Annotated in this window: 117 protein-coding genes (2 of these 117 running past the window's edge); 60 read left to right on the top strand and 57 right to left on the bottom strand. The window is 70.8% G+C overall.

Going from position 1 to position 110,579, the window contains the following annotated elements; genetic code table 11:
- Nucleotides 1-508, bottom strand: partial view of a CpaE/TadZ family protein gene (locus EV186_RS26420; RefSeq protein WP_133852072.1) — the 5' portion only. Its footprint begins 578 nt before the window's first position; only the first 508 of its 1,086 coding nucleotides appear in the window; the start codon lies at nt 506-508; its stop codon lies off the left edge, out of view.
- A 347-nt stretch (nt 509-855) separates the two neighbouring features.
- Between EV186_RS26420 and EV186_RS26415 the strand changes: the two genes are divergently transcribed.
- On the top strand, nt 856-1,515 hold the full coding sequence (locus EV186_RS26415) for a response regulator transcription factor (RefSeq protein WP_133852071.1): 660 nt from the start codon (nt 856-858) through the stop codon (nt 1,513-1,515).
- A 47-nt stretch (nt 1,516-1,562) separates the two neighbouring features.
- Here EV186_RS26415 and EV186_RS26410 read toward each other — a convergent pair whose 3' ends face one another.
- On the bottom strand, nt 1,563-2,975 hold the full coding sequence (locus EV186_RS26410; RefSeq protein WP_133852070.1) for a hypothetical protein: 1,413 nt from the start codon (nt 2,973-2,975) through the stop codon (nt 1,563-1,565).
- Nucleotides 2,976-3,209: 234 nt separating this feature from the next.
- On the opposite strand from EV186_RS26410, the gene EV186_RS26405 reads away from it, so the two are divergent.
- On the top strand, nt 3,210-3,785 hold the full coding sequence (locus EV186_RS26405; protein ID WP_133852069.1) for a dihydrofolate reductase family protein: 576 nt from the start codon (nt 3,210-3,212) through the stop codon (nt 3,783-3,785).
- 9 nt (nt 3,786-3,794) lie between these two features.
- On the opposite strand, the gene EV186_RS26400 is transcribed toward EV186_RS26405, so the two are convergent.
- Nucleotides 3,795-4,382 (bottom strand): TetR/AcrR family transcriptional regulator, encoded by a 588-nt coding sequence (locus EV186_RS26400; RefSeq protein WP_133852068.1) that lies wholly within the window; start codon nt 4,380-4,382, stop codon nt 3,795-3,797.
- Between the two features lie 132 nt (nt 4,383-4,514).
- Here EV186_RS26400 and EV186_RS26395 point away from each other — a divergent pair, with 132 nt between their 5' ends.
- From EV186_RS26395 to EV186_RS26385, 3 genes are read left to right on the top strand one after another with little or no spacing between them, the layout of a single operon-like run.
- Nucleotides 4,515-5,330: an oxidoreductase gene (locus EV186_RS26395; protein ID WP_133852067.1), complete on the top strand. Its 816-nt coding sequence runs from the start codon at nt 4,515-4,517 to the stop codon at nt 5,328-5,330.
- 32 nt (nt 5,331-5,362) lie between these two features.
- On the top strand, nt 5,363-6,385 hold the full coding sequence (locus tag EV186_RS26390; RefSeq protein WP_133852066.1) for an NADP-dependent oxidoreductase: 1,023 nt from the start codon (nt 5,363-5,365) through the stop codon (nt 6,383-6,385).
- Nucleotides 6,385-7,227, top strand: a complete 843-nt coding sequence (locus tag EV186_RS26385; RefSeq protein ID WP_133852065.1) for an alpha/beta fold hydrolase — start codon at nt 6,385-6,387, stop codon at nt 7,225-7,227. Before EV186_RS26390 ends, EV186_RS26385 begins: the two co-directional genes overlap by 1 nt.
- Nucleotides 7,228-7,253: 26 nt before the next feature.
- Here the strand turns inward: EV186_RS26385 and EV186_RS26380 are convergent, their stop codons facing one another.
- Nucleotides 7,254-7,637, bottom strand: coding sequence for a DUF5997 family protein (locus tag EV186_RS26380; RefSeq protein WP_133852064.1), 384 nt, complete (start codon nt 7,635-7,637; stop codon nt 7,254-7,256).
- A gap of 48 nt (nt 7,638-7,685) precedes the next feature.
- On the opposite strand from EV186_RS26380, the gene EV186_RS26375 reads away from it, so the two are divergent.
- On the top strand, nt 7,686-8,432 hold the full coding sequence (locus EV186_RS26375) for a LysR family substrate-binding domain-containing protein (RefSeq protein ID WP_133852063.1): 747 nt from the start codon (nt 7,686-7,688) through the stop codon (nt 8,430-8,432).
- A gap of 508 nt (nt 8,433-8,940) precedes the next feature.
- On the top strand, nt 8,941-10,632 hold the full coding sequence (locus EV186_RS26370; RefSeq protein WP_243754282.1) for a sialidase family protein: 1,692 nt from the start codon (nt 8,941-8,943) through the stop codon (nt 10,630-10,632).
- Between the two features lie 57 nt (nt 10,633-10,689).
- Here the strand turns inward: EV186_RS26370 and EV186_RS26365 are convergent, their stop codons facing one another.
- The 9 genes from EV186_RS26365 to EV186_RS40570 all read right to left on the bottom strand — a co-directional run bounded on the left by EV186_RS26365 (nt 10,690) and on the right by EV186_RS40570 (nt 19,289).
- On the bottom strand, nt 10,690-13,008 hold the full coding sequence (locus tag EV186_RS26365) for an ATP-binding protein (RefSeq protein ID WP_166659334.1): 2,319 nt from the start codon (nt 13,006-13,008) through the stop codon (nt 10,690-10,692).
- 47 nt (nt 13,009-13,055) lie between these two features.
- Nucleotides 13,056-13,841 carry a hypothetical protein gene (locus EV186_RS26360; RefSeq protein ID WP_133852060.1) on the bottom strand — a complete coding sequence of 262 codons (786 nt, stop codon included), beginning with the start codon at nt 13,839-13,841 and terminating at the stop codon, nt 13,056-13,058.
- Nucleotides 13,842-13,855: 14 nt separating this feature from the next.
- Complete coding sequence (locus EV186_RS26355; RefSeq protein ID WP_133852059.1) at nt 13,856-14,209, bottom strand: hypothetical protein; 354 nt, start codon at nt 14,207-14,209, stop codon at nt 13,856-13,858.
- On the bottom strand, nt 14,206-14,682 hold the full coding sequence (locus tag EV186_RS26350; RefSeq protein ID WP_166659333.1) for a YbaB/EbfC family nucleoid-associated protein: 477 nt from the start codon (nt 14,680-14,682) through the stop codon (nt 14,206-14,208). The genes EV186_RS26355 and EV186_RS26350 overlap by 4 nt, the downstream gene beginning before the upstream one ends.
- A gap of 109 nt (nt 14,683-14,791) precedes the next feature.
- Nucleotides 14,792-15,784, bottom strand: a complete 993-nt coding sequence (locus tag EV186_RS26345; RefSeq protein ID WP_133852057.1) for a HEAT repeat domain-containing protein — start codon at nt 15,782-15,784, stop codon at nt 14,792-14,794.
- A gap of 54 nt (nt 15,785-15,838) precedes the next feature.
- Complete coding sequence (locus EV186_RS26340) at nt 15,839-16,480, bottom strand: HEAT repeat domain-containing protein (RefSeq protein WP_133852056.1); 642 nt, start codon at nt 16,478-16,480, stop codon at nt 15,839-15,841.
- A 33-nt stretch (nt 16,481-16,513) separates the two neighbouring features.
- Complete coding sequence (locus EV186_RS26335; protein ID WP_133852055.1) at nt 16,514-17,737, bottom strand: glycosyltransferase 87 family protein; 1,224 nt, start codon at nt 17,735-17,737, stop codon at nt 16,514-16,516.
- A gap of 140 nt (nt 17,738-17,877) precedes the next feature.
- A complete protein-coding gene (gene phoA / locus EV186_RS26330; protein WP_279538328.1) occupies nt 17,878-18,966 on the bottom strand; it encodes an alkaline phosphatase in 1,089 nt (362 codons plus the stop codon).
- Nucleotides 18,967-18,989: 23 nt separating this feature from the next.
- Nucleotides 18,990-19,289 carry an alkaline phosphatase gene (locus tag EV186_RS40570; protein ID WP_279538323.1) on the bottom strand — a complete coding sequence of 100 codons (300 nt, stop codon included), beginning with the start codon at nt 19,287-19,289 and terminating at the stop codon, nt 18,990-18,992.
- A 265-nt stretch (nt 19,290-19,554) separates the two neighbouring features.
- Here EV186_RS40570 and EV186_RS26325 point away from each other — a divergent pair, with 265 nt between their 5' ends.
- The 3 genes from EV186_RS26325 to EV186_RS26315 all read left to right on the top strand — a co-directional run bounded on the left by EV186_RS26325 (nt 19,555) and on the right by EV186_RS26315 (nt 22,488).
- Nucleotides 19,555-20,223 carry a fasciclin domain-containing protein gene (locus EV186_RS26325; protein WP_133852054.1) on the top strand — a complete coding sequence of 223 codons (669 nt, stop codon included), beginning with the start codon at nt 19,555-19,557 and terminating at the stop codon, nt 20,221-20,223.
- 101 nt (nt 20,224-20,324) lie between these two features.
- A complete protein-coding gene (locus EV186_RS26320; RefSeq protein WP_133852053.1) occupies nt 20,325-21,437 on the top strand; it encodes a M48 family metallopeptidase in 1,113 nt (370 codons plus the stop codon).
- Between the two features lie 187 nt (nt 21,438-21,624).
- Entirely contained in the window at nt 21,625-22,488 is an 864-nt protein-coding gene (locus EV186_RS26315; protein ID WP_133852052.1) for a hypothetical protein, read from the top strand.
- A 40-nt stretch (nt 22,489-22,528) separates the two neighbouring features.
- Here the strand turns inward: EV186_RS26315 and EV186_RS26310 are convergent, their stop codons facing one another.
- From EV186_RS26310 to EV186_RS26295, 4 genes are all read right to left on the bottom strand, one after another.
- Complete coding sequence (locus EV186_RS26310; protein WP_133852051.1) at nt 22,529-23,353, bottom strand: DUF4097 family beta strand repeat-containing protein; 825 nt, start codon at nt 23,351-23,353, stop codon at nt 22,529-22,531.
- Between the two features lie 31 nt (nt 23,354-23,384).
- Nucleotides 23,385-24,131 carry an ABC transporter permease gene (locus EV186_RS26305; protein ID WP_133852050.1) on the bottom strand — a complete coding sequence of 249 codons (747 nt, stop codon included), beginning with the start codon at nt 24,129-24,131 and terminating at the stop codon, nt 23,385-23,387.
- Nucleotides 24,128-25,099, bottom strand: a complete 972-nt coding sequence (locus EV186_RS26300) for an ATP-binding cassette domain-containing protein (protein WP_133852049.1) — start codon at nt 25,097-25,099, stop codon at nt 24,128-24,130. Before EV186_RS26300 ends, EV186_RS26305 begins: the two co-directional genes overlap by 4 nt.
- A 70-nt stretch (nt 25,100-25,169) precedes the next feature.
- A complete protein-coding gene (locus tag EV186_RS26295; RefSeq protein WP_133852189.1) occupies nt 25,170-28,298 on the bottom strand; it encodes an AfsR/SARP family transcriptional regulator in 3,129 nt (1,042 codons plus the stop codon).
- Nucleotides 28,299-28,383: 85 nt separating this feature from the next.
- On the opposite strand from EV186_RS26295, the gene EV186_RS26290 reads away from it, so the two are divergent.
- The 3 genes from EV186_RS26290 to EV186_RS26280 all read left to right on the top strand — a co-directional run bounded on the left by EV186_RS26290 (nt 28,384) and on the right by EV186_RS26280 (nt 31,470).
- Complete coding sequence (locus tag EV186_RS26290) at nt 28,384-29,592, top strand: cytochrome P450 (RefSeq protein ID WP_133852048.1); 1,209 nt, start codon at nt 28,384-28,386, stop codon at nt 29,590-29,592.
- A 46-nt stretch (nt 29,593-29,638) separates the two neighbouring features.
- Nucleotides 29,639-30,103, top strand: coding sequence for a hypothetical protein (locus EV186_RS26285; RefSeq protein ID WP_133852047.1), 465 nt, complete (start codon nt 29,639-29,641; stop codon nt 30,101-30,103).
- 308 nt (nt 30,104-30,411) lie between these two features.
- Complete coding sequence (locus EV186_RS26280; protein WP_133852046.1) at nt 30,412-31,470, top strand: C40 family peptidase; 1,059 nt, start codon at nt 30,412-30,414, stop codon at nt 31,468-31,470.
- 225 nt (nt 31,471-31,695) lie between these two features.
- Here the strand turns inward: EV186_RS26280 and EV186_RS26275 are convergent, their stop codons facing one another.
- Nucleotides 31,696-32,283 carry a TetR/AcrR family transcriptional regulator gene (locus tag EV186_RS26275; RefSeq protein ID WP_133852045.1) on the bottom strand — a complete coding sequence of 196 codons (588 nt, stop codon included), beginning with the start codon at nt 32,281-32,283 and terminating at the stop codon, nt 31,696-31,698.
- Between the two features lie 66 nt (nt 32,284-32,349).
- Between EV186_RS26275 and EV186_RS26270 the strand changes: the two genes are divergently transcribed.
- The 8 genes from EV186_RS26270 to EV186_RS26240 all read left to right on the top strand — a co-directional run bounded on the left by EV186_RS26270 (nt 32,350) and on the right by EV186_RS26240 (nt 39,578).
- Nucleotides 32,350-32,934: a VC0807 family protein gene (locus EV186_RS26270; RefSeq protein WP_133852044.1), complete on the top strand. Its 585-nt coding sequence runs from the start codon at nt 32,350-32,352 to the stop codon at nt 32,932-32,934.
- Nucleotides 32,931-34,001: an agmatine deiminase family protein gene (locus EV186_RS26265; RefSeq protein WP_208115784.1), complete on the top strand. Its 1,071-nt coding sequence runs from the start codon at nt 32,931-32,933 to the stop codon at nt 33,999-34,001. The genes EV186_RS26270 and EV186_RS26265 overlap by 4 nt, the downstream gene beginning before the upstream one ends.
- 92 nt (nt 34,002-34,093) lie before the next feature.
- Nucleotides 34,094-34,684 carry an STAS domain-containing protein gene (locus tag EV186_RS40190; protein WP_243754281.1) on the top strand — a complete coding sequence of 197 codons (591 nt, stop codon included), beginning with the start codon at nt 34,094-34,096 and terminating at the stop codon, nt 34,682-34,684.
- 22 nt (nt 34,685-34,706) lie between these two features.
- Entirely contained in the window at nt 34,707-35,021 is a 315-nt protein-coding gene (locus tag EV186_RS40185; protein WP_243754280.1) for an ANTAR domain-containing protein, read from the top strand.
- 48 nt (nt 35,022-35,069) lie between these two features.
- Nucleotides 35,070-35,636, top strand: a complete 567-nt coding sequence (locus tag EV186_RS26255) for a hemerythrin domain-containing protein (RefSeq protein WP_133852043.1) — start codon at nt 35,070-35,072, stop codon at nt 35,634-35,636.
- Nucleotides 35,637-35,794: 158 nt separating this feature from the next.
- Nucleotides 35,795-38,116 carry a molybdopterin oxidoreductase family protein gene (locus EV186_RS26250; RefSeq protein ID WP_133852187.1) on the top strand — a complete coding sequence of 774 codons (2,322 nt, stop codon included), beginning with the start codon at nt 35,795-35,797 and terminating at the stop codon, nt 38,114-38,116.
- Nucleotides 38,113-38,592, top strand: a complete 480-nt coding sequence (locus tag EV186_RS26245) for a hypothetical protein (RefSeq protein WP_133852042.1) — start codon at nt 38,113-38,115, stop codon at nt 38,590-38,592. The genes EV186_RS26250 and EV186_RS26245 overlap by 4 nt, the downstream gene beginning before the upstream one ends.
- 56 nt (nt 38,593-38,648) lie before the next feature.
- Nucleotides 38,649-39,578: a glycosyltransferase family 9 protein gene (locus EV186_RS26240; RefSeq protein WP_133852041.1), complete on the top strand. Its 930-nt coding sequence runs from the start codon at nt 38,649-38,651 to the stop codon at nt 39,576-39,578.
- A gap of 4 nt (nt 39,579-39,582) precedes the next feature.
- On the opposite strand, the gene EV186_RS26235 is transcribed toward EV186_RS26240, so the two are convergent.
- From EV186_RS26235 to EV186_RS26220, 4 genes are read right to left on the bottom strand one after another with little or no spacing between them, the layout of a single operon-like run.
- The gene (locus EV186_RS26235; protein WP_133852040.1) at nt 39,583-40,689 is read right to left on the bottom strand and encodes a glycosyltransferase family 9 protein; all 1,107 of its coding nucleotides are present in this window, start codon (nt 40,687-40,689) and stop codon (nt 39,583-39,585) included.
- Entirely contained in the window at nt 40,686-41,699 is a 1,014-nt protein-coding gene (locus tag EV186_RS26230) for a glycosyltransferase (protein WP_243754279.1), read from the bottom strand. Before EV186_RS26230 ends, EV186_RS26235 begins: the two co-directional genes overlap by 4 nt.
- On the bottom strand, nt 41,696-42,712 hold the full coding sequence (locus EV186_RS26225) for a glycosyltransferase family 9 protein (protein ID WP_243754278.1): 1,017 nt from the start codon (nt 42,710-42,712) through the stop codon (nt 41,696-41,698). The genes EV186_RS26230 and EV186_RS26225 overlap by 4 nt, the downstream gene beginning before the upstream one ends.
- Nucleotides 42,709-43,239: a D-glycero-alpha-D-manno-heptose-1,7-bisphosphate 7-phosphatase gene (locus EV186_RS26220; protein WP_133852039.1), complete on the bottom strand. Its 531-nt coding sequence runs from the start codon at nt 43,237-43,239 to the stop codon at nt 42,709-42,711. Before EV186_RS26220 ends, EV186_RS26225 begins: the two co-directional genes overlap by 4 nt.
- Nucleotides 43,240-43,360: 121 nt before the next feature.
- Here EV186_RS26220 and EV186_RS26215 point away from each other — a divergent pair, with 121 nt between their 5' ends.
- The 4 genes from EV186_RS26215 to EV186_RS26205 are packed head-to-tail and all read left to right on the top strand — an operon-like array spanning nt 43,361 to nt 45,730.
- Nucleotides 43,361-43,975, top strand: coding sequence for a TetR/AcrR family transcriptional regulator (locus EV186_RS26215; RefSeq protein ID WP_133852038.1), 615 nt, complete (start codon nt 43,361-43,363; stop codon nt 43,973-43,975).
- Between the two features lie 45 nt (nt 43,976-44,020).
- Nucleotides 44,021-44,686, top strand: coding sequence for a peroxiredoxin-like family protein (locus EV186_RS26210; RefSeq protein WP_133852037.1), 666 nt, complete (start codon nt 44,021-44,023; stop codon nt 44,684-44,686).
- 51 nt (nt 44,687-44,737) lie between these two features.
- Nucleotides 44,738-44,965, top strand: coding sequence for a DMT family transporter (locus EV186_RS40180; RefSeq protein ID WP_243754277.1), 228 nt, complete (start codon nt 44,738-44,740; stop codon nt 44,963-44,965).
- Nucleotides 44,966-45,010: 45 nt separating this feature from the next.
- Nucleotides 45,011-45,730: an EamA family transporter gene (locus EV186_RS26205; protein WP_243754276.1), complete on the top strand. Its 720-nt coding sequence runs from the start codon at nt 45,011-45,013 to the stop codon at nt 45,728-45,730.
- Here EV186_RS26205 and EV186_RS26200 read toward each other — a convergent pair.
- Entirely contained in the window at nt 45,727-46,326 is a 600-nt protein-coding gene (locus EV186_RS26200) for a LysE family translocator (RefSeq protein ID WP_133852036.1), read from the bottom strand. The genes EV186_RS26205 and EV186_RS26200 overlap by 4 nt on opposite strands.
- A 28-nt stretch (nt 46,327-46,354) precedes the next feature.
- Between EV186_RS26200 and pdxR the strand changes: the two genes are divergently transcribed.
- Nucleotides 46,355-47,797, top strand: a complete 1,443-nt coding sequence (pdxR, locus tag EV186_RS26195) for a MocR-like pyridoxine biosynthesis transcription factor PdxR (RefSeq protein ID WP_243754275.1) — start codon at nt 46,355-46,357, stop codon at nt 47,795-47,797.
- On the opposite strand, the gene EV186_RS26190 is transcribed toward pdxR, so the two are convergent.
- A complete protein-coding gene (locus EV186_RS26190) occupies nt 47,775-48,062 on the bottom strand; it encodes a hypothetical protein (RefSeq protein WP_133852035.1) in 288 nt (95 codons plus the stop codon). The genes pdxR and EV186_RS26190 overlap by 23 nt on opposite strands.
- 75 nt (nt 48,063-48,137) lie before the next feature.
- Between EV186_RS26190 and EV186_RS26185 the strand changes: the two genes are divergently transcribed.
- Together EV186_RS26185 and EV186_RS26180 are read left to right on the top strand one after the other, a co-directional pair.
- On the top strand, nt 48,138-49,115 hold the full coding sequence (locus EV186_RS26185; protein ID WP_243754274.1) for a helix-turn-helix transcriptional regulator: 978 nt from the start codon (nt 48,138-48,140) through the stop codon (nt 49,113-49,115).
- 79 nt (nt 49,116-49,194) lie between these two features.
- The gene (locus EV186_RS26180) at nt 49,195-49,596 is read left to right on the top strand and encodes a DUF1801 domain-containing protein (RefSeq protein WP_133852033.1); all 402 of its coding nucleotides are present in this window, start codon (nt 49,195-49,197) and stop codon (nt 49,594-49,596) included.
- Here the strand turns inward: EV186_RS26180 and EV186_RS26175 are convergent.
- Complete coding sequence (locus EV186_RS26175; protein ID WP_133852032.1) at nt 49,585-50,865, bottom strand: serine/threonine-protein kinase; 1,281 nt, start codon at nt 50,863-50,865, stop codon at nt 49,585-49,587. The genes EV186_RS26180 and EV186_RS26175 overlap by 12 nt on opposite strands.
- 202 nt (nt 50,866-51,067) lie before the next feature.
- On the opposite strand from EV186_RS26175, the gene EV186_RS26170 reads away from it, so the two are divergent.
- Nucleotides 51,068-54,163 (top strand): amidohydrolase family protein, encoded by a 3,096-nt coding sequence (locus EV186_RS26170; RefSeq protein WP_243754273.1) that lies wholly within the window; start codon nt 51,068-51,070, stop codon nt 54,161-54,163.
- Between the two features lie 21 nt (nt 54,164-54,184).
- On the opposite strand, the gene EV186_RS26165 is transcribed toward EV186_RS26170, so the two are convergent.
- From EV186_RS26165 to EV186_RS26140, 6 genes are all read right to left on the bottom strand, one after another.
- Complete coding sequence (locus tag EV186_RS26165) at nt 54,185-54,700, bottom strand: hypothetical protein (protein ID WP_133852030.1); 516 nt, start codon at nt 54,698-54,700, stop codon at nt 54,185-54,187.
- Between the two features lie 38 nt (nt 54,701-54,738).
- Nucleotides 54,739-55,359 (bottom strand): DddA-like double-stranded DNA deaminase toxin, encoded by a 621-nt coding sequence (locus EV186_RS26160; protein ID WP_133852029.1) that lies wholly within the window; start codon nt 55,357-55,359, stop codon nt 54,739-54,741.
- Nucleotides 55,360-55,570: 211 nt separating this feature from the next.
- Nucleotides 55,571-55,723, bottom strand: coding sequence for a DUF397 domain-containing protein (locus EV186_RS26155; protein WP_133852028.1), 153 nt, complete (start codon nt 55,721-55,723; stop codon nt 55,571-55,573).
- Between the two features lie 69 nt (nt 55,724-55,792).
- Nucleotides 55,793-55,948 carry a DUF397 domain-containing protein gene (locus EV186_RS26150; protein WP_133852027.1) on the bottom strand — a complete coding sequence of 52 codons (156 nt, stop codon included), beginning with the start codon at nt 55,946-55,948 and terminating at the stop codon, nt 55,793-55,795.
- A 141-nt stretch (nt 55,949-56,089) separates the two neighbouring features.
- Entirely contained in the window at nt 56,090-56,245 is a 156-nt protein-coding gene (locus EV186_RS26145; RefSeq protein ID WP_133852026.1) for a DUF397 domain-containing protein, read from the bottom strand.
- A 2-nt stretch (nt 56,246-56,247) separates the two neighbouring features.
- The gene (locus EV186_RS26140) at nt 56,248-57,060 is read right to left on the bottom strand and encodes a helix-turn-helix domain-containing protein (RefSeq protein WP_133852025.1); all 813 of its coding nucleotides are present in this window, start codon (nt 57,058-57,060) and stop codon (nt 56,248-56,250) included.
- 131 nt (nt 57,061-57,191) lie between these two features.
- On the opposite strand from EV186_RS26140, the gene EV186_RS26135 reads away from it, so the two are divergent.
- Complete coding sequence (locus EV186_RS26135) at nt 57,192-57,470, top strand: hypothetical protein (protein ID WP_133852024.1); 279 nt, start codon at nt 57,192-57,194, stop codon at nt 57,468-57,470.
- 7 nt (nt 57,471-57,477) lie between these two features.
- Nucleotides 57,478-57,723 carry a helix-turn-helix domain-containing protein gene (locus EV186_RS26130; RefSeq protein ID WP_133852023.1) on the top strand — a complete coding sequence of 82 codons (246 nt, stop codon included), beginning with the start codon at nt 57,478-57,480 and terminating at the stop codon, nt 57,721-57,723.
- 6 nt (nt 57,724-57,729) lie between these two features.
- Here EV186_RS26130 and EV186_RS26125 read toward each other — a convergent pair whose 3' ends face one another.
- The 3 genes from EV186_RS26125 to EV186_RS26115 all read right to left on the bottom strand — a co-directional run bounded on the left by EV186_RS26125 (nt 57,730) and on the right by EV186_RS26115 (nt 60,126).
- Complete coding sequence (locus tag EV186_RS26125; protein WP_133852022.1) at nt 57,730-58,344, bottom strand: class I SAM-dependent methyltransferase; 615 nt, start codon at nt 58,342-58,344, stop codon at nt 57,730-57,732.
- An 89-nt stretch (nt 58,345-58,433) separates the two neighbouring features.
- Nucleotides 58,434-59,279: a M23 family metallopeptidase gene (locus tag EV186_RS26120; protein WP_166659342.1), complete on the bottom strand. Its 846-nt coding sequence runs from the start codon at nt 59,277-59,279 to the stop codon at nt 58,434-58,436.
- Between the two features lie 22 nt (nt 59,280-59,301).
- Complete coding sequence (locus EV186_RS26115) at nt 59,302-60,126, bottom strand: peptidoglycan-binding protein (RefSeq protein WP_133852020.1); 825 nt, start codon at nt 60,124-60,126, stop codon at nt 59,302-59,304.
- Nucleotides 60,127-60,306: 180 nt separating this feature from the next.
- Between EV186_RS26115 and EV186_RS26110 the strand changes: the two genes are divergently transcribed.
- The 3 genes from EV186_RS26110 (at nt 60,307) to EV186_RS26100 (ending at nt 63,006) form a co-directional block, all read left to right on the top strand.
- On the top strand, nt 60,307-60,873 hold the full coding sequence (locus tag EV186_RS26110; RefSeq protein WP_133852019.1) for a dihydrofolate reductase family protein: 567 nt from the start codon (nt 60,307-60,309) through the stop codon (nt 60,871-60,873).
- A 4-nt stretch (nt 60,874-60,877) separates the two neighbouring features.
- Nucleotides 60,878-61,624 (top strand): nucleotidyltransferase domain-containing protein, encoded by a 747-nt coding sequence (locus EV186_RS26105; RefSeq protein ID WP_133852018.1) that lies wholly within the window; start codon nt 60,878-60,880, stop codon nt 61,622-61,624.
- A 260-nt stretch (nt 61,625-61,884) separates the two neighbouring features.
- A complete protein-coding gene (locus EV186_RS26100; protein WP_166659332.1) occupies nt 61,885-63,006 on the top strand; it encodes an HNH endonuclease signature motif containing protein in 1,122 nt (373 codons plus the stop codon).
- A gap of 545 nt (nt 63,007-63,551) precedes the next feature.
- On the opposite strand, the gene EV186_RS26095 is transcribed toward EV186_RS26100, so the two are convergent.
- The gene (locus tag EV186_RS26095; RefSeq protein WP_279538327.1) at nt 63,552-64,640 is read right to left on the bottom strand and encodes a 3-deoxy-7-phosphoheptulonate synthase; all 1,089 of its coding nucleotides are present in this window, start codon (nt 64,638-64,640) and stop codon (nt 63,552-63,554) included.
- 412 nt (nt 64,641-65,052) lie between these two features.
- On the opposite strand from EV186_RS26095, the gene EV186_RS26090 reads away from it, so the two are divergent.
- Genes EV186_RS26090 through EV186_RS26080 form a run of 3 tightly spaced genes read left to right on the top strand, consistent with a single transcriptional unit; the run spans nt 65,053 to nt 67,861 of the window.
- Nucleotides 65,053-66,147 (top strand): methyltransferase, encoded by a 1,095-nt coding sequence (locus EV186_RS26090; protein WP_133852015.1) that lies wholly within the window; start codon nt 65,053-65,055, stop codon nt 66,145-66,147.
- A gap of 54 nt (nt 66,148-66,201) precedes the next feature.
- Nucleotides 66,202-66,906, top strand: a complete 705-nt coding sequence (locus EV186_RS26085; RefSeq protein ID WP_243754298.1) for a class I SAM-dependent methyltransferase — start codon at nt 66,202-66,204, stop codon at nt 66,904-66,906.
- Between the two features lie 55 nt (nt 66,907-66,961).
- Complete coding sequence (locus tag EV186_RS26080; protein WP_133852014.1) at nt 66,962-67,861, top strand: class I SAM-dependent methyltransferase; 900 nt, start codon at nt 66,962-66,964, stop codon at nt 67,859-67,861.
- Between the two features lie 12 nt (nt 67,862-67,873).
- On the opposite strand, the gene EV186_RS26075 is transcribed toward EV186_RS26080, so the two are convergent.
- Nucleotides 67,874-69,337 carry an MFS transporter gene (locus EV186_RS26075; RefSeq protein WP_133852013.1) on the bottom strand — a complete coding sequence of 488 codons (1,464 nt, stop codon included), beginning with the start codon at nt 69,335-69,337 and terminating at the stop codon, nt 67,874-67,876.
- A 24-nt stretch (nt 69,338-69,361) separates the two neighbouring features.
- On the opposite strand from EV186_RS26075, the gene EV186_RS26070 reads away from it, so the two are divergent.
- On the top strand, nt 69,362-69,790 hold the full coding sequence (locus EV186_RS26070; protein WP_133852012.1) for a MerR family transcriptional regulator: 429 nt from the start codon (nt 69,362-69,364) through the stop codon (nt 69,788-69,790).
- A gap of 10 nt (nt 69,791-69,800) precedes the next feature.
- On the opposite strand, the gene EV186_RS26065 is transcribed toward EV186_RS26070, so the two are convergent.
- Nucleotides 69,801-70,352 (bottom strand): hemerythrin domain-containing protein, encoded by a 552-nt coding sequence (locus tag EV186_RS26065; RefSeq protein WP_133852011.1) that lies wholly within the window; start codon nt 70,350-70,352, stop codon nt 69,801-69,803.
- A 60-nt stretch (nt 70,353-70,412) separates the two neighbouring features.
- On the opposite strand from EV186_RS26065, the gene EV186_RS26060 reads away from it, so the two are divergent.
- The gene (locus tag EV186_RS26060) at nt 70,413-70,895 is read left to right on the top strand and encodes a hypothetical protein (RefSeq protein ID WP_133852010.1); all 483 of its coding nucleotides are present in this window, start codon (nt 70,413-70,415) and stop codon (nt 70,893-70,895) included.
- 31 nt (nt 70,896-70,926) lie between these two features.
- On the opposite strand, the gene EV186_RS26055 is transcribed toward EV186_RS26060, so the two are convergent.
- Genes EV186_RS26055 through EV186_RS26045 form a run of 3 tightly spaced genes read right to left on the bottom strand, consistent with a single transcriptional unit; the run spans nt 70,927 to nt 73,600 of the window.
- On the bottom strand, nt 70,927-71,898 hold the full coding sequence (locus EV186_RS26055) for an aldo/keto reductase (protein ID WP_133852009.1): 972 nt from the start codon (nt 71,896-71,898) through the stop codon (nt 70,927-70,929).
- Nucleotides 71,899-71,902: 4 nt separating this feature from the next.
- A complete protein-coding gene (locus tag EV186_RS26050; RefSeq protein ID WP_133852008.1) occupies nt 71,903-72,682 on the bottom strand; it encodes a class I SAM-dependent methyltransferase in 780 nt (259 codons plus the stop codon).
- 45 nt (nt 72,683-72,727) lie between these two features.
- A complete protein-coding gene (locus EV186_RS26045) occupies nt 72,728-73,600 on the bottom strand; it encodes an NAD-dependent protein deacetylase (RefSeq protein WP_133852007.1) in 873 nt (290 codons plus the stop codon).
- A gap of 29 nt (nt 73,601-73,629) precedes the next feature.
- Between EV186_RS26045 and EV186_RS26040 the strand changes: the two genes are divergently transcribed.
- Nucleotides 73,630-74,055: a VOC family protein gene (locus EV186_RS26040; protein ID WP_133852006.1), complete on the top strand. Its 426-nt coding sequence runs from the start codon at nt 73,630-73,632 to the stop codon at nt 74,053-74,055.
- Between the two features lies 1 nt (nt 74,056).
- On the opposite strand, the gene EV186_RS26035 is transcribed toward EV186_RS26040, so the two are convergent.
- A complete protein-coding gene (locus EV186_RS26035) occupies nt 74,057-74,833 on the bottom strand; it encodes an IclR family transcriptional regulator (RefSeq protein WP_133852005.1) in 777 nt (258 codons plus the stop codon).
- A 100-nt stretch (nt 74,834-74,933) separates the two neighbouring features.
- Between EV186_RS26035 and EV186_RS39060 the strand changes: the two genes are divergently transcribed.
- The gene (locus EV186_RS39060; RefSeq protein ID WP_166659331.1) at nt 74,934-75,332 is read left to right on the top strand and encodes a metal-sulfur cluster assembly factor; all 399 of its coding nucleotides are present in this window, start codon (nt 74,934-74,936) and stop codon (nt 75,330-75,332) included.
- Nucleotides 75,329-76,351 (top strand): amidohydrolase family protein, encoded by a 1,023-nt coding sequence (locus EV186_RS26025; protein WP_133852003.1) that lies wholly within the window; start codon nt 75,329-75,331, stop codon nt 76,349-76,351. The genes EV186_RS39060 and EV186_RS26025 overlap by 4 nt, the downstream gene beginning before the upstream one ends.
- A 6-nt stretch (nt 76,352-76,357) precedes the next feature.
- Here EV186_RS26025 and EV186_RS26020 read toward each other — a convergent pair whose 3' ends face one another.
- The 3 genes from EV186_RS26020 to EV186_RS26010 form a co-directional block, all read right to left on the bottom strand.
- The gene (locus tag EV186_RS26020; RefSeq protein ID WP_133852002.1) at nt 76,358-77,164 is read right to left on the bottom strand and encodes a GRP family sugar transporter; all 807 of its coding nucleotides are present in this window, start codon (nt 77,162-77,164) and stop codon (nt 76,358-76,360) included.
- A gap of 3 nt (nt 77,165-77,167) precedes the next feature.
- Complete coding sequence (locus tag EV186_RS26015) at nt 77,168-77,686, bottom strand: MarR family winged helix-turn-helix transcriptional regulator (RefSeq protein ID WP_133852001.1); 519 nt, start codon at nt 77,684-77,686, stop codon at nt 77,168-77,170.
- A 129-nt stretch (nt 77,687-77,815) separates the two neighbouring features.
- On the bottom strand, nt 77,816-78,685 hold the full coding sequence (locus EV186_RS26010) for a LysR family transcriptional regulator (RefSeq protein WP_133852000.1): 870 nt from the start codon (nt 78,683-78,685) through the stop codon (nt 77,816-77,818).
- A 70-nt stretch (nt 78,686-78,755) separates the two neighbouring features.
- On the opposite strand from EV186_RS26010, the gene EV186_RS26005 reads away from it, so the two are divergent.
- Both EV186_RS26005 and EV186_RS26000 read left to right on the top strand, forming a co-directional pair.
- On the top strand, nt 78,756-79,103 hold the full coding sequence (locus EV186_RS26005) for a YybH family protein (protein WP_133851999.1): 348 nt from the start codon (nt 78,756-78,758) through the stop codon (nt 79,101-79,103).
- Nucleotides 79,104-79,174: 71 nt separating this feature from the next.
- Nucleotides 79,175-79,684, top strand: a complete 510-nt coding sequence (locus tag EV186_RS26000; protein WP_133851998.1) for a L,D-transpeptidase — start codon at nt 79,175-79,177, stop codon at nt 79,682-79,684.
- On the opposite strand, the gene EV186_RS25995 is transcribed toward EV186_RS26000, so the two are convergent.
- Nucleotides 79,681-80,307: a response regulator gene (locus EV186_RS25995; RefSeq protein ID WP_133851997.1), complete on the bottom strand. Its 627-nt coding sequence runs from the start codon at nt 80,305-80,307 to the stop codon at nt 79,681-79,683. The two genes, EV186_RS26000 and EV186_RS25995, sit on opposite strands and share 4 nt — an antisense overlap.
- Nucleotides 80,300-81,397 carry a sensor histidine kinase gene (locus tag EV186_RS25990; protein ID WP_166659330.1) on the bottom strand — a complete coding sequence of 366 codons (1,098 nt, stop codon included), beginning with the start codon at nt 81,395-81,397 and terminating at the stop codon, nt 80,300-80,302. The genes EV186_RS25995 and EV186_RS25990 overlap by 8 nt, the downstream gene beginning before the upstream one ends.
- Nucleotides 81,398-81,486: 89 nt before the next feature.
- On the opposite strand from EV186_RS25990, the gene EV186_RS25985 reads away from it, so the two are divergent.
- On the top strand, nt 81,487-81,957 hold the full coding sequence (locus EV186_RS25985; RefSeq protein ID WP_133851995.1) for a hypothetical protein: 471 nt from the start codon (nt 81,487-81,489) through the stop codon (nt 81,955-81,957).
- Here EV186_RS25985 and rnhA read toward each other — a convergent pair.
- On the bottom strand, nt 81,941-82,393 hold the full coding sequence (rnhA, locus tag EV186_RS25980) for a ribonuclease HI (RefSeq protein ID WP_133851994.1): 453 nt from the start codon (nt 82,391-82,393) through the stop codon (nt 81,941-81,943). The two genes, EV186_RS25985 and rnhA, sit on opposite strands and share 17 nt — an antisense overlap.
- 202 nt (nt 82,394-82,595) lie before the next feature.
- On the opposite strand from rnhA, the gene EV186_RS25975 reads away from it, so the two are divergent.
- From EV186_RS25975 to EV186_RS25945, 7 genes are read left to right on the top strand one after another with little or no spacing between them, the layout of a single operon-like run.
- The gene (locus EV186_RS25975; RefSeq protein WP_424983373.1) at nt 82,596-83,888 is read left to right on the top strand and encodes an L-fuconate dehydratase; all 1,293 of its coding nucleotides are present in this window, start codon (nt 82,596-82,598) and stop codon (nt 83,886-83,888) included.
- A complete protein-coding gene (locus EV186_RS25970) occupies nt 83,885-84,637 on the top strand; it encodes an SDR family NAD(P)-dependent oxidoreductase (protein WP_133851992.1) in 753 nt (250 codons plus the stop codon). The genes EV186_RS25975 and EV186_RS25970 overlap by 4 nt, the downstream gene beginning before the upstream one ends.
- A gap of 20 nt (nt 84,638-84,657) precedes the next feature.
- On the top strand, nt 84,658-85,716 hold the full coding sequence (locus tag EV186_RS25965) for a sugar ABC transporter substrate-binding protein (protein ID WP_133851991.1): 1,059 nt from the start codon (nt 84,658-84,660) through the stop codon (nt 85,714-85,716).
- The gene (locus EV186_RS25960) at nt 85,703-87,214 is read left to right on the top strand and encodes a sugar ABC transporter ATP-binding protein (RefSeq protein WP_133851990.1); all 1,512 of its coding nucleotides are present in this window, start codon (nt 85,703-85,705) and stop codon (nt 87,212-87,214) included. The genes EV186_RS25965 and EV186_RS25960 overlap by 14 nt, the downstream gene beginning before the upstream one ends.
- A gap of 7 nt (nt 87,215-87,221) precedes the next feature.
- Complete coding sequence (locus tag EV186_RS25955) at nt 87,222-88,259, top strand: ABC transporter permease (RefSeq protein WP_208115783.1); 1,038 nt, start codon at nt 87,222-87,224, stop codon at nt 88,257-88,259.
- Nucleotides 88,260-88,571: an L-rhamnose mutarotase gene (locus EV186_RS25950; protein WP_133851989.1), complete on the top strand. Its 312-nt coding sequence runs from the start codon at nt 88,260-88,262 to the stop codon at nt 88,569-88,571.
- Nucleotides 88,568-89,470, top strand: coding sequence for an aldo/keto reductase (locus EV186_RS25945; RefSeq protein WP_243754272.1), 903 nt, complete (start codon nt 88,568-88,570; stop codon nt 89,468-89,470). The genes EV186_RS25950 and EV186_RS25945 overlap by 4 nt, the downstream gene beginning before the upstream one ends.
- 47 nt (nt 89,471-89,517) lie before the next feature.
- Here the strand turns inward: EV186_RS25945 and EV186_RS25940 are convergent, their stop codons facing one another.
- Nucleotides 89,518-90,219 (bottom strand): FadR/GntR family transcriptional regulator, encoded by a 702-nt coding sequence (locus tag EV186_RS25940; RefSeq protein WP_133851987.1) that lies wholly within the window; start codon nt 90,217-90,219, stop codon nt 89,518-89,520.
- Nucleotides 90,220-90,282: 63 nt separating this feature from the next.
- On the opposite strand from EV186_RS25940, the gene EV186_RS25935 reads away from it, so the two are divergent.
- The 5 genes from EV186_RS25935 (at nt 90,283) to EV186_RS25915 (ending at nt 94,930) form a co-directional block, all read left to right on the top strand.
- Entirely contained in the window at nt 90,283-91,020 is a 738-nt protein-coding gene (locus EV186_RS25935) for a (Fe-S)-binding protein (RefSeq protein WP_133851986.1), read from the top strand.
- A gap of 11 nt (nt 91,021-91,031) precedes the next feature.
- A complete protein-coding gene (locus EV186_RS25930; RefSeq protein WP_133852181.1) occupies nt 91,032-92,435 on the top strand; it encodes a LutB/LldF family L-lactate oxidation iron-sulfur protein in 1,404 nt (467 codons plus the stop codon).
- Nucleotides 92,432-93,040 carry a LutC/YkgG family protein gene (locus EV186_RS25925; RefSeq protein ID WP_133851985.1) on the top strand — a complete coding sequence of 203 codons (609 nt, stop codon included), beginning with the start codon at nt 92,432-92,434 and terminating at the stop codon, nt 93,038-93,040. The genes EV186_RS25930 and EV186_RS25925 overlap by 4 nt, the downstream gene beginning before the upstream one ends.
- A gap of 18 nt (nt 93,041-93,058) precedes the next feature.
- Complete coding sequence (locus tag EV186_RS25920) at nt 93,059-93,532, top strand: SRPBCC family protein (protein WP_133851984.1); 474 nt, start codon at nt 93,059-93,061, stop codon at nt 93,530-93,532.
- 279 nt (nt 93,533-93,811) lie between these two features.
- Nucleotides 93,812-94,930, top strand: a complete 1,119-nt coding sequence (locus EV186_RS25915) for an HNH endonuclease signature motif containing protein (protein ID WP_166659329.1) — start codon at nt 93,812-93,814, stop codon at nt 94,928-94,930.
- Between the two features lie 338 nt (nt 94,931-95,268).
- Here EV186_RS25915 and EV186_RS25910 read toward each other — a convergent pair whose 3' ends face one another.
- The gene (locus EV186_RS25910; RefSeq protein ID WP_243754271.1) at nt 95,269-95,760 is read right to left on the bottom strand and encodes a MarR family winged helix-turn-helix transcriptional regulator; all 492 of its coding nucleotides are present in this window, start codon (nt 95,758-95,760) and stop codon (nt 95,269-95,271) included.
- A 71-nt stretch (nt 95,761-95,831) separates the two neighbouring features.
- Between EV186_RS25910 and EV186_RS25905 the strand changes: the two genes are divergently transcribed.
- Nucleotides 95,832-98,000: an FUSC family protein gene (locus tag EV186_RS25905; protein ID WP_133851981.1), complete on the top strand. Its 2,169-nt coding sequence runs from the start codon at nt 95,832-95,834 to the stop codon at nt 97,998-98,000.
- Here EV186_RS25905 and EV186_RS25900 read toward each other — a convergent pair.
- The 3 genes from EV186_RS25900 to EV186_RS25890 are packed head-to-tail and all read right to left on the bottom strand — an operon-like array spanning nt 97,997 to nt 99,183.
- Nucleotides 97,997-98,278: a hypothetical protein gene (locus EV186_RS25900; RefSeq protein ID WP_133851980.1), complete on the bottom strand. Its 282-nt coding sequence runs from the start codon at nt 98,276-98,278 to the stop codon at nt 97,997-97,999. The two genes, EV186_RS25905 and EV186_RS25900, sit on opposite strands and share 4 nt — an antisense overlap.
- Nucleotides 98,275-98,652 carry a DUF7822 domain-containing protein gene (locus EV186_RS25895; RefSeq protein WP_133851979.1) on the bottom strand — a complete coding sequence of 126 codons (378 nt, stop codon included), beginning with the start codon at nt 98,650-98,652 and terminating at the stop codon, nt 98,275-98,277. Before EV186_RS25895 ends, EV186_RS25900 begins: the two co-directional genes overlap by 4 nt.
- Before the next feature lie 9 nt (nt 98,653-98,661).
- On the bottom strand, nt 98,662-99,183 hold the full coding sequence (locus EV186_RS25890; RefSeq protein ID WP_133851978.1) for a CGNR zinc finger domain-containing protein: 522 nt from the start codon (nt 99,181-99,183) through the stop codon (nt 98,662-98,664).
- Between the two features lie 177 nt (nt 99,184-99,360).
- Between EV186_RS25890 and EV186_RS25880 the strand changes: the two genes are divergently transcribed.
- The gene (locus EV186_RS25880; protein ID WP_133851976.1) at nt 99,361-100,908 is read left to right on the top strand and encodes an FAD-binding oxidoreductase; all 1,548 of its coding nucleotides are present in this window, start codon (nt 99,361-99,363) and stop codon (nt 100,906-100,908) included.
- Nucleotides 100,909-101,062: 154 nt separating this feature from the next.
- Here the strand turns inward: EV186_RS25880 and EV186_RS25875 are convergent, their stop codons facing one another.
- From EV186_RS25875 to EV186_RS25855, 5 genes are all read right to left on the bottom strand, one after another.
- On the bottom strand, nt 101,063-102,751 hold the full coding sequence (locus EV186_RS25875; protein WP_133852180.1) for an ABC transporter ATP-binding protein: 1,689 nt from the start codon (nt 102,749-102,751) through the stop codon (nt 101,063-101,065).
- Nucleotides 102,752-103,112: 361 nt separating this feature from the next.
- Complete coding sequence (locus tag EV186_RS25870) at nt 103,113-104,774, bottom strand: ABC transporter ATP-binding protein (protein WP_133851975.1); 1,662 nt, start codon at nt 104,772-104,774, stop codon at nt 103,113-103,115.
- A 76-nt stretch (nt 104,775-104,850) separates the two neighbouring features.
- Nucleotides 104,851-105,012 carry a SapB/AmfS family lanthipeptide gene (locus tag EV186_RS25865; RefSeq protein ID WP_133851974.1) on the bottom strand — a complete coding sequence of 54 codons (162 nt, stop codon included), beginning with the start codon at nt 105,010-105,012 and terminating at the stop codon, nt 104,851-104,853.
- Between the two features lie 21 nt (nt 105,013-105,033).
- Nucleotides 105,034-107,559: a class III lanthionine synthetase LanKC gene (gene lanKC / locus EV186_RS25860; protein ID WP_133851973.1), complete on the bottom strand. Its 2,526-nt coding sequence runs from the start codon at nt 107,557-107,559 to the stop codon at nt 105,034-105,036.
- A 99-nt stretch (nt 107,560-107,658) separates the two neighbouring features.
- A complete protein-coding gene (locus EV186_RS25855) occupies nt 107,659-108,954 on the bottom strand; it encodes an MFS transporter (RefSeq protein ID WP_243754270.1) in 1,296 nt (431 codons plus the stop codon).
- 73 nt (nt 108,955-109,027) lie between these two features.
- Here EV186_RS25855 and EV186_RS25850 point away from each other — a divergent pair, with 73 nt between their 5' ends.
- A protein-coding gene (locus EV186_RS25850; RefSeq protein WP_133851971.1) for a M3 family metallopeptidase crosses the window boundary here: on the top strand, nt 109,028-110,579 show its 5' portion. Its footprint extends 509 nt past the window's final position; the window shows 1,552 of its 2,061 coding nt (coding positions 1-1,552); it begins with the start codon at nt 109,028-109,030; its stop codon lies beyond the right edge, outside the window.

Below are 110,579 nucleotides of genomic sequence, written 5' to 3'. Positions count from 1 at the left end.
CGAGCACCGTGGCGAGGTCCCCGCCGCGCAAGTCGAGGTCCACGACGCACACCCGCCTGCCCTCGGCGGTGAGCGCGGCGCCGAGGTTCGCGGCCACCGTGGTGGCGCCGCAACCGGGCTTCGCCGCGAGCACGGCGACAACCGCGCCCTGGCGGGGCTGTTCGACCCGGCGCCACGCGTTGTGGACGGCGGCGGCGTCGCCGGCGTCGACGACCTCGCGGACCCCCGCCGCCATGGCGCGCGCCGCCCCTTCCCGGTGCCAGCCGTCGCGCAGCAGCACGACGGCGACCGAGGGGCGGGCGTGCCGGATCGCGGCGGTCAGGGCGAGCGCGGGGCCGACGGCGATGCCGGGGCCGATCAGCAGCGAGCCGTGCCGGGTGCCCGGCCGGTCGGCCTCGATCAGCACGGATGCGGCCCCGACCACGGTGTGCGTGATGGTGACGCCGCCGCCGATGCGGGCGCCGAGAGCTGCCGCGGTCGCGGCGTCCGGTTCGCAAAGCACCGTCATCTTCGGCCCCCTTCTCGGTTCGCCCGACTGGCTCGACGACGCCAAGAGTGCGGTGGAAGACGCTGGTGATTACAGCGGGTGAACGGCTGACAAGCGGCGTTGGTCGGCGGACACCTGTCCGCCGATCGGCCGACAAAAGGTCCGTTCGGCCGAATACGCTTGCACCTTGCAGACAGAGAAACCCCAGGTCGCGCTCTGAGGGTCGCCTTGGTCCCGGGTGGAGGAGGACCAAAGTCACCGGAATCCGATCAGGTGTAGCGCGAGCGCTCAACGCACGATGAATGCACGGAGTAACCAAGTTGCAGGGTGAATGATCGCTACTCAAGCACCGGAGGGGGGCCACGGCCATGCCCACACGCATCGTCGCGATCGACGGTCACACGCTGACGCTCGCCGGCCTGGCCGTCGTCGTCGCCGGGCAACCGGACCTGGAGCTGGTGGGCGAGTGCCGCCTGGCCCAGGACGTGGACACGGTGGTGGCCGCCGCGCAGCCGACGGTCGTGCTGGTGGACGTCCTGCTGGCCGACGGCGACGGCCTGGCCGTGGCCGCCGCCCTGCGCGGCGCGTATCCCGGACTGGGCATCGTCCTGCTCGCCTCGCACGAGGAGGACGGCCTGCTGTTCCGCGCCATCGAGGCGGGCGTCTCGGCCTTCGTGCCCAAGACCGCGCCGGTGGCCGACCTGCTGGGCGCGATCCGCTACGCCGCGGTGGCCCCGGCGTCGTTCATCGCGGCGGGCCTGCCCGACGCCTTGGCCAAGCGCAGGCGAACCGAACGCGCCTTCGCGTTGAGCCCCCGCGAACACGAGGTCCTGGTCCTGCTGGGCGACGGGCTGTCGATCCCGGCGATCGCCGCGACCCTGTACGTGAGCATGTCGACCGCCAAGACCTATGTCTCACGGTTGTACGAGAAGCTCCACGTGTCCAACCGCTCGCAGGCCCTGATGACCGCGATCCGGACCGGCCTGCTCGCCCACGGCGCCGAATCGGCCACCTCCGCGGCGGGATGAGCCGAGTCCGCGAAGCACCGACGCGCGTGGGCGAGCAGGGCCGGTCGTCACGGCGGGTCGGTGTTCTGGCTGCCGCTGTCGACGGGCTCGTCCGGCTCATACCACTGGTGTTCTGGGCTTTGTGATTGCGTGGCGGTGTCGGTGGCCATCTCCTTGTGGCGCACGACGTCGACGAGGTCGTCGAGTGCCTCGCGCGGTGGTGCGCCGAGGTTGAGGTTGGTGACGTACTGCTCGGTCACCTCGTTGTCGGCCATGACGGCCCGGACGTCGTCGAGGCTCAGCTTCAGCGCGGCCACGATGTCGTACAGGCCGGTTTCGGTCGAGCCGTCCCAGTAGCCGCCCGCGTGTTCGTTGAACCGCAGGTGGGCCACCTGGGCGTGGCTGCGGGTCACGCACAACGACAGGAAGCAGACGGTGCAAGGCCGTTTCCCGCCGGCGATCGCGGCCGTCCCGGCGTACCGGGAGAGCGCGAGGGTCAGGGCGAGGTTCTGCTCGGCGTGGGACTTCGGGTTCACGGTGGTCGCGTTCGGCCGGACGGCGATGATCCGGCCGGCGTAGCGGGGATCGGTCAGCAGGCCCGCGGCCCGCGGCGGCCTGCCACCGTCCACAATGGCTAGTCCGGCGTTGGTCAGCGCGTGCAGTGCGGCGAGCACCGTGTCGCGTTGCCCGGGCCAGAGGGTGCAGCAGGCGGCGATCTCGGCGAGCCGGAGCTTGCCGTTCTCCTCGTCGTCGTCGCGGTTGTTCACGGCCAGGCAGACCTGCATGGCCTTGGCGATCTTGCGCTCGAAGTTCGCGTTGATCCCGTTGTCCTGGAGGTGCTGTTCCACCTTGAAGAACCAGGACTGCAGGGTGGTTCCGGCCAGCGTGCCGACGACCGCGTCCTCGTTGGCGCTCACGAACATCCGGTCGTTGACGAACATCACCTCGATCTCCTGCGTGTCGACCCCGTCGAGTTCCAGCGCGGAGATCAGGGTCTGGGCGAGCTGCGTGGCCAACTGGAGGTCGCGAACGGCGCTCTTGGGCGCCGGGCCGGACGCGATCCCGGTCTCGGTCCACTTGCCCTTGGACTGCCAGCCGGTGCCCTCGACCTCGAGGTGTTCCTCCACGATCCGCATGACCGCCGCCCGGCTGACGCCCTTGACCTTCCCCGTCTTGGCCGTCACGCCGGTCGGGGCGGGCGCGGCACCGGCGCGCGGACCTGACGGACCCTCGGCCCGCTGGTAGGCCTGGCGCGGGTCCTCGCTGTCGGAGTCCGCGTCCTTGGCCGCTTCGACCTGCTGGAGGATGTCGGCGGCGAACCGGTCGACGTCGTCGATCATGCCGTCCGGCACCACGCCGGCGAACGGCTCGGCAACGGCGAGCTTGCGGCGCTTGGGCGGTGGTTCACCCTCGGCGGGTGCCGCGCCGGCATCCAGCGGGCGCTTCACACCACCGCTGACGGGGTGCAAGGGAGTGCTCATGCTTCGACCTCATCCGAGTCGGCGAGCGGGGAACACGGTGGGCATCCTGGCCCCACCCGCCGCCGTTACCCGGCCGGGCGACCTTCATCCCAACAGACCAGCCTCGACCGCCAGGTGCTGAGTCGGGAAAGTTTTTGAAGAAAGTCCGCGGGGTGTGTCGGATCGGCGCGGGGGTGTTCGTAGCAGGGGTGAGGCCGCCACCAAGGGCGACCCGCTTCCCGCAAGGAGACACCCGTGAGCGCCACCTACACCTTCGACATCTTCGCCACCCTCGACGGCTTCGCCAACCACAGCGGCGACTGGGGCGGCTACTGGGGCAAGCAGGGCCCCGAGTTCCTCGCCCACCGCGCCGCGGCCTACCGCGACCCGCTGCGCATGGTGCTGGGTGCCAAGACCTACTCCTCGAACGCGCCGTTCCTCAGCCCCGGCTTCGACCGCACCCTGTTCGACACGTGGATCACCCGCATGTTCGACTCCCCGGTCACCGTGCTCTCCAGCCGGCTCACCGAACCACTCGACTGGCCCGGCACCACCATCGAGGCCGGCGACCCGGTCGACGTGGTCAGGCGGCTCAAGGCCGAATCCGACGTGCCGTTGCGCTCGCACGGAAGCCTGACGCTCAACCGCACCCTGCTCGACGCCGGCCTGGTCGACACCATCGAACTCACGGTGTTCCCCGTGCTGTCCGGCAAGACCGGCGTCGACCGGGTCTTCGACGGCATCGAGGACTTCGACCTCGAACTGGTCGAGGCCCACACCTTCGACGAGCACACCCAGGTGCTGACCTACCGGCCCACCCGGCACGGGTGATCGGGCGGCTCAGTGTTCCGGTACGGCGTCCAGGGCGGCCAGGGCGTTGCGGACGCCCTGGTCCAGGATGTCGTCGGCGAGCCGCCGGTCGGCCAGGGCGCGGGAGAGCTGCAGCGTCCCGACCATCGAGGCGTAGATGGACAGGACCGCCACGCGTGCTGACCGTGGGTCGTCGGGCGCGAGCCGGGCGGCGATGTCGTCGATGAACGCGAGCACGCTCTCGGTGTAGGCCTGTTTGGTCGGATCGGCGCACCGGGCGAGCTCGTCGAGCAGGGCGGCGGACGGGCAGCCCTGCTCGGGGTTGTCGCGGTGCTCGGGTGAGAGGTACTCGCGCACCATCTGCTCGACCCCGGCCCGGCCGGGCGCGACCGCGTCGAGCCAGGCGCGTTGATCGCGCAGCTGCGCCGAGACCGCGGCGGCGACCAGGTCCTCCTTGGATTCGAAGTGGGCGTAGAAGGCGCCGTTGGTCAGCCCGGCGTCCTTCATCAGCGTGGCGACCCCGGAGCCGTCGATGCCATCGCGCTTGAACCGGCGGCCCGCCGTCTCGACGATCCGGCGGCGCGTCTCCAGCTTGTGCTCTTTCCCGTACCGCGCCACGCGTTCCTCCGCTCGCCGGGCTCGCCACCCATGTTAGTACGGTCATAATACAAATCTGCGCCGAACCCTTGCTTCCCGACTCCGGCCGTGCCTATCGTAGTACGATCGTAATTCCAAATGTTGGGAGTCGTCATGGCAAGGTCTCGACCGGTAGCGGTGGTGACCGGCGCATCGTCCGGCATCGGCAAGGCGGCCGCGCTCGCCCTCGTCGGTGCGGGGTTCCAGGTGATCGGGACCAGCCGCGACGCTGCGCGGATCGCCCCCGTGGCGGGCGTGACCTTCGTCGACCTGGACGTGACCAGCGACGAGTCGGTCGACGCCGTGGTCAGGCAGGTGATCGCCCAGTACGGCCGCATCGACGTCCTGGTCAACAACGCCGGCGTCGGCGCGAACGGTGCCGCCGAGGAGTTCTCGGCCGGCCGGGCGCAGGCGGTCTTCGACGTGAACGTCTTCGGGCTCATGCGCATGACGAGGGCCGTTCTGCCGCACATGCGTGCCCAGCACAGCGGCCGCATCGTCAACGTCTCGTCCGTCGGGGGATTCGTGCCCAACCCGTTCATGGCCGTGTACGTCTCGACCAAGCACGCGGTCGAGGGCTACTCCGAGTCGCTCGACCACGAAGTCCGCGAACACGGCGTGCGGGTGCTGCGCGTGCAGCCCGGCCCCGTCAACACGCCGTTCGACGCGAACCAGGTGCAGGCCGACGCCCCGCTGGCGATCTACGCGCACCGGCGGCGCGTCTTCGAGGACGTGATGCGGGAGTCGATGCGCGGCGGGGAAGACCCCGCCGCCGTCGCCAAGGTGATCGCCGCCGCGGCCACCGACGCGAAGCCGAAGCCGCGCTACCTGGCCGGCTCGACCGCCGGGCGCGTCGCCGTGCTCCGCCGCATCGCGCCCGCTCGGACCTTCGACAAGGGCGTCCGCAGGCTCAACCGGATGACCGGCTGACGTTTCCGTTGTCGTAGAAGGGAAGGCGAGTCATGAAAGCATTCATCGTCGACCGCTACGGAAGCAGCGCCGGCAACGTCCGGGCCGGCGAGGTGCCGGAACCCGAGGTGGGTCCGCACGACGCGCTGGTCCAGGTTCACGCGGCGGGTGTCAACGCCCTCGACACCAAGATCAGGGACGGCGAGTTCAAGCTGATCCTGCCCTACCGCCCGCCCTTCGTCCTGGGCAACGACGTCGCCGGTGTGGTGGTCCGAGTCGGCGCCGAGGTGCGGAAGGTCGAGGTCGGCGACGAGGTCTACGCGCGACCGGCCAAGGACCGGATCGGTACGTTCGCGGAGTTCATCGCCGTCGACGAGAACGACCTGGCGCCGAAACCGAAGCGGCTGACGATGGCCGAAGCGGCGTCGATCCCCCTGGTCGGCTTGACGGCCTGGCAGGCGCTGGTCGAGCTCGCCGACGTGCGGCCGGGGCAGAAGGTCCTCATCCACGCCGGTTCCGGTGGCGTGGGCACGTTCGCGATCCAGCTCGCCAAACACCTCGGCGCCACCGTGGCCACGACGACCAGCGCGGCCAACGTCGAACTGGTCGAACGCCTCGGCGCCGACGTGGTGGTCGACTACCGCAAAGACGACTTCGAGGGCGTCCTGCGGGACTACGACGTGGTGCTGAACAGCCTCGACAACGCCACCCTCAGGAAGTCGCTGACGGTGCTGAAGCCCGGCGGCCGGCTCATCTCGATCTCCGGCCCACCCGATCCCGCGTTCGCGCGCGAACTCGGCAAGCCGTGGACCCTGGGGCCGGTCATGTGGGGGCTCAGCCACCGGATCAGGAAAGCCGCCAGACGTCGTCGGATCGGCTATTCGTTCCTCTTCATGCGAGCCAACGGCGCCCAGCTCGGCGAGATCACCGCCCTCGTCGATGCGGCGATCATCAACCCGGTCGTCGACCGCGTGTTCCCTTTCGAGGCGACCAAAGAGGCCCTGGCGTACGTCGAAAAAGGACGTGCGAAGGGCAAGGTCGTCGTCACCGTCCGAGAAAACCCCGAGAAGACGTGATGACTGTGCGCACCACCTACCAGCACGCACCGACCAAGACCATCGACATCGGCGGCGCCACCTTCGCGTACCGCACGCTCGGCCCGGACGGCGGCACGCCGGTCGTCTTCCTCAACCACCTGGGCGCGGTGCTCGACAACTGGGATCCCCGGGTGGTCGACGGCATCGCGGCCAAGCACCAGGTGATCACCTTCGACAACCGGGGCATCGGAGCCTCACAGGGCCGGACACCGCGCTCGGTGGCCGCGATGGCCCGCGACGCGATCGCGTTCATCCGGGCCTTGGGCCACGACCAGGTCGACCTGCTTGGCTTCTCGCTGGGCGGCTTCGTCGCCCAGGTGATCGCCGAGCAGGAACCCCGGTTGGTGCGCAAGCTGATCCTCGCCGGCACCGGCCCGGCCGGCGGCGAGGGCATCGACAAGGTCACCGGGATCACCGTCATCGACATCGTGCGGGCCACGCTGACCTTCAAGGACCCGAAGGAGTACCTGTTCTTCACCCGCACGGCCAACGGGAAGGCATCGGCCCGCCGGTTCGTGAACCGGCTCAAGGAACGCACCGAGGCCCGCGACAAGTCGATCTCCGTCACGGCGTTCCGCAACCAGCTCAAGGCGATCCACACCTGGAGGCGTCAGCAGCCCGCCGACCTGGCCGTCGTGCGCCAGCCGGTCCTCGTCGCGAACGGCGACCACGACCGGATGGTGCCCAGCCGCAACTCCACCGATCTGGCCCGGCGCCTGCCCAACGCCCAGCTCACGCTCTACCCCGATGCCGGGCACGGCGGCATCTTCCAGTACCACGCGGAGTTCGTCGACGAAGCTCTGCGGTTCCTCGGATCGTGACCCGGGAAGATCGAACCGGCCGCGGGTCAGGGGGCTTGCTGGGCGTTCTTCTCCTTGAGCCGCGCGGCTTCCTTGCGCACCTCGGCCTGGATGGCGCGTTCGCGCTCCAGCCAGTCGGGGGCGGCGGCCTTCAGCTCGTCGATCTGCTCGGTGGTGAGGGCTTCGGTGATGCCGCCGCGGGCGAGACCGCCGATGGAGATGCCCAGCTTCGCCGCGATCACCGGTCGCGGGTGCGGGCCGTTGCGGCGCAGGTCGCGCAGCCAGGCCGGCGGATCGGCCTGCAGCGCGTTCAGCTCGTCGCGCGAGACGACGCCGTCGCGGAACTCCGCGGGCGTGGCCTCGAGGTACACCCCGAGCTTCTTGGCCGCGGTCGCGGGCTTCATGGTCTGCGGGGTCTTGTGCGACGTCATGGTGTCCACGGTATCCGGCGGCGTCCGGCACCCCGGTAGCCTGGCCCGGTGACCGGCCCGGACGCAGCACCGTCGTTCCGCATCGCGTACGTGCCCGGGGTGACGCTGGGCAAGTGGACGCGGATCTGGCGGGAGCGGCTGCCGCAGGTCGAGCTCGATCTCATCCCGGTGGCCGCCGCCGACGCGGCGGGTCTGGTGCGCGACGGCGCCGCCGACGTGGCGTTGCTGCGGTTGCCGGTGGACCGGACGGGCCTGCACGCGATCCCGCTCTACACCGAGACGACGGTCGTCGTGGTGCCCAAGGACCACCTGTTCGCCGCCGCGGACGAAGTGTCCACAGCGGACCTCGCCGACGAGGTCGTGCTGCACCCGGTCGACGACACCCTGGACTGGGCCGAGCCGCCGGGACGACCGGCGGTCCACCGGCCGGCCACCACCGCGGCCGCCGTCGAACTGGTCGCGGCCGGGGTCGGCCTGCTGGTGGTCCCGCAGTCGCTCGCCCGCCTGCACCACCGCAAGGACCTGACCTACCGCCCGGTGTCCGGGCCGCCGGAGTCGCGCGTCGCGTTGTGCTGGCTCGAGGACGACACCTCCGACCTGGTGGAGCAGTTCATCGGGATCGTGCGCGGGCGGACCGTGAACAGCACCCGCGGGCGCCCCGCCACACCGGCACCGGCCAAGCCGGCGCCAAAGGCAGCAAAGACGGCGAAGGCAGCGAAGGCAGCGAAGTCGGCGGGTGGCCGCAAGCAGCAGAAGGCGGGCCCGAAACGGGCGAAGCCGCGCCGCCGGTCCTGAAGTGCGGGCACCGCCGAGCCGGCTCTGAACGTGGAACACACCCGCTCCGAACGTGGAACACACCCTGCCGGAACGGGGGACACACCCGGTCTGAGTGTGGGACACGCCCGGCGGGAACGGGGGACACGCCCGGTCTGAGTGTGGGACACGCCCGGCGGGAACGGGGGACACGCCCGGTCTGAGTGTGGGACACGCCCGGCGGGAACGGGGGACACGCCCGGTCTGAGTGTGGGACACGCCCGGCGGGAACGGGGGACACGCCCGGTCCGAACGTGGGACACGCCTTAAAGGGCGGCAGTGGTGAGGGGCCGAGGACGAATACCAACGCGAGCAAAGCCGTTGCGAGTTGGGCCGTTGGGTCCCTTGACTGCGGTGGCGATGCTGCAAGGCTGTGCGTGGCGTCGGGGACGTTGTCGTGCATCGGCGGTGGAGCATGGTCGTGCGTCGGTTGGGTGCCCGGGTTTTGGCTGTGGCGGTCGCGATGGTCCTGGGAGGTGCGGTCGCTGCTGTGCCGGCGGATGCCGCCCCCTCCGGTGCGCCGTTGGCGCCGCCCGCGTCCGGACACCACAAGCTGAGCGAGTCGTCGGAATCGGCCCACGCGGTGCCGAACCCCCTGTTGAAGGAGGTCTTCGCCGAAGGCGAGGAAGAGGACGACGGCGACAACCCGGCCTTGTCCGCGCTGTGCCAGAGCTTCCTGGGCAAGCCCAGCCCGTACCACCGGCTCGCGCCCAACGTCGACGCCATCGTCGGCGACGCGACGGTGCCGACGGGCAGCCAGGAAGGGTGCAGCACCGCGCAGAACGAGACCACCATCGCGGTGAACCCGGCCAACCCGCGCAACATCGTCGCCGGGTCGAACGACTACCGGATCTTCAACACCCGTGAGGCGCGCAACGACGCCTCCGGCTGGGCGTACACCTCCTTCGACGGCGGCCGCACCTGGCGCAACGTCGTGCTGCCGCAGCTGAACTTCCAGACCGGCGCCGCCGCCCCACTGTCCTACATGGACTCCGCCGGTGACCCGGCGATCGCGTTCGGGCCGGGCAACACGGTCTACTACGCGACCCTGGTGTTCAGCCGGACGGTGCCGGCCGACGGATCGCAGCAGGCCAGCGGCATCGCGGTGTCGGTGTCCCACGACGGCGGCCTGAGCTGGGACGCGCCCGCGATCCTCGAACTGGACGGGGTGACCGCGGCGGGCACGCCGACGCCCACCTACGTCTTCAACGACAAGGAGTGGATCGCCGCCGATCCCAAGTCCGGCAAGGTCTACGTGACCTGGACGGTGTTCACCTACGACCAGGAGGGCAACTACCTGGAGTCGCCGATCGTCGCGTCGGCGTCCACGGACTTCGGCCGCACCTGGACCGGCCCGAACCAGGTGTCGCCCCCGACGACCAGTTCGACCAGCGGCATCACATCGTTCGGCAGCGGGTCCAACCCGCAGGTCACCCGCGACGGCACGCTGCACGTCGCCTACGAGACGTCGGTGTGCGCGAGCATCGCCTGTGACCAGCCGGCCGACCACGACGCGGTCGTCGTCGCCACGTCCCGCGACGGCGGGCGCACCTTCCGCAACGTCGAGGTGGCCACCGACTACGACTTCCCGGTCGACGAAGACACCGGCTCCGAGGGGCTGACCGGGGAGAACTTCCGGATCAACAGCTTCCCGCAGCTGGCGTACGACCGCGCCACCGACCACCTGTGGGTCACCTGGGCCGACGACCGCAACGGCCGCTACCGGGACGGGGAATCGGTGCGCACCAACGGAGACGTCCTGCTCAGCGGGTCCGACGGCCGGCACGGCTGGTCGCGCCCGGCGACGATCGGCTCGTCGGCCGACGAGGTGTTCCCCGCCGTGGCCGCCCAGAACGACCGGGTCGCGGTCACCTACTACACCCGCGCATACGACCGCCACGGCATCGGCCTGGACTACGCGTACACGGCCGGCCGCGGGTCGAACATCGCCCGGGGTGCGCTGCAACGCATCACCACGCAGACGGCGAACCCGCAGGTGCAGTTCGTCAGCACCGGCCTGGAATCCGGCGAGGTGCTGCAGGGCGTGTTCATCGGCGACTACACCGCCGTCGCGATCGGCACCGACCTGCGGATCCACCCCTGCTGGACCGACTTCCGCGGCAACCCCGGCACCACGTTGCCCAACCAGGACGTCGTCACCCAGGCCATCGCGCTGCACTGACAGGTCAGCGGGCTCGGCCGGACCCTGGTGGGTCCGGCCGAGCCGGCGGGCGCCCGGTCAGGGCTTGAGCCGGGCCAGCAGGTCGTCGGCTTCCGGACGGCCCAGCGCGGTCAGCAGGTCCGCCGCGCGCCGCCAGCAATCCTTGGCCTGCTCGGCCTCGCCGAGAGTGTCCAATGTGGAGCCCAGGTGGTCCAGGACGCGGGCGGTGCCCCACTGGTCGCCGAGTTCCTCGCTCAACGCCTGCGCCCGCCGGTAGTGCGCCACGGCCGGTTCGAGCAGGCCGCGGTCGCGGCACAGGTCGGCCAGCGTGTGCTGGGTGAACCGCTGGCCCGACCGGTCGCCCAGCTCCTCCTGGATGGCCAGGGCGTCACGCAGGTGCGCGGCCGCCCGCTCGGGCTCGCCGAGCCTGCGGTGGGCGTCGCCGAGGTTGTTGCGGCAGATGGCCTCGCCCGTGCGGTCGCCGATCTCGCGGAACAACACCAGCGCGCGGTCGAACTCGGCGACCGCCGCCGCGTGCCGGCCGAGGTCCACCATGGCCACGCCGAGGTTGTTCGTCGTCCACGCCCGCCCACCGGGGTCGGTGAACAGCTCCAACGCCCGCCGGTAGTGCGCGACGGCGGCGTCGAGTTCGCGGCGGTCGCTGTGCGCGACGCCGAGCCCGTTGCTGATCCGGGCCTGCCCACCCGCGTCGCCCAGGGCCTGCGCCGAGGCCAGCCCGGTGGTGTGGGTGGCGATCCAGTCGTCCCAGTGGCTGCGTAGGTAGAGGTAGTTCAGCAGGACCACGGGCAGCTGCCATGCGATGGCGTGTTCGCCGTGCGTGGCGGCGACCGGGACGGCGGCGACGAGGTTGGCGTGCTCGGCCTCGCACCACCCGAGCGCCTCGGCGTGGCTGTCGAACCGCTGTGCGGGATGGGAACACGGTTCGAGCGGGAAGCCGCGCCTGCGGTGCGGGGCGAGGCGCTGGGCGGCCGCGTCGGCGGTGTGCAGGTACCAGCTCAGCAGCCGGTGCCGGGCCTGGCGCTGCTCCGCCGCCTGCTCGTCCCGCTGCACCATGGCGATCGCGTAGTCGCGCAACAGGTCGTGCAGGTGGTAGCGATCCGGCGTGCCCTCCTGGACGAGGTGCTCGTCGAGCAGGGTTTCCAGCTGGGCCTCGGCTTCGGCGACCGAGACCCCCGCCAGCGCCGCGGCCGACGGCGCCGACACGTCCGGGCCGGGGTGCAGGCCGAGCAGCCGGAAGAGGCGGCGCGGGCCGTCGGGGAGTTCCTGGTACGACAAGGCGAAGCTCGCGTGCACGCGCGGCAGCCGGTCCAGCTTGGCCAGCAGGTGCGCCGGGGTCCACGCCGTGCGGGCGCGCAGGCGCCGCGCGGCGACGCTGATCGCGATCGGCAATCGCCCGCACAGCTCGGCCAGCCGCGCCGCCGCACCGGGGTCGTCGTCGAACCGCTCGGCCCCGGCGAGGCGGGTGACGAGCGCGGTCGCCTCGGCCGGCGCGAGCACGTCCAGCGGCAGCGGCTCGACGCCGTCGACCGCGCCCAGCCCGCGCCTGCTGGTGACGATGACCAGGCACGTGGTCGACGCGGGCAGCAGCGGGCGCAGCTGGTCCGCGCCGGCCACGTTGTCCAGCAGTACCAATGCTTCACGGCCGGCCAACCGGTCGCGGTAGAGCGCGGACCGGCCCTCGACGTCGGCCGGGATGCGCGGCGCGGGCACGCCGAGCAGGCGCAGGAACCGGTCGAGCACCGCCGCCGGATCGGCCGCCGGCCCGGCCGGGTCGAAGCCACGCAGGTCCGCCCACAACTGGACGTCGCCGAACCGGCCGCGGTTGACCAGCCGGTGCGCGGCGTGCACGGCCAAGCGGGTCTTGCCGACGCCCGCCATGCCCTCGATCGCGACGACCGCCGGCGCGTGCGCGTCGCCCGCCTCGGCCAAGGCGAGCAGGCGGTCCAGTTCGACCTCGCGGCCGGTGAACTCGGCGATGTCCATCGGCAGCTGGCGCCGCGCTTCGTCCACTTCGGACTCAGGCGGGCCTGCGGGTGCGGGACCGGCCAGCGCGCGCCACGCGTCCAGCCAGCGCCGCAGGTACTCCCCACCCCGCTCGACCGGCAGCCCGCACGCGGACAGGCAGGCCGCCACGTAGCGCTCGACGAACCGCATCCGCGGCAGCCGGTCGCCCGACTTCCCGCTCAGCACATGGGAAATCGTGCTGACCGGCAGCGCTTTGACCCGGGCGCCGGTGGTCGAGGGCACGTCCCCGCCCAGGCGCTCGAGGCGGCGCAGCGAAGGCTGACCGGCCCACAACCGCAGCGCACGCATCCGCTCGACGAACTCGCCCGCGTCGGCGGCCGTGGCCGGATCAGGTGGCTGGGTGGAACTCATGTGCCGCGACTCCCCTCCGGGCGCGGCACCAACCTATCGCTGTTGCCCTACTTGGGTTTCCACCCACCCTTGTCGGTCAGGCCCGGCGGCTCGCTGGGCAGGTGCGTGCTCAGGCTCGTGTTCACGGCGGTGGCCATCTTGGTCGCCGACGACTTCATGTTCTGCAGGCTGCCGTTGACGTCGTTGAACAGCGTGCCGAGCTTGCCGATCACGTTGGTCAACTGCTGGGAGATCTGCGCGACGACGCTCATGCAGTACTGGACGACCGCGAACGGCACCCCGATCCCGGTCGCTGCCTCGGCCAGCATCTTGGGGCTGATGCCCTGGATGCCGGTGTTCCCGATCTGGATGGCCGCGTTGACCATCGAGGCGGCGGCATCGGCGCCGTGGGTGATCACGGTCCCGCGCAGCGTGCCGAGGTTCGCGCCGAGGTCGGCCAGGTTGGTGGCGACCCCGCTGACGGCGGGCTGGGCGTCCTTGAGCCGGGCGAGCAGCGAGTCGGCGTGCTCGGAGAAGCTGTCGGCGGCCTGACCGGACCAGTTGTTGTTGACCCGGTCCACCTCGGTCTGGCAGTCGTCGTAGGCGGTGCGGAAGGCGGTGGTGATCTGGCTCGCCCACTGCCTGCCGACGTTGCTGACGTTCTCCGGGCCGAGCAGCCAGTTCTCGATGTAGGTCTGCACCTGGGTGATGACCTGCTGCGTGCGGGGCTTCGGGCTCGAGTCGCGGGCGACCTTCATGATGAGGCCCATCTTGAAGCCGTTGAGCAACGACATCAGGTCTTCCGAGGCGTTCTTCAGGTCGGTCAGCTTGGCGGGCGCCACCGGCGTGGCCATGGTTCGTGCTCCCTTCAGGCGTTCAGGCGCCGTGAGATTCCGCTGGTGTTGTCCAGGCCGTCGCCCGAGTCCTTGATGCGGTCGGTGTTGCCGGTCTCGGTGTCGCCGTAGGTCTGCGCGACCGTGGCGAGGTCCATGGCCAGGGTGTGGAAGTGGTTGCGCATCTCGGCGGCGAAGTCGATGACCTGCTGGCGTGCCTTGGCGTACTCGGCCATCGCGCCCGGGTCCCACTTGGTGAACGAGTCGGGCACGATGTCGAAGGCGCCGCCGACGAGGTTGTGCGCGATCGCGTCGAGGTCGCGCGAGGACTGGTCGAGGGCCGCCGCCGCTTGGACCAGCACGGTGAGGTCGGTGTCCAGGCTGCTCATGCCCCGCTCCCGTCCGCCGCCCACGACGTCGTCCGCAGCACCGGCCGCTCGGCCCAGTCGTCTCCGGCGCCGGCCGGCTTCGCACGCGGTGCCGATGGTTCGGCGACCGCCGGGAAGCGGTTGCGGTAGTCGCTGAGCACGAGGTCGGCAGCCGGGTCGTCGCCGACCTCGGCGGCCAGGATCCGTTGTGCCACCTCGGCGATGCGCGTCTGGGCGCGTTGCACGCAGCCCAGCACGAGCGAGACGATCTCGGTGGCGGAGAGCCGGACGCCGCTCGGCCCGAGTTCGATTGCGCGCACCGCGCCCGAGGTGCGCACGGTGACGCGCACCTCCCCACGCGGGGACGACTCGGTGACCTCGGTGTTGTCGATCTTGTCCGCCGCCGCGGCGAAGCGCTCGATGCGTTGCTGCGCGGCGCGGTCCTCGAGTCGTAGTTCCTCCTCCGTCTGGAGGCTTTCCGACATGTCGGTCATGGGTCCCTCTTCCCTACGTCCTTGTGCTTCAAGACGATCGGGTGGGAGCGAACGCTCCGTGTTGCACGGAATTGGACGGAATTGGACGGCGGTGGCGTTGCCGGCCGCGTTACGCGCGCTCGGCCAGGGCCGCGGCGATGGCGGCGACGGTCCGGTCGGCGTCATGGGTCAGCTCGCGCAGGGCGTCCCGCGCGAGGGACGGCGGCAGCTCGGCCAGGGCCTGGACCAGACGGATCCGCACCGCCTGATCCGCGTGGCGGGCCGCGAGCGCGTCGGTCAGCGCGGTGAGGATCGAGCCGAGGATCGCGTCCGTACCCAGCGCCCCCAGCACTTCGGAGGCCTCGACGTCGTTGGTGCCCTCGACGATCATGTCGACGAGGATCGGCACGGCTTCGTGCACACCACGACGGCCCGCGGCCAGTGCGGCCGGCCCGCGCACGGCCGGATCCGGGTCGTCAAGGGCGCTCGCGAGCAGGGCGCTCGCCTGGTCGCCGGGCAGTTCGGCGATCGCCAGGATCGCGCGCCGCCGGACGTCGACGTCGGCGGACCGCAACCCCTCGGCGACGCTCGCGACGCCCTCGTCGCCGGCCCGCGCGAGCGCCCAGCGCAGGGCGCCCGCGACGTTCGGGTCGGCCTCGGCGAGCACCGCGCGGGCCAGTGCCTCGGTGGGCACCGGCCCGTCCTCGGCCGGGGCCAGGGCGGCCTGCTGACGGCGTGCCGCGCTGGGCGAGTTCAGCCCGTGCAACAGCTCGACGATGCGCAGGACGCCCTGCCAGCCCGACGGTGCCGAGGGCTCGACCGCGCGCAGGCGGTCGAGCAGTTCCTGCTCGTGGCGCAGCCGGTCCTCGGTCCGGCGGATCAACTCGGCGACCAATGTGGACGGTGCGAAGCCCGGGTCGGCCAGCGCGCGGGCGATCTGGCGCAGCGACAAGCCCAGCGTGCGCAGGCCCTCCACGTGGAAGATCCGCCGGAGGTCCGCCTCGGAGTACTCGCGGTAGCCGCCCACGGTGCGCCCGGTCGGCCGCACCAGCCCGAGGGCGTCGTAGTGCCGGAGCATCCGGGTGCTCACGCCGCAGCGCCGCGCCACCTCACCGATCAACACGGTGCTGGCCCGCCCTGGACCCGCGCGAACGAAGAGAGCGCCATGGTCACCGTCCTACGCCCGGTCCGGGCCCAGGGTGACGATCCGGCTCGCCTCGTCCAGCGCGAGCTCGAACCCGGCGTCGGGGTCGTGCAGCAGCCGCTCGGTGGCGCGCGCGTGGGCTCGCACCGCCGGGTCGGCACTGGTCAGCGCCACCCGCAGGACGGGTTCGATCACGTCGCCGAGCGCGACGAGGGCCTGGCTCAGGCTGAGCTGCACCTTGCGGTCGCCGCGGCCCAGCTGCGTGGCCAGTTCCGTCGCCAGCTCCTTCTTCGCCGCCGGCGGCACGAGGACGACGGCGGCACGCCACGCGCTGCGCGCCACCTCGTCGTCGCCGTCGCGCAGCAACGCCCGGGAGATCGCTGGCCACGTGCTCGGCTCGCCGAGCTTGGACAGCGTGTGCAACGCCTGAGCGCGGGCCTGGGCGTGCCCGGAACGCAGCTGCGCGAGCAGCTTCGGCACGGTGACGTCCACCGGGAGCCGGGTCAGCGCCCAGGTCAGCATGTCGCGCACGAAGAACTCCGGCTCGACCGCGCACCGGGCCACGAGCGGGTCGGCCAGATCGGGGTCGGCCCGCGTGCCGGCCGCGAGCGCGGCCTGAAGGCGCGTCGATGCGTCCTCGGCGCTCAGTGCGCGGAGCAGGTTCCTGTGCGTCATGCACACAGTGAAAACCTTGTCACGGTGTCAAGGTCAAGCGCGCGACCAGGCCATCACCGGCGCGTTCTCGACCTCGGGCTCGGCCACGGCGGTGCGGCGCAGGCCGACCGCGATCACGACGCCGATCGCGGCCACGAGGTAGAGGTTGCCGGTCAGGTGCTGCCACCACGACGTCCAGTGCACCTCGCGGGTGTTGGGCCAGATGATGTGCAGGGGCGCCGTGAAGATCGCGATCGCCAGGACCGCGAGCCACCGGCGGCCACGCGGGACGAGGGCCAGCGTGGGCACGGCGAGCAGCACCCAGACGAAGTGGTGGTCCCACGAGATGGGCGACGCGATCAGACCAACGGCCGCGACGACCAGCAGCGCGCCCAGTTCGTCGCCCGCGCGCACCGCGCGGCGGGCGGCGAGGAAGCCGGCGGGCACCACGACCAGCACGCCGAGCGCCCACACCGCCTGCCGCAGGCCGCCGCTCAGGCCGAGCCGGGCCAGCTCACCGGACAGGGATTGGTTGTAGGAGTAGAAGACGTCGCCGATCCGGTCGCTGTGGAACAGCGTGTTGGTCCAGAACTGCAGGCTGTCGTGCGGGGCGACGACGAGCGCCACCAGTGTGATCGCGGCCGATGTGGCGGCCATCGTCGCGGCGGCGCGCCAGTCGCGGCGGGCCAGGAAGAAGAGGATGAGCACGGCCGGGGTCAGCTTGACCGCGGCGGCGACGCCGGTGAGCAGCCCGCGCGGCAGCGGTCCCAGGCGGGGGAGCAGGCAGTCGGCGCAGACCATGAGCAGCAGCACGAGGTTGATCTGACCGAAGTGCAGCGTCTCGCGGACGGGCTCGAGCGCGGGCCCGGCGGCGGTGAGCGCGAGGGCGGCGAGCGCCGTCGGCCGCCAGGCCCAGCCGTGGTGGCGGCACACCAGCACGGTGACCGCGCCGATGGCCGCGATGTTGACCAGTTCGTGCACCACGAGCGCGGCACCGAAGGGCAGCAGGCTCATCGGCACGAAGAACAACGCCGCCGACGGCGGGTAGGTGAACAACAAGCCGGTGGGTGTGCCGAGCCGTTGGCTGAAACCGTCGGCGTAGAGCGGGATCCCGTGCCGCATCGCCACGCCGCCGGCCCGGTACACCTGCAGGTCGACCCCGTTGGCGTAGCGCAGGGCGTCCACTGTGTACACCAGCACCACGATGGCGCCGATGGCCACGGCGACCAACCAGAACCAGCGGTCGAGCAGCTTCGTGAACGCGAGCTGCCACTGCATCGACCGGTGCTCCCTCGGCTCGAGCAGCCGCCCCGACTGCGTTCGATCTCCGGGGCCGCAGCCTAGTTCGCAGGTGGCGGGACGCCTCGATGGGGTGTGAATGGCTCACCAGCCGGCCCCACCCCATCGAGTCGCCCTGGTCAGCGCAGGCGCAGCGCGTCCCGCACGGTGAAGAAGAGGTCGGTCTGATCGGTCAGGCCGACCACGTTGGCTGCCCGCGGCCCGTACGCCGCGATGCGCACCTGGGTGCCGGTGTGCGCCTGCGAGCCGCCGGTCTCAGCGGTGCCGTAGGCCATGGTCATCGGCTTGCCGTCGGCGGTGAGCAACGTCCGGGTCAGCCCCGGCGTCGTGCTGCCCGGGTAGACGATCTGGCTGGAGTGCCCGTGGTCGGCGGTGACGACCACCAGGGTGTTGCCGTCGTGGCGGGCGAAGTCCAGCGCGGCCTTGACCGCCTGGTCGAAGTCGACGGTCTCGCCGATCTGACCGCACGGGTCGGCGGCGTGGTCCTGCTTGTCGATGCTCGCGCCCTCGACCTGCAGGAAGAAGCCGTTGCGGCCGCGCTGGTCGAGCAGTGAGATCGCCTTGCTCGTCATGGTCGCCAGGCTGGGCAGACCGGCCGTGCGCGCCGGGTTCGGTGTGCAGCGCACCGCGGGCTCGGCGCCACCGGTGTGCGTGGCCAGCGGCCCGGTCCAGTTGACGGGCAGGTTGCCCGCGGCGAACAGGCCGAGCACCGGCGAGTTCTGGTCGGCGTGGCGGACCTGGTCCAGCCCGGCCGCGTCGGTGACCACCTGGTAGCCACGCGCCTTGGTCTGGTCCAGCAGGGTCCTGCCCTGCCAGCGCCCGGCGGTGGCCTTCTCGGCGAACGACGCCGCGCCGCCGCCGAGGGTGACGTCCGGGCGGGTGGTGATCAGCTGCTCGGTGATCGAGCCGGCGCCGCCGTTCTCCAGCGCGTTGCTCGGGCACTTCGCGGTGGTCGACGACGGCGCGTAGCAGCCGCGGTCGGTCACGTGCGCGACCTGGACGGCCGGGGTGGCGTCCTGCAGCTCCGCCGTGCTCACGTCGCCGGTGCGCAGGCCGTTCGCCTTGGCCAGTTCCAGCAGCGTGCGCTGCGGCCTGCCCTTGATGTCCACCGAGATGGCGCCGTTGTAGGTCTTGGTGCCGGTCGACCAGCCCGAACCGGAGGCGGCCGAGTCGGTCACGTAGTCCGGCTTGCCGTCGGCCTTGTCCAGCGAGTAGGTCGTGTACTGGCCGGTCAGCGGCAGGGCGTCGATGCCGGGAAGCGGCCGGCCGCGCCACGGGCGTAGTTGCGTGCCGCGGTGATCTCGGAGTCGCCCATGCCGTCGCCGATCAGCAGGATCACGTTGCGCGCGGGGCCGCCCCGGATCTCACCGCGCACTTCGGCGGTCTGGTCGCCGTCCAGCCGGGTGGCCGCGCCGTGCCGGCCGAGGCCGGCCGTGCCCGCGCCGCTGTCGGAGAACGCCAGCCCGGCGGTCAGGGCCAGGGTCGTGGCCGCCACCGAGACGACGATCGGCCCGCTCAGCCGTTTCCGCATTTCATCAGCTCCTGTGCATGTGTAGGTAGTGCGCCGCCATTCGAAACCGTCGAACTGCACACCCGGCCATGAACAGGTGTTGATCAGACAAACAGGAGTCGTCGGATCGGAACGTTTGGTAACGGGCGGATAACGATGGCCGTCGGGCCCCATCCGGCTCCGCGCCCCTGTCGAAGGACCTGTGATCGCGGCTCGATTCGACGGGCCAGGGAATGCGCATGCCTTCAAATGCGATTCGCCAGCGGAGAACAGGAGATTTTCGGAAATGAAGCGCACCATTCGTCGTGGCACGGTCGCCATCGGTATCGCGTCCATCGCGCTCCTCGGAGCCGCGTGCAGCAGCTCCGACCAGGGGGCGTCGCAGAACACGACCACGACCGCGGCCCCACCGGCGGCCAGCCAGCCGATGGCCAGTTCGCCGTCGGCCACCGCCGACCCCGCCGCCGACCTCGTCGGTCCGGGCTGCGGCGACTACGCCAAAGCGGTGCCCAATGGTGCCGGTTCGGTCTCCGGCATGGCCGCCGACCCGGTCGCGGTCGCGGCGAGCAACAACCCGCTGCTCAAGACCCTGGTGCAGGCGGTGTCCGGGAAGCTGAACCCGAAGGTGAACCTGGTCGACACGCTCAACGGCAGCGAGTTCACCGTGTTCGCGCCGGTCGACGACGCGTTCAAGAAGGTCGACTCGGCGACGCTGAACAAGCTCAAGACCGACTCCGGCCTGCTGACCAAGATCCTCACCTACCACGTGGTGCCCGGTCAGCTCGCGCCCGACGCGGTGGTCGGCGACCAGAAGACCGTCGAGGGCGGCATGGTCAAGGTGACCGGCTCGGGCAACGACCTGAAGGTCAACGACGCCAAGGTCATCTGCGGTGGCGTGCACACCGCCAACGCCACGGTCTACCTGATCGACTCGGTGCTGTCGCCGACGTCCTGACCCAGGCAGGAAGCGGGGCGCGAGCCAGTCGGCTCGCGCCCCGCTTTTCCGTACCCGCGACGCCTGCAACATTTGGATCGGGCAGTGCGATATCCGGGTTCGTGACCGTTGAGGATCGTCGGGGAACGCGGGCCGAGCAGGTGGGCAGGCGTCTGGCCGAGTCGTTGTTCCGCACCGTGACCGTCGAGCCGTTCACCGTGCGCCGCCGGGGTGCGGCGTTGTGGGCGGCCTGCGTCATCGCGGCCCTGGTGCACCTTTTCGTGGTGGCGCTGGCCGTCTTCGGCGTGTGGATCATGGTGGCCATGCCCAACCTGATCACGATCCCGTTGGGCGTGGTGATGCTCGGCTTCGCCGCCATGTTGCGGCCCCGGTTCGGTCGCCTCCCGGCCGATGCCGTGCTCGTGTCGCGCGAGCAGTCGCCGCACCTGTACGCGGCGCTCGACGAGCTGGTCGACCGGCTCGGCACGCGCAAGGTCGCGCAGGTCGTGCTGAGCGCCGAGCACAACGCCTCGATCACCCAGGTCGGCCTGCGCAGGCGGCTGGTGCTGGTGCTCGGCTACCCGCTGTGGAACCTGCTGACCGGGCCGGAGCGCGCGGCGGTGCTCGGGCACGAGCTGGCCCACCAGGTCAACGGCGACCTGCGGCGCGGCCTGCTGGTCGGGTCATCGTTGCGGACGCTGGCCGAGCTCGTGCGCGCGTTGCGGACCCGCTCGAGGACGACCTCGTTCCCGATCGTGACCTGGGCGTCCGAGGGGGCGATGTGGCTGTTGTCGTGGCCGGTCTACTGGGTGCTGCTGGCGCAGAACACGTTGCTGGCGCGGTCGGGCCAGCGCGCGGAATACCTGGCCGACCACCTCTCGGCGACGGCGACCGGCCCGGCCGCGATGGCGTCGGCGTTGCGCACCGTGGCGCTGGGCCCGGCGGCGGTGCGGGCCCTGCACTCGGCGGTGATCCGCAAGGACGACGACCTGTGGCTGGCCGGGCGCACCTGGTTCGCCGAGCTGAGCCCGGAACGCAAGCAGCTCACCGACGCCGAGGACCACCGCGTGGACGACAGCCACCCGCCGACCCGCCTGCGAATCGCCGCCCTGCAGGCGCGCCGCTACCCGCCGGGCCTGCCGCCTTCGTTCGACCACAAGGCGATCGACGCGGAGCTGGCCCCGCGGCTCAAGCGGGTGGCCGAGCAGCTCAAAGCCGAAGCGACCGGCTGGTGAGGGCGACTTCTCGTTGGGGCGACACATGAAGAGGAAGCTTTGGAGCGCGCTGGCCCTGCTCCTGGCCTTGAGCGCGTGCACGACCGAAATCGCGGGGACGGCGCAGCCGGTGCGACACCGTGCTCCGTCGTCGGTGTCAGCCTCTTCGCCGACCTCCACGACGACACGAAAGGTCGATCCGGCCTACGTGAGGGCCAAGGACGCCCTGGGCGACCTGACCACCTACGACGCGTGCACGGTGGCTCCGATGGCCGCCATGCCCGCGAAATTCAGCAGGTACGGCACGCCGTACGCAGCCTCCCCCTACAGCATCGACCAATGCAGAGTGATCGTACCGCTGGCCGGCGACCACACGATCGACCTCGACTGGGGCAAGTTGCGGTCGATGCCGGGCCCGGAGGCCACCAAGGGCGCCGATCTGGGTGGCGGGATGCGGCTGGTGGCTGACCAGAGTGCGGCCACCTTCTGCGTGCAGGACCTCAGGTTCGCCGACGGTCTGGCCATGTCGATCGAGGCCGATGCCGAGACCAAGTCGGGGGAGTTGTGCGGCTACACCCGCGACGTCGCCGTCGTGATCGGCAAGTTCCTGCGTGGCGGCGGGACGGCCGGGCACGCGATCGTTCAGCAGACCTCGTTGCGGCACAAGGACGCGTGCTCGCTGTTGCCGGCCAAGCTGGCGAACTCGGTGCCCGCCGGCTCTCCGATGATCGCCCTTGAGGTCAATCCCACGCACCACAGTTGCCAGTACACCAACAACAACGCCCAATCGATCGTGCTGGAGTTCATCGACACGAGCGCAGACCTGAGCGTGTTCACCGACGCCAAGATCGTCAAGGTGGGTGGCCGCGTCACCGCCCGCGTGACCGAAACCTACGGTGACGGCTCGACGAGTTGCCGGTTGGTCACCACCTACACGAAGGCTCCGGCGAGCCAGTACAGCTCCCAGAACGTCGAAGGCGTGGCGGTGTCCATCATCCGGCGCCACTCCTCGTCGTCGCTGTGCGCCGACGCCACGGCGCTGGCCGGGAAGCTCTGGGTCAAACTGAAATAGCGGTGGCGCCCGGGTGGGCGCCACCGCGTTCGGTCTCAACTCAGGCCTGGTGGATGACGATGTCGTCGCGCCGGGTACGGGCGCGGATCTTGACGGTGGCCGCGGCCGGGTTGTCCTGCGCGGTCAGGGAGTTGCGCACGGTTCCCTTCGTGCTCTCGGCGTCCACCTCGGCGTGGATGCCAGCGGGGATGCCGACCTCGATGCCGCCGGCGGCGTTGGTCAGGTCCGCCTGACCGCAGGTCAACCGGCCGATCCGAATAGGACAGTGGGCCGCGGTCGCGGTGACGTTGCCGTCGGCCTGGTCGAGGTCGAAGCTGCCGCTCGACCCGCTGAGCTCCACATCGGACAGTGCGTGACCGATCGACACCGTCCCGGTCGAGCCCTCGTACCGGACCGGGCCTTCGACCTCGTCGATCCGCAACGCGGCGGTGCCGCCCTGCAGGTCGACGGTCCCGGCGATGTGCTCGACCGCCAGCTCGCCGTCGGCCAGGTCGCCGCGCAGGGCGCCGATGTGGCCGAGCTCGACGCGGCCCGACGCCACCGCCAGCGTGCAGTCACCGAGCCGGCCGGCGGCGTGCACCTGGGACCACGCGGTGTTCAGCACCAGCTGGGATCCGACCGGAAGCTCGACGGTGATGGCGACGGAGCCGTCCTTGGCCCCCGCCTTGACCGTCTCGATCGTCAGCTCGCCCGCGGCGAACTCGACCTTGGTCTTCGCCGCGACCTTCACGTCGGTGGCGTTGGTGCTGTCGACCGGTTCGACCCGCACCTCGGTGTCCTGGCGCTCGCTCGCGGTGATCCGGACACGGGCGCCTCCGGTGGTCAGTTTGGCGATGATTGGCTCGGGAGTGAGGAACGTGGACATGACGGGTTTTCTCCTTGATGTCTATGGGGTTTCAGGCGCGCTTGCCGAACTTGGCGCGGGCCCAGGCGTAGCCGAGGACCGCGATGGCGAGCGACCAGGCGATCGCGGCCAGGGTCTGGCCGGTGTTCGGCGCGCCGAGCAGAAAACCGCGAACCGACTCGATGATCGACGTGAAGGGCTGGTAGTGGGCGAACTCCCGGATGCCAGGGCCCATCTTGTCGGCGGGCACGATCGCGCTGCTGAAGAACGGCAACATGATCAGCGGCACGGTGGCCATCCCCGCGGACTCCACGGTCTTGGCCGCAAGGCCCAATGCGACGGTGAGCCAGCTGACCGCGAAGATCACCAGCAGCAGCACGCCCGCGGCGGCGAGCCACTGCGTGAACGACGCCTCCGGGCTGAACCCGAAGAGGAACGCCACCCCGATGACCGCGGCCACCGCGACGGTGACACGGACCATTGTGGACACTACGTGCCCGGTCAGCACGGCGCCGCGGGAGACGTCCATGACCTTGAAGCGGTTGATGATGCCCTTGGTCATGTCGGAGCTGACCGAGACGGCGGTGGCGCTGAGCCCGTACGAGATGGCCAGCATGATCATGCCGGGCGTGGCGTAGTCGATGTAGTCGCCGCCACCGACGTTGAACGCGTCGCCGAAGACGTAGACGAACATCACCATCATGATGATCGGCATGAAGATCGCGTTGAACACGGTGATCGGGTTGCGCAGGGTGTGCTTGAAGTTGCGGCGAAGCATGACCGCGGCGTCGGTGCTCATTTGGTGGTGACCTCCGTCTGGGAGTCAATCGAGTTGGTGGAGTCGCTGGAGTGGCCGGTGAGGGCGAGGAACACGTCGTCGAGGTCGGGCATGTGCACGGTGAACTCCTCGACGTCGACGACGTACTCGTCGAGGCGGTCCAGCAAGGCCCGCAACGACTTGGTGCCGCCGTCGCTGGGCACCCGCAGGACCAGCCGCTCCTCGTCCGAAGTGGACTCGGGCAGCACGCGGAGCGCGGCGGCCAGCTGGGTGGCGTCGGCGAAGCGCAACCGCACGTGCCCGCCGGGGATCTGGCGCTTGAGCTGTTCGGGTGTGCCCTCGGCGACGATCCGGCCCTGGTCGAGCACGGCGATCCGGTCGGCCAGCTGGTCGGCCTCGTCGAGGTACTGCGTGGTCAGGAAGATGGTCATGCCGTCGGCCACCAGCTCGCGGACGATGGTCCACATCGTGCGGCGGCTGCGCGGGTCGAGGCCGGTGGTGGGCTCGTCGAGGAAGATGATCTGCGGGCGGCCGACCAGGGTCATCGCCAGGTCGAGCTTGCGCCGCATGCCCCCGGAGTAGGTCGACGACGCCTTGTCGGCCGACTCGACCAGCTCGAAGCGCTTGAGCAGCCGGTCGACGACCGCGCGGCCCTCATCGCCCTTGAGGTGGTGCAGGTCGGCCATCAACTGCAGGTTCTCGCGGCCGGTCAGCAGTTCGTCCACGGAGGCGAACTGGCCGGTGACGCCGATGGCCGAGCGGACCCCTTTGGTCTCGGTCGCGACGTCGTACCCGGCGACCCGCGCGGTGCCGCCGTCCATGGCGAGCAGCGTGGTCAGCAGGTTGACGGTGGTGGTCTTGCCCGCCCCGTTCGGGCCGAGCAGCGAGAAGATCGAACCCGCCTGGACATCCAAGTCGATGCCGTCGAGCACGACCTTGTCCTTGTAGGACTTCTTGAGCCCCGAAGCCGTGATCACTGAACTGGTCATGGCAGCGACTTTGCTCGGCCGCGCTGACACCGCCCTGACCCCGAGCTGACACGGGCCCTGACACGGTGTTTTACCTGGTCAGAACCGCTTTGGCCAGCTCGCGCCAGTCCGCTCGCGCGCCTTCTTCGGTGACCTCGGCGAACCTCGTGTCACCGAGGTGGGCCCGCGCGGCCTGCTCGATCCGGCCGACGTCGGGCTGGGCGTGGTCGCGCACGCCGCGCACCGCGGCACTGGCCGCGAGCAACCGGGCGGCCTGCTCGTACTGCTCGCACCGCAGCGCCAGGTCCGCGAGCCCGACGAGCACGCCGGCGACCTGCTGCGCGTTGCCCGCCTCGGCGCTCGCCCGGAACGCGGCGACGCGGTGCGCCCGGGCCTCGTCGAGGTCGGCGGCCAGGTAACCGAGCAGGTCTTCGGTCATCGCGCGGACGCCCTCCTGCTCGGCGTACTCGCCCAGCATGGTCGTCGCGAGCTTGAGTTGCCGGTGCGCTTGGTCGGTGTCGCCGGTCCAGCGCGCGAGTTCCGCCTTCGCCAAGGCGAGTTCGGCCAGCGCGTTCGGCCACGCGACGCGTTCGGCGGCGCGCTGGGCTTCGGCCATCGCGGCGGCGCTGGCCTCGGCATCGCCCAGCAGCCAGTACAACTGCGCCTGCCGCGACCGCATCGACACGACATCCTCGAGGGCGCCGACCTCGGTGACCACCGCGATCGCCTGCTCGTAGAGCTCGCACGCCCCGGCGAAGTCGCCGCGGGTGGCCATCCGGTTGGCCAGTTCGGTCAGGGCGAAGGAGATCCCCCACCGCTCGCCGGTCGCGCGGAACTCCGCGAGCGCGGCCGCCAGGTAGGCGTCCGCGGCGTCCGGGTCCTGTCCGACCATGATCCGCTGCTTGCCCAGTTGCAGCCGGGCGATGGCGCGCACCCACGGGTCGTCCTCGGTGAGCAGCGGTTCGAACGCGGACACGAACGCGTCCGGCCCGTGCAGCAACCGTTCCAGCGCGAGGGCGAACCCGAGCAGCGGGTCGCGGCGCTCGACGCGCAGGCTCAGCTCATAGGCCTTGGTGATCCACTCCTGGGCCAGCTCCGGGTCGGTGCGCCCGGAAGTCATGAACACCGCGAGGAACTGGTACGCCTTCGCGCCGACCTCGTCGGACACCTCGCCCGGCGTGGCGGTCGCCGCGACGAGGAACTCGTTACCCTCGGTCTTGTGCCCGCCGAGCCACCAGTACCAGGCCGCGGCCCCGGCCAGGCGCATCGCCGCGTTCGCCTCGCCGGCCGCGAGCGCGCCCCGCAGGGCGGCGCTGAGGTTGTCGTGCTCGGCCTCGAGCGTGGCGAGCCAGGCCAACTGCTCGGCCCGGCGCAGGTGCGGGTCCGCGGTCTCGGCGAGCTCGGTGAAGTAGGCGAGGTGCGCTTGGCGCGCCAGGTCGGCCTCCCCGGCCTCGGCCAGCCGCTGCTCGGCGTATTCCTTGATGGTGCCGAGCAGCCGGTAGCGCTCGTCCTTGCCGACCACGAGGGACTTCTCGGTCAGCGCGGTCAGCAACTCCAGCACGTCACCCGGGTGGACGTCGTCGCCGGCGCAGACGCGTTCGGCCGCCTCCAGGCTCGCGCCCCCGGCGAACACCGAGAGCCTGCGCAACACGGTGCGTTCGGCGTCGGTGAGCAGCTCCCAGCTCCAGTCGACCACCGCGCGCAGCGTGCGGTGCCGGGGCAACGCCGTGCGGCTGCCGCCGGTCAGCAGGCGGAACCGGTCGTCGAGCCGGTTGGCCAGCTGGTCCAGCGACATCGTGCGCAGCCGGGCCGCGGCCAGCTCGATCGCCAGCGGCATGCCGTCCAGGGCCCGGCACACCCGGGCCAGAGTGGACAGTGTGGCCGGCGTGCGCGCCTCGGTGGCGAGGTCGGTGCGCACCGCGGCCGCGCGGTCGAGCAGCAGCCGGATGGCCGGCGCGGCCTCGATCTCGTCGGCGTCGGCGTTCTCGGCGGGCAGGGCCAGCGGCGCGACCGGCCACAGCGCCTCGCCGGTGATGCCGAGCGGTTCCCTGCTGGTGGCGAGGATCCGCAGCCGGCGGCACTCACCGAGCACGCGGTGGGCGAAGGCCGCCGCCGACTCGATCACGTGCTCGCAGTTGTCCAGCACCAGGACCATGGCGCGCTCGCGCAGCGCGGCGACGACGCGGTCGATCGGCTCCGCGTCCGGCGCCTCACCGAGCAACGCATCCCGCAGTTTCAGTGCGGCAAGGGTTGCCTGCGCGATGTCTCCCTCCGCGCTGATGCTCGCCAACTCCACCAGCCACACCCCGTCCGGCTGACCGCCGAGCACCGTGCGCGCGGTTTCCGTTGCCAGCCTTGTCTTTCCCGAACCGCCGGGCCCGATCAGGGTGACGAGCCGGTGTTCGGCGACGAGGTCGCGGACCGCGGCGATGTCGGTGTCCTTGCCCACGTACGTGGTCAGCTCGGCACGCAGGTTGGTCCTGCGGCTCTCGGCCCGGCCACCCACCTCGCCCCGCAGCAACGCGACGTGCAACGCGGACAGCTCGGGGGAAGGGTCGACGCCCAGCGTGTCGGCCAGGGTCTCGCGCATGCGCTCGTAGACCAGCAGGGCCTCGGTGTCGCGACCGGACGCGACGAGCGCACGCATCAACGCCGCGACAGGGCGTTCGCGCATGGGGTGCGCGGCGACCAGGTCGGTCAGCTCGGTCACCAGTTCCGCGCCGTGGCCGAGGTCGATCTCCGCGTCGTAGCGGTCTTCCATGGCCGTCAGGCGCAGCCCGTCGAGCCGGGTGACCGCCGCGTCGAAGGCCCCGCTGTCCAGCAACCCGACGTCCTGCATGGCCGCGCCGCGCCACAACCCGAGGGCCTCCCGCAGCAGTTGCGGGTTCTCCTCGGTGCGGGCCCGGGCGACCAGCCGCTCGAACCGCACGGCGTCCACGTCGTCGGGCGCCACCTTCAGCCGGTAGCCCTCCGGCTGGCCTTCGACCGCCCCGTCCGGGAGCACCTTGCGCAGCCGGGAAACCAAGCGCTGCAAGGCATTCGTCGCATCGGCGGGTGGTTGCTCGCCCCAGATCCAGTCCACCAGCGACGACTTGCCGACCACCCGTCCCGGTTCCAGGGCGAGCGCGACCAGCAACCCGCGCAGCCGGGCGCCCGGCACCTCGGCGAAGGCGCCGTCGCCGGTGCGCACCTCGAACGGCCCGAGCACGCCGATCCGCAGCGGGCCGATGTCCATGGGCCGAGTTTGCCATTGGCTGACAGATCCGTGTCAGGGGCGTGTCAGCCGGTCCGGTGATCGTGGTCGCATGACGAACACGATTCCCCAGGGCCTGCCCATGGAGCGCGACGCGGGCCCGTTCGACCCGCCCAGCGCGATCACGCGGATGCGTGCGACCCGGCCGGTCAGCCCCATGGTCTTCCCCGACGGCCACGAGGGCTGGGTCGTCACCGGGTACGACGCGGCCCGCACGATGATGGCCGACACCCGGTTCAGCTCGCGGCTGGACCTCGACGTCGTCCACGTGCCGTACGAGACGCCCGGCATGCCCGCGGCCACCGAACCGTCACCGCAGGCGCCGGGGCTGTTCATCAGCATGGACCCGCCCGATCACACCCGGATGCGGCGCAAGCTGACCGGCGCGTTCACCGTCAAGCGGATGCGGGAGCTCGAAGAGCGCATCGCCGAGGTCGTGGAGCAGCAGCTGGACCACATGGCGAGCCTGACCCCACCGGTGGACCTGGTGAAGGAGTTCGCGTTGCCGGTGCCGTCGCTGGTGATCTGCGAGCTGCTCGGCGTGCCCTACGCGGACCGGGACAGCTTCCAGGCCAACTCCGCCCAGTTCATGGTCAAGGACCAGACGCTCGAGGAAAAGATCGGCGCGTACATGGCGTTGACCACGTACCTGGGCGAGCTGGTCACCCGCAAGCGCGCCGAACCCGGCGAGGACATCCTCTCCGACCTGGCCCGCCACGACGACTTGTCCACCGAGGAGCTGACCGGGGCGGCGTTCCTGCTGCTGCTCGCCGGGCACGAGACCACGGCCAACATGCTGGGGCTCGGCACGTTCGCACTGCTGGAACACCCCGAGCAGCTGGCCGAGCTGCGGGCCGACCCGGAGCTGCTGCCCGGTGCGGTCGAGGAGCTGCTGCGCTACCTGTCGGTCGCCGACATCTTCTTCCGCTACGCCACCGAGGACCTCGAACTCGGCGGCGAGACCATCCCGCGGGGCTCGACCGTCGTCGTCTCGTTGCTGGCTGCCAACCGCGACCCCGCCCGCTTCGAGCACCCTGACGAGCTCGACCTGCGCCGCAACGCCCGCGGCCTGCTGTCCTTCGGCCACGGCGTGCACCAGTGCCTGGGCCAGCAACTGGCCCGCATCGAGATGCGTGCCGGGTTCGAAGGCTTGCTGCGCCGGTTCCCGACGCTGGCGCTCGCCGTGCCGGCCGAGCAGGTGCGGCTGCGCACGGACATGACCATCTACGGCGTGCACGAGCTGCCGGTCACCTGGACGTGATGCGTCGTTGTGGGTCGTTCCGGCGCGACGGGGTACCCGTCCGTCCATGACCGACAGTCCGGCAAACGATGACCCGCGGCTCGAAGACGGCCCGTGGCGCGACGGCCTCGACGACAAGACCGTCGAGGCCGTCGGGGCGATGACCGAAGCGCTCGAGACCACGGAGATCGCCCGCGGCCACCTGTACTCGTTCCACCAGCTGACCGGCGTGGCCGACTTCAAGCTGGAGAAGGCCATCGAGCTGCTCGAGGAGGCCGGGCACGACGAGCTGGCCGAGGGCCTGCGCCGCGATCTCCTCGGCCGCAACGTGTTGCCCGGCTACTGGACGTTCCAGGTCATCGAGGGCTACGAGGACACCTATTACCGGCCGTTCCGCGAGTGCGAGAAGGAAGTCCGCAAGCTGACCGGCGGCCTGGCCCACGTCCACGAGGCAGACCTGAAGCGGCAACGCCGCTCGCCCGGCCGGACCGGTCACGAGATAGCCCCGCAGGAACCCGCCGCTGACGGCTGACCGTTTGTGTGGTCGATCACGTGCCGGGCCGTCGACACCGGTGAGCGCAGGGAATCGGACCGCCGGCGACCGGTTCGTGACATTCTTCCGCCAGGCGGTAGACGCTGGGACCTTCCTTTCGTAACCTGTCCGAGACCTTGCGGCACGCAGTCGCTCACACGGAGGGTGACTACGCGAGGTCGCCGCCGGACCGGTCCTGTCGGGGGACCGAACCGGAGCCTTTCGCGACGGTGGCCAGTTGGGTTCCTGGCTGCCCGCATGCGCGAACGTGGCCGCGGCGGTCGACGGACGAAGGAGACCCGCGCCACGTGGCGTCCCAACGACTCAAGCGTTCCATCCGGCGCGTGCTCACGGCCGGTGCCGTGACCGCGGTCGTCAGCCTTTCCCCGATGCCCGCGCTGGCGGACCCGACGACCAGCCCGCCGCCGCCGAAGACCGCGTCGGAGGCGTTGAAGCAGTACCAGGAGCTGACGAAGCAGACGGAGATCGTCAACGAGGACCTCCAGCAGGCCAAGGAAGACCTCAAGCAGCGCCAGACCGACCTGACCAAGGCCAACGGCGACCTCGCCAAAGCCAAGACCATGCTCCAGGACGCGGGCCGGCGCGAGAACGAGTTCCGCGGTCAGGTCGACCAGCTCGCCGGTGCCTCGTTCGAAGGTGCCCGGTTCAACCAGCTCTCGGCGTTGTTCACCGGGACCAACGCGCAGGACTTCCTCGACCGCGCGTCGGCGTTGAACGTGCTGGCCAGCGGCAACGCCAAGGTGCTGGAAGGCCTGCAGGGCGCGGTGAACGAGGCCGAACAGGGCCGCAACCTGACCGCGGACGCGCAGCGCCGCGCCGCGACGGCCAAGACCACGGCGCAGAACCTGGTCAACCAGATCACGCAGAAGAAGAAGGCGCTGATCACCCAGGTCAACAAGATCCGGGACGCCTACAGCCGCCTGTCCGGCACCGACCGCGACACCCTCAACGGCGGGAACTTCGACCCGTCGTACTTCATCCCGCCGCCGGGCGCCGCCGGTGTGGCCATGCAGACCGCCCTCGCCCAGATCGGCGACCCGTACGTGTGGGGCGCCACCGGCCCGGACAGCTTCGACTGCTCGGGGCTGATGCTGTACTCCTACGGCAAGGCGGGCATCACGCTGCCGCGCACCAGCCGTTCGCAGTACTCCGTCGGCACCCCGGTCAGCCGGGACCAGTTGCAGCCCGGCGACCTGCTCTTCTTCGGCAGCAGCCCGGCCACCATCCACCACGTCGCCATGTACATCGGCGACGGCAAGATGGTGCACGCCTCGACCACCGGCGTGCCGGTCAAGATCGCCGTCTTCGAGCGCTCCGACTTCGTCGGCGCCAAACGCGTCGCCTGACACCCCTAACGCCCCGCCCACCCGCCCCGCCCCGGGCGTGTCCCACACTCGCGCTGGGCGTGTCCCCCGTTCCGGCTGGGTGTGTCCCACATTCGCGCGGGGTGTGTCCCAAATTCAGGCGGGTGACGGCAGCGCCGAGTGTGGGACACACCCGCGCGGAGTGGGGGACACGCCCGCGCTGAGTGTGGGACACGCCTGCGCTGAATGTGGGACACGCCCGGGGGACTAGCGGCTGGTCAGGTGGGCGGTCAGGACGCGTTCGGCATCGGCGGAGCTGACCAGGTCGGGGTGCAGCACGGCGTTGAGGCCGAGACCGTCCACCAAGGACGTCAGCCGCTCGACCTCCGTTGTGGACGGTGCCGTCCCGGTGACGTGGGCGAGCACCGCACGCGCGGCACCCCGGGTGCCCGCGGCGGCCTCGGCGGCCAGGTCGCGCAGGTCGGGGTTGGTCCGGGACAGGGCGGCGAAGTCGACGAAGACCGTGACCTCGTCGCGCCTGGTCTCGTCCAGGGGCAGCAGTTCGGCGAGCAGGGCGACGGCGTCGCGGACGCGTTCGTCGCGCTGTTCGGCGGGGTCGAGCCGGTCCAGGCGGGCCTGGACCCGCGCGGCGACCCGGTCGAGCATCGCCCGCATCGCGAAACGCATCAGTTCCAGCTGGCTGTCGAAGTAGTGCCGCAGCGAGCCGATGTTGAGCTGCGCCTCGTCGGCCACCGTGCGCAGGGACGCGCGGGCCAGCCCCTCGCGCACGGCCACCCGGAACAGGGCCTCGACGACTTCGCGCCGACGGGCTTCGGCATCCACCTTCTTGGGCACGAGCCCGTTCTATCACAGCTGTGATACATTCGGATTTATCACACCCGTGATACGAAGGGATCGACGATGAAGCGAGTCCTGCGGCTGGGCCTGGACCTGGGCGTGTCCCCGCTCGCGTACTACGGCCTGCTGCTGTCCGGCGTGCCCACCGTGCCCGCGCTGATCGGGGCGACCGTGGTGGCCGGGTTGTGGCTGCTCGTCACGATCGCCCTCGACCGGCGGGTCGACGGGCTGGCCGCATTCATGGTCGGCATGTACGCGGTGATGCTGGGGGTCGCCGCGTGCACCGCCAACCCCCGCGTGCTGCTGGCCCGCGACCCGCTCACCAGCGGCCTGGCCGGGCTGGTGTTCCTCGCCAGCCTGCTCACCGCGCTCCCGGCGACGGCCTACCTGGCCCGCCGCCTGCACGGCACGCGCATCGACGGCCCGGCCCTGCGCAAGCACCGCGTCCAGACCGTCGTGCTCGGCCTCGCGCTGGTCGCCGAGGCGGCGCTCCGGCTGGTGATGGTGGCGGTGCTGCCCCTCGACGTCACCGCCGGGCTGTCGCCCGCGGTCGAGTTCGTGGTGCTGCCGCTGGTCGTCGGGTGGATGGTCTGGTACCGCCGCCGCGGCACCCGGCTCGGGGCCCCGCACGCTGTGGCGGCCTGGTGAACACGCTGCCCGGCACGCCGGCGGCCGACGGCTTCGCGATGCCCGCCGAGCGCGACCGGCACGACGGATGCTGGCTCGCCTGGCCGGAGAACGGTTACGCCTGGCGCCTCGGCGCCCGTCCCGCGCAACGCGCCGTGGCCACCCTGGCCAACGCGATCGCCGACACCGGCGAAGCGGTCACCGTGACGGTCAGCGATGCCCAGTACGCCAACGCGCGCTCCACTTTGGACGGACGGCTCCGGGTCGTCGAGACGGCCAGTTGGCTTGCCTGGGCCCGCGATGTCGCGCCCACCTTCGTGCTGGACGCCCACGGCCGCAGGCGCGGCGTCGACTTCGGCTTCGACGGCTACCGGCGCCGCTACCCGTACTGGCAGGTCGACGACCGCTACGCCGGCAAGGTCCTCGACCTCACCCGCACCGACCGCTACCGCGTCCCGCTGATCACCGAAGGCGGCGCGTTCCACGTGGACGGCGACGGCACCGGCCTGGTCACCGCCGAGGCGATGATCGACCGCAACCCGCGGCTGTCCCGCGCGGAAATCGACGCCGCGCTCGGCGAATACCTCGGCGTGCGCACGGTGCTCTGGCTCGAGCACGGCCTCGTCGACGACCCGACCGCGCACATCGACAACGTGGCCGCGTTCGTCGAGCCGGGCGTGCTCGTCCTGGCCTGGACCGACGATCCCGCCGACCCGCAGCACGCCCGCTGCGCCCAGGCCTTCGAGGCCCTCACCGGCGCGACCGACGCGTGTGGGCGTCGGCTCCGGGTCGAGAAGCTGCCGCTCCCGCGCCCGCGCCACCCCAGCGACGAGGAACTGGACGGCCTCGATCGCACCCCGGCCGGTCAGCTGCCGCCCACCCGCATCCCCGCGTCCTACTGCAACTACTACCTGGCCAACGGGCACGTCCTCATGCCGTTGCTCGACCCGGAAACCGACGCCGAGGCCGCCGCGATCCTGGGCCGCCTCTTCCCCGACCGCACCGTCGTCCCGCTCGACACCCGCGAACTGCTCCTCGGCGGCGGCAACATCCATTGCGCGACCCAGCAAATCCCCTCGATCGCGTGATTCCCAGCGCTGGACATGGTGTGCCGGCTGCGGTATCTCAGCAGCGGGAGACGTGACCGTGCGCGTTTCAGGGGCGGACGTGGGAGGCGGGGATGGCGGGCCGGCCGGCGGCCGAACACCTGGTGCTGCGCGAAGCAGTGGTGGTGCACCTCAACGGCGAGTTGACCGAACAGACCGCGACCGCCGCGGCCGAGTCGTTGCAAGGCTCGCCGGCCGCGCGCCCGGCGCCGGGTCTGCTCGTGGTCGACCTGCGTGAGGTGGTCGCGCTGACCAGCGTCGGCGCGGGGGTGTTGCTCGACTTCGGCCGGGCGGCCGCGGCCCGTGACGTGCCGGTCCACCTCGTGGTCGAGCCCGGAAGCGTTGTGGCCCAGGTGATGGACGTCGCCGACCCACGAAGAACCATGCCGCGCTTCGCGGTGTTCGGCGAAGCGCTGGCCTCGCTCACCACCATGCGCACGGTCGGTGAGCTGGGGCGCCGCCAGGACCGCGAGGACCTCGGCGTCCTGGTCGAGCAGTTCGACAAGCTGGCCCGGACCCTGCTCGACACGACGTGCCTGAGCGCGGCGCTGCGGCAGGTGATCGACGCGGCCACCCTCGCGGTGCACGGCGCGGACCTCGTCAGCGTGACGTTGCGTGCGCCGGGCGGCGAGTTGTCCACTCCGGTCGAGACCGAGCGGCCGTGACCGGCTCTCGGGCGCGCTGACCATGTACTCGCGGCAGCCGGACGGTTTCACCGCGGTCGACCACAACGCGGCGTTGCTGCTGGCCACCCATGCCTCGCTCGCCCTGGCCCACGCCCACGCCGCCGAAACCGCCGACGCGCACCAGACCCAGCTGCTGCGCGCCATCGACACCCGTGACGTCATCGGGCAGGCCAAGGGCATCCTGATGAACCGGCAGGGCATCGACGCCGAGCAGGCGTTCACGTTGCTCCGCGAGACCTCGCAGGAACTCAACGTGAAGCTGGTCGACCTGGCCCGCACGATCGCCGACTGCCACGCCGACCTGCACCAATCGTGATGCCAGGGCCGGCGTGTGGACCGGCCTCAGGTGGGTAGTCGCGGGGGCATGACGACTCAAGGCGACAACCACAACCTCATCGACGTCATCATCGCCGACCACCGCGCCGTCGAGCAGGTGTTCACCGAACTGGAGTCCGGGGCGGGCACGCCCGAGCACCGCCGCGACCTCGCCGACCACGTGATCGCCGAGCTGGTCCGGCACTCCGTGGCCGAGGAGCAGTACATGTACCCGGCCGCGCGCGAGGCGCTGCCCGACGGCGACCAGATCGCCGACCACGAACTCGAGGAGCACGCCGCGGCCGAGCGGCTGATGAAGGACGTCGAGGGCCTCGAACCCACGGACCCCCAGTTCGACATGAAGCTGCGCGAGCTGATGGCCGACGTCCGCCACCACATCGAGGAGGAGGAGCAGCACCTGCTGCCCATGCTCCGCACGGCGTGCACGCCCGAGCAACTCGACGACCTCGGCGCGAAGGTGGTGCAGGCCAAGAAGATGGCGCCGACCCGACCGCACCCCGCGGGGCCGGACAAGCCACCGGCCAACAAGATCCTCGGGCCCGGCGTCGGCCTCATCGACAAGATCCGCGATGCCCTGACCGGACGCAAACACTGAGCGCACCCCGGCGATTGCCGATGCGCCGAACGGGGTAGCCGGGACCCCAGAGACAGCCGAGCGAGGAGGTCGGGGTGGGCCACCGCGATGGGGTGCGCGACCGGTGGGGGACAAGGACTCCGTACGGTCCCGGCGACCCGTGGCCGGTCCGCGTGGACATGCGCCTGGCCGACGGGCTGACGGAGGCCGACGTCGACGAGTGGGTGCCCAGCGCGGCCGTGTTGCACTCCAACGGCGACGGGCTGGACATCGCCGTGCGCGGCGGCCGGGTCGTCGGCGTGCGCGGCCGCGGCGACGACCGGGTCAACCGCGGCCGCCTCGACCCCAAGGACCTCTTCGGCTGGCAGGCCAACTCCGCACCCGACCGGCTCACCACGCCGCTGGTCCGGGTGGACGGCGAGCTCGTCGAGGCGAGCTGGGAGGAGGCGATGGACCGCGTCGTCGCGCACAGCAAGCGCCTGCTCGACGACCAGGGCCCGAGCGCGATCGGGTTCTGCACCAGCGGTCAGTTGTTCGCCGAGGAGTACTACACGCTCGCCGCCATCGCCCGTGGCGGCCTGGGCACCAACCACCTCGACGGCAACACCCGGCTGTGCACGGCGACCGCCGCCGCCGCGCTGAAGGAGTCCTTCGGCTGCGACGGCCAGCCGGGCTCCTACACCGACGTGGACCACGCCGACGTCATCGCCCTGTTCGGGCACAACGTCGCGGAGACGCAGGCGGTGTTGTGGACCCGCGTACTCGACCGGCTGGCCGGGCCGCGACCGCCCAAGCTGCTGTGCGTCGATCCACGCACGACCCCGGTGGCCGAGGCCGCGACCCTGCACCTCGCCCCGATCCCCGGCACCAACCTCGCGCTGATGAACGGGTTGCTGCACGAGGTCATCGCCAACGGCTGGATCGACGAGGACTACATCGGACAGTCCACGGTGGGCTTCGATGAACTGAAGGAGATGGTCGCCGATTACCCGCCGGACCGCGTGGCCGAGATCTGCGGCGTGCCGGAAGACCAGCTCCGCGAAGCGGCCCGCCTGCTCGGCACCGCCGAGCGGCTGACCTCCACCGTGCTGCAAGGCTTCTACCAGTCCCACCAGGCCACCGCCGCCGCCGTGCAGGTCAACAACCTGCACCTCGTGCGGGGCATGCTCGGCAAGCCGGGGTGCGGCGTGCTGCAGATGAACGGCCAGCCCACCGCGGAGAACACCCGCGAGTGCGGCGCGGACGGCGACCTGACCGGGTTCCGCAACTGGGCCAACGACAGCCACGTCGCCGAGCTGGCCGAGGTGTGGAACGTCGAGCCGACCCAGATCCCGCACTACGGCCCGCCGACGCACCTGATGCAGATGCTGCGCTACGCCGAGAACGGCACGCTGCGCCTGCTGTGGGTGTCGGCCACCAACCCCGCGGTCTCGCTGCCCGACCTGCCCCGCATCCGCTCGATCCTCAGCCAGGAACGGCTGTTCCTGGTCGTGCAGGACGCCTTCCTGACCGAGACCGCAGCGCTCGCCGACGTGGTGCTGCCCGCTGCGCTGTGGGGTGAGAAGACCGGCACCTTCACCAACGCCGACCGCACGGTGCACTTCTCCGGCAAGGCCGTCGACCCGCCGGGCGCGGCACGGTCCGATTTGGACATCTTCCTCGACTACGCCCGCCGGATGGACTTCCGCGACAAGGACGGCAACCCCTTCCCGCAGTGGCACGATGCGGAGTCGGCGTTCCAGGCGTGGCAACAGGCCTCGGCCGGCCGGCCGTGCGACTACACCGGACTCAGCTACGCCAAGCTGCGCACGTCCGGCGGCATCCAGTGGCCGTGCAACGAGGAGCACCCGGACGGGACCGAGCGCCTCTACGCCGACGGCAAGTTCTTCGCCGACCCGGACTACTGCGAGAGCTACGGGCGCGACCTGGTCACCGGCGCGACGATGGAACCGGTCGAGTACAAGGCGATGAACCCCGACGGCAAGGCGATGATCAAGGCGGCCGAGTACCTGCCGCCGCACGAGTGCCCCGATGAGCGGTTCCCGTTCAGCCTGATCACCGGCCGCACGATCTACCACTTCCACACCCGCACGAAGACCGGCCGGGTGCCCCAGCTCAACGACGCCGAACCCGAGGTCTGGGTGGAGATCGCCGCCGAGGACGCCAAGCGCGGCGGCATCGAGGACGGTGCCGTGACCGCGATCACCACGCCGCGCGGCACGATCCACGCGCGTGCCCGCGTAACCGCCATCCGCGAGGGCGTGCTGTTCCTGCCGTTCCACTACGGCTACTGGGACACCGCGGACCCGGCCGGCCGCGACGGCGGCCGCGCCGCCAACGAGCTCACGCCGACCGACTGGGACCCGGTGTCGAAGCAGCCGCTGTTCAAGACCGCCGCCGCGTCGATCGCGGCGGCGGACGTCGAGCCGCCCGTGCACCGGCCGGTCGGGTCGGACACCGAAGTGCTGGAAGACCTCGAGCCGCGGGGAGCGTCGCGATGAAGATCGGACTGGCACTGCGTGAGCTGCACCGCGCGGAGAAGAACCTCGTGCGCGACCTGTTGAAGGTCTCCGACCGGCACAAGGCCGAGCACGAGATCCACCACGTGGCCCGCGACCTGGCCGGCTGGTCGGAGCGGCACGTGCGTGACCTGGCCGAGGCCGGCCGCCGCTACGACCTGGACCTCGGGACGTCCGTGCCCACCTCCGGTCCACTCGGGACGATCCGGGAGAAGGCCAGCGAGCTGACCCGTGGTCTGGCCCAGCCAGGGCTGCTGCTCCTGGCCGACCTGCGCCGGCTGCACCGGAGCGCGGCCGGGGTCTCGCTGGACTGGGAGTTGCTCGCCCAGGGTGCGCAGGCGGTCAAGGACGCCGACCTGCTGGCGCTGGCCCAGCAGTGCCACCCGCAGACCCTGCGCCAGATGAAGTGGTCCAACTCGATGCTGAAGATCCTGTCGCCGCAGGTGCTGGCCAGCTGAGACCGTCGGCACGACGATCCGGTTTGCCCTGGGTCGATCGCGGGAACACGCGCCGTATGACCGGTGGGATCGTTTTCGTGCTGCGCGCGCTGGGGCTCGGTGACCTGCTCACGGCCGTCCCGGCGCTGCGCGCGATCCGCGCGGCGTGGCCGGACGACCGGCTGGTGCTGGGCACGCCGGACTGGCTGGCGCCCGTGGCCGACCTGATCGGGGGCATCGACCGGCTGTGGCCGCTGGCCGACCTGGCCGCGGCCAGGTCGCGACCGTTGCCGCGGCCGCGGGTCGCGGTGAACCTGCACGGCAAGGGGCCGCAGAGCACGGCCGCCCTGCGTGCGCTGCGCCCGCGTCGGCTGCTCGCGTACAACGTTCCTCATGGTCCACAGTGGAGTGACGGGTTCCCGGAACGGGAACGTTGGTGTGCATTGCTGCGCTGGTACGGAATCCCGGCCGATCCCGCGGACTTCGCCCTGGCGCGGCCGGCGATCGCCAGTCCGGCGCCGAAGGCGACCGTGCTGCACGCCGGCGCGAAGTTCGGCAGCAGGCGGTGGCCGGTCGACCGGTTCGCCGAGGTGGCACGGGAACTGGCTGCGCGAGGTGCGGATGTGGTGCTCACCGGGACGGTCCACGAGCGCGACCGCTGCCAGGCCATCGCCGACCGCGCCGGGCTGGCGCCGGACCGGGTGCTTGCCGGGCACCTCGGGCTCGACGCGCTGGCCGCCCTGATCGCCGACGCTTCGCTGCTGGTATCGGCCGACACCGGTGTCGCGCACCTGTCGTATGCGTTCGGCACGCCGTCGGTCGTGTTGTTCGGACCCTCCACCCCGCAGCAGTGGGGACCACCGGCCGGCGGCCCGCACGTGGCGTTGACCGATGCCACGGCCCCGCGCGGCGATCCGTTCAGCGACGAACCGGATCCCGCGTTGCTCGGCGTCGGCGTGGCCGACGTGCTCGCCGCCGTCGACGAGTTGGTGGCACCGCAGCGGTGACCGGTCAGGACACGGCAGCCGGTGTGCCGACCCGGGTTCGCAGCAGGCCGAGCGCGGCCGAGGCCACGTCCTCGGGGTCGATGTCCAGGCACTGGTGCTCGTACGGGCACTGGAACTGGCGGCACGGCGAACACGGCACGGCCTGCTGCAACAACCGCGAGGGCACCGAGCGCGGCGGCATGTCGCTCAACCGCTCCGTGCCCGCGTAGGTGACCACGACCGGCGTGCCGACCGCGTCGGCCACGTGCATGGCCGCGGAGTTGTTGCACAGCACCACGTCCGCGGCCGCGACCTGCGCCACGAACGCGGGGAACGGCACCGGCTCGAGCGCGTGGACCGAGACTCGGCCCACGCTGTCCACAATGGACCGAGTCAGGTCGTGCTCGGCCGCGGTGCCGCTGACCTGCACCTCGACCCCCGCCGACGCGATCGAGGCCGCGACGGCGGCGAACCGCTCGGCCGGATACCGCTTGGCCGGCGCCGAACCACCGGGCACCAGCAGTGCGACCGGCCTGCGGGCACGGGGCAGCGGCACGGGCGGCACCACCAGTTCGAGGTGCCGCCCGGCATCGGGCACGCCCAGCGCCGCGAGCAGGTGCAGGCTGCGGTCGACCTGGTGCACCGGTTCGGGCGGCGGGGTGACCCAGTGGCTGGCCAGCGCACCGCCGAACTCGCTGGAATGCAAGGCGCGCAACGGAATCCCGGCCAATGCGCCGAGTTGCGCGGCCGGCCACGGCGACTGCGTGGGCGAGGTGAACACCACCATCGCGTCGTAGCAGCCGGTGGCCAGCACGCCGAGCAAGTGGCGCTGCGCGTTCGCGAGCTCCGGCACCGCCACGCCGCCGACCTGCTGCCACGGGATGCGGGCGCCCAGCACTGTGTCGACCGCGGGCAGCATGGACGCCGCCGCGGCCGCGCCGCACGACGCAAGCAGGTCGAGCCGGGCTTGGGGTGCGGCGGCCCGCAGCGCGCGTAGTGCGGGGGTGAGCATGACCAGGTCGCCGAGGTTGTCGGTGCGTACGGCCAGGATTCGTCGCAGCCGGGACCATGTGATCGGTGCGCCAGTGTCGGCGGCGGGGTGGTGGTTCGGGCGAACGAGTCCCGCGCTCATCGCGACACCCCTGTCGTCATGCCCGCTGAGGCCCGCGCGGTGGCGAACAGCAACTCATCCCAGTCGTCGAGGAACCGGCCCAAACCGTAGCGCTCCAGCGCGACTTCCCGGGCTTGCCGGCCGATGGCGTCGGCGTACCCGCGGTCGTTCATCACCAGCCGGAGCCCGCCGACCAGGTCGGCCACGCTGGTCGCGAGCACCCCCGCGCCTGGCGGGATCGCCCGCGCCGCCTCCGTGCTCGCGAGGACCACCACGGGCATCCCGAGGTGCATGGCCTCGATCAACGACAGGCCAAGCGACGTCCACCGCACCGGGTGCACGTACGCGCGGCGTCGAGCCATCGAGGCGTGCAGTTCGTCCAGGTCGAGGGCACCGCGCGGGGTCAGCCGGTTGGGCCCGAGCCCGGTGGCCGCCTCGATGCCGTCCAGGCCCATGCCGTAGACGTCGAGCGGCGCCACCTCGGCCAGCCGCGGCAACAGATCGGTGCCGGTGACCCGCCCGCGGCGCACGGGCTCGTTCACCACGACCGCGGCCCGGGCCAGATCGCCCGTGTAGCGGTGGCCCGGGTCGACGACGCCGTGCTCGATCACCGTGGTCGGCTGCCCGGCGTTGTCCCACATGAGGTCGTTGAAGTGGGTGACGTGCGCGATCGTGATCGAGCCGGTGTCGTCCAGGTCGGCCAGCGGGTGCCGGGTGTCCGGGATCCCCGCGCGCGGGGTGTTGTGCTCGACGTACACCGCGGGCACGTCCCGGCCGGGCCGGCGGCCGAGCCAGTCGGTCGCCAGTTCGTACTCCTCCGGGCGTTGCAGCACGACGACGTCGACGTCGGTGCTCGCCAGGTCCGGCACCGGGACCTCCTCGGCGTGGGTCCAGGGGCGCCCGCACCGCCCGCCACCCCACGGCCCGCCCTCGGGCAGCGTCGGGAGCAGGTAGTCGTGCCGGCCCTGCACGAACGACGTGGTCCACGACCCGTGCACGTGCCACAGCAGGATCCGCAACCGGCGGCTCATCGGCCACCTCCAATCAGGGTTCGCACGGCATCGGCCACGTCGTCGGGCGTCACCGAGCTCAGGCAGGGGTGGCCGGGCACCGGGCAGTCACGCGCCCGGGTGTCCCGGCAGGGGGCGCTCTGGTCGCCGAGGAGCACGCACGGCACCCGGTAGGGCGCCCAGCGCGCGGCCGGGACGACGGGGGAGAAGAGCGACACGACCGGCGTGCCGACCGCCGCGGCCAGGTGCGCGGGCCCGGTGTTGCCCACGACCACGGCGTCCGCCCCGGCGAGCACCCCGGCCAGCTCCGGGTACGGGGTGCGGCCACCGAGGTCGGTCCCGTGCCGCCCGGCGACGGCCGCGGTCAGGTCGCGTTCGGCGGCGGTGCCGGTGACCACCACGCGATGGCCGCGCGCGCTCAGCAGTTCGACGGTCGCGGCGCACCGCTCGGCCGGCCAGCGGCGGGCGCCGACGGTGGCTCCGGGGTGCACGACCACGTAGCCCGTCGAGTCCGGTGGCCGCACGCCGTGCACCCGCAACCGGCCGTCGTCGCCCGGCGGCAACGCGCATCCCGCCGCCTCGGCCACCGCGAGCGCCCGCTCGGCTTCCGGGATGTCACCGGGCGGCCGTACCCGGGTGTCCACAAGGGACCCCGGGTAGTCCTCGGAGATGGCGGTGATGTCCGGGATTTCGGCCATGCGCAGCACCAGCGCGGTGGGCAGGCTGCTCTGGTGGAACGAGGTCAGCACGATCGCCGCGTCGAAGCTTTGTCCGCGCAGCAACGAAATCAGCGCGTCGAGGTCCGTGGGGTCGACCGCCGGCGGCTGGGCCTCGATCCACGGGCAGCGCCAGACGAGCACTTGACGCACGCCGGGCAGCAGCCGTGCGGCCTGCTGCCCGGCCGGGCCGCACAGCACCGTCACCTCGGTCAGGCGGCCGCGCCACCCGGCGGCCGCGGCGCGCACGGCCGGACCGGCGAGCAGCACGTCGCCGTCGCTGTCGAGCCGCACCACGAGCAGCCGCGCCGCCCTCACGTGGGCACTCCCGCGGGCGCCAACGCGAGCCGGACCGCCTCGAGCAGGTCCGGCGCGACCTCCGGCGCCGCTTCGACCTCGTCGGCCCTGGTCACGGGGGTCGGCACCAGGATGGGCCGGGCGCCCGCGGCCAGGGCCGCCCGCACGTCCGCGCCGATGTCGCCGATCACCACCGTGGCGGCCGGGGGCACGCCGAGGGCGGCACACGCGTCGAGCACCAGGCCCGGGGCGGGTTTGCGGCACCGGCACCCGTCGTGCGGGTGGTGGGGGCACACCTGCCAGGTGTCGAAGCGGCCGAGCAGTTCGTCGACGCGCTGGTGCACCGCGTCGACCTGGGCCGTGGTCAGCAGTCCTCGGCCGATCCCCGACTGGTTGGTCACCACGCCGGTGCGCAGCCCGTGCATCCGTGCGAGGGCCAGCGCTCGGGCGGCCGCGTGCACGGGTCGCACCGCCGCCGGGTCACCGTTGTACGGGACGTCGTGGACCAGCGTGCCGTCCCGGTCGAACAGGATCGCTCGCACCGCCATGGCGGAGTAGTAGCCCGGGGGCCACCCGGCCAAACCCAGCGCGGGCCGGTGCCAGTCGATCGGATGACAGAGGCGGTACGAGCTCTGAACCGTCCATGCCAGAGCTCGTACAGTGGGTGGCATGCCAATCAAACCGGGCACGCTCACGGCCAAGGGCCAGGAGACCAGGCGGCGCATCGTCGCGGCGGCCGCGCAGCTGATGTTCGACAGCGGGGTGGCGGCCACCACCGTCGAGGACGTGCGGCTGCGGGCCGGGGTGAGCAATTCTCAGATCTACCACTACTTCGCGGACAAGACCGCGCTGGTGCGCGCGGTGATCGAGTACCAGACCAACGCCGTCATCGAGCCGCAGGAACAGCTCTTCATCCGCCTCGATACCATGGCCGGCCTGCGCGAGTGGCGTGATTTCGTGGTCGGGCGGGTGCGCGAGCTGGACTACCGCGGCGGCTGCCCGATCGCCGCGCTGACCCACCAGCTCGCCGAGCACGACGAGGCCGCGCGGCTGCAGCTCGCCCACAGCTTCGCGCGCTGGTCGGCGGGGCTGCGTTCGGGGCTGGTGGCCATGCACGCCAACGGAACCCTGCGGCCCGACGCCGACCCGGAGGCGTTGGCGGTGACGTTGCTCGCCTCGTTGCAGGGCGGGTTGCTGCTGGCCCAGCTCAACCGCGAGGCCAAGCCGCTGGAGGTGGCGCTCGATTCGGCGCTCGCGTTCGTGGAGCTGCACACGGTCAGCTGAGAACTGGCATTGCGATGCCATTTCTCAAGGGCAACTGTGGGCGTCATGACCGAAACCCCGATCGCCGACCAGTCCACCGTCCTCCAGGAGACCATGGCCGGGCAGCTCCCGGCCGAGGTTCTCGCCGCCTTCGGCGCGGAACGCGCCGAGTTCGCCGCCGCGGGCATCCCGTCCGGGGTGGCCACGCCGGGCACGGACCTGCCGGACGCCGACGTGCTGGACGTCCACGGCAACCCGACCACCTTGCGTGCCGCCCTCGCGGGCCGTCCGGCCGTCGTGGTGTTCTACCGCGGCTCCTGGTGCCCGTACTGCAACCTGGCCCTGCGGACCTACCAGACCGAACTGGTCGAGCCGCTGACCGCGCGTGGTGGCGTGCTGGTCGCGATCAGCCCGCAGAAACCGGACGGCTCGCTGAGCATGCGGGAGACCAACGACCTGACGTTCACCGTGCTGTCCGACCCGGGCAACGCGGTCGCCGGCAAGCTGGGCGTGCTGACCGAGCCCACCTCGGACGCCAAAGCGGCCCAGGCCGTCCTGGGTCTGGACGTGGCCGCCACCAACGCCGACGGCACCACCGTGATCCCCATGCCCACCACGGTGATCGTCGACGGCGCGGGCACGATCCGCTGGATCGACGTCCACCCCGACTACGCCACCCGGAGTGAACCGGCCGAGATCCTGGCCGCCTACGACGCCGCTTTCCGGTCCTGAGGAGGCAAAACCAGTTGTCGGACCCCGTGCGGGCGTAGGCACACTGCCCGCATGGGGGTGGTGGAAGCCCGGACCACGAAAGGGACCGCGACGGGGCTCAGCCTGATGTCGTGGGTGCTGTTCGCTGGGTCCGGGCCGGTGGCCAAGGCGGTGATGACGGCGGGGTGGTCGCCCGGGGCGGTCACGTCGGCGCGGATCGCGATCGCGGCGCTGGTGCTGGTGCCGACTTCGCGTTCGCCACCAAGGCGCTCGCGGGGCTGTCGGCGGGCGCACCGGTGATCCGAGGTCCAGGTCGACGGTCGCGATGCGGGGGAGGTGATCGCGGTGCTGCGGCCGCGGGCCCTGGTGTTCGGGCGTGGCGACCTGTGGCTGCTGCTCGGCTACGGCGTGCTCGGTGTCGCGGGCGTGCAACTGCTCTTCTTCGTTGCGGTGTCCCGGGTTCCGGTCGGTGTCGCGATGGTGTTGGTCAACGCCGCGCCGGTGCTCGTGGCCCTCTGGGTGCGGGTGGTGCGGCGTACGCGGCTGCCGGGGCTGGTGTGGGTCGGCATCGGGCTGGCCCTCGCCGGGCTCGCGCTGGTCGCCGAGCTCTGGCACGTCGACCGGCTGGACCTGCTCGGCGTCGCCGCGGGGCTGGCCTCGGCGGTCTGCTCGGCCGGGTACTTCCTGCTCGGTGAGCACAGCGCGGGCAGGCACGACTCGTTCGGCGTGACCGCCGCCGGTCTCGCGATCGGCGCGGTCGTGGTCTTCGCCGTCAGTCCGGTGTGGACACTCCAGGGCCCGCCGGCGGTGCTCGGCGGGCTCCAGTTCCCGGCGTGGCTGGCGGTCCTGGTCCTCGCCGTGTTCGGCACCGCCGTGCCGTACCTGGTGGGGCTGCACGCTTTGCGTGCGCTGACGTCGACCCGGGCCAGCGTGCTGGCGCTGGTCGAACCGCTGGTCGCCGCCGGGCTGGCGTGGCTGCTGCTCGGCCAGTCGCTCGGCCCGGTCCAGCTCGCCGGGGCGGCGACCCTGCTGGCCGGCGCGGTGCTGGTCCAGGTGGCGCGCTAGGCCAGCGCGAGCCGCGCCCCCAGCGCCACGAACGACACCGCGAACACCCGCTGCAGCGCCGTCAGGACCCGCGGCCGGGAGATCACCTTGTCGCGCACGGCGGCCGCGGCCACGGCATACCCCGCGAACACCACGAACGTCACGACCATGAACAGCAGGCCCAGCACCAGCATCGCCCGGCCCGCCCCGGGGTCGTGCGCGTTCACGAACTGCGGCAGGAACGCGAAGAAGAAGATCGTCAGCTTCGGGTTGAGCAGGTTGGCGAGCACCGCCTTGACGATCGCGCGGCGCGCCGAGGGCGCCGCCGACTCGTCGATGCTCACGCGCCCGGCACGCAGCATCGAGATCGCCATGTACAGCAGGTAGCCGACGCCCGCCCACTTCAACGCCGCGAACGCGACCGGGCTCGCGCTCAGCAACAACGCGATGCCCGTCACCGCGGCCAGCATGTGCGGCACGACGCCGAGCGTGCAGCCCACGGCCGTGATCACCCCGGCCCGCGAGCCGTGGGTGAGCCCGGCGGCCACGGTCAGCACGACCCCGGTCCCCGGCGTGATGGACACGATCAACGCGGTCAGCCAGAACTCGATGCTCATGGCTCCACTGTCGCGCCACAATGGTCTCGTGGACAGGACCAAAGAAGGGCCATCAGCTAGGACCAAAACGTCGGAGTTCCTGCCGCTCGACCGACCACCGGCAGCGGGACGCACGGACTGGCTGACCCGCGTCCTGCGCGACGCGATCGCCAGGAACGCGGTGGCCACCGGCGAACGCCTGCCGGCCAGCCGCGTGCTGGCCGACGAACTCGGCGTGTCCCGTGGCGTGGTCGTCGAGGCCTACCAGCGGCTCACCGAGGAGGGCCTGCTGGCCGGTCACGGCCGCAACGGCACGGTCGTCGCGGGAGTGGTCCCCACCCCGGTGCCCGTCGGCAAACCGGCGCCGGTCAACCTGGAGCCGCGCTCGACGGCGCTGTTCGACGCCCTGCGCGCCGCGCCCGCGAACGCCGACCTCGCCCCCGGCCTGCCCGACCTGAGCGCGTTCCCGCGGGCGGCCTGGCTGCGGGCCGAGCGCTCGGTCCTCGCCGACACCCCGTCGGCGTCGCTGGGTTACGCGGACCCGCGCGGCACGCCGGAGCTGCGGGCGTCGATCAGCCGGTGGATCGCCCGGACCAGGGGAGTGCGGGCCGCGCCGGACGACATCGTGGTGGTCGCCGGGGTGGCCCAGGCGTTCAGCCTGCTGACGGTGTTGCTCCGCGCCGACGGCCAGGACGTGATCGGCACCGAGGACCCCGGCTCGTTCGGCGCACGAAACCAGTTGCAGTCGTGGGGGATGCACACCGTGCCCATCGGCGTCGACGAGGACGGCCTGCGTGTGGACGAGCTGGAGAACTCCGGTGCCCCAACGGTTTTGGTGACCCCGGCCCACCAGTTCCCGACCGGCGTCGTGCTCGCCGGAGCCCGTCGTGCCGCGCTCGTCGCGTGGGCCGAACGCGGCGGCCTGATCGTCGAGGACGACTACGACGCGGAGCACCGCTACGACCGCCACCCCACCGCGGCGCTGGCCGCCACCGCGCCGGATCTGGTGTGCTACACGGGAAGCGTCTCGAAACTGCTCGCGCCCGCGTTGCGCATCGGCTGGGTGGTCGCGCCGCCGCGGCTGCGTGCGCGGCTGGTCGCCGTGAAGCGGGACACCGATCTCGGCAACGCTACCCTGCCGCAGCTCGTGCTCGCCCAGTTGATCGACAACGGCGACCTCGAGCGGCACCTGCGGCTGACCCGCGCCCGCCATCGGACCCGCCGCGACCGCATGATCGCGGCGGTCCGTGAGCACCTGCCGTCGGCCCGGATCCACGGCGCCGCAGCGGGTTTGCACCTCACGATCACGTTCGACCGGGAGTTCGCGGACACCGACCTCGCGCGGCGCTGCCTCGACGCGGGCGTCAAGGTCCACCCGCTGTCCTGGCACCGCCAGCGCCCCGGGCCGCCCGGGCTCGTGCTCGGCTACGCGACCGCGAGCCCGGACACGATCAGCGCGGGGGTCGCCGTCATCGGCCGGTTGCTGGGATGAGGATCCTGGTCTGCGGGGCGCCGGCCAGCGCGGGGGAGTTGCCCGGCGTCGACCAGACCTTGGCCGTCAGGAACCGCAGGAAGGCCGTGGCCTGCTCGGCGGTGTCGAAGTCGAGGTCCACGACGATGTAGTTCGGGTCCTCGACCGGGTGCTGCACGCGGTCGGCTCGGACCCCGGCGCCGCGGCGGGCCTCGGCGAAGCCGTCGAAGGCTGCGCGCCAGGTGGGGTAGTCGGTGATCGGGTGCTCGATGTGCAAGGTCGCCATGAGGACCACGCTAAGGACCGGCCGGGCCCGGCTCCATCCCAGATACCTGGGGTTTTCCGGCTTATGCTGCTGCGCGTGCGGGATCGCGTCGAGCGCCTCTGCGCGGCGGCGACCGAGGCCACGGCGCTGCGCCGCGACGTACTCGACGCGCTGCGCCGTGTGGTCGGCTTCGACGCCTACGCCTTCGTGCTGACCGATCCGGAGACCGAGGTCGGCGTGCAGCCCTTGGCCGAGCTCCCGGTGCCCTCGGACATCCCGAAGGTGATCCGGGCCAAGTACCAGAGCACGGTCAACCGGTGGACCGGGTTGGGCCCGCCCGCCACCTTGACCGGCCCATCGCCGTGGCGCGACCTGCTGTCCAGGTACGGGGTGAGCGACGTGTTGTCGGCGTGCTTCCGCGACCAGTTCGGCTGCTGGGCCTTCCTCGACCTCTGGCGTCGTGGTGGGACGTTCGCGGCTGCCGACGTCGAGTCGGTGGCGTCGATTTCGGCACCGGTCACCCGAGCGTTGCGCCGGTGCCAGGCCGCCACCTTCGGCTCGGCCGCGCCGGCCCGGCGCGTCGATCCTGTGGTGCTCCTGCTGAACGCCGAACTCCACGTGGTCGGGCAGACCGCGGCCACGGCGGCGTACCTGCGCACGCTCGTGCCGCCACCGGAAGGGGCCGCGCCGATCCCGGCCAGTGCCTACAACGTGGCTGCTCAACTGCTCGCCAACGAGGCCGGTGTCGACCGGCACCCGCCGATGGGCCGGGTGCACCTGGCCGACGGGGTGTGGCTGGCCGTGCGGGCCGGGCGGATCGACCAGGACACCATCGCGGTGTCCATCGAGCAGGCGTCGCCGGGCGAACGGGTCGGGATCTTCGCCCGCGCCTTCGGCTTCACCGCCCGCGAGACCGATTTGCTCGAACGGCTGGCCGTGGGGGCGGACACCCGGGAGCTGGCCCGGACCATGCACCTGTCCGAACACACCGTGCAGGACCACCTGAAGTCGGTCTTCGCGAAGACGTCGGTGCGCACCCGCCGAGCGCTGCTGGCCCGCGCCCTCGGCACCTGAAAACTTTCTTCTCGGACGTGTCGAAACCCGACGGGCGGCCTCGACGTCCGGACCGAACCCGCTGGACGTGGAGGACAGGATGAACTACCGGACCGACCCGCGCGTCGACGACTACATCGACGGGCTCACCGACTGGCAGCAGCGGATCTGCCGCGAGGTGCGCGACCTCGTCCACGAGGCCGACCCGGAGATCGAGGAGACGATCAAGCGCACCAACCGCCCGTACTTCGTCCTGCAGGGCAACGTGTGCGCGCTGCTGGCGGCCAAGGACCACGTGAACGTCTTCCTCTACGACGGCGCGATCGTGCCGGACCCCGACGGCCTCATCACCGCGGGCCACGACAACAAGACCGCGCGGACCGTCGCCTACCGCCCGGACGAGCAGATCAACGGGCCGGCGCTGGTCGCGATGCTGCGCCAGATCATCGCCAACAACCGCGCGGGCGGGTGGCGCAAGCTGAAGAAGGACTCAGCGCACTAGCCGGTTCGTCGCCGGGTGCAGCGCCAGGATCACCGCCATGCCCGCCGCGGCGGCCGTGAGCGGGGCGAAGACGTACACGAAGGCCCAGAACGGGCTCGCCGTCGTGATGTGTGCTCCGGTCAGCGCCGCTTGCAGACTCACGCTCAGGCACTGCAGCCCGACGACGATCGCGGTCCCGACGATCAGCCGCCGGCCTGCCTTCTTCCGCTGGAAGAGCAGCACCGCGCCGATCGCGAGCAGGACGGCCTCGACCACGGCCAGAAGCACGTTGGTCCACAGCACTGCCGTCGGCGCGCCGCGCTCGTGGACCACGCCGGAGGCCTGCACGACGAGCGCCACCAGGCCCGGCACGCACAGCAGCGCGAACGCGATCGCGGCGATGGCCGTGCCGTGCGGGGGCGGCGCCTGCAGCGGGCGGGTGACCGGGTCGTCGACCGTCGTCTTGACCGGTGGCGAGGGGATGACCGGCCGCGCGCTGGTGAGCTCGTCGAGGAGGTCGGCCACGGTCGGGCGCTGGGCCGGATCCTTGGCCAGGCAACGCTTGACGAGGTCCATGAGGTGGGCGGGCACGCCGGTCAGGTCGGGTTCGTCGTGGACGATCCGGTAGACCATCGCGTGGCCGACGCCGCGGCCGAACGGGTTGCGCCCGGTCGCGGCGAACACCAGCAGGAGCCCGAGGGAGAACACGTCGCTCGCCGGGCCGATGTCGTCGCCACGCGCCTGCTCGGGCGACATGTACGACGGTGTGCCGATCACGACCTGCGACAGCGTCTGCGAGGTCGCGTCCAGCGCACGGGCGATACCGAAGTCGATCACACGGGGACCGTCGTCGGCGAGGATCACGTTGGAGGGCTTGAGATCGCGGTGCACTAGACCGCTGGCGTGGATCGCGGCCAGCCCTTCGGCCAGCCCCGCCCCGAACCCGGCGATCGACTCGGGCGGCAACGGCCCCCGTGCCTCGACGGCCAGCTGCAGCGACGGACCGGGCACGAAAGCCGTCACCAGCCACGGCGGGTCGGCCGCGGGGTCGGCATCCACCACCTGCGCGGTGTAGAACCCACCGACCCGGCGCGCGGCCTCGACCTCGGTGGCGAACCGGCGCCGGAACCCCGGGTCGTCGGCGAGCTCGGCGTGCAGGAGCTTGACCGCGACCGGGCGCCCGCTGCGGGACCGGCCGTGGAAGACGGTGCCCATCCCGCCGCCACCCAGGCGCCCCTCGAGCCGGTAGGTCCCCACTTGGCGCGGATCACGCTCGCGCAGCGGCTCCATCGGGCCCCTTCCCACGTCCGTTCGGTCGGACGAGGGTACCGAGGCGGCGCGCTGACCTGGAAAAGTCCATAGTGGACAGTCGGGAAGACGCGCGCTCGGCTCCTGCGTAGATCGACAACGAATTCGACTGGCGCCAACACGGCCGAACGGGGCTAGGGTCGCCACTATCGGGTGAATCGTCGACGCAATGGGGGCGTGGGCCGTGAAGCTGAACCGACGTGGATTCCTCACCGGGGTGGCCGGGGCCGCCGCGCTCAGCCAGGCCCTGCCCGGCGTCGCCGAGGCGGCGACCGCCGAGGAGCGGAAGCCGGGGCGGCGGGTGCGTCTGCGCCAGGGCACCGACATCGCCGCGCGGATCTCGCCGGACGGCAAGCACATCGCGTTCGACCTGGTCGGCGTGCTGTGGGTCATGCCCGCGACCGGCGGCAAGGCCAAGCGGCTGACCAGCGACCTGTTCGACCTCACGCAGCCCGACTGGGCGCCGGACGGCTCGGCGCTGGTCTTCCAGTCCTACCGCGACGGCGCGTTCAACCTCTGGACGATCCGCCCCGACGGCTCCGGGCTGCACCAGTTGACCGAAGGCCCGTTCGACCACCGCGAGCCGCGCTACTCGCCGGACGGCACGAAGCTCGCCTTCTCCTCCGACCTCGGCGGCAGCTACGGCATCCACACCCTCGACCTCGCCACCGGCAAGATCACCACCGTCGCCGACACGACCGCCGAGGAGTACGAGCCCGCGTGGTCACCGGACGGCCGCAAGCTCGCGTTCGTCGTCGACAACACCAAGATCGACGTCGTCACCCTCGCGGACGGCGCCCGCACCACCGCGGTCACCGTCCCGGCCGGCCAGGTCATCCACAACCCGGAGTGGACCCCGGACGGCGCCGACCTGCTGTACTGCCTGATCGCCAACGGCAAAGCCCAGCTGATGCGCGGCACCACGGCGCTCGTCGCCGGCGAGGAGGTCTTCCCGTTCCGGGCCTCGTTCCACGGCGGTGACTACGTCTACACCGCAGACGGCGCGATCCGCCGGCGTGCCCTGAACGGCGGCGCGGCCACGAACATCCCGTTCGAGGCCGAGATCACCGTGCAGCGCCCCGACTACCGCAAGCGCCGCCGCGACTTCGACTCGCTCAAGCCACAACCGGTGGTCGGGATTGCGAGCCCCGTGCTCTCCCCGGACGGCCGGTCGGTGGCGTTCCGTGCGCTCAACGACATCTACACGATGCGCGTCGGCGAGCCGCCGCGCCCGCTGACCCGCGACCACTGGTGGAAGTCCGATCCGGCCTGGTCGCCGGACGGGAACTCCCTGTCCTACTCCACCGATCGCGGCGGCAAGCTGGACATCTGGCTCCGCGACCTGCGCACCGGCGAAGACCGCCAGCTCACCAATCTGCCGAACGCCGCGGCGGTGTCCGGCTCCTGGTCGCGCGACGGCAGCACGATCGCGTTCCTCGACCAGACCGGCGCGCTGCACACGGTGAGCGTCGCCGACGGCACGGTGAAGCAGATCTATGGGGCCACGTTCGAGCCCGGCCGCCCGACGTGGTCGGCCGACGGCCGCACGGTCGCGCTCGCCGCCATCAAGCCGTACTCGGCGCGCTACCGCGAGGGCCTGAGCAAGATCCTGCTGGTGGACGTGGCCTCCGGCGCGGGTCGCTACGTCGACCCGATGCCGCACCGCTCGCTGCAGACCCGCGGTGACGACGGGCCGGTGTGGTCGCCGGACGGCACGAAGATGGCGTTCGTGGTGGCCAGCGTGCTGTGGGTCGCCGACGTGCACCCGGACGGCACGTTCGCCGGGGAACCGCGCAAGATCACCGACGAGGTGACCGACGCGCCGAGCTGGAGCGGCGACTCGAAGTCGTTGCTGTACTTGAACAACGGCCGGTTGCGCCTCGTCAGCGCCGGTGGCGGTCACCCGCGCACGGTGCCGGTCGGGCTGCGCTGGGCCAACGTGCGCGGACCCGAGCGGGTCGTCGTGCACGCCGGGCGGATGTGGGACGGCGTCAGCGACACCCTTCGGTCCAATGTGGACATCGTGGTCGAGGGTCACCGGATCACCGCGGTGCGGGCGCACCGTGAAGCCGACACCAGCGCGCGGCACGTGGACGCGCACGACGGCGTGGTCATCCCCGGCCTGATCGACATGCACAACCACCGGGAGATGCAGGGTTACGGCTACGGCGACCGGCAAGGCCGGCTGTGGCTCGCGCTGGGCATCACGACCACGCGCTCACCGGGCAGCCCGGCGTACCACATGGTCGAGGACCGCGAGTCGGTCCAGTCCGGCGCGCGGATCGCGCCGCGGTACTTCGCGACCGGCGAGGCCGTGGACGGCGGGCGGATCTTCTACAACTTCATGCGTCCGACGTTCGACGAGAGCCAGGTCCGGCTGGAACTCGAGCGGGCCGCCGCGCTCGACTACGACCTGATGAAGTGCTACGTGCGGCTGTCCACCGAGCGCCAGCAGGAGGTGATCGAGTGGGCGCACCGGCACGGCATCCCGGCGACGTCGCACTACCACTACCCGGCGTTCGCGTTCGGCGGCGACGGCATGGAGCACATCGGCGCGACCAACCGCTTCGGCTTCTCCCGCACGGTCACGACGCTCGGCACCGGCTACGCCGACGTGATCGACATCTTCAACGCCGCCAATGCATCCCGCACACCGACGTTCTTCGGCTCGGCGGCGTTGTTCCGCGACGACCAGAGCCTGGTGACCGACCCGCGGGTCCGCACCCTCTACCCGTCGTGGGAGTACACGAGCCTGCAGACCGCGGCCACCACCGCGCAGACCACCGACCAGACGGTCAACCTCGCCAACCTGCGCCGCCAGGTCGAGCAAGCCCTGGCGATCGTGCGTGGTGGTGGGACGGTGGTGACCGGCACCGACTCGCCGATCGACCACACGGCCGTGAGCACCCACATGAACCTGCGGGCGATGGTCACCTACGGATTCACTCCGGTGGAGGCGCTCCGCACGGCGACCAGCACGTCCGGTGAGTTCCTGGGCGAGCCGCTGGGCCGGATCGCGCCCGGTCACTACGCCGACCTCACCGTGCTCGGCGGCAACCCGCTCGACGACATCCGCGAGGCGGCCAACGTGCGCTCGGTGCTCGTGAACGGCCTGGCGTACACAGTGGACGATCTGGTGGCGCCGTTCGCCGCGGCCAAGCCAATGGTGGCGCCGAACGAGGTCGCCCCCGCCCCGGTGCATCCGGCGAATGCTGGGTTCTGGTGGCACGATCCGCACTACCTGGCGGAGTCCAAGCGGTCTTGTTGCGCGGAGCGGTAGGTCGAATGCACCCGAGCCGTGTCAGAGGCCGGACCCCACCGGCCACCGCACGTCCCATGCTGACGCCGGCCGCCAGATCGCGGCCGGAGCCGGCATGACGTCACCGAACGCCCACGCGAACACCGCGTCCCGCAACTGGTCGACCGTGATGAACGATTCCGGAGGGAACGAGGTGAAGTCCGGGTTGTGCGGGTCCTGGGCCAGTGCGACTCCGTCGATCCACGCATCGCCCGAAGTGCGCCACTGACGGCTCTTACCGTCCACAGTAGCCACGAGCAATCCGGCAGCCGCGACCTGGTGTCCTTGGTCGACGTCGAAGTACAGCGCGGACGGTGGCAGCTCGATCGGCAGCGGTTTCACTGGACGGTAGCCCTGCGGCGTAAGGAACATGCGCACCGCGGAGGTCGCTACGGGTGAACGCGTGATGCCAGTCAGGAAAGCCGCGAGACCATCCTCGTCTGCGATGTGCGCGGTGAACGCGGAATCGCCAACGGCATACTTTCCCGTTACCACCATGGGGTAGTCGGCCGAGTGCACCAGGTCTGATCGGCGCACCTGGTCGTCCGTTCCCGCGGTCACGACTGCCCTCCAACGAATGTCGTACTGACCGGCGACCCATCCTTGCCAGGCCACCACACCACAAGTTTGGCACCCACGGGAAGCAGTTGAGGCACCACGGACAGGCAAGAGCCTTGGTCGATCGTCCCATCGCGGTTGCGTCCACACGGACCGTCGGTTTTGTTGATCACCAATACTCCTGTCATGGTGCCACTGTCCCGCATGGCTGCGGCGACCTTCACCTCTACGTGATCAACCAAGAAGGACGGACCCCGAGGATCGAACACGCCAGCGTCTCGGCCCACCTCCCACGCTCGCCGTGAGTCCTCGTTCTGCGAACTGTCGAACTCGTGCAGCATGCCGTCGGGGTCGTAGAACAGCCCGGCCGTCACCTTCTTCTTGGCGATGCCGTCCAGACGATCAGCCGCCCAGGACGCGTCGACCATCGCCTCCGAGAGCGCATCCGGGCAGCCGCCCGAATCCGCATGGGCTATCGGGATCCACGCTGGTTCGTAGCTGCAAGAGAAGCGACCGCAACTCGGCGCGTACACAAAGTTCAGCAACAACCACAGCACGGCTGCGAGAACCAGGACACCGGTCAACGACGACACCGTCTTGCTGGCCGGTCTCAGCGCCATCGCGGACTCCCCTGACACGAACGCGATGCCCAGCGCAACGCACCAGTCTCAGCGTGCTGAGCCGTCACCGGCTGACGCAAGCCTGTTCACCGTTAGTCACCCGAACAGTGGCGGGTTCCGCCCCAACTTGGGAGAAGACCAACCCCTTCTACGCTCTGAGCATGCAGAGGGGCCGTAGCCAGCTCGGCTACGGCCCCGCGACTCTTCGCTGTCAGCGTGCGGTGGTCCGCACGAACGCTTGCCATGCGGTGCGGCCGATCGGCAGCTCCACCGTGGGGTTCTTGCTGTCCCGGACGCTCTGGTGATCCTGCCGCACCTCGACACAGTTGCCCGTTTCAGTGAAGCTGGACTTGCGCCACTCCATGATCGACTCCCTTGCGAGACGTACGAGGGGCGCAGCCATCATCAGCTGTGGCCCTTCTGCTCTTCGCGGTCAGCGGGCGGCGGTTCGCACGAACGCTTGCCATGCGGTGCGGCCGACTGGCAGCTCTACCGTGGGGTTCTTGCTGTCCCGAACGCTGTTGTGGTCCTGCCGCACTTCGACGCAGTTGCCCGCGTTGCCCGTGAAACTGGACTTACGCCACTCCATATCGACTCCTACGGTTGGGTGCCCAGTTGTTCAGTGTCGCCAGGAACCAAGCGTCCGGCAAGATGCGGCGACTGAACGCCGGTCTGGGCATGCAGAGGGGCCGCAGCCAGATCCGGCTACGGCCCCTTCTGTGCTCCGCTGTCAGCGTGCGGCGGTTCGTACGAACGCCTGCCATGCGGTGCGGCCGATCGGCAGCTCTACCGTCGGGTTCTTGCTGTCTCGAACGCTCTTGTGATCCTGCCGCACTTCGACACAGTTGCCCGTGTTACCAGTGAAACTGGACTTGCGCCACTCCATGATCAACTCCCTTGCATGGTCGCCACGATCTTATCGCGGCTTGCAGAGGTGGAAAGAGCACAGTCGTCAACCATATCCAGAAGTTGCAGGTACGGCTCAACATCGAACACGAACACCGCGGAGCCGATGAGCTCGACGTTGAGCACGGGCGCCGAGATCGGTGACTCGATCAGCAGCCACGAGTGCAGCAAGCCATGCATGGGTATGTGCTCGGGAATGAGGCGAATGGACAGGCCTCGGTCGTAGCCAGACACCAGAGCTCTCAACTGCTCCGCAAGCGCCTCGGCGCCACCGAACGGTGTGTGCAGCGCGGCTTCTCCGATGAACGCCCGGTACTCCACACCGGGTAGGACTTGTTGCCTACGGAGACGCGCCATCCACCTCAGTTCAGCGTCGGTGTCCGACAGCCCACCGGCGCGCAGCATCCCGATGGCGTAGGCGTAGGTATGCAGCAAGCCGGGGACGACCAGCAGCGAGCAGTCCGTGAGCGCCTTGGCTTGCTGCTCATAACCTGCGAGCGTGCCCAGATCCGGCGAGATGCCCGGAATGGTGCGAGACCACCAGCCGTCCTGCTGGCCGATCTGCGCATCGCTGATCATCTGCTCTCGTTGTGCCGCAGGGACTTTGTAGGTCGTCAGGACCACGGCCACGTCTTCGGTAGTCACCATCCGGCGGCCGTTCTCGGTGCGGCTCAACTTGGCCGCGGACCAGCCGATGAGCTTGGCCGCAGCTTCGAGCGACAGCTTGGCCTGCTCGACCCGAACAGCTCTCAGTCGCGCGCCCAGCTCCCGGTCCCTGGGTTGGTCCCTCCGCATGTTCCGCCTTTCATGGGTGGCAAGTCGAAGCGGGATTGCTGGCAAAAGCCTAATCTGGCGGCAACGGAATGTCACGGTGAGCGCACAAGTCGTACCACAACGTGAAGCCACCGCCGACGTCAGGAGGACCCATGACCGAACACGCACTGTCGCCGTTGCCGGAGTTGTCCCGCATCCTGTGGGCCGCTCGCATCGACGCCTTCGCCAACCAATGGCACGTCAGCCGGCGAGCCATCCCGGGGCTCAAGACCATCGCGGCCGCCAGTGACGACCCCCGCCTGCGGGAAGCCGTCAAACACGCCGAGGCCGCTTCCGCTCTCACCGAAACGATGCTGGAAGAACTCCGCGCGGCCATCGATTTCGTGCAACCACAGCCGCCCGCGGAGCCGCAGAACCACAAGACGGCCTGAGCCGACGATGCCAAAACCGAACGGAGCACGGATCCGCCGGCGGCGTCACGAGCGCGGCCTCACCACCGCCGAGCTCGCCGCCCGGGTCGGCTTCACCAATGAGGCGTCGATGCGCAACATCGAGGCCCGCAGTGATCCGACCTCGATGATCAAGCTGTACCGGATCGCCCGCGAACTGGGCATCGCGGTCGACGAGATCCTCGCGGACGACGCCGTGGAAGAGCTGCGATTGCCGACGAGGCAAGCACAATAAGGGGGCTCAGGCTGGTTTGCGGGCGGCCACGCGTTCGACCGTGCCGGCCTTGAGCCGTTCGGTGCGTTCCACGACGAAGCCCGCCGCCTGCACCAGCGGCAGCGGCCGGCGGGTCTGGTAGTCGCCCAGCTGCCGCAGCGACAGCTTCTCCAACAGCCGCTGGCCCAGCAGGATCAGCCGGTGGTGGCTGCCGATGTGGTCCAGCAGCAACAACTTCCCGCCCGGGCGCAGCATCCGGTGCATCTCGGCGATCGCCGCGCGGTCGTCGGGGAAGCCGCACAGCCCGAGCGTGCAGACGACGGTGTCGAAGCTCGCGTCCGGGAAGGGCAAGGCCTGGGCGTCGCCTTCGACCAGCGTGATCTCCCGCTGGAGCTCGGCGGCGCGTTTGCGTGCCAGCTCCAGCATCCTCGGGCTGAGGTCGACGCCGGTCAGCGTCACGTCGGCGGGGTAGTGCGGCAGGTTCAGCCCGGTCCCGACGGCGACCTCCAGCACGTCGCCGGTCGCCTGCGTGCACACCCACTCGCGGCCGCCGCCGAACTGCAGGCGCTCGACCGGTCGCATCGCCCGGTCGTACCGCGAGGCGTACTTGTCCCACTGCCCGCGCACCCACTCGCCGTCCATGCGCCCTCCCGCCAGTCAACATACTGCTCCGCGCACAGGACCGGCCCCGGTCCGCGTGGACCGGGGCCGGCGAAACTACAGCTGTGTGGTCAGGAGCAGTGCTCGTATGGACTGGTGTAGCTGGACGAGCCGACCGAGCCGCCCCACTGCACGCACTTCGCGCCGGCCGACCGGGACACCGGACCGGCGTAGTAGGCGAAGTTGCCCGAGTCGGTCGCCAGCGTGCCGCCCTGCACCTGCAGGTGTGCCGACACCGGCGAGGCGGTGCCCAGCGAGACCGACTTGAGGGTGGTGACGCAGTTGTACCCGTTGGCGGAGTTGTAAAGCAGGTACACCGTGCCGCCGGTCACGCCCTGCGAGTCGATCACCGAGTAGCCCGACCCGCACACCTCGTTGGGCGTGTAGGGGTTGCCGCCGCAGGAGTTCTTGCTGGTGAACGTGGTGTGCGCGTAGTAAGGAACGGCAACACCGTTGAGGACCGCGTGGAGCACGGTGCCGTTGAGCCGCTGCTCGTAGTGCAGGTGCGGACCGGTGACGCCGCCGGTTGCGCCGGCCTTGCCGATCTCCTGGCCCAGCTTCACGCTTTGGCCGACCGACACCTCCTGCGCCGACAGGTGGGCGTAGCGGGTGGTGTAGCCGCTGCCGTGGTTGATCTCGATCCACCGGCCGTAGCTGACGTCGCCCTCGTTCTCCACCCGCGAGATGGTTCCCGACGCCGAGGCCAGCACCGGCATGCCCGTGATGCCGGACTTCTGGAAGTCCACGGCGAGCTGCGGGCTGTGCGTGCTGAACGTGGCCGCCGTGACGGTCGTGCCGCATTTGAACGGCACCTGGAAGTTCGGTGCGGCCATGGCCGGTGGGCTCGCGGCCACGGTGATGCCGAGGGCGCCCAGTGTCCCGGCCACCGCCAAGACCAACGCCCGAATCCTGCTGATCCGCATGTGACCTCCGCGTTCGTCAGTGCGTTCTCTGGTAGTCCTCCCACGTCACCTTGGTGACCTGGGGGCCGTCGTCGGGGCCGCGGTTGGCGAGCCCGTTCAAGCCGAGGTAGTAGTCGCCGACCTGGTGCTGAGCCTGCGGCGACATGTCCGTGTCGGACACCGCCACCGCGTGAATGTGGTAGCCCCAGTCGCCCTGGGACGGGGTGCGCCGCCACGCGGCGAAACCGACCTGGCGCAGCTTGCGCACCACGGCGGTCTGCGTCGTCACCGACATGCCCGACACCGAGATGTCGACCACGCCACCGCCGTCGTGCGTGCCCGCGGAAGTCGGGTCGCCGCCGGGGTTGTACGAGCCCTGCTCGAGCACGAACTGCCTGCCCAGCTGGGTTTCGGCGGTCGTGAGCATCGCCCTGGTGCGTTCGTTGACGGTCACGCCGCGGAAGGTCACGCGGGCGCCGGGTGTGAGCGGGTTGACGACGGTGAAGCGGCCCTGGCCCAGGGCCAGCAGCGACGAGCGGCCGGGCAGCCCGGACGCGTCCAGGCCGGAGTAGCCGAGCGAGCGTTGCCACGCCGCGTAGGCGTCGACGGTCTTCGTGCCGAAGTGACCGTCCACATAGGACGCTTCGAGCAGCGATTTCGCCTGCAGCGCCTGCTCGACGAGCAGCACGCTGGCCTGCGCACCCTGGGTCGGGTCCTCGTTCGGCTTGCGTGGGTCGAGCTGCGCGGCGAGCACCACGGCTTCCATGTTCACGGTCCCGGCCGCCGCCGCGGGCACCGGGATCACCGGGATCGCTGCCGCCGCCACGGCCACCAGCGCCAGTCCCGCCAGACGAAGCCGCATGCGAACTCCTCACCATCTGGTGACATATGTCGTGGATATGTCACGGGAAGTGTGGGGCCAGTGGCGGGCTGTTGGCAAGGTCTCGGGCGTCCGGGATTTTCCCGGACGAAGCTGTCGAAACGGGCCGAGGTCGTTCGACGCGTCGGTGAGAGCAGGAAGAACCTTGGAAGGGGCAGCACCATGGGACTGGTCATCTGCGACATGTCGATCTCGCTCGACGGGTACGTCACCGGGCCGAACGCGAGCAAGGACAACCCGTTCGGCGACGGCGCCGGCAGCCTGCACGACTGGATGTTCAAGAACCCCATCGACTCCGACCGCCAGTACCTCGAGGACGCGATCGCGCACTGCGGCGCCGTGGTCATGGGCCGCACGTCGTTCGACAAGACGGTCGATGCCTGGGGGCCGGATGGGCCGCTGGAGGGCATCCGCAGCTTCGTCGTCACCCACGAGGCGCCGACGGGGAACTACCCCGGCTACACGTTCGTCACCGACGGCGTGGCGAGCGCGATCGAGCAGGCCAAGGCCGCCGCGGGGGACAAGTGGGTCGGTCTGCACGGGGCCACCGTCATGCAGCAGGGCCTGCCGCTGGGCCTGGTCGACGAGATCTACGTGCACGTGGTGCCGCTGCTCCTCGGCGGTGGCACGCCGCTCTTCGCCGCGCTCGACTCGGCGATCGAGCTGGAACGCATCGAGACCCCGAGCTCCCCGGCCGTCGATCACCTCCGCTACCGCGTGGTCAAATGACGGGATGTTCACCCCGCGCGAGCGAGCGACCCTGCTGGACGCCCTGGTAGCGGCCGCGCACGCCGATCCCCGCATCGCCGGCGCGGCCCTCGCCGGGTCCAGCGCTCGCGGCTTCACCGACGAATGGTCCGATGTGGACTTGGCGTTGAGCGTGGCCGCCGACCGGGACGCGGTGATCGACGACTGGACGTCCCGCATCTATCGTGAGCACGCCGCGATCACCCACCTGGACATGTGGGCGGGCGGCACGTTGTTCCGGGTGTTCCTGCTGCCCGGCACCCTGCAACTGGACGTGGCGTTCTGGTCGTCGGCGGAGTTCGGCGCGACCGGCCCGCATTTCAAGCTCCTGTTCGGTGTCGCTGCGCCTCAGGAGCACATCCCGCCACCCAGCGCGACGTCGTTGATCGGGATGGGGTGGCTGTATGCGTTGCACGCCCGGTCGAGTATTGCGCGGGGGCGGGGGTGGCAGGCCGAGTACATGATCAGTGGGATGCGGGATCAGGTGCTGGCGTTGGCTTGCCTGCGGTATGGCGTGGCTGCGGTGCAGGGGCGGGGGATTGATCAATTGCCGGTCGACGTGACCGGGCCCGTGGCGGCGGGGTTGGTGCGTTCGCTCGATCGCGGGGAGTTGGTTCGTGCGTTTGCCGCTGTTACTGCGGCGTTCGGCGATGAAGCCGGCCGGCATGAGCCTGAACTGGCTCTTCGTCTTGCCGAACCACTGCGTGAATTGGTGGTTTCGGCTGTGGGTTGAGGTCGCGTTCTCAACCTCGGGCTCAATTGTTTAACACGAGGATTCCAGCGTCAAGGGCGCCTTCGGCGTCGGCTTCGCCGATGGCTTCGCCACCCTTGACCCTGGCCTCCTCGTGCTAAAAGGCGCCCGGACGAGGTTGAGGGGGCGGTCTGGTGTTCGCCTTTCGTGGGTTTGCGTTGCCGGGTGGCGGTTGCGTTGTTTGTCGCGTCAGGGTTGTTTGCGTTGGTCCGTTTGGTCGTATGTTGTGGTATGATTGGGCTATGGATCTGGGGGAGCTTCAGTCGCTTGTCGCCGAACGGCGGCGGCTTGATTTGGCGATCCTAGATTCGATTTCTCGGGTGGATTGGCGTGAGTCCGGGTATCTGCATTTGTGGCAGTTTCTGATGGACGCGTTGCGGGTGGGTCGACGCGAAGCGAAGCAGTTGGAGACGCAGGTTTCGCTGCTGTGCCCGAAGATAGGGATCACCGGTCAGGTGATCCCAGCGAAGCTTCCCGCCGCCCGTGCGGCGATGGCCGAGGGTGCGATCTCTACCGAGCACGTCACTCGGATCGCGAAGACGGTGGCTTCGGTGCCCGGCGAGCACGCCGACCAGGTCGAGGCTGACTTGGCTGAGTTGGCGCGGGAGTTCAACCCGGCTCAGCTTGCGCGGCTGGGTAAGCGCATGGTCGACGCCCTCGACCCGGATGGCGCCAAACCTGCCGACCCCACCGTGGTGGAAGCCCAGAATATCCTGAACTTGCAGGAAAACGAGGACGGCTCGGTCTCGGGCCGGTTCGAACTCGGCGCCGAAACCGCCGCTGTCCTGCGGCCGTTGCTGTCCTCACTGACTGCGCCCCAGCCGGGTGACGACCGCACCCTGATCGAGCGTCAGGGTGACGCGCTGGCGGAGGTGATCCGCTTCGCCGCCGACTCCGGGCAGGCCCCGATCGAGGGTGGCGAGCGCCCGCACATCGCGGTCACGGTCTCTCTGGAGACCCTGCAGACCGCGATCGGCAAGGCCACTCTCGACGACGCCCGGTGGATGACTCCCGAGCAGGCCCGCCGTTTCGCTTGCGACGCCGAAATCATCCCGGTCGTGCTCGGCACGAACTCGCAGCCGATCGATATCGGTGAATCGAAGCGCCTAGCCGACAAACGATTGCGCAGAGCCCTCGCCATCCGAGACCAAGGCTGCGCCGTTCCAGGGTGTGAGCGAACACCGAACCAATGTCAGGCCCACCACGTACAACATTGGGCCGACGGAGGGTTGACCAGGCTGGACAACATGGTGTTGGTGTGCCAATTCCACCACCGCCTAATCCACCATGCCGGTTGGCAAGTCCACATGGACAACGGCCTGCCCATCTTCACCAAACCACCGTGGGCGCAACCCGCCGCCTGATCCTAGGGTGGCGGCCGCCACGGTGGGCTGGCCGCCAGCGAGACCAAGCAAACGTGGCGTTGCTGGGTTCGGTTTTACACGGGGCACGGCGGCCGTACGCTGTCCGGCAAGCAAGGGCAGGCCTGCCTGCCCCTTGTTTCGCGCTTGCTGGCCGCCGTGGGGGTCCCCGTGTCAAACCGGACCCACCCCACACGGCAGCCAAGAACTCGGCTGTCGCCGTCCCGTTGGGCCGCCACCGGCCGCCGTCCCGTTGGGCGGCCACCGGTTGCCCACCCACGACTTTCCACCCTCGGCTGTCATCCGTCGCCTTGCTTCAGCCCACGGTTCGCCAGCTCATCGCGGTACCTCTGCCAAGCATCCCGCAACCGCAGTTGTCCACATCCGACCAGTTATCCACAGATCGGGCAGTTTCCCGTTGCGGGGCTTGAAAGTCGATAGACTGGGACCGGGGCAGCCCCCCGGGTTGGGTGGGGGGCACGCCTACTCAACCACAGAGGCCCCAACAGTGCGAAAAGCCTGTAGGCACAAGGGAATCAGTCCAGCGCTCACCGGGCGGTTCTCCTCTTGGCGGCCAAGGCGAGTTGTTCCAGCAGTGGCACGGTGCGGGACCAGCCGAGGCAGGCGTCGGTGATGCTGAGGTCGGGGCGCAGGGGGTGCGCGTCGGGGTATTGCTTGCCGTCGCTGAGGTATGACTCGAGCATCAGGCCGGCCAGGACCCGGTCACCGCCGGCTATGCGGTCGGCCAGGTCGGCGAGCACCAGCGGCTGGCGGTTGTGGTCCTTGCCGCTGTTGCCGTGCGAACAGTCCACGACGACCCGGCTGGGCAGCCCCGCCTCGGTCAGCGCGTTGGCCGCCGCCGCCACCGAGGCGGCGTCGTAGTTTGGCACCGGCCCGCCCCGCAACACCAGGTGCGCCGACGGGTTGCCGCTGCTGCGCAACGCCGCCACGCGGCCGTCCCGCCCGATGCCGGGGAACACGTGCGGGAGCCCGGCCGCGCGCAGTGCGTCGATCGCGAGGTCGACCCGGCCGCCCACCGTGTTCTTCATCCCGACCGGCATGGGCAGCCACGACGCGAGCTGCCGGTGCGGCGGGCTGGTCACGGTGCGCGCGCCGATCGCAGCCCAGCTGATCGCGTCCGCGACGTGCGAGGCGAGCACCGGGTCGACGAACTCGTAGGCCAGCGGCAACCCGGTCGCGGCGGCCTCCACCAGGAACGCCCGGCCGGTCCGGAGCCCGGCGGCCAGGTCGCCCTTGCCGTCCAGTGTGGGATCACGCACCAAACCCGGCCAGCCTGCGACCGTGCGCGGCTTCTCCAGGTACGCCCGCAACACCACCACGAGGTCGTCGGCGAACCGAGCCGCCGCACCCGCCACCAGGTGCGCGTAGTCCAGCGTGGCGGCCGGGTCGTGCACCGAGCATGGCCCGACGATCACCAGCAGCCGGGGATCGCGCCGGTCGAGCACCGCGGCGATGGTCTCGCGGTGCGCGGCGATCGCCGCCCGCAGCGGGGGCGACAGCGGCGCCTGCGCGTCGACCTCGGCGGGCGTGGGTAACAGGTCCTGGTCAAGCATCCGCTGGGTCCTTCTCGTGGTGGTGGATCGAGCGGGGCAACCGGCCGAGCGGCACCGGTGCACCCAACGCCGGCCAAGCCGGCGCCGCAACCCCGAAGGGTGGCAGGGTGAACCGGTGCGGGTCCACCGGCGGGGTGCGGTTGCTCCGGATGCCGTGCAGGGCGGCTCCGCCCAACATCCCGGAGCCGATCGCGAACGGCCCGATCACCTGCTAGGACGGCATTTCCTGGATTGCTCCGGTGAGCCCGAACACAGGGACGGCAAGCGCAACGTCCTGCTGCCGTAGGTCCTCATCCGCGCAAGCCTGTGTGACACTGGGTGGGCACGACGGAGGGAACAACAATGGTCATGGGAATGGTGTTGGGCGATCGCCGCTCCCGCGCTTCGACGCGGGAGGGATCCGGCTGATCAGCGGGTAGCTCCTTGCGCGAAGCGCTGCCGACCCAAGGCACCTTCGTCTCGCTGGAGCACTCTGATGACCACCATCGACTGGACCGAGAACGGCTCACCCCGCACCGCCCGCTGGCACTCCGAGAACGCCACGCCCGCACCCGCCCGGGTGCTCGTCGTCGACGACCGCATCACCGCGAACGCCGCGCTCCGGCTCATCCGTGCGGGCACGGCTTTGTTGTGGCGCGGCGATTTCCACAACGCCCGGCAACTCATGCAAGCCCTGGGCCGCCGCATCCGGCGCGAGCACCCCGCTGACTTCCACGCCATGCGTGCCGCGCGGGCCGAGCGAGCCGAGTTGCTGGGCCGGCTGCTGGTCGTGCTCGAGGCCGACCACGCGTTGCGGTTGCGTCGCGCGCCGGACGTGCGGCGAGCGTGCGACCACGCCTACGGCCGGGCGCCCGGTGCGCGGGTGTGCGTGTCGTTGCCGGAACTGCTCGGGGTGCTCGGCGCCTACCAATGGCACCTCAACGGGGTCGAGGTGCCGGCGCTGGACGCCCGCATCCACCCGGATTACGGCGTCTTCGCGCCGGTGCGGGCCGAATACGTCGACCTGGTCGCGCAAGCGCCGCTCGCCCCGGGCGCACTCGCGTTCGACATCGGCACGGGCACCGGTGTGCTCGCCGCGGTCCTCGCCCGGCGCGGGGCGCGGGTGGTGGCCACCGACATCAACCCGCGCGCGGTGGCGTGTGCGCGGTCCACCGTGGACCAGCTCGGACTTGCCGACCGGGTGCGGGTCGTCGAGGCCGACCTGTGGCCCGGCGGACGCGCGGATCTGATCGTGTGCAACCCGCCGTGGCTGCCCGCGCGCCCGACGTCGGCGTTGGAGCTGGGCATCTACGACCCGGATTCCGCTGTGCTGCACCGTTTCCTCGACGGCGTGACCGCGCACCTCACGCCCGCCGGTGAGGCGTGGCTGGTGTTGTCCGACCTGGCTGAGCGGCTCGGCCTGCGGACCCGGGACGAGTTGCTCACCCGCATGACGGCCGCCGGCCTGCGCGTGGTCGACCGGTACGACACGTCGCCGCGGCACCCGCGGGTCACGGACGCGGACGACCCCCTGCACGAGGCCCGCGGCAACGAGGTGACGTCCCTGTGGCGGCTCGTCGCGGCAACGTGATGCGGTTCCGGGCGTCTCTTCGAACAGAGCCCACTGCGAGGAGACCACGTGACCCTGGCCAACGACTACGACAGCTTCGCCAAGGCGTACGCCGACGACAACGAGACCGGTGTGAACAACGCCTACTACGAGCGGCCCGCGATGCTGGCGCTCGCCGGGGACGTGGCCGGCCGGCGGATCCTCGACGCCGGCTGCGGTGCGGGCCCGTTGTTCGCGGCCCTGCGGGAGCGCGGCGCCACGGTGAGCGGCTTCGACAAGAGCGCCGGAATGCTGGAACTGGCCCGGCGGCGCCTGGGCGACGACGCGGACCTGCGCGTCGCCGACCTCGCGGATCCGCTGCCCTACGAAGACGATTCGTTCGACGACGTCGTCGCCTCCCTGTCGATGCACTACCTGCGGGACTGGGGCCCGACGCTCGCGGAGATCCGCCGGGTCCTCAAGCCCGGCGGCCGGTTCCTCATGTCGACCAACCACCCGACGGCCGAGTACTGCATCGCGCGGATGAACGGGCAACGCCCCGACTACTTCGCGACGTACGAGAACACCGGCGAATGGACGACCGCGACCGGTCAGACCATCGTGTTGACGAACTGGAACCGCCCACTGCACGCCATGACCGACGCGTTCACCGCGGCCGGTTTCCGGATCTCGGTGATCAGCGAACCGCAGCCCGCGCCGGAAGCCCGCGAGCTGTTCCCGGACGCCTACCACCTGCTGGCGACCGCGCCGAGCTTCCTGTTCTTCGTCCTGGCGGCCTAACCCCGGCCCGACAATTCGGTGGCTCACCCGAAGGCGCGTCGTTAGCGTCCGTCGGGTGAGCTACGAGGACCCGCGGGCGTACCTGCTCGGGCTCGAAGGCATCGCTTTGTTGCGTGCGTTCACCGGCGAGTTCGGCCGCGATTTCGTGGAGGCCCGGATCGCGGAGATCCGCCGAGTACTCGCGGACGACGCGATGGCGAACGCCGCCGTGGAAGTCGACCGGGTCGACACGGTGACCGGCTATCGACTGTGGTCGGCGACCTACGACCAGCCCAATTCGGCGTTCGACATCGACGAACCCGTGGTCAAGGAGATCGTGGACTCGCTGCCTGTGGGCGTCGCGCTGGATGCCGCGTGCGGGACTGGTCGCTACGCCGAGTTCCTGGCCGGGCGTGGCCATCGGGTCATCGGTGTGGACGGCTCGCCCGACATGCTCGCGCGGGCTCGGACTCGCGTGCCGCAGGGCGAGTTCCTGCTCGGTGATCTGCACCGGCTCCCGGTGGCCGACGCCGAGGTCGATCTGGTCGTGTGCGCACTGGCGCTGACCCACGTTCCGGCGCTCGCGCCGGTGATGGCGGAGTTCGCCCGGGTCCTGCGTCCAGGCGGGCACCTGGTGATCGCCGACATGCACCCGGAGCGAGTGGGGCTGGGCTCGATTCCCGCCGTCCGCGGTGCCGACGGCCGGCCCGGGCGGCTGAGCGCCCACCGCCACCTGATCGGGGACTACCTGCGTGCCGCGCTCCCCGTGGGGCTGCAGGTGCGTCGCTGCGAGGAACCTGGCGTGCCGGCCAGCGACCGGCCGGAGCCCGCGGATCGGACGGGCGCGTTCGGGGCGCCGGGACCGTGGGAGCTGTGGCCGTGGTGTCTGGCCGACATGGTGCCCGAAGCGGCACGGGCCGCCAGTGCTGGTGTTCCGGCGCTGGTCGTCTGGCATTTCCAGTTGGCGCAGACGTGACAGCACTTCCGGTCATCGGCCGGGCTGCTGCGTCAACGGGACGGCTCCCGTCGCACTCACCGGCGGCACGTCGAGTTGCTGGAGCAGTTCGGCCGCCCGGTCGGCGGTCGCGGCGGCCCGGCGCCCGGTGCTGAGCAGCGCCAGCAGCACGATGCACACGCCCAGGACGAGCAACAGCCACCACACGCCGTGTTCGGCTTCGGTGAACGAGGTGTCGGTCATCGACCCGACGACGGTGCCGGAGATGGCGACGCCGAGCGTCGTGCCGGTCTGCCTGCCGCTGGAGACCAGCGACCCGGCGACCCCGGCCATGGAGCGGGGCATCCCGGTGACCGCGGTATTGGTGACCGGCGGGTTGAGCGTGGCGAGGGCCAGGCCGAACAGCAGGTAGATCCCAACCACCGCAAGCAAAGGCGTGCTCGGCGTCAGCGTCAGCGAGGCCGCCGCGCCCGCCGCGAGCGCAGCCCCGCTGACCACCAGCGGCCGCCGCGGCCCGTGGCTGCCGACGACCCGCCCGGTCACCGGCGACAGCACCGCGATCAACGCGCCAACCGGCAACAGGGTCAGCCCGGCCGCGGCGGCGGACATCCCACGCACCTCCTGCAGGTACTGCGTTGTCAGGAACAGGAACGCGCCGAACCCGCATAGCCCGCACATCGCGGTGACGATCGCCGCGCTGAACGGGACGCTGCGGAACAAACGCAGTTCCAGCAACGGATCCGTGCGGCGGGGCTCGTAGGCGACGAGCCCGGCGACGCCGAGCGCCGCGAGCACCAGCAGGCCGACGATCACCGGCGAGGTCCAGCCGAGCACCCGCGACTCGGTGATCGCGTACACGAGGCAGCCCATGAACACCGCGACCAGGACCTGGCCGACGGGGTCGAACCGGCGTGGTCGCGCGGCCCGCGACTCGGGCACGAACAGCGCCGTGCACACGATGGCGGCCAGCGCGATCGGCACGTTCACCAGGAACACCGACGACCAGCCGAAGGTGTCGACGAGCGTGCCGCCGATGATCGGCCCGAGGGCCAGCGACAGGCCGCTGATCGAGCCGAACACGCCGATCGCGCGGGCGCGTTCGGCCGGCGCGGGGAACGTGGTGACGACGATGGCGAGCGCGACCGGGTTCAGCATCGTGCCGCCGACGGCCTGCACGGTGCGGGCCGCGATCAGCCAGCCGGTGCCCGGCGCGAGGCCGCAGAGCAGCGAGCCGAGCGCGAACACGGCGAGCCCGGTCTGGAAGGTGCGGCGCCTGCCGTAGCGGTCGGCGACCGACCCGGCGAGCACCAGGAAACCGGCGAGCACCACCGTGTAGGCATCGATCGTCCACTGCAGACCGGACATGGTGGCGTGCAGGTCGCGGGCGATCGAGGGCAGGGCGACGCTCACCACCGAGATGTCCAGCACGACGAGGAAGATGCTGGTGCAGCAGATGGCGAGCACGAGCCACCGGCGCCGGTCGTTCGAAACAATCATGATTCCGACGGTAGGATTTAGAGTGTGCTCGAAGTCAAGGAACCTGTGCCGGAGTCCGGGGTGAGCATCGCCGAAGCCGCCCGGCGGACCGGCGTCAGCGCGCACACGCTGCGCTACTACGAACGCGCGGGCCTGGTGGTGAGCCCGGTCGACCGCACCAGCGGCGGGCGGCGGCGGTACCGCCACATCGACCTGCAGTGGATCAAGGTGTGCACCAAGCTGCGCGCCACGGGCATGCCGATCCGCAGCATCAAGCGGTACGCCGAGCTGGTGGCCGCGGGTCCGGGCAACGAGAAGGAACGGCTCGAGCTGCTGGAATCGCACCGCCTCGACGTCCTGGCCAAGCTCGAGGAGATCCAGCAGAGCCTGGCGACGATCGACCACAAGATCGACGTGTACCGGGGGCGGCTCGAAGCCGGCGACGCGGACAAGCTCTGGGCGCCGCGCCCCTGAAGCCGCCGGGTCAGCGGCCGAGGGCCGAGCGGATCGCGTCGCGGGCCCGGTCCATGATCGCCATCGGCGGGCCCAGCAGGAGGTTGGCCTTCGCGCTCTCCACGCCCGGGTGCGGCCGGGTCGGTGCGGTCGCCGCCGCGAGCCGCGCCGTCGTGGCCATGGCCCGCAAGCGCTTCGCGTCGTGGTTCTGCCGCAGCAGCGGAAACTCCTCGCGCTCCTCGTGCTCGGCGTGGGCCAGCACGTCGTCGCGCAGTTGCAGCAGCAGCGTGTCGAAGCCGTCGGCGTCCGGGCCGATGGAATCCAGCGTGCTCAGCAGCTCCTTCGCCCGGTGCTCCTCGCCGATGCGGGCGTCGACGACCGCCGCGCCACCGGAGAGGTCCCGCACCTCCGGGTGCACGATCTCCTCCTCCGCGGTCTCGTGCACGGCCAGCAGCCGCACGAGTTCGCGGAAGGTCGTGGTCCGATCGTCGCCGCGCGCGGTCTCCATGCGGGTGAACAGCTGGCGGATCTCCTCGTGCTGGCGTCGCAGGAAGTCCACGACGTCCTCTTCTTCGTTGGTCATGCATCCCCGTTTTCCCACTCGCGGCGGATTCACACCTCGGTGCGCGGGTAACCGCACAAGATGAACGACTACCTGCGCATCTACCTCAACGACCAACTCGCCCTCGGCACAGCCTGGCGCGAGCTGGCCCGCCGGTCGACGAAGGCCAACCAGGGCAGCGACGTCGGTACTGCGCTCGGCAAGGTGGCCACCGCCATCGCCGAGGACGTCGCGACGTTCCGCGCGATCATGCGCAGCCTCGGCGTGCCGGAGAACCCGGTGAAGTCGGGCGCCGCGGTGCTCGGCGAGCGGCTGGGCCGGCTCAAGCTGAACGGCAAGCTGCGCAGCTACTCGATGCTGAGCCGGTTCGAGGAGCTCGAGTTCCTCACCATGGGCATCGACGGCAAGAAGCAGCTCTGGGGCACGCTGCGCGACCTCGCGGGCCTCGCCGAACGCCTGCCCGACGTGGACTTCGACCACCTGATCGCCCGCGCCCAGCAGCAACGCGACGAGCTCGAGCCGTTCCGGGTGCGTGCCGGTCAGGCGGCGCTGGCCGGCGCGTAGCTGGCGAGCAACACGCGGGTCGTGCCGAGCCTCAGCTGTGGCCGCGGACCTCGCGCGGGGTGTACGGCTCCTCCAGTCGCGCCACCTCGTCGTCCGACAGCTCCAGCTCCACCGCGGCGATCGCGTCGTCGAGGTGGTGGGGCTTGGTGGCGCCGATGATCGGCGCGGTCACGGCCGGGTTGCGCAGCACCCAGGCCAACGCGACCTGCGCCCGGCTGACACCGCGCTCGGACGCGATCTCGCCGACCCGCCCGACGATCTGCTCGTCCGACTCCTGGTACAGCGTCCGGCCGAAGTTGTCGTTCTCGGACCGTTCGGTCGACGTGCCCCACTCGCGGGTCAGGCGGCCGCGGGCCAGCGGGCTCCACGGGATCACGCCGATGCCCTCGTCCGCGCACAGCGGCAGCATCTCGCGCTCTTCCTCGCGGTAGAGCAGGTTGTAGTGGTTCTGCATGGTCGCGAACCGGGTCCAGCCGCCGAGGTCGGCCACGCGCAGGGCCTTGGCGAACTGCCAGGCGTACATGGAGGAAGCGCCGACGTAGCGGACCTTGCCCGCCTTCACGACGTCGTGCAGCGCCTCGACGGTTTCCTCGATCGGCGTCGTCGGGTCCCAGCGGTGGATCTGGTAGAGATCCACGTAGTCGGTGCCGAGGCGGCGCAGGCTGTTGTCGAGCTCCGACATGATCGCCTTGCGGGACAGGCCCGCGCCGTTGGGCCCCGGGCGCATCCGGCCGTTCAGCTTGGTCGCGAGCACCACCGAATCGCGGTCGGCGAACTCCTTGAGGGCGCGGCCGGTGATCTCCTCGCTGCTGCCGTTGGAGTAGACGTTGGCCGTGTCGAAGAAGTTGATGCCGGCCTCGATGGCCCGCCGGAAGTACGGGCGGCTCGCATCTTCGTCCAGCGACCACTCGTGGTTGCCGCGCTTGGGATCGCCGTAGCTCATGCAGCCGAGGCAGATCCGCGAGACTTCGAGACCGGTGGCGCCGAGCTTCATGTACTCCACGTGGTCAGACCTTAGCCCGGCCACGCACGGCCAACGCTGTGGCACTGAGCACGATCTGCCCGTCCGGTCCGGACGGCAACCGGAAGCGCAGCAGGTCGCGGATGGCGTCCTGGTCGGCGGCGGACAGCGTGGCCAGGTAGCTCGGCGCCGGGCCCTGCCCGCCGAGGAACGGCGTCCAGTAGTCGTCGAAGTCGGCGAAGACGGTCGGCACCTCGATCGGGCGCACCTCGACGTCGTCGAAGCCGGACCACAGCTCGGTGAGCGCCTCGGGGTCGCAGATGGGGAACCGGGTGCCTTCGTCGAGCTCGGCGGCGGCCGGGTCCACGGACTTCGCCACGTCCCAGAAGTAGCGCACCAGCTCCAAGCCGTGCGGGTAGTCCCAGACGTATGCCGCGGCCACGCCGCCGGGCGTGACCACCCGGTGCAGCTCGGCGACGGCCTCCTGCGCCGAGGGCACGAAGTTGAGCGAGAGCCCGCTGACCGCCGCGTCGAAGGGGCCGTCGGGCAGGGCGCGGGCGTCCCCGGTGCGGAACTCCGCGCGCGGGTCGGTCACCTGCGCCCGGGCCTGCTCCAGGAAGCCCTCGGACGGGTCGACGCCGAGCACCGCGGCCGGGTCCACCTCGTCCAGCAGGGTCTGGGTCAGCGCGCCGGTGCCGCAGCCGATGTCCAGCCAGCGCCTGCCCGCGGGAACGTCCAGCCACCGGACGAACGCCGTGGCCACGGGCCGGCTCCACCGGCCGACGTACCGTTCGTAAGCCGCACCATCCGCCCACCAGCCGCCCATGCCACCGAGCGTAGGCGCGGACCGACGGAGTGTCCACAGTAGACGCTACGCGACGAGTCGAACCAGCTCCGTGAGCGCAGCGCCGAGCGGCAGGTCCACCCGCAGCCGCGCGTACGGGTCACCACGGGTCTCGCCGCGGTTGACGATCAGCACCGGCTTGCCGTCGGTCGCCGCGCGGCGCACGAACCGCAGCCCGGACATCACCGCGAGCGACGAGCCGAGCACCAGCACGGCCTCGGCGGCGTCGACCAGCTCCGCGCACCGGCGCACCCGCGGCGGCGGCACGTTCTCGCCGAAGAACACGACGTCGGGCTTGAGCACGCCGCCGCACCCCGCGCAGTCGACGACCTGGAACCCGCGCACCGTCGCCTCGGGCAGGTCGACGTCGCCGTCCGGGTTGATCCTGGTGGTGGCCGGGTCGAAGCCGGGGTTGGCCGCGCGCAACCGGTCGTCCAGCTCGACCCGGGAGCTCGTTTCCTTGCAGGACAAGCAGATCACCCGGTCGAGCCGGCCGTGCAGGTCGACCACGTCCGCGGTGCCGGCCGCCTGGTGCAGGCCGTCGACGTTCTGGGTGATCACGCCGGTCAGGTAGCCGCGCGCGGCCAGCACGGCGACCGCGCGGTGGCCCGCGTTCGGTTGCGCGGCGCTGATCGTGCGCCAGCCGAGGTGGCTGCGGGCCCAGTAGCGGCGCCTGCCGTCCGGGGCGCCGACGAACTCGTCGTAGGTCATCGGGGTGTGCCTGCGCAGCGTGCCCGTCTCGCCGCGGTAATCGGGTATGCCGGACTCGGTGGAGATTCCAGCGCCGCTCAAGACCAACACGCGTCCCGCCGCGACAATGTCGGCGACCTCCGCCATGCTTGTCGCGGTCGGGGCGACCACTCCGGTCGGCCGCCAGCCGAGCGTCGGTCGGGTCCGCATGACAACCACATTACGTCTTGGAGGATGCGATGGCTTCGGTGCTCAACCCCTACATCAACTTCGACGGCACCGCCCGCGAAGCGCTGGAGTTCTACAAGGAGGTGTTCGGGGGCGAGCTGAATCTGAACACCTTCGGCGACTTCGGCGCCGACCAGGCCGGCGACCCCGAACACAAGGTCGACGCCAACAAGATCATGCACGGTCAGCTGACCACCACGAGCGGCTTCACGCTGATGGCGGCCGACACCCCGCCCGGCATGCCCATCCAGGCCGGCAACAACATCTCGGTCAGCCTGAGCGGCGACGACCGCGCCGAGCTCAAGGGCTACTGGGACAAGCTCGCCGACGGCGGCCAGGTCGCCGTGCCGCTGGAGAAGCAGATGTGGGGCGACGAGTTCGGCATGTGCGTGGACAAGTTCGGCATCAGCTGGCTGGTCAACATCGCCGGCAGCTGACCTAGCGCACGCCGGCCAGGTCGCCCGCTGCGGTGAGCAGGGCCTGGCGGGCGTGTACCGGCAGGTCCTCGCCCCGCGCCGACACCACCACGGCCCACGCCGGGCCGGTGTCGTCGGTGCGGGGCACCAGCGTGCCCGCGCACGCCACGTCGTCGCGGAACTCACCGTGCTCCACCAGCACGTCGCCGGGCCCGAACGCCGCCAGCGCCGCCTCCAGGTCGCCCAGGTCGGTGCACGTGTTCGCCGTGTACGGCCGCAGCCCGTTCTCCCGCAGGTAAGCGCGCCGCTCCCGGCTCGGCAGCGCGGCCAGCAACACCTTGCCGAGCGCGGTCGCGTGCGGCGAGACGTCCAGCCCCGCCTCGAAGTCCTCCAGGTACGGCGAACCGGGACCCTCGACGACGGACACGACCGTCACCCGCGACGCGTTGAGGCAGCCGAGGTAGGCCGAAAGCCCTGTTCTCTCGGTCAGCGACCGCAGCACCGCGACGGCGTCCGGTGGCCGGCCGAACGCACCGATCAGGTCGTGGAAGCGCCGCGCCACCTGGTCGCCGATCACGTACGTGCCCGACGACAGCCGGCGCAGGTAGCCCTCGTACGCCATCGTGCGCACCAGGTGGTAGGTCGTGGAGATGTTCAGCTCGCAGCGGCGGGCGATCGCCTTGACCGGCAGACCGGGCTCCGCACCGACCACCTCGAGCACCCGCAGAGCCCGCCCCACGCTCTGCACGAAATCCTCTGGTGGACCCTCTGGTGGACCCTCGTCGTCGACTCGCACCATCGCGAACTCCTCGTGGCGGGACGCCGTTCATCGTAGGCGTTTCACCATCAGAAATCTGCGCTCTACCGGGTGGCCCCGGGGCCGTGGCAGAACTGATCGCATGACCGCGATCGATCCTGGGGTGCACGAGGCACTGCGTGGGGTGTACGACCCGTGCTGCCGCGAGAAGGGGATCTCGGTGGCCGACATGGGCCTGCTCCAGCGGGCCGAGATCGCCGACGGGCACGCCGAGGTGGACCTGGTGCTCACCTCCGGCTGGTGCCCGTTCGCATCGAACGTGCTCACCGAGGTGGAGCACGCGGTGCGCGCGCTGCCCGGCGTGGCCAGCGCGCGGGTGCGGGTGGTGTGGGACGAGGCCTGGTCGCCCGGCCGGCTCTCCGACGACGCCCGCGCGAAGTTGCGTTTCCTGCCGTCGCCCAAGGCGGTCGGTGACCGCGACGCGTTCGTGGCTTTGAAGACCGCCGAACGTCCTGCCGAGAGTTCTGGAGGTGCTCGATGATCGGCGACGCGTTCGTGTTCGACTGCGTTGCGCACCCGTTCAACTTCGAGTCGGACAACGCCTACGGTCCGGCCGGGACGATGTTCGCCAACCACCTCTACGCGTTCCACACGGTGCTGACGCCGGAGGACCAGCCGAAGATGTCGGCGGAGGAGTTCCTGCACCGGTGGTCCATCGACGAGATCCGCGAGATGGTCTACGACAATTCCGACACGGACATGCTGGTCGCGATGCCGCTGCCGCTGACCGACCTGTTCCGCGACGGCCTCTCGCCGTGGCGTGACTGCGCGGAAATGGCCCGCCGCGACCCGGACCGCACGGTGTTCTGGGGCACGGTGAACCCGTTGGAGGGCAAGAAGGCGCTCGACGACGTGACCCGCCAGGTCGAGGAGTTCGGCGCGAAGGCGTTCAAGTTCTACAACGTGCGCTACGAGGACGCGAAGCCCGTGCCGTGGCGGATGGACGACCCGAAGGTCGCGTTCCCGGTGTTCGAGCGGATCCAGGAACTCGGCGTCAAGATCATCGGTGTCCACAAGGGAGTGCCGCTCGGCCCGCAGCCGGTCGAGTACACGCAGACGTGGGACATGGACGGCGCCGCGGCGAACTTCCCGGACCTCAATTTCGTGATCTTCCACGTGGGCCTGCCGTTCATCGACGAGACCTGCTGGCAGCTGATCCGGTACCCGAACCTGTACGCCTCGCTCGCCGCGTCGATCAACTTCGTCGTGCGCGCACCGCGGCAGTTCGCCGAGGTGCTGGGCAAGCTGCTGTTCTGGTGCGGCGAAGACAAGATCATCTACGGCAGTGAGGCGCCGATCTGGCAGCCGCAGTGGGCGCTCGAGGCCTTCTGGAACTTCGAGATCCCGCAGGACCTGTGCGAGGGGTACGGCTACCCGCAGCTGACCAAACAGGCCAAACGCAAGATCCTGGGCGAGAACATGCTCCGCCTGCACGGCATGGACATCGAGGACGCCCGTGCGCGGCTCGGCAAGGCGCCGGGCACCCCGTTGCCCGCCTGAACACCGTCAGGCGATCCCGAGAAAGACGACCGACGCGGCGGCGGCCAGTAGCCCCACTGACTGCCGCCGCGTCAGTCGCTCGCGCAGCGCGGTGATGCCGACCAGGACCGGGATCACCGGGTAGAGCGAGGAAAGCACGACCGCGATCACCACCAGTTGCTGGCGGGTGGCCAGCAGGTAGAGCACCAGCGCGATCGCCGCGAGCGCGCCGACCGCTCCCGCGCCCAGGGCGTCTTTTGCTTCGATCTTGCGCCAGCGCACGGCGGGCAGGATGGCGAGGACCGCGGTCACCCGGCCGGCCAGCACCGGCCACACGCCCGCGTCCGGGCCGGCCTGGGCGAGCGCCAGGTACTGCACGGCGATGCCGACGCTGGAGATCAACGCGCTGACGACGCCCGCGGCCGTGCCTTCGTCGTCGCCCAGGGAGACGAACCAGAGCGCCGGGACGGCGACGACGATTCCCAGCCACGCCAAGAGGGAGGGGCGTTCGCCGAGCACCACGACCCCGACCAGCACCGGCAACGCGAGCCCGCCGACCGCCACCACCGGCACGACCACGCTCAGCGCGCCGGCGCTGATCCCGCGGAACAGGAACAGCATGCCGATTCCTGTGCCCAGCCCGGACAACGCACCCCACGCGAAGTCCGCGATCGTGGGGTCGGAGTCCACGAGCGGCGCGGCGACCAGCGTGACGAGCAGGCCACCGAGCTGACCGAGCACGGCGACCAGTCCGAAGTGGACCCGGCGCGACAGCAGGCCGCCCGCAACGTCGGAGATGCCGTAGCAGAGCGCGGAACCAAGTGCGAAGAGCACGGGTCAGGCACTGTCCCGTTCGGCCTGGCCGACCGGGCACACGGCGTTGTTGGTGCATGCGTCGCGGTCGCACAACCGGCACACGCGGCCGCTGTTTTGTTCGTATTCGTATATTTTGACGAGCAACTTCTCCAGCAGCGGCGCCAGCGCGGCCTGCTCGTGCTCGTCGAAGCCGTCGAGCAGGCCCTGCAGGTGCTTCTGCCGTTCTTCCAGCATCACCTGCCCGACCCGCCGGCCGGCGTCGGTGAGCTGAACCCCCACCTCGCGGCCGACCCAGGCGCCCCGCGTCACGTACCCGTCGCGCTCCAGCGCGGCCACGACCCGCGCCGCCGCCGACTGCGTGATCCCGATCCGCCGTCCCAGCTCGGTGCCGGTGAGCCCGTCACCTTCACGCAACAACACCAGGGCCGCCGCCGCGCTGGCACTCAACCCGGCGAACTCGGCCGTCCCGTCGGCTACGACCGCGGCCACCCCCAATCCGGCCGCCCCGAGCAGATTCGCCAACCGCACCCCATCATTCATTCCTCATGCATACCACGCCCCACCCAGCCCTACACCTCATCCATTCATTCCTCATGCATGACTCGGTACTTCTCGCAGATCCGCAGGTCAGCGCCCATGTCCCGCTTGCGCCCGCCGGGAATTAGCCCGCTAATTCCGGTCGAAGAGGGGGAGGAAGGCGCGGGCGGCGGGGTTGAGGGGGCCGGGGGAGCGCCAGGCCAGGGCGACGCGGCCGCGCAGGGATGGGTCGGTGATGACGAGCGGGTGCAGGCCGGGGTGGTTGTGGGCGATCGACGTGGGTAGGACGGCCACGCCCAAGCCGCGCACAGCCAGTTGGGCCAGCAGTTGCGGGGTGCCCGCCTCGAAGGCCACATGCGGGGTGAATCCCGTTGCGGCACAAGCGGATTCGAGGTGGGAGCGGATGCCGGTGCCGGGGCGCATGGTGATCAACGGGTGGTCGCGCAGGTCCAGCAGCGGAATGGACTTCGCCCCGGCCAAGGGGTGGTCGAGGGCGACGGCGGCGTCGATGGCCTCGTCGGTGATCGTGCGCAGGGCCACCCCGTCGGGGTCTTGGGCGCCGACGGCGACGATCGCCGCGTCGAGGGCGCCGGTGCGGATGTCGTCGAGCAGGTGCGCGGACTCGCCCTCGGTCAGGGTGATCTCCACGGCCGGGTACCGCTCGTGGAAGTCGGCGAGCAGGCTCGGCAGGTCGACGGTGTGCGAGGTGATCATGCCGACCGCAAGGTGCCCGCGGACCAGTCCGCCCATCTCGTCGGCGGCGAGGCGAGCGGACTCCACCGCCGCCAATGCGGCACGCGCATAGGGCAGGACGGCCGCGCCCACCTCGGTCGGTCGCACGCCGCGGCCCGAGCGGTCCAGCAACTCGTGCCCGAGCTCCCGTTCCAGCCGCCTGATCTGCGCACTCACCCCCGGCTGCGCGACGTGCACCCGGGCCGCCGCCCTGGTGAAGTTCGCCTCCTCGACGACCGCGACGAAGTACTCCAGCTGCCGCAACTCCATAAGCGCTGAGTCTAGCTTCGAGAACAACCAGATGTTGGACTTCTAGTACGCCGAAGCGCACGGTGGAGTTATGAGCAAGGCACGTGAACCAGAAGACCTGACCAGGCTGTTCGTCGAGCTCGCCAACGAGGGCGACGCACGCGGGATGGCCGAGCTGTACGAAGAAGACGCCGTGATGGCCTACCCGCCGGGCGCGCAGACCGTCGGCCGCGACGCCATCCAGAAGGTGTTCGAGCAGCTCGTCGCCAACGTCCCGCACTTCGAGCAGGAGGAGTCCTACCCGACGATCCACCACGGCGAGCTGGCGTTGACCTCGACGAAGCCGTCGGACAACACTGGTGGCCGGACCCAGATCGTGCGCCGGCAATCCGACGGCAGCTGGCTGCGGGTGATCGACCGACCGGAAATCAAGAGCTGAGCTACGCAACCCCGCCACCCGCCGCGTCGTGAGGTAAGGCGACGAGGTTCCCCGAGCAAGGTGGTGGCGGGTTGCGCAAGTGGTGGGTTGGCGGGCTGGCGATCGGGCTGCTGCTGGGTGGCTGTGCCACCGAGCAAGGGCTCGGCGCGGGTCCGGCCCCGGTCGCCGAGCCGGTGCCGGTCACCACGACGGCGACCACGCCGACGACCACCACTACGACGCCACCTCCGTCGCCGCCACCGTGCCGCAAGCGCGCCGTGGCGTGCGTGCGGTTGTCCACGCACGAGGCGTGGTTACCCGGGCACGGCCACTCCTACGGCCCGGTGCCCATCGGCTACGGCGTCGGCAAGCACGCGACGCCGACCGGCACCTTCCACGTGGTGTGGAAGGCCGAGCACTGGCACAGCCACGAGTACGGCGACCCGATGCCCTATTCGGTGTTCTTCGCCGCCGGCGGCATCGCGTTCCACCAGGGCAGCCTCGACACCAGCTCGCACGGCTGCGTCCACCTGACCAAGACCGCGGCCAAGCGGTTCTTCTCGTCCCTGAAGCCCGGCGACGAGGTCCAGATCCTGCCCTAGGACAGCAGCGCGGCCGCCTCCGCCCGATTGGCGACGTGCAGCTTGGCGAACAGGTTGTTCGTGTGCGTCTTGACCGTCGAGAGGCCGATGCCGAGGCTCTCCGCGATGGCCCGGTTGCTCTTGCCACGCGCCATGAGCGCGAGGACCCGGGCCTCCTGTTCGGTCAGGCGGTGTTGGCGCGCAACCTCTTCCAGCCGCGTGCGGGCGGCGAGCCCGCGCACGACCGTGCGGGTCACCTCGGGCGCGAACGTGCTGTGCCCGTCGGCGGTCGCGGTGATCGCGGAGACGATCTGCTCGCGGCCCGCGCTCTTGGTGAGGTAGCCGGCGGCGCCGGCCTGCAACGCCTCGACGATCGACTTGTCGTCGGAATAGGTCGTCAGCACGAGCACCTTGGACCCGTTGCTCTCGGCGATGCGCGCGGTGGCTGCGACGCCGTCCAGGCCGGGCATCCGCAAGTCCATCAACACGACGTCCGGCGCGAGCTCGACGGCGAGCCGCACCGCCTGCTCGCCGTCGGCCGCGACGCCCACGACCCGGATGCCCGGTGCGTGCTCGAGGATCGTGACGAGCCCGTCGCGCACCGCGGCCTGGTCGTCGGCCACGACGACGGTGATGTCAGCCACGGGGCACCTCGCAGCGGACGACCCAGTTCGAGCCGTCCGGTCCGGCGGTGAGGGTGCTGCCCAGGAGCGCGGCCCGCTCACGCATCCCGCGCACACCGTGTCCTTCCCCTTGCCTGGCACCGGAATGCGGATTCGCCACCCGCAGCACCACCTTGGCTGGTGTCCCGGTCAGCTCGACCTGGATCCGTTGACCCGGCGCGTGTTTGGCCGCGTTGGTCAAGGCCTCGACGGCGATCGACGCCAGCACGTCGGCCACCTCGGCGGGGACGTCGACCGGACCGCGGACGGTCAGTTCGGCCGACGGTGCCTGGGCCGCGAGCGAGGCGAGGGTCGTCTCCAGCGGGCCGTCGAAGGTGCGCAGGGCGTCCACGGCGCGTTTCGCCTCGTCCAGGCCGTCGGCGGCCATGGCGCGGGCGCCGCGGACGCGGGTGGTCACCTCGGGATCGTCCTTTTCGGACACGACGGCGTCCAGGGCGTCGAGTTGCAGGACGAGGCCGCCCAGGGTGTGGGCGAGGACGTCGTGCAGGTCGCGGGCGATGCGGGCGCGTTCGGCCAGCACCGCGGTCTCGGCCCGGCGTCGCAGCAGTGCCCGCTCACCGCGTTGGCGCAGCGCCGCGTTCCGGCCGATCGACCCGACGACGGCGGCCACCAGCACCGTGAAGAGCACGGCGAACGGGTCGGCGGTGCCGGGAAAGCCGGGCAGGACAGCCCCCACGACGTAGCCGATGGCGCCGGCCCCGAACTCGGCCGCGAGCCACGCCGGCGGAACGTCCACAGCGGACACGACGGCGAGGACCGCCGCGGCGACGAGGATCGACGCCGACGGTGCCCGCGCGCTCACCGCGATCGCGCCGAGCACCAGCACGACGGTCCACGGCAGCGTCCGCCAGGGCTGCTCGATGCGCGGGCCGAGGATCGCGGCCACCACCCAGACGACCACCGCGGCCAGGACCAGGGTGGTCGCCACCGGCCCGTGCCGGCGCACGGGCACCAGTTCGAACGCCACGACCATCGCGATCCCGATGACGTGCAGGCACACCCGCAGCACGCGTTCGGTGCTCGCGGACGGTCGCGCGGCCAGCAGTCCCACGCCTCCCATCATGGCCGCCCGCGCCTCCACCCGAATCTCCACCCGCCGGGCTGATCCGCCGGTGCGCCCGGGCGTTCAGGGTGGATGGTGTGAAAGACCAAGCCCTGATCAACATCGCCGTCACCGTGCTCGTCCTGGCGTTCCTGCTCAGCCGTCAGTTGGCCGTGCGCCCGCTGCGCGAACGCTCGATGATCGGCCTGGTCCTGTTGGTGGTCGGCCTGGTGGAGGCCGGGCAGTTCGTCAGCGCGCACTCCCTGGACGCCGGGGACCTCGCGTTGCTGGTGCTGAGCCTCGCCATCGGGTGTGCGCTGGCCGTGGTGCGGGCGCTCTGGACCATCCGCCTCTGGGTGCAGGACGGTCGCACGATGCGGCAGGGCAACGCGCTGACCGCGCTGTTGTGGGTGGTGAGCCTCGGGCAGCACCTCGCCGTGGACAAGGTGGTGCTCGCCGGCGCGGGGTCGGCGACGATCCTGCTCTACTTCGGCGTCGTGCTCGTGGTGCAGCGCGAGGTCCTGGTGCTGCGGGCGCGGCGGTCCGGGGTGCTCAGCGACGCGCCATGACCGCTTCTTGCGCGCCACGGGCTGCGAGCCGGTCGGCCCGCTCGTTCTCCGGGTGCCCGTTGTGCCCCTTGACCCAGTGCCATGCCACCTCGTGCGGCGCGATCGCCTCTTCGAGCCGCTGCCAGAGGTCGGCGTTCTTGACCGGGGTCTTGGCGCTGGTCATCCAGCCGTTGCGCTTCCAGTTGGCCATCCAGCTGGTGATGCCGCTGCGCACGTAGGTGCTGTCGGTGTAGAGCGCGACCGTCGTCGGGCGGGTCAGCGACTCCAGGGCGCGGATGGTCGCCATCAGCTCCATCCGGTTGTTGGTCGTCTTCGCCGGCTCGCTGCCGTAGAGCTCCTTCTCGTGCGCGCCGTAGCGCAGGACCGCGCCCCAGCCGCCGGGTCCGGGGTTGGGCACGCACGCGCCATCGGTGTAGATCTCGACCTCGTCCGCCACGCCGGGCACCCTACCGCCGCCGTCCCGCCAAACCGTGGACGCCGGAACGGGGGACACACCCGGTCGGAAGAGGGGACACGCCCGGAGGGAGGTGTTTCGTCGGATCTCTACCGGGCTAACTCTTGAGTCAGGCCGCAGGCTGCGCTATAACCGTCCCAATACATCTGATGTTTGGCGGTGTTGAGTGCGCATTACCGGGCTCGTGACCCACGACATCCGGTTCCCCACGTCGTTGGAGCTGGACGGTTCCGACGCGATGAACCCCGACCCGGACTACTCGGCCGCCTACGTGGTGGTGCGCACCGACGCGCCGGACGGCCTCGAGGGGCACGGGTTCGCCTTCACCATCGGGCGCGGCAACGACGTGCAGACCGCGGCCATCAGGACGCTCGAGCCCTACCTCGTCGGCCGCGACCTCGAGGCCACTCTGGATGATCTCGGCGGCATCTGGAAGCTGATGGTGCACGACTCCCAGCTGCGCTGGCTCGGCCCGGAGAAGGGCGTCATGCACATGGCGGTCTCCGCCGTGGTCAACGCCTTGTGGGACCTCAAGGCCAAGCGCGCAGGCAAGCCCGTGTGGGAGCTGCTCGCCGACCTGACCCCGGAGGAACTGGTCGACCTCGTCGACTTCCGCTACCTCACCGACGCGCTCACCCCCGACGAGGCGCTCGACATCCTGCGCAAGGCCGAGCCTGGCCGCGCGGCCCGCAAGAAGGAACTGCAAGCCGCCGGCTACCCGGGCTACACCACGACCCCCGGCTGGCTCGGCTACGACGACGCCAAGCTGCGCAAGCTCTGCCGCGAAGCCGTCGAGGCCGGGTTCACGCAGATCAAGCTGAAGGTCGGCGCCGACCTCGACGACGACCTGCGCCGCATGCGCATCGCCCGCGAGGTCGTCGGCGCGGACATCCGGATCGCCATCGACGCCAACCAGCGCTGGGACGTCGGCCCGGCCATCGACTGGGTGCGCGCGCTCGCCGTGTTCGACCCGTGGTGGGTCGAGGAGCCGACCAGCCCCGACGACGTGCTGGGCCACGCGACGATCGCGCGGGCCATCGCGCCGGTGCGGGTGGCCACCGGCGAGCACGTGCAGAACCGCGTGGTGTTCAAGCAGCTCCTGCAGTCGGGCGCCTTGTCCTACCTGCAGCTGGACGCCGCGCGGGTCGCGGGGGTCAACGAGAACGTCGCGATCCTGTTGCTGGCGGCCAAGTTCGGCGTGCCGGTCTGCCCGCACGCGGGTGGAGTCGGGCTGTGCGAGCTGGTGCAGCACCTGTCGATGTTCGATTTCGTCGCGGTGTCCGGTTCGATGACCGACCGGGTCATCGAATACGTCGACCACCTGCACGAGCACTTCGTCGACCCGGTGCGGGTGGAACGCGGCCGTTACCTGGCGCCGAGCTCGCCGGGGTTCAGCGCGACGATGAAACCTGGCAGCCTGAGCCGGTACGCCTATCCCGATGGTCCGGTGTGGACAGAGCTGAGGAGAGCCGTGTGAACGACTTCGCGGGTTTGCGTGCCCTGGTCACCGGCGGCGGGTCCGGCATCGGCGCGGCGGTGGCGCGGCTGTTCGCCGAGCGGGGCGCGGCGGTCGCCTGCCTCGACCTCGACCCGTCCGGCGCACCCGACGACGCGGTCAAGCTGACCGCCGACGTCACCGACGCGGACTCCGTCCAGTCCGCTGTGGACAGCGCGGCCGAGCGCCTCGGCGGGCTGGACGTGCTGGTCAACAACGCGGGCATCGGCGCGCAGGGCACGGTCGAGGCGAACCCGTTCGACGAGTGGCACCGGGTGCTCGACGTCAACGTCGTCGGCATCGCGCGGGTGACCAGGGCCGCCCTGCCGCACCTGCGCGGCTCCACGCACGCGGCGATCGTCAACACCTGCTCCATCGCCGCCACCGCCGGCCTTCCGCAGCGCGCGCTCTACAGCGCCACGAAGGGGGCCGTGCTGTCGCTGACCCTGGCCATGGCGGCCGACCACGTCGGTGAGGGCATCCGGGTCAACTGCGTCAACCCCGGCACGGCGGACACGCCGTGGGTGCGCAGGCTGCTCGACGCCGCCGACGACCCGGACGCCGAACTGGCCGCGCTCAACGCACGCCAGCCCATGGGCCGGCTCGTCTCCGCCGGCGAGGTGGCCGAGGCCATCGCTTACCTGGCGAGCCCGCGGGCCGCCAGCACCACCGGCACCGTGCTCGCCGTCGACGGCGGCATGCAAGGACTCCGACTGCGCCCCCGCAGCTAACCCAGAATCGAGGCACATCAATGAAGATCACCTCATCGGTTCGCGGCGCGGCGGCGGTCACCGTCGCGCTCGCGCTCGCCCTCACCGCCTGCAGCAAGGATTCCACCGGTGGCGGCGGTGCGGCCCCCGCGTCGGGCGGCAACGCCAACGGCGCGATCGGGGTCGACCTGCCGCGCGCCGACTCCGACTTCTGGAACGCCTACGCGCGCTACATCCCGGCCAAGGCCAAGGAACTGGGCGTCAACCTGGCCGGCACGACCAACTCGCAGAACGAGATCCAGAACGTCATCTCCAACATGGACAGCCTGGTCACCCAGGGCGCCAAGTCGCTGCTGATCGCGCCGCAGGACACCGGCGCCATCGGCCCCAAGCTGGACGAGATGGCGAGCAAGGGCATCCCGGTGGTCAGCGTCGACACCCGCCCCGACACCGGCAAGGTCTACATGGTCGTGCGTGCCGACAACCGCGCGTACGGGCAGAAGGCGTGCGAGTTCCTCGGCCAGCAGCTCGGCGGCAAGGGCAAGGTCGTGGAGTTCCAAGGCGCGCTGTCCTCGATCAACGGCCGCGACCGGTCCGAGGCGTTCAAGGAGTGCATGACGCAGAAGTTCCCGGGCATCAAGGTGTTCGAGGAGCCGACCGAGTGGGACGGTGGCAAGGCGCAGGCCGCGCTGGAGACGCGGCTGTCGACCGACCCCGACATCAAGGGCATCTACATGCAGGCCGGTGGCGTCTTCCTCGACCCGACCCTGCAGCTGCTCAAGCAACGCGGTCGCCTGGTCCCGCCGAACGACCCCAAGCACATCGTGATCGTCTCCAACGACGGCATCCCGCAGGAGTTCGACGCGATCCGCAAGGGCGAGATCGACGCGACCGTCTCGCAGCCGGCCGACGCCTACGCCCAGTACGGCCTCTACTGGTGCAAGCAGGCCATGGCCGGGGTGACGCCCAAGGCCGGCCCGTCCGACCACGGCAGCAAGATCATCCAGCTGCCCAACGGTTTCGAGGACCAGCTGCCCGCGCCCCTGGTGACCAAGGACAACGTCGACGACAAGGCGTTGTGGGGCAATGCCGGAGCTTGAGCCCAGCGCCCCGGTCGTCGAGGCCATCGGGATCGCCAAGCGGTTCGGGCCGACTGTTGCCCTGGCCGACGGCGAGCTGACCGTCGCGGCCGGCGAGACGCACGCGCTCGTCGGTCGCAACGGGGCAGGCAAGTCGACCATGGTCGGCGTGCTCACCGGCCTGCTCAAGCCCGACGCCGGTCACGTGCTGTTCAACGGCGAGCCCGCGCCGCCGGTCACCGACCGGACGGCCTGGCGGGAGCGGGTCGCGTGCGTGTACCAGCACCCGTCGATCGTCCCGCACCTGTCGGTGGCGGAGAACCTGTTCCTGCACCGGCAACCCCGCGGCCGCTTCGGGTTGCTCTCCCCGTCGAAGCTGCGCAGGCAGGCGAGCGAACTGCTGGAGTCGTGGTCGGTTCCGGTGGCACCGGACCTGCCCGGCGGCGAGCTGACCGTCGAGCAGCGCCAGCTCGTGGAGATCGCGGGCGCGCTCTCGCTGGGCGCGCGGTTCGTGATCCTCGACGAGCCGACCGCGCAGCTCGAACCCCGCGCGATCAGCCGGCTGTTCGACCGCCTGCGGGCGCTGGGTGAGCAGGGCGTGACGTTCTTGTTCATCTCCCACCACCTGCCCGAGGTCTACGAGATCTGCCAGCGGGTCACGGTCTTCCGCGACGCACGGCACATCGTCACCGACACCGTCGAGAACATGGACCACGACCGGCTGGTGGCCGCCATGATCGGCGAGGCCCGCGGCCTGGTCGAGGCCGGCGCCGACCGGTCCGCGGTGCCCGACGACGCGGACACCGTGCTGGGCCTGCACGACGTCGCCGTGCCCGGGTTCGTGCACGGCGTCGACCTGACCGTGCGGCGTGGCGAGATCGTCGGCGTCGCGGGCTCGGCGACCAGCGGCAAGCGCCAGCTCGCCGAGGCGATCACGGGGCTGCGCAAGCGAACCGGGCTCGTCGAGGTGGGCGGCAGGCCGGTGCGGCCGGGCAGCGTGCCGGACGCGCTCAAGGGCGGCATCGGTTACCTGCCAGGCGATCGGCACGTCGACGGGTTCGTCGCCGGGCTCTCGGTGGCCGAGAACGCGACCATGACCATCGCGGGCAAGCTCGGGCCGGGCGGGCTCGTGCTGCCGGGCAACCGCAACCGGGCCGCCCGCACGATGATCGACGAGCTGGACGTGCACACCGCCGGACCCGACCAGCCGGTCGCCGAGCTCTCCGGCGGCAACGCGCAGAAGGTCGTCATGGCGCGGGCGTTGGCCAGCGACCCGGAGGTGCTCGTCCTGGTCCAGCCGACCGCGGGCGTGGACGTCCGGTCCAAGGAGACGCTGCTCGGCGTGGTCGACGAGCAGACCAGGGAGAAGCGGGGCGCGCTCCTGGTCTCCGATGAACTGGACGACCTGCGGATGTGCGACCGGGTCGTGGTGATGGCCGCGGGGCGCATCACCGCCGAACACCCACGCGGCTGGGACGAAGCCGAGCTGGTGGCGCAAATAGAAGGAATCGGGGACTGAGGTGAGCGTGTCCGACACGACGGAGACCGAGGCGGCCGTGCAGGCGCCCGACGTGCGCAGGCCGTCGACCCGGCTGAAGCTGGCCAAGCTGCGTGACCTCGCGCTGATCCCGCCGATCATCGCGCTGCTGATCTACGGCTACACGCTCAAGCCGGACCTGTTCCTCACCAAGACCTACCTGGTCGACACGGTGCTGAAGTACCAGACCGAGCTCGCCCTCGTCGTGCTCGCCGAGGCGCTGGTGCTGATCGTCGGCAAGTTCGACCTGTCGCTGGAGTCGGTGGTGGGCATCGCGCCCGCCGTCGCGATCTTCATGACCGTCGGCAACACGACCGCGTTCGGCGCGCCGTGGCCGCCGTGGACGGTGCTGCCGGTCTGCCTGGTCTTCGGCGCGTTGATCGGCGCGTTCAACGGGTTGCTGATCGTGAAGTTCCGGCTCTCGGCGTTCATCGTGACGCTGGCGATGCTGATCGCGTTGCGTGGTCTGCAACTCGCGATCGTCGGTGGGGCGACGATCTCCAACCTGGCCAACCGGTTGCCGACCATCGACTACCTGGGCAGCCTGCGGTTCCTGACGCTGCCGCTGTCGATCTGGATCGTGATCATCTGCTTCGCCGTGGGCATCGTCGTGCTCGGCTACACCCGCGTCGGCCGCTCGCTCTACGCCGTGGGCGGCAACCCGGCGGCCGCGCGCGCCGCAGGCATCCGGGTGGAGCGGGTCGTCTGGATCACCCTGATCGTCGCGGGTGTGCTCGCGTCGTTCGCCGGGCTGATGCTCTCCGCGCGGCTCGGCTCCGTCGCGGCCAACCAGGGCAACGGCATGATCTTCACGGTGTTCGCGGCCGCGGTGATCGGCGGCATCAGCCTCGACGGCGGCAAGGGCTCGCTCTTCGGCGCCCTGACCGGCGTGCTGCTGCTCGGCCTGATCCAGAACGTGCTGACCCTCGCGCAGGTCAAGGCCGACCAGATCCAGGCGGTCAACGGCCTTGTCATCCTCGTCGCTTTGGTCCTCGCCCGCCTCACCAGCGGAAAGGCGCAAGACTAGATGGACCGCATCGCGCTGCACACCAAGCTCAAGCCGGGCAAGGAGGCCGAGTACGAGCGGGTGCACGCCGTCATCCCGGCCGAGCTGGACGAGGCGTTGCGGGCGGCCGGCGTGCGGTCGTGGCGGATCTGGCGCGACGGGCTCGACCTCTTCCACGTCGTCGAAGTGGACGACTACCAGGCCATGCGGCACGCGCTCGCCGACCACCCGGCGAACGTGCCGTGGCAGGCGCGGATGGCCGAACTGCTGGCCGTGGAAGACGACTACTCGGGCGACGACATGGGCCTGCACCAGGTGTGGGAACTGCCGTGAAGCTCGGGTTCGGCTCCGCGCCGATCGGCAACCTGTACCACGCGGTGCCCGACGACGTGGCCCAGCGGACGGTCGAGGCGGCCTACGCGTCGGGCATCCGCTACTTCGACACGGCGCCGCACTACGGGCTCGGTCTGGCGGAGATCCGGCTGGGTCGCGGACTTGCCGGGCTGCCAAGGGATTCGTTCCAGGTGTCCACCAAGGTCGGCCGGCTGCTGGAACCGGTGACGCCGTCCGGTCAGGACCTGGACGCCGGGTTCGACGTGCCCGCGACGGCCGTGCGCCGCTGGGACTTCAGCGCCGACGGCGTCAAGCGGTCGCTGGAGTCCAGTTTGGACCGGCTGGGGCTCGACCGGGTGGACGTCGTGCTGCTGCACGACCCGGACGACCACTGGCAGCAGGCGGTGGACGAGGCGTACCCGGTGCTGCACGAATGGCGTGCCCAGGGCGTGGTGGGCGCGATCGGCGCGGGGATGAACCAGTGGCAGATGCTGCACCGGTTCGTCACCGAGACCGACGTGGACGCCGTCATGCTCGCCGGTCGCTACACGCTGCTCGACCGCAGCGCCGAGGCCCGGCTGCTGCCCGCGTGCGTCGAGCGTGGCGTGAAGGTGCTGGCTGCCGGGGTGTTCAACGGCGGCATGCTCGCCACGGACACGCCCGGGGAGCTGTTCGACTACCAGCCCGCTTCGGCCGAGCGCGTGGCGCAGGCGAAGCGGATCGCCGAGGTGTGCCACGAGTTCGGGGTGAGCCTGCCGCAGGCCGCCATCGCGTTCCCGGCCCGGCACCAGGCCGTGGACTCGGTGGTGCTGGGCATGGCTTCACCCGAAGAAGTCGCGGCCAACGTGGCCCTGGCCGCGAAACCGGTGCCGGAGGACCTCTGGGCTGCACTGCCCTGAATGTCGCATTCGAGACGCTGGACGCCCCGAATGCGACATTCAGGGCTTCACGTGGGCGGTAGCGCCGAATCCGGGGAGGCAAGCATGTTGCGTAGCCACTGCTCGACCCCGGCGACGTGCACCGTCGCCCAGGCCCGCGCCACCTCGGGCTGCCGCGACTCGATGGCCTCGAAGATCAGCTGGTGCTGCTCCCGGGTCCGCGCGACCGCGCCCTCCTGGGTGAGGCCGCGCCAGATGCGCGCCCGCGCCGTCGGCCCGGAAAGCCCGTCGATCAGCGAGCACAGCACCGTGTTGCCCGAGCCGGCCGCGATCCGGCGGTGGAACTCCAGGTCGTTGGCCACCAGGTCCTCGACGGTCGGCTCGTCGTCCAGTTCGGACAGCACATCGCGCAGCTTCGCGATGTCGTCCTCGGGCATCTGCGCCGCGGCCATCGCCGTCGCCGCCGGCTCCAGGATCCGCCGGACCTCGAGGAATTCCAGCACGGTGTCGTCCTGGTGGAAGTCCACGACGAAGCCCATGGCATCCATCAGCAGGTTTGGCTCGAGGCTGGTGACGTACGTGCCGTCGCCCTGGCGCACGTCCAGCACGCGGATCAGCGACAACGCCTTGACCGCCTCGCGCAGCGAGCTGCGGGACAGGCCCAGCCGCTCGGCGAGGTCCGCCTCCTTGGGCAGGCGTGCCCCGGGCGTCAGCTCCCCGCTGACGATCATGGCCTTGATCTTCTCGATGGCCTCGTCCGTGACCGGCACCGCGCGCCCTTCCCACTGGACATCCGATGTTTGGCAGGATAGCGGCCGATGGGAGGTGCCCGCGTGAAGGTCGCCCTGTTCATCACGTGTTTCAACGACACGGTGTTCCCGGAGACGGGCAAGGCCGTGGTCCGGGTGCTGGAGCGCCTCGGCCATTCGGTGGTGTTCCCCGCGGCGCAGACGTGTTGCGGGCAGATGCACTTCAACACCGGGTACCAGCGGGAGGCCGTGCCGTTGGTGCGGCGGTTCGTCGAGGTGTTCGCCGACGCGGAGGCGGTGGTGGCGCCGTCGGCGTCGTGCGTGGCGATGGTCCGCGAGTTCTACGGCCGCGTCGCCGAGGTGGCGGGCGACCGGAAGCTCGCCCGGGCGGTCACCGAAGTCCAGCCGAAGGTGCACGAGTTCACCGAGTTCCTGGTCGACGTGGCTGGGGTGACCGACGTGGGTGCCTACTTCCCGCACAAGGTCACCTACCACCCGACGTGTCACGGCTTGCGCATGCTCGGGCTCGGCGACCGGCCGGTCCGGCTGCTTTCCGCGGTGCGTGGCCTGGAGCTGATCGATCTCCCGCACAGCACCGAGTGCTGCGGGTTCGGTGGCACGTTCGCGGTGAAGAACGCGGACGTGTCCGTCGCGATGGGTCAGGACAAGATCGCGCACGTGCTCGGCACCGGGGCCGAGGTGCTCGCCGCCGCGGACAACTCGTGCCTGATGCACCTGGGCGGCCTGCTCTCCCGTGGCCGCTCGGGCGTCCGCGTGATGCACTTGGCCGAGATCCTCGCCCACGAGGAGGTGCCCGCGTGACCGGCGCGTGGATGGGGATGCCCGCGTTCCCCGATGCTGCCCGCGAAGCGGTGCGGGACAGCCAGTTGCGGGCGAACCTGCGCAACGCGACCGGCACCATCCGCGCCAAGCGTGCGCGGGTGGTGGCCGAGCGCCCCGACTGGGAGCAGTTGCGGGTGGCGGGGGAGCGGATCAAGGACCAAGCCCTGCGCAACCTCGCCGACCACCTGGTGGAGTTCGAGCGCAACGCCACCGCCGCCGGTGCGCACGTCCACTGGGCCCGCGACGCGGCCGAGGCCAACAAGATCGTGCTGGAGCTGGTGCGGGCCACCGGATCGAGCGAGGTCGTCAAGGTGAAATCCATGGCCACCCAGGAAATCGAGCTCAACGAGTCGCTGGCCGAGCACGGGATCACCGCGGTGGAAACGGATCTGGCCGAGCTGATCGTCCAACTGGGACACGACAAGCCGTCGCACATCCTGGTGCCGGCGATCCACCGCAACCGCGCGGAGATCCGGGAGATCTTCACCCGGGAGATGCCCGATGTCCCGGCCGGCCTGACCGATGCGCCGATCGAACTGGCGGGAGCGGCGCGGGCACATCTGCGCCGCAAGTTCCTGTCCGCCCGGGTCGGGATTTCGGGGGCGAACTTCGCGGTCGCCGAGACCGGCACGTTGGTGGTGCTGGAATCCGAGGGCAACGGGCGGATGTGCCTGACGCTGCCGGAGACGTTGATCAGCGTGGTGGGGATCGAGAAGGTGGTGCCGACCTTCGCCGACCTCGAGGTGATGATGCAGTTGCTGCCCCGGTCCTCGACCGGGGAGCGGATGAACCCGTACACGTCGATGTGGACCGGTGTGGCTCCCGGTGACGGGCCGCAGGACGTGCACATCGTGTTGCTGGACAACGGCCGCACCGATGCGCTGGCCGATGAGATCGGCCGGCAGGCGTTGCGGTGCATCCGCTGTTCGGCCTGCCTGAACGTGTGCCCGGTCTACGAGCGCACTGGCGGTCACGCGTACGGGTCGGTGTACCCGGGGCCGATCGGCGCGATCCTCACCCCGCAGTTGCGTGGGGTGGCCGCCGACGCGGTGTCGGCTTCGCTGCCGTTCGCGTCCTCGCTGTGCGGAGCGTGCTACGAGGTGTGCCCGGTGCGGATCAACATCCCGCAAGCCCTGGTGCACCTGCGTGGCCAGGTGGTGGACGCGAAGCGCGGCAAGCCGTCGGCGGAGCGGCTGGCGATGGTCGGCATGGGCTGGGTGTTCGGATCGCCGCGGCGGTTGCGGTGGGCGCAGAAACTGGCCGCTCTCGGTGGCCGGGTGCTCGGTCGCCGGGGCCGGATCGGGCGGCTGCCCGGCCCGGGAGCGGCGTGGACCGACACCCGGGACCTGCCGGTGCCAGGGCAGAGTTTCCGGGACTGGTGGGCAGACCGGTGAGCGCGCGCGACGAGATCCTGGCGCGGATCCGGTCGGCACTCGAGGGCGCCGAACCGGCCCCGGAGGTCAGCCGGGACTACGCCCGCACGGTCGCCGGCGACGTCGTGCGCCTGGCCGCGGAGCGGATCGCCGACTACCGGGCCACCGTTACCTTGACGACCGCGACGGCCTTGCCCAACGCGATCGCCGCGCGGCTGGTGGCCAACGGCGTCCGTCGTCTGGCCGTGCCCGCCGACCTGCCGTCGTCGTGGGTCTCGGACTTCGACGGCGAATTGGTGCAGGACAACGGGTTGAGCAACGCCGAGCTGGATGGGTGCGACGGAGTGCTGACCGCCAGTGCCCTCGCCATCGCCGAGACCGGCACCATCGTGCTCGACGCCGGGCCGGGACAAGGACGGCGGGCATTGACGTTGATCCCGGACTACCACCTGTGCGTCGTGGCCGCGGATCGCATCGTCGGGACAGTGCCGGAGGCGGCGGAACTGCTCGATCCGAAGCGCCCGTTGACATGGATCAGCGGCCCGTCGGCCACGAGCGACATCGAACTGAACCGCGTCGAAGGCGTGCACGGGCCACGAACATTGGATGTCCTCATCGTCGAATGAGCCAGTACTGTCGCCGACGTGACAACGCCGGAGACGTCTCGCTCTGCGCAGCGGGAGATCAAAGCACCCGCCGAACGGGTCTGGGATCTGCTCGCCACCCCGGACGAGCACCACCGCTTCGACGGCTCGGACATGGTCGGCGAATCGCTGACGCCCGGGAAACTCACCCGCGTCGGCGACGTGTTCACCATGGAAATGCTCTACGTGAGCCCGGAGGTGACCGACCGGTACCGCACCGACAACCACGTGACTGTGCTGGATGCGCCGCGGTGCGTCGAGTGGGCGGTTGCGCCGGCCGGCAAGGAGTTGCTGGGGTGGACTTGGCGGTACGAACTCGAACCCTTGGGGCCGTCGTTGACGCTTGTGACGTTGACCAATGATTGGTCGGGGACGCCGGAGCGGGTTATGCGGCGGTTTGGGGTGCCTTTGGTTTCTGAGGCTCAGCTGGCTGTTTCTCTTGAGTTGCTTGCTGCTGCGGTTGAGAGTTTCTAGTTGGCTTTCGGGATCTCAACCTCGGGCTCAATTGTTTAGCACGCTGCGGTCAGCGTCAAGGGCGCCTGCGGCGTCGGCTTCGCCGATTGCTTCGCAACCCTTGACCCTGACCGCAGCGTGCTAAAGGGCGCCCGGACGAGGTTGAGGGGCGGTCTGGTGTTCGCTCTTTTGTTGGGTTGCGTTGCCGGGCTGCGGTTGCGTTGTTTGTGTCGTTGATTTGTCGGATTGAGCCCGGTTGGTGTTGCGCCATTTGGTCGTATGTTGTGGTATGATGGGGTTATGGACCTGGGGGATCTTCAGTCGCTTGTCGCCGAACGTCGGCGGCTTGATCTGGCGATCCTGGATTCGATTTCTCGGGTGGATTGGCGTGAGTCCGGGTATCTGCATTTGTGGCAGTTCCTGATGGACGCGCTACGCGTGGGTCGACGCGAAGCCAAGCTGTTGGAGACGCAGGTTTCGCTGTTGTGCCCGAAGGTTGGGATCACTGGTCAGGTGATCCCAGCGAAGCTTCCCTCCGCCCGGGCGGCGATGGCCGAGGGTGCGATCTCCACTGAGCACGTGACTCGGATCGCGAAGACGGTCGCGGCGGTGCCCGCTGAGCACGCCGACCAGGTCGAAGCGGATCTGGCCGAGCTGGCGCGGGAGTTCAACCCCGTTCAGCTCGCCCGCCTGGGCAAGCGGATGGTCGATGTTCTGAACCCGGATGGTGACGAACTGGACGATCCCACCGTGATGGAAGCGCAGAACATCCTGGATTTGCAGGAGCGCGAGGATGGCTCGCTGGAGGGCCGGTTCAAGTTGGGCGCGGAGACGGCTGCGGTTCTGCGCCCTTTGTTGTCGTCGCTGACTGCGCCGCAGCCGGGCGATGACCGCATCTTGATCGAGCGTCAGGGTGATGCGCTGGCGGAGGTGATCCGCTTCGCCGCCGACTCCGGGCAGGCTCCGGTGGAGGGTGGCGAGCGCCCGCACATTGCGGTCACGGTCTCCCTGGAGACTCTGCAGACCGTGATCGGCAAGGCCACTCTCGACGACGCCCGGTGGATGACTCCCGAGCAGGCCCGCCGGTTCGCTTGCGATGCGGAAATCATCCCGGTCGTGCTGGGTAGCAAGTCCCAGCCAATTGACATCGGCGAATCGAAACGCCTGGCCGACAAGCGATTGCGCAGAGCCCTCGCCATCCGAGACAAGGGATGCGCAGTCCCCGGATGCGAACGAACACCCAACCAATGTCACGCCCACCACGTACAACATTGGGCTGACGGCGGTCCTACGAGGCTGGACAACATGGTGCTGGTGTGCCAATTCCATCATCGCCTGATCCATCATGCCGGTTGGCAAGTCCACATGGACAGCGGCCTGCCGGTGTTCACCAAACCACCGTGGGCGCGCACCGCCTGACGCCACGGCGGCTGCCGGCCCGCGCTGCGGGCGCTATCTGCGGCGCTGCTCGCCACGCTCGGCCGCTGTCGCTACCCCGACGGCCGAGGTTGGCCGAGCAGTCTGCCCCTCAACCTCGTCCGGGCGTCCTTTAGCGCGCTGCGGTCAGGGTCAAGGGTTGCGGAGCAATCGCGGAGCGACGCCGCAGGCGCCCTTGAGGCTGACCTCAGCGTGTTAAACACTTGAGCCCGAGGTTGAAGGGCAACAAGGGAAACCCGCTAAGACAGCGAGCCCAACCGACCCAGCCAAGCCCTCGGCTAGCGGCCAGACCACCAATGGACCACCCGCGGCAGCCCCCACTACATAGCCGGAAGCAAGGCGTCGACAGCCGGCTTGGGAGTGGTCGCCGGTTCGATCAAGTGGTGCTCGGCGACCGCACGGTTGTACCTCGTGAACATCTCCGCGAGGGTGCGCAGGTCCGCATCGCTCCAACCGGCCAGCAGCTCCGCCGTGCCCGCGCGGCGCTCCGCGCGCACCGTCTCCATCGCGGTCAAGCCCGCCTGCGTCGGGGACACGATGCTGCGCCGCCGGTCGGTGTCCGACGGGCGGCGCGCCACCAACGACTTCCCCGCCATTGCCGCCACTTGCCGGCCGACGGTTGACGGGTCCAGGCCGAGGGCGGCAGCCAGGCCGCAGATGTCCGCGGGGCCGGTCGCGTCCAACGTGCGTAGCAACAAGTACTCCGACCGGTCCAGCACGGGTGCGGGCGTGCGCCGTCGCAGCAGCTCGAAGTTGCGTACGAGGACGGCGGCCGCCACCTCGATCACGCCGAGCGTGTCGTCCGTGTCCACCGTCACTCCCGCCCTGGATATCGGGGTCATACCTGTGTTTACCGGTACGATACCGGTATATGGGTGACGACATGAGGACCACGAGCTGGGTCGGAGAGTTGTGGGACCGGTTCGTCGCCTGGGACCCGGGCCTGGGCCGGCTTCGGTTGGCCGTCGCGGGCGCGCTCAGCATGGCCAGCGCGCTGGGCGTCGAGTTCGCGATCTTCAGCGTCGCCGGCGCCGCCGCGCAGACGACGCTCGTCGCCACGCTGCTCGGCTCGGTCGTCGCGATGATGGGCTCGATGGCCCTGCTCAACGAGCAGGGTGCGGGCACCAAGATCCTCACCGCGGCCTTCTTCCCGGTCGCCATCGGCGTCGGCATCCTCGCCGGGGTCGCGGTCGGCGGGCACACCGATCTGATGCTCGCGGTGTTCGTCGCGGTCATGTTCGTCGCCGTGTTCGTCCGGCGCTTCGGTGTCGCGTTCTTCTTCTACGGCTTCATGACGTGGATGGGCTACTTCTTCGCCGCCTTCCTGAAGGCGACCATGGCCACGGTGCCGACCCTGCTGATCGCCGTCGGCATCGGCACCGCGTGGGTGCTGCTCCTGTCGCTGACGTTCATGCGCACGAACCCGTTGCGCACCCTTGGCCACGTCGTCCGCGCCTTCGACGCCCGTGCCCGCGCGGTCGCCCGCGCTGGGGCCGACCTGCTCGAAGACGTGGTCGAAGGCCGCCGAACGGAGCGCGCCCGGCGCGCGTTGCGCCGCCAGCAGGACCGGCTCGCCGACGTCGCGTTGCTGGTCGAGGGCTGGTCCGGCGAGCCCGGTGCGCTGCCCGAGGGCTGGTCGGGACCCGCGTTGCGGCGCCGGCTGATCGACGCGCACCAGGGCGTGGACACCATCGCGGCCGCGGCGCTCGCCCTGGCCGACGGCGACCGCGGCACCGCGCGCGAAGCCCTGCGGCTGCTCGACCGCCTGGCCCGCCACGACGACGCGGCCGCCGCACGCCTGGCCCGCAACCTGACCAGTGCACCCGAGCACTGGCCCGCCCGGCACCTGGCCGTGGCCACGCTGGAGTTCGTCGAGCTCGCCGCGAGCCGCTCGGTGCCGCCGCCCGCGGCGGCCGAGGTCGACGAGTTCGAACCCGCGGTCAGCCTGGCCATGGGCAACCTGCCCGGCTCGGCGTCGGTGGCCGCGGACGTCCCGGCCCGCGGCGGCCGCTGGAACCCGCTGGCCCGCGTCGACCTGACCACGCGGCAAGCCGTGCAGGTCGCGGTCGCGGGCGCGCTCGCCATCGTGCTCGGCCGCGAGCTGGACACGACCAGGTACTACTGGGCGGTGATCGCCGCGTTCGTCATGTTCGCGGGCACGGCCACCCGTTCGGAATCCTTCATCAAGGGCGTGAACCGGGTCGTCGGCACGCTGGTCGGGCTGTTCGCGTCGATCTGGTTGGCGGACCTGACCTCCGGCAGCACGGCGCTGGTCCTGATCACCATCGTGGCCAGCATGTTCTTCGGGTTCTACCTGCTCCAGGTGTCCTATGTGTACATGATCTTCTTCGTCACGATCATGGTCGGGCAGCTCTACACCGTGCTGCACCAGTTCAGCGACGGCCTGCTGGTGCTGCGGCTGGAGGAGACCGCGGTCGGCGCGCTCGCGGGCTTCGTCGTGGCCCTCGTGGTGCTGCCGCTCAGCACCCGCGACACCGTGCGCACCGCCCGCGACGGCGTGCTGACCGCGTTGGCCGAATTGCTCGACGCGGCAAGCCAGTGCCTGGCGGGCGAGTGCTCGCCGGCCGGCCTGGATGCCCGCTCCCGCGGCCTGGACGACCGGGTCCGCGGCCTCGCGCTGGTGGCGAAGCCGCTGACCCGGCCGCTGGTGTGGCGCAACAGCCCGTCGCGCACCCGGCACCGTCTGACCCTGTACGCGGCGCTGGCCGGTCACGCGCGGGCGCTCACCGTGGCGTTGCGTCGTCCCGGCCCGCGCCAGGACGCCGAGCGCGCGGCGCAGGCGAGCCGCTCCCTTGCCGCTGCCGCAACGGAACTGACCGCCGCCACGCCCGGCCGGCGCGAACCGGCGGCCGAACGACCGCTGGCCGACGCCGATGCCGCCTTGTTCGACGGTGGGTGCACGCCCGAAGACCTGGCCAGTGACCCGGTGCGCCTGCCGTTGATCCACTTGCAGCACTTGTTGTGCGAACTCGCCGAACCGGGCGAGCCGTTGTCGCCACGCCCGTTGCCGACCGCTGCCGTAGCTCTCTAAGCCTCGTTGGCCGCGAAGGTGGCCTTGTCCCAGAGCGCGAAGTAGAGCACGTCGGTCCAGTAGCTCAGGCCGAGCGGGTACTCCGTGCGGTCGTCGCGGGTGTTGTCGAAACCGTCGTCGAACACCAGACCCTCGAAGGCGCCGGTCGCCTTCGCCAGGATCGCGCCCGCCGCAGCCGGGTCGTCGGGCAGGGCGTCGATGGCGGCACCGACCCGCTTGCACTCCTCGAGCTCGCGCTCGACGCACGCGCGCATCCCGTCGGCGAAGTCCTCGGTCATGCAGTCAAGCTCGACCGTCTCGAGCAGCAGGAACTTGTCCCGGTGCTGGTCGAGGAAGCTTCGGTCTCGTCGAGCGTCGTGTTCAGCTCGGTGGTGCCGAGGGTGCGGGCGGCCGCCGCGAACCTGCGCAGGCGCGCGAACCCGGCGTCGAAGTCGCCGCTGATCGCGTACAGCGCGGTCTTCGCCTCCGGCGGGTCGTCGTCGAAGCCGTCCGAGATGAGCGACGGGCACAGTTGCGGGTCGCCGGACAGCAGGACGCGGAAGGAGAACGGCACCGCGTAGGGCCACTCGGACAGGCCGCTGATCGTGTCGGGGCGGTCGTCGTAGGCGGTGGGGCGGTTGCTCAAGCTGTACAAATAAGACCGATTTGCCATGGTCGGATCCTACGGTTGAGCACCGACACGTTCGCGGTGGTGGGCCACGTGGACGCGCGTGGCGCAGCGGGTGGAGCAGTACCGGCGCCGCCCGTTGCGGGAGGTGTCGACGAAGGCGGTCGTGCAGCCGTCGCTCGCACACACGCCCATCCGGTCGCCGTCCTCGCAGAGCAGGTGCGCGAGGCCGCCCGCGGTGTAGGCGCAGATCCGGCGCAAGGTGTCGTCGTGCGCACCGGAGTAGTGGATGTGCGCGGGCTTGCCGTCGTGGCGCGTGATGTACGGGCGGCACGCCGACTCGGCGAGCAACGCGTTGACCATGTCGACCCGCACGTCGTTGTCCGGCTCGGCGAACACGGCGTGCAGCCGTGCCGACCACTTCGCCAGCGCGCGTGCTTGCCGCGGCGTCGGTTCCGTCACGGACATCCCGTGCGCGCGCACCGTGGCGAACTGCCGCTCGGCGGTCTGCTCGTCCAGGTTGGCCAGGTCGACGGCCACCTGGGCGGCCGGCCCACCGTAAGGGTTGAAATGCACTGAACCATTACAGCACAGTGGCCGGTATGTGCCCAAGATGTGGATGCCCGGTCGCCGAACTCCCACAGCACGGCCGTCCGCACGGCTCCGTCACCTACCACCGCTGCGTGTGCGGGGCGTGGCTCGTGCGGGCGGACGGTGTGGTGGTCGGCGCCACCCGGCCGGTAGCGTGCGCGCATGGCGACGCGCTCTTGGTGGGGTTGGGGGACCGTCGAGAACGCGGTGCGCGGGGACGAGCGTGACCGGCTGACCGCACGGGTGGCCGCGCTGCTGCCCGGCGCCGATCTGACCGTGCACGAGCCGCCCGCGCTGCCCTCGCTCGATCTGCCTGCTCCGGTTGTGGCGCCGCCCCCTTCACTGGCGCGCCTGTGCTCGTCCTCGGTCGAGGACCGGGCCGCGCACGGCCACGGCAAGGCTTTCCGTGACGTGGTGCGGAACCTGCACGGCTCGCTGGCGTCGGTGCCGGACGTGATCGCGCGGCCGCGCACCGAGCAGGACGTGATCGACCTGCTGGACTGGTGCTCGTCGGACATCGCGGTGATTCCCTACGGTGGCGGCAGTTCGGTGGTCGGCGGGATCGAGCCGCGCTTCGACGGCCCGGCCGTCACCGTCGACCTGGGACACTTGGCCGCGGTGTCCGAAGTGGATTCAGTGAGCCGGGCGGCCCGCATTCAGGCGGGAGTTCTCGGTCCGGCGCTGGAAGATCAGCTGCGACCGCACGGATTGACGTTGCGGCACTTCCCGCAGTCCTTCGAGTTCTCCTCGCTCGGTGGCTGGCTGGCCACGCGCGCTGGCGGGCACTACGCGACGCTGTACACGCACATCGACGACTTGGTCGAGTCCTTGCGGGTGGTGACGCCGTCGGGGGTGGCCGAGTCGCGCCGGCTGCCGGGCTCGGGAGCCGGACCGTCGCCCGACCGGTTGTTCCTCGGCTCGGAGGGGACGCTGGGGATCATCACCGAGGCGTGGCTGCGGGTGCAGGAGCGACCGCGGTGGCGTGCGCGGGCTTCGGTGGAGTTCGCGTCCTATGCGGACGGTGTGACCGCGGCTCGGGTTATCGCGCAGGCGGGGTTGTACCCGGCGAACTGCCGGTTGCTGGACCCGGCGGAGGCCTTCATCAACGCCGGCGCTTCGGCCAGCGTGCTGGTGCTGGGATTCGAGTCGGCCGACCACCCCGTTGCGTCCACCATGGATCGCGCGCTGGAACTGTGCCGTGATCACGGTGGGGTCGTGCAGTCCTCGGACGAGGCGAGTTCGGCGTGGCGGTCGTCGTTCTTGCGGATGCCTTATCAGCGGGATGCGCTGGCGCAGCAGTCGATGATCGTCGAGACGTTCGAGACCGCGTGCACCTGGGACCGGTTCGCGTCCCTGCACTCGGGCGTCGTGGCGGCGGCGACGGCGGCGATCAAGGAAGTGGCCGGCGCCGGGGTCGTGACGTGCCGGTTCACCCACGTCTACCCGGACGGTCCGGCGCCCTACTTCGGCGTCTACGCGGCCGGGCGCTGGGGGAGCACGGTGGCGCAGTGGGACGAGATCAAGGCGGCGGTCTCCGAAGCGATCGTGGCGGCGGGCGGGACGATCACCCACCACCACGCGGTGGGCCGGGATCACCGTCCTTGGTACGACCGGCAGCGACCGGACGTGTTCGCCGCGGCGTTGCGTGGCGCGAAGTCGGCGCTGGATCCGACGGGCATCTTGAACCCCGGGGTCCTGCTGGATCCGTGATCCACACTCGAGCGCTGTTTCCTTTGCCCCTGAACAAAAGCAGACCCCCGCCCTCCCGGGGGGCAGCCCTAGTCCAGTCTATCGAGCATGGGCAGGGAGCGGGGGGTCACGACCGGATCTGTGGATAACTGGTCGGCTGTGGATAAGTGGATGGTCAGGCGGCGAAGAGCTCCGCGTAGCGCGGGGACCGGGTCAGGAGCTCGTCGTGGGTGCCGACGGTGGTGTCGGCGCCGTCCATGACGAGGATTCGGTGGGCCCGCAAGGCCGACGCGGGCCGGTGCGCGATCACGACCAAGGTGCCGCTGCGGGCGGCGAAGGCGCGTTCGGCGCGGAGTTCGGTCGCCGGGTCTAGATGGGACGTCGCCTCGTCCAGGATGACGATCGGTGCCGGGTGCGCGTAGATCCGGGCCAGGGCAAGGAGTTGGCGCTCGCCGGCGGACAGCTCCGTCGCGCCGTGGCCCAGCTCAGCGTCGAGGCCGCCCAGGCGGGCGATCAGGTCGGCCGCACCCACGGCTTCGACGGCGGTCCACAGGCGGGCGTCGTCGGCGTCGGGGGCGAACAGGGCCAGGTTCTCCCGCACGGTGCCGGTGAACAAGTACGCCTCCTGCGGCACCAGCGCCATCATCCGGTGGCGCCGCTCGGCGTTGACCTCGCGCACGGGCATGCCGCCGAGGATGACCACGCCGCCGTCCGGGGCGAGCATGCCGGTCAGCAGACCGGCCACTGTGGACTTCCCGATGCCACTCGGCCCGACGACGGCCAGGTGTTCGCCGGGCGCGAGGGTCAGGTCGAGGTCGTGCACGATGGGTTCGGCGCCCGCGCCCCAGCGGAACGTCACGCCCCGCGCGACGACCTGGTCGCCGACCGGCACCGCGTGCCCTGGCCGCCGCGGTGGCAGGTCCGCGACCTCGGCCAGGCGCCGCAACGCGACCAGCAACCGCAGGATCACCGTGGTGGCCGCGGAAGCGAGACCCTGCAACGCGGGCTGCAGCGTCGCGGTGAGGTAGACCAGCGAGCCGAGCGCCGCGCCCGCGCTCAGCTCGCCGGCCGCCACCATCCCCGGGGCTGCTGCCAACACGAGCACCAACGGCACGAACCCGCCGATGGCGATCACCAACGACCGCAACGCCGACGCCCGCGCCATCGCCACCGCGGCCCGCGCTTGCGCCTCGATCGCTCCCGACACGCTCGCGGCCGCCGCTTGCTCGCCGCCGCAGGCGACCACGTCCCGCATCCCGTCGAAGATCGTGCCCGCGCGCTCGGCCGTGCCCTCGTCCGCGAGCGCGACAGCCCGCTGCCGGGCGGCGATGCTGGGCAGCAGGCAGGCGAACAAGCCAATCGTGACAACGACTGGCAGGGTCACCAGCCACCCGAGCGGGCCCGCGATGGTGACGACGCCGAGGAGTGCGCCCGCCGTGGTGACCAGCAACCCGCGCGTCTGCACGAGGAGCCCGGCCGTCGCGTCACGCACCACCTCGACGTGCTGGGTGAGGCGGGCGACGCCACTCGCGTCGGGCTGGTTGCGCGGCGGGGTCGGCGCTTCGAGGATCCCGCGCACCACCCGCGCGACCAAGGCGTCGCGCATCGGCTCGACCAACGCGCCGACGTGACGCCACACCAACCGCGACCCCATCGCCCCCGCCACCGCGACCGCCGCGAACACGCCCAGCCAGGTCAGGCCCACGCCCGGCGCCCCGGCCGCGAATCCCTCGTCGACCGCGAGCTGGACGAGGCGGCCGGAGAGGAAAGCGGGAACGCCTTCGAGCAACGAACAGGCGGCCAGGACGAGGACCGCCCGCCACCGCCCGGCCAGCGCGGTCCAGTAGAGGCGCCTGACCCCGATCACCGGCCGTCACCGCCTTGGCGCGCGAATGGTGGATCGGCGCGGCGGGTGGAGGGCTGCGCTCGTGGGGTAGGCGGAGTTTCGTCGGCCGCGCGCCATTGCTCGGCGGGCGCGGGCCCGCAACCGGTTGTGGGCCGCGCGAAACCTCTGACGCCGTTACCGACCGGGTGGGCGGGGGCCAAGCACCAGTGAATCGCCTTGCCCGCAAACGTTTTCGCTCTCGCGCGCGCGTGACAAGCCCCACCCTGCCCTTGGGGGCTCCCCGAGGTCCAGTCTATCGGTTGGCGGGGGCGGGAACGGGGTTTGGCGGGATCTGTGGACAACCGGGTGCCTGTGGAAAACCTCAGTGACGGGAGGGTTGTCATGAGTCGTCCCCGGTGAACAGAGCGCGGTAGTCGGGGTCTGCCCACAGGTCCTGGTGGGCGGCGAAGCCGCGGAGTTTGCCGTTGTCCAGCCAGACCACGTGATCGGCGCGGGCCGCGGTTGCCGCGCGGTGGGTCACCACGATGCGGGTGCGGCCGGGCAGCGCATACCGGAGCGCGTCGGTCACGCGCGCCTCGGTCACCGTGTCCAGGCTGGCGGTGGCGTCGTCGAGGACGAGGACGTTGGGGGAGCGGACCACCGCCCTGGCCAGGCCCAGGCGCTGGGCTTCGCCGCCCGAGAGCGGGGTTTCAGCCAGCGGCGTGGCGTAGCCCAGGGGCAGGCGCACGATGAGGTCGTGTACTTGGGCGGCACGGCACGCCGATTCGATCGCGTCGTGGCTCGCGCGGGTGCCGTAGGCGACGGTGTCGGCCACCGAACCGCCCAGCAGCGCGGGGCGTTCGAAAGCGTAGGCCACCAAGTGGCGCAACGCTTCGGGGCGCAGGTCCGTCACCGGGACTCCATCCAGGAGGACGCGGCCGCGGTCGGGCTCGGCCAAGCCGCCGATCAGACCGACCACTGTGGACTTGCCGGAACCCGAACGGCCGACCACCGCCACCACTGCGCCACCCGGCACCGTGAATTCCACATCGGACAGGATGCCGGCCACGCCGACGTGGTCGAAGGTGATGGCACCGGGGCCGGGCAGGGCCAGGTGGGTGCCGTGCGGGGCGCGCGGTGCGTCCAGCACCTCGGCGATGCGCTCGGCCGACGAACGGGCCCGGGCCAGGGTGGTCAGCACGGGGATCTGGCCGACCAGGCCCATGCCCAGCCCGACGTAGCCGAGGGCGGCCAGCACGTCACCGAACGACAACCTCCCTTGCAGGACGCCGAACCCGGCCGCGGCCAGCACCGCCAATTCCACCGCCGGGTACAACAACGCGGCCCGCCAGACCATCGACGCCTGCGCACGCCACATGCCGCTGCCCGCCGCCGCGAGCTCAGGCAGCGGGCGGAGGACACGGGAAGTTTCCTGAGCCGCGGTCCCGGACGCGGCGATCGTGCGCAGGCCGCGCACCGCATCCAGCAACCGGGCGCTGATCTCGCCGGACACCCGCTGGTAGGTCAGTACGTCGTCGGCGGTGAGCCGGACGTGGCCACGGGCCAGCACCAACGCCGGCGGCACACCGAACACGAACACGAGCGCGAGGCGCCAGTCCAGCAACGCCAGCAGCACGATCGCGCCCAACGACATCACCAAGGACGTCGCCAACTGCACGAAGATCGACGCGATGGCGCCCGCGTTCGTGCAGTCGCCGGCCAAGCGGCTCACGGCATCGCCCGGCGCGAAGGGCGACCGGACCCCGGCACCGATGCGGGCGCGCACCAGGAATCGGCGCAACACGGCGGTTGTCTGCGCGGTGAGCGTCGACGCCAGGAGCCCGCCGACGGTCGCGCCGGCCACCTCCAACCCGCCGACCACGGCCAGGAACACGACCGATACCCGACCGGAGATGGCGGCGTCCACGGCACCGGCCAGAGCGTTCGGCAACAACAGGCCCGCCACCAAGGCGACCAACGATGCCGCGACGACCGCCGCCAGGGTGCCTGGACGCCGGCGTGCCACCTCGATCAGCAGCGTGTCGCCGGCCCGACTCGCCATCCACCGACCCCGTTTCGTCCGTGATGGTGAGCGGGAGCGGCCGCCCGATCCTCCCGCCGCTCCCGCCTCACCGTGCCTACCAGCAGCCGAGCAGGCTGATCGTGCTGTGCGCACAGGCCGCCAGCAGGCTCAGGTGGCTGTGCCCTCCGTGACCGTGGCCGCCGCAGCCATCGCCATCACCGTGCCCGTCCATGAGTTCCGGGCCTTCCATGGCCTGCAGGTCGAGGACAACGTCCATCGGTCTTCCTTTCTCGATCCCTCACCCACCGGCCGGCGGCCGGAGGTCACTGGGCCCTCCCTCACCGAGGAACGGCAACACGGCCCCGTGGCCGTCGAGCACCCCGGCAAGCGCGAGCAGCACGCCCGCACCCCCGGTCACGACGTCCATCGACAGCCGCAGCAACTGGTTGCCGGGGAAGGCGATGCCGCCCGCGTAGGGCACGGCCGTCCAGGCGAAGCGGGACAGGTGCATGGCCACGGCGTCGCGCTGCCCGTGTGCGGCGAGCGCGCTCATCAGCCCGGCCCGGCCGTAGAACAGTCCGGGTTGGACACAGAATTCGGCACGGCACGAATCCAGCAGGGCCGGTACCTGCTCGGCCGTCGGGAAGCCGCCCGCCCGGACCAGCTGCGCCGCGACCAGCGCGATCCCGGCGCTGCCCACGCCCGCGTACGGCAGCGTGCGGGTGCCGTCGCGGACCTGCAGCGAGCCGTCGTCAGTGCGCACGCACTCCTCGATATCGCGGGCCAGCGCGCGGTCGGCGTGGTTGAGCCACGCCACGTCACCGGTCACCTGGTGCAGCCGGATGAACAACAACGCGGGCCCCGACCAGCCGTCGTGCAGCCCCGCCCGGCCGACGGGACCTGGGGCCTCGGCGTGCTCCAGGTCGAGCAGCAGCCGCTCGCCGATGGTCACGGCATCGGCGACGAGGTCCCGGTCGCGGCGCCGCAGGCCCAGGTACAGCCGGGTCAGCCCGATGCCGGCCAGCCCGCTCGCCAGGCCGTGCGCGGAGGTCTGCGCGGTCATGGTGGCCGCCGCCGCGAGCAGGTCGTCGGCCTGCTCCTCGTGGCCGAACGCGTCGAGCACGAACGCGATGCCGTGCGCGCCGTCGAGGAAGCCGGGCCGGCTGGGCCGGGTGCGGATCGCGTTCAGCAGCCAGCGTTCGTGTTCCGGGTAGCGGCCTTCGCCGGCGACGTGCAGCGCGTACAAGATCCCGGCCGCGCCGTAGCCGAAGCACGCGCCGCCCAGCCGGAAGGTCTCGATGTCGCCGGGGAAGAGCCGGTCGGCGCGCTGCAGGGTCGCGCTGGCGAGGATGGCCTGCGCGATCGACTTGCGCACCAGCGGCCAGTCGGGGTCGGTCCGGTCCAGTTCGGTGGGAAGGTGCTCGGCCCGGGTCCGGAGCCCGGCGTAGTGGTTGGCCGGCAACGAGAAACGGCACCGCGTGTGGTCCACAAGGGACTGCAGCTTGCCGGGCGCGAGCTCGAGCAAGGGCGCCACGGGCAGGAAGAGCCAGAGCCGCAGCACGGCGAGCGCGTGCTCGTCGAGCGCGATCCCGGCCGTGCCGTCGGTACTGCGGAAGCCCGGAGCCCCAAGGCCGGGCGGCCTCGGATCGGCGGCGTGGGTGGCCATCTCGAAGTCGACCAGCGACACGCGATCGCCGTCGTCGGTCTCCTCGACCAGGATGTTCTGCGGGTGCAGGTCACCGAACACCACGCCGCGCCGGTGCACCTCGGCGAGCGTCGCGGTCACGGCGTCGAGCACCGCGAGCGCGCGTTGCGTGTAGTCGGCAAGCGCTTGCGAGGTCGCCTCACGCCGGGTCAGCGGGTAGTGGCGGGCGACCCACGAGCCGAGCGGGATGCCCGGCATCGGCTCCATCTCCAGGAACTGGTGCTCCCACACGGTGAGCCGCCGGTAAACCCGCGGGATGCCGGGGATGCCCAGCAGCCGGTCGAGGGCGGCGTGCTCGTCGTGCAGCCGGGCGACGGCGTCGCGGCCGTCGCGGTCGAGCCCGGCGTGCGGACGGGCCTCCTTGAGGATGACCTCGACGCCGTCGCTGGTGCGGGTGGCGCGGTAGACGCCGCCGCCGTTGGAGAAGTGCAGCGGGCTGCTGACCTTGTACGGGAACACCGTCGGGTCGCCCGACCGGCGTGCGGCCAGGTGGGCGGCGAGGCAGCTCGGCAGGCTGACCCAGTCGGGCAGCACGAAGGTCGGCTTGCGCTCGTCGGGAACCAGTTGACCGTCGGGGCGCAGCACGGCCGGCACGCGGGTACCGTCGACCTCGGTCCACCGTGGCGCGAAACCGCCGTAGCGCACATAAAGTGGACCGTCGCCGTAACGCAGGTCGCTCAGAATGTAGGGGCCGGGCTCACCGTCGAGCAGTGCGGACAATTTCGCCAGGGTGGTGGCGAATTGGTCCTCGTCCACCGGGTAAATGGTGACGAGTTTTCCGCTGCCTTCCCGTGGCGCGTACTTGGCGTTGCGGGCGAGCAGGGTGGTGCGGCCGCGCAGGTGCTTGAACGCGAGGCGGTTGGCCGCGCAGTACGCCGCCGTGGTGGCCAGCACGCGGTCCGCGTTGGACAGTGTGGCCGACACGTGGATTTTCCAGCCTTGCAAGGGAAGGACGTGTCCTTCCGGGTGCAGCGAACGCCAGATCCCGCGTTCGGCCGCCACCCAGCCCTGCGGTGCCGGCGCCTGTGCGGTGAAGGCGTCCGCCGGGCTGCCGTTGGCCCGCTGTTCGTCGAAGAACAGCGGATCGGCGAGGCAGAACGCCTCATATCTGAGATCCACGTGACCATTCCGCCACGGTGATCGGCGCGGGCCAATCCGCCAAGAGGGCGGCAAGGCTCCACTTCCGTGGCAGGGAAGCCCAAGACCGGAAACGCTCGGTCAACCAGCGGCGTCGGAATTTTCACTCGCTCGTGTGAGTGGAACCGTCGTATTCGACGATTGCCGCAGGTGAGGTGCCGGTACCTCGTCCGGGTGATCGCCGGATTCACGTTTTCCCCGCGGTAGCAACAGAACGCTGAGCAGGCACACCACCCCGCCGACCCCGATCGCGGTCCGCACATCGGTGACCGCCGCCAGCGCGCCGCCCGCCGCGATGAACAGCGGCTTGACCGCACGCGAGCCGATCGACCACGCGGTGAGCACCCGGGCGAGCACGCGGTCCGGGGTCACGTCGAGCCGGTATGCGGCGAACGCCGGGTTGAACACCCCGGCGGCGAGCAGCAGGCCGAAATTCGTGACCAGTAGCAGCGCCACCCCCGCCGGACCGGGTCCGGCGAACGGGATCGCGAGCAGCCACGGCGTGCGCGCGATCCCGCCGTAGCGCAGCACCCGGTGCACGCCGAACCGCGCCTGCAGCCGGGGCGCGAGCCGGGCGCCGAGCACGCCGCCCAGGCACGGCAAGCCCAGCACGAGGCCGTACGACCAGGGCGCGAAGCCGAGGTCGCGCAGCATCAGCACGGCTTCCAGCGGCGAGACCAGCAGCACGCCACCGCCGTAGAGCACCGCGTTGAGGAACAGGGGTCGCAGGGTCGGATGGGTCAACAGGTAGCGCCAGCCCGCGCCGAGGTCGCGTCCGCGTGGCGTCTCGGGCACCGGTGGCGGCGGTTCGGGGCGGCGGATGCGCCGCACGCCGAGCGCCGAACCCAGGAACGACACCGCGTCCACCAGCATCGTCGTGGTCGCGCCGAACGCGCCGACCAGCGCGCCGCCCAGGGGCGGGCAGGTGCTCCAGCAGATCCAGTCGGTGCTCTCCAGCCTGCTGGTCGCCACGACCCGGTCGGCCGGCGCGACCAACGCCTTGAGGTGCGCGCCACTGGCCGCCGTGAACGCCACGAACGCCGTGGACTGGACCACGCTGACCACGTACAGCTGGGTCAAGGTGAGCAGGTGCAACGCGGCCGCGGCGGGCACGCTGGCCAACGTGACGAACCGCACGAGGTCGGCGGCGATCATCGCGGGCCGCTTGCGACCGAACTCGATCCACGACCCGAACGGCAGCGCCACCACCGCGCTCACCGCGGCGCCGACCGCCGTGAGCGACGACACCTGCCAGGCGGGTGCGTCCAGTGCGAGCACCGCGACCAGGCCGAGCGCGCCCGCGCCGAGGGTGCTACCCGCCGAGCTGACGGCGTATGCGGCCCAGAGCCGGCCGAAGTCGCTCCCCAGTGACCGCACCAACGCAGAGTAGCGATCACCTGGCAAAACGTGGAGGCTTTGCGGGATCGTTCGCAAGGCTAATGTAGTGGGCATGCTGCCGACCCTGCCCGGCGACAACCCGTTCGCCGCACCCAGTGAGTTGCCCTTCGGGCTCCCGCCCTTCGACCGCATCCAGGTCGAGCACTACCTGCCGGCCGTCGAGGCCGGGCTGGCCGAACAGGCCGCCGAGGTGCGCACCATCGCGGACGATCCCGCGCCGGCCACCTTCGACAACACGATCGTCGCGCTCGAACGCTCGGGCCGGCTGCTCGACCGCGTGCTGTTCGTGCTCTACAACCTCGCGTCCTCGGACACGACCCCGCAGCTGCAACGCATCCAGGCCGAGATCGCGCCGAAGATCGCGGCGCACCGCGACGCGATCCTGTTGGACCAGGCGCTGTTCGGGCGGATCAAGGACCTCTTCGAGCGGCGGGACGACCTCGGCCTCGACGCCGAGTCGGGCTACCTGCTCGAGCGCTACCACACGGATTTCCTGCGTTCCGGCGCCGCGCTCGACGAAGCGGCCCGGGACCGCTTGCGGGAGCTGAACCAGGAGCTGTCGTCGCTGTCGACCGCCTTCCAGGAGAAGTTGCTCGCCGAGTCCAACGACCTCGCTGTCGTGGTCGACGACGAGTCCGAACTGGATGGTTTGTCGCCGGACGCGATCGCGTCGGCCGCCGAGGCGGCGACCGCGCGCGGGTTGTCCGGGAAGTACCTGCTGACCCTGATCCTGCCGAGCAGCCAGCCCGCGCTGGCGTCGCTGACCAACCGCTCCGTGCGGGAGCGGGTGTACAAGGCCTCGGTCGCCCGCGGCGCACGGGGCAACGAGAACGACACGTCGTCGACCTTGATCAGGATCGCGGCGTTGCGCGCGCGGAAGGCCGCCGTGCTCGGCCACCCGCACCACGCGTCCTACGTGATCGCCGACGAGACCGCCGGAAGCGCCGAAGCCGCGCTGGCCCTGCTCGAACGGCTCGCGCCGGTGGCCGTGGCCAACGCGCGCGTCGAGGCCGAGGAACTGCAGCGGCTGCTGGAACAAGACGTGCCCGGCGCGACGCTCGAGGCGTGGGACTGGGCGTTCTACGCCGAGCGGGTGCGCCGCGAGCGGTTCGCCGTGGACAGCGCGCAGCTGCGGGAGTACTTCGAGCTGGACCGGGTGCTGCACGACGGTGTCTTCTTCGCCGCCACCAAGCTCTACGGCTTGACCTTCACCGAACGCACCGACCTGCCCGTCTACCACGAGGGGGTGCGGGTCTTCGAGGTGTCCGACGAGGACGGCAGCCCGATCGGGCTGTTCCTCGGCGACTACCACACGCGGGACGCCAAGCGCGGTGGCGCGTGGATGAACAGCTACAGCGACCAGTCGTCGTTGCTCGGCACGCTGCCGGTCGTGGTGAACAACCTCAACATCCCCAAGCCGCCGGCCGGTGAGCCGACACTGATGACCTTCGACGAGGTCACCACGGCGTTCCACGAGTTCGGGCACGCGCTGCACGGGTTGCTCTCGGACGTGAAGTACCCCAAGTTCACCGGCACCTCGGTGCCGCGGGACTTCGTCGAGTTCCCGTCGCAGGTCAACGAGATGTGGATGCTGTGGCCGGAGG

This window comes from Labedaea rhizosphaerae, assembly GCF_004362825.1.
GTDB classification, from domain to species: Bacteria; Actinomycetota; Actinomycetes; order Mycobacteriales; family Pseudonocardiaceae; genus Labedaea; species Labedaea rhizosphaerae.
Note: the sequence above shows the minus strand (reverse complement) of the source record. Positions and strands in the feature narration are given on the sequence as shown.

What these genes read in the sequence shown, in the direction of transcription:
- EV186_RS26210 (WP_133852037.1), top strand. Translation starts at nt 44,021, where the DNA reads ATGACCGAAACCCCGATCGCCGACCAGTCCACCGTCCTCCAGGAGACC.
- EV186_RS25950 (WP_133851989.1), top strand. Translation starts at nt 88,260, where the DNA reads ATGGACCGCATCGCGCTGCACACCAAGCTCAAGCCGGGCAAGGAGGCC.
- EV186_RS26145 (WP_133852026.1), bottom strand. Translation starts at nt 56,245, where the DNA reads ATGGAGTGGCGCAAGTCCAGTTTCACTGGTAACACGGGCAACTGTGTC.
- EV186_RS40185 (WP_243754280.1), top strand. Translation starts at nt 34,707, where the DNA reads ATGTACTCGCGGCAGCCGGACGGTTTCACCGCGGTCGACCACAACGCG.
- EV186_RS26090 (WP_133852015.1), top strand. Translation starts at nt 65,053, where the DNA reads ATGACCACCATCGACTGGACCGAGAACGGCTCACCCCGCACCGCCCGC.
- EV186_RS26385 (WP_133852065.1), top strand. Translation starts at nt 6,385, where the DNA reads ATGACTGTGCGCACCACCTACCAGCACGCACCGACCAAGACCATCGAC.
- EV186_RS26360 (WP_133852060.1), bottom strand. Translation starts at nt 13,841, where the DNA reads ATGGCCACGCCGGTGGCGCCCGCCAAGCTGACCGACCTGAAGAACGCC.
- EV186_RS25905 (WP_133851981.1), top strand. Translation starts at nt 95,832, where the DNA reads ATGAGGACCACGAGCTGGGTCGGAGAGTTGTGGGACCGGTTCGTCGCC.
- EV186_RS39060 (WP_166659331.1), top strand. Translation starts at nt 74,934, where the DNA reads ATGACCGCGATCGATCCTGGGGTGCACGAGGCACTGCGTGGGGTGTAC.
- EV186_RS26335 (WP_133852055.1), bottom strand. Translation starts at nt 17,737, where the DNA reads ATGCAGTGGCAGCTCGCGTTCACGAAGCTGCTCGACCGCTGGTTCTGG.
- EV186_RS26310 (WP_133852051.1), bottom strand. Translation starts at nt 23,353, where the DNA reads ATGTCCACGTTCCTCACTCCCGAGCCAATCATCGCCAAACTGACCACC.
- EV186_RS26240 (WP_133852041.1), top strand. Translation starts at nt 38,649, where the DNA reads ATGACCGGTGGGATCGTTTTCGTGCTGCGCGCGCTGGGGCTCGGTGAC.
- EV186_RS25900 (WP_133851980.1), bottom strand. Translation starts at nt 98,278, where the DNA reads ATGACCGAGGACTTCGCCGACGGGATGCGCGCGTGCGTCGAGCGCGAG.
- EV186_RS26285 (WP_133852047.1), top strand. Translation starts at nt 29,639, where the DNA reads ATGACCGACAGTCCGGCAAACGATGACCCGCGGCTCGAAGACGGCCCG.
- EV186_RS26025 (WP_133852003.1), top strand. Translation starts at nt 75,329, where the DNA reads ATGATCGGCGACGCGTTCGTGTTCGACTGCGTTGCGCACCCGTTCAAC.
- EV186_RS25880 (WP_133851976.1), top strand. Translation starts at nt 99,361, where the DNA reads ATGGCGACGCGCTCTTGGTGGGGTTGGGGGACCGTCGAGAACGCGGTG.
- EV186_RS26115 (WP_133852020.1), bottom strand. Translation starts at nt 60,126, where the DNA reads ATGCGGCTTCGTCTGGCGGGACTGGCGCTGGTGGCCGTGGCGGCGGCA.
- EV186_RS26350 (WP_166659333.1), bottom strand. Translation starts at nt 14,682, where the DNA reads ATGACCGACATGTCGGAAAGCCTCCAGACGGAGGAGGAACTACGACTC.
- EV186_RS26415 (WP_133852071.1), top strand. Translation starts at nt 856, where the DNA reads ATGCCCACACGCATCGTCGCGATCGACGGTCACACGCTGACGCTCGCC.
- EV186_RS26290 (WP_133852048.1), top strand. Translation starts at nt 28,384, where the DNA reads ATGACGAACACGATTCCCCAGGGCCTGCCCATGGAGCGCGACGCGGGC.
- EV186_RS25915 (WP_166659329.1), top strand. Translation starts at nt 93,812, where the DNA reads ATGGACCTGGGGGATCTTCAGTCGCTTGTCGCCGAACGTCGGCGGCTT.
- EV186_RS26255 (WP_133852043.1), top strand. Translation starts at nt 35,070, where the DNA reads ATGACGACTCAAGGCGACAACCACAACCTCATCGACGTCATCATCGCC.
- EV186_RS40180 (WP_243754277.1), top strand. Translation starts at nt 44,738, where the DNA reads ATGGGGGTGGTGGAAGCCCGGACCACGAAAGGGACCGCGACGGGGCTC.
- EV186_RS26160 (WP_133852029.1), bottom strand. Translation starts at nt 55,359, where the DNA reads ATGGCGCTGAGACCGGCCAGCAAGACGGTGTCGTCGTTGACCGGTGTC.
- EV186_RS26390 (WP_133852066.1), top strand. Translation starts at nt 5,363, where the DNA reads ATGAAAGCATTCATCGTCGACCGCTACGGAAGCAGCGCCGGCAACGTC.
- EV186_RS26105 (WP_133852018.1), top strand. Translation starts at nt 60,878, where the DNA reads ATGTTCACCCCGCGCGAGCGAGCGACCCTGCTGGACGCCCTGGTAGCG.
- EV186_RS26325 (WP_133852054.1), top strand. Translation starts at nt 19,555, where the DNA reads ATGAAGCGCACCATTCGTCGTGGCACGGTCGCCATCGGTATCGCGTCC.
- EV186_RS26300 (WP_133852049.1), bottom strand. Translation starts at nt 25,099, where the DNA reads ATGACCAGTTCAGTGATCACGGCTTCGGGGCTCAAGAAGTCCTACAAG.
- EV186_RS25965 (WP_133851991.1), top strand. Translation starts at nt 84,658, where the DNA reads ATGAAGATCACCTCATCGGTTCGCGGCGCGGCGGCGGTCACCGTCGCG.
- EV186_RS26220 (WP_133852039.1), bottom strand. Translation starts at nt 43,239, where the DNA reads ATGGCGGTGCGAGCGATCCTGTTCGACCGGGACGGCACGCTGGTCCAC.
- EV186_RS26235 (WP_133852040.1), bottom strand. Translation starts at nt 40,689, where the DNA reads ATGAGCGCGGGACTCGTTCGCCCGAACCACCACCCCGCCGCCGACACT.
- EV186_RS25870 (WP_133851975.1), bottom strand. Translation starts at nt 104,774, where the DNA reads ATGGCGAGTCGGGCCGGCGACACGCTGCTGATCGAGGTGGCACGCCGG.
- EV186_RS26050 (WP_133852008.1), bottom strand. Translation starts at nt 72,682, where the DNA reads ATGGGCGGCTGGTGGGCGGATGGTGCGGCTTACGAACGGTACGTCGGC.
- EV186_RS26270 (WP_133852044.1), top strand. Translation starts at nt 32,350, where the DNA reads ATGAAGCGAGTCCTGCGGCTGGGCCTGGACCTGGGCGTGTCCCCGCTC.
- EV186_RS26065 (WP_133852011.1), bottom strand. Translation starts at nt 70,352, where the DNA reads ATGACCAACGAAGAAGAGGACGTCGTGGACTTCCTGCGACGCCAGCAC.
- EV186_RS40570 (WP_279538323.1), bottom strand. Translation starts at nt 19,289, where the DNA reads ATGCGGAAACGGCTGAGCGGGCCGATCGTCGTCTCGGTGGCGGCCACG.
- EV186_RS26140 (WP_133852025.1), bottom strand. Translation starts at nt 57,060, where the DNA reads ATGCGGAGGGACCAACCCAGGGACCGGGAGCTGGGCGCGCGACTGAGA.
- EV186_RS26015 (WP_133852001.1), bottom strand. Translation starts at nt 77,686, where the DNA reads ATGAATGATGGGGTGCGGTTGGCGAATCTGCTCGGGGCGGCCGGATTG.
- EV186_RS26230 (WP_243754279.1), bottom strand. Translation starts at nt 41,699, where the DNA reads ATGAGCCGCCGGTTGCGGATCCTGCTGTGGCACGTGCACGGGTCGTGG.
- EV186_RS26155 (WP_133852028.1), bottom strand. Translation starts at nt 55,723, where the DNA reads ATGGAGTGGCGCAAGTCCAGCTTCACTGAAACGGGCAACTGTGTCGAG.
- EV186_RS26045 (WP_133852007.1), bottom strand. Translation starts at nt 73,600, where the DNA reads ATGCGGACCCGACCGACGCTCGGCTGGCGGCCGACCGGAGTGGTCGCC.
- EV186_RS26060 (WP_133852010.1), top strand. Translation starts at nt 70,413, where the DNA reads ATGAACGACTACCTGCGCATCTACCTCAACGACCAACTCGCCCTCGGC.
- EV186_RS26200 (WP_133852036.1), bottom strand. Translation starts at nt 46,326, where the DNA reads ATGAGCATCGAGTTCTGGCTGACCGCGTTGATCGTGTCCATCACGCCG.
- EV186_RS26110 (WP_133852019.1), top strand. Translation starts at nt 60,307, where the DNA reads ATGGGACTGGTCATCTGCGACATGTCGATCTCGCTCGACGGGTACGTC.
- EV186_RS26380 (WP_133852064.1), bottom strand. Translation starts at nt 7,637, where the DNA reads ATGACGTCGCACAAGACCCCGCAGACCATGAAGCCCGCGACCGCGGCC.
- EV186_RS26150 (WP_133852027.1), bottom strand. Translation starts at nt 55,948, where the DNA reads ATGGAGTGGCGTAAGTCCAGTTTCACGGGCAACGCGGGCAACTGCGTC.
- EV186_RS25895 (WP_133851979.1), bottom strand. Translation starts at nt 98,652, where the DNA reads ATGGCAAATCGGTCTTATTTGTACAGCTTGAGCAACCGCCCCACCGCC.
- EV186_RS26135 (WP_133852024.1), top strand. Translation starts at nt 57,192, where the DNA reads ATGACCGAACACGCACTGTCGCCGTTGCCGGAGTTGTCCCGCATCCTG.
- EV186_RS26250 (WP_133852187.1), top strand. Translation starts at nt 35,795, where the DNA reads ATGCGCCTGGCCGACGGGCTGACGGAGGCCGACGTCGACGAGTGGGTG.
- EV186_RS26010 (WP_133852000.1), bottom strand. Translation starts at nt 78,685, where the DNA reads ATGGAGTTGCGGCAGCTGGAGTACTTCGTCGCGGTCGTCGAGGAGGCG.
- EV186_RS26355 (WP_133852059.1), bottom strand. Translation starts at nt 14,209, where the DNA reads ATGAGCAGCCTGGACACCGACCTCACCGTGCTGGTCCAAGCGGCGGCG.
- EV186_RS25960 (WP_133851990.1), top strand. Translation starts at nt 85,703, where the DNA reads ATGCCGGAGCTTGAGCCCAGCGCCCCGGTCGTCGAGGCCATCGGGATC.
- EV186_RS26100 (WP_166659332.1), top strand. Translation starts at nt 61,885, where the DNA reads ATGGATCTGGGGGAGCTTCAGTCGCTTGTCGCCGAACGGCGGCGGCTT.
- EV186_RS26130 (WP_133852023.1), top strand. Translation starts at nt 57,478, where the DNA reads ATGCCAAAACCGAACGGAGCACGGATCCGCCGGCGGCGTCACGAGCGC.
- EV186_RS26340 (WP_133852056.1), bottom strand. Translation starts at nt 16,480, where the DNA reads ATGACGCACAGGAACCTGCTCCGCGCACTGAGCGCCGAGGACGCATCG.
- EV186_RS26410 (WP_133852070.1), bottom strand. Translation starts at nt 2,975, where the DNA reads ATGAGCACTCCCTTGCACCCCGTCAGCGGTGGTGTGAAGCGCCCGCTG.
- EV186_RS26190 (WP_133852035.1), bottom strand. Translation starts at nt 48,062, where the DNA reads ATGGCGACCTTGCACATCGAGCACCCGATCACCGACTACCCCACCTGG.
- EV186_RS26365 (WP_166659334.1), bottom strand. Translation starts at nt 13,008, where the DNA reads ATGAGTTCCACCCAGCCACCTGATCCGGCCACGGCCGCCGACGCGGGC.
- EV186_RS40190 (WP_243754281.1), top strand. Translation starts at nt 34,094, where the DNA reads ATGGCGGGCCGGCCGGCGGCCGAACACCTGGTGCTGCGCGAAGCAGTG.
- EV186_RS25865 (WP_133851974.1), bottom strand. Translation starts at nt 105,012, where the DNA reads ATGGACGTTGTCCTCGACCTGCAGGCCATGGAAGGCCCGGAACTCATG.
- EV186_RS26245 (WP_133852042.1), top strand. Translation starts at nt 38,113, where the DNA reads ATGAAGATCGGACTGGCACTGCGTGAGCTGCACCGCGCGGAGAAGAAC.
- EV186_RS25930 (WP_133852181.1), top strand. Translation starts at nt 91,032, where the DNA reads ATGGGGATGCCCGCGTTCCCCGATGCTGCCCGCGAAGCGGTGCGGGAC.
- EV186_RS26305 (WP_133852050.1), bottom strand. Translation starts at nt 24,131, where the DNA reads ATGAGCACCGACGCCGCGGTCATGCTTCGCCGCAACTTCAAGCACACC.
- EV186_RS26005 (WP_133851999.1), top strand. Translation starts at nt 78,756, where the DNA reads ATGAGCAAGGCACGTGAACCAGAAGACCTGACCAGGCTGTTCGTCGAG.
- EV186_RS26215 (WP_133852038.1), top strand. Translation starts at nt 43,361, where the DNA reads ATGCCAATCAAACCGGGCACGCTCACGGCCAAGGGCCAGGAGACCAGG.
- EV186_RS26125 (WP_133852022.1), bottom strand. Translation starts at nt 58,344, where the DNA reads ATGGACGGCGAGTGGGTGCGCGGGCAGTGGGACAAGTACGCCTCGCGG.
- EV186_RS26180 (WP_133852033.1), top strand. Translation starts at nt 49,195, where the DNA reads ATGAACTACCGGACCGACCCGCGCGTCGACGACTACATCGACGGGCTC.
- EV186_RS26075 (WP_133852013.1), bottom strand. Translation starts at nt 69,337, where the DNA reads ATGATTGTTTCGAACGACCGGCGCCGGTGGCTCGTGCTCGCCATCTGC.
- EV186_RS26040 (WP_133852006.1), top strand. Translation starts at nt 73,630, where the DNA reads ATGGCTTCGGTGCTCAACCCCTACATCAACTTCGACGGCACCGCCCGC.
- EV186_RS26035 (WP_133852005.1), bottom strand. Translation starts at nt 74,833, where the DNA reads ATGGTGCGAGTCGACGACGAGGGTCCACCAGAGGGTCCACCAGAGGAT.
- EV186_RS26175 (WP_133852032.1), bottom strand. Translation starts at nt 50,865, where the DNA reads ATGGAGCCGCTGCGCGAGCGTGATCCGCGCCAAGTGGGGACCTACCGG.
- EV186_RS26395 (WP_133852067.1), top strand. Translation starts at nt 4,515, where the DNA reads ATGGCAAGGTCTCGACCGGTAGCGGTGGTGACCGGCGCATCGTCCGGC.